Annotated in this window: 103 protein-coding genes, 1 pseudogene and 1 CRISPR repeat array (1 of these 105 cut by a window edge); of the genes and pseudogenes, 28 read left to right on the forward strand and 76 right to left on the reverse strand. The window is 43.2% G+C overall.

The annotated features are described in order from the left end of the window. Nucleotides 1-40: 40 nt before the first annotated feature. The 5 genes from HCJ54_RS00505 to pdhA all read right to left on the reverse strand — a co-directional run bounded on the left by HCJ54_RS00505 (nt 41) and on the right by pdhA (nt 5,910). The gene (locus HCJ54_RS00505; protein ID WP_185409564.1) at nt 41-361 is read right to left on the reverse strand and encodes a hypothetical protein; all 321 of its coding nucleotides are present in this window, start codon (nt 359-361) and stop codon (nt 41-43) included. Between the two features lie 118 nt (nt 362-479). After that, entirely contained in the window at nt 480-1,883 is a 1,404-nt protein-coding gene (lpdA, locus tag HCJ54_RS00510; RefSeq protein ID WP_185409565.1) for a dihydrolipoyl dehydrogenase, read from the reverse strand. Nucleotides 1,884-1,887: 4 nt separating this feature from the next. Beyond that, nucleotides 1,888-3,522, reverse strand: a complete 1,635-nt coding sequence (locus HCJ54_RS00515) for a dihydrolipoyllysine-residue acetyltransferase (protein ID WP_187136239.1) — start codon at nt 3,520-3,522, stop codon at nt 1,888-1,890. 292 nt (nt 3,523-3,814) lie between these two features. Continuing rightward, entirely contained in the window at nt 3,815-4,792 is a 978-nt protein-coding gene (locus HCJ54_RS00520) for an alpha-ketoacid dehydrogenase subunit beta (RefSeq protein WP_036077442.1), read from the reverse strand. Nucleotides 4,793-4,794: 2 nt separating this feature from the next. After that, complete coding sequence (gene pdhA, locus HCJ54_RS00525) at nt 4,795-5,910, reverse strand: pyruvate dehydrogenase (acetyl-transferring) E1 component subunit alpha (protein WP_185409567.1); 1,116 nt, start codon at nt 5,908-5,910, stop codon at nt 4,795-4,797. A gap of 808 nt (nt 5,911-6,718) precedes the next feature. Here pdhA and def point away from each other — a divergent pair. The 5 genes from def (at nt 6,719) to HCJ54_RS00550 (ending at nt 12,112) form a co-directional block, all read left to right on the forward strand. Beyond that, nucleotides 6,719-7,270 (forward strand): peptide deformylase, encoded by a 552-nt coding sequence (gene def, locus HCJ54_RS00530; protein WP_185409568.1) that lies wholly within the window; start codon nt 6,719-6,721, stop codon nt 7,268-7,270. A gap of 203 nt (nt 7,271-7,473) precedes the next feature. Beyond that, nucleotides 7,474-9,951 (forward strand): LapB repeat-containing protein, encoded by a 2,478-nt coding sequence (locus tag HCJ54_RS00535; RefSeq protein WP_187136240.1) that lies wholly within the window; start codon nt 7,474-7,476, stop codon nt 9,949-9,951. 138 nt (nt 9,952-10,089) lie between these two features. Further along, nucleotides 10,090-10,524 (forward strand): aminoglycoside 6'-N-acetyltransferase, encoded by a 435-nt coding sequence (gene aac(6') / locus HCJ54_RS00540; protein WP_187136241.1) that lies wholly within the window; start codon nt 10,090-10,092, stop codon nt 10,522-10,524. Between the two features lie 93 nt (nt 10,525-10,617). After that, nucleotides 10,618-11,613: a ThiF family adenylyltransferase gene (locus HCJ54_RS00545; RefSeq protein WP_187136242.1), complete on the forward strand. Its 996-nt coding sequence runs from the start codon at nt 10,618-10,620 to the stop codon at nt 11,611-11,613. A gap of 13 nt (nt 11,614-11,626) precedes the next feature. Further along, nucleotides 11,627-12,112, forward strand: coding sequence for a MogA/MoaB family molybdenum cofactor biosynthesis protein (locus HCJ54_RS00550; protein ID WP_036067459.1), 486 nt, complete (start codon nt 11,627-11,629; stop codon nt 12,110-12,112). Between the two features lie 45 nt (nt 12,113-12,157). Here the strand turns inward: HCJ54_RS00550 and HCJ54_RS00555 are convergent, their stop codons facing one another. From HCJ54_RS00555 to HCJ54_RS00620, 14 genes are all read right to left on the reverse strand, one after another. Then, nucleotides 12,158-12,724: an LOG family protein gene (locus tag HCJ54_RS00555; RefSeq protein WP_187136243.1), complete on the reverse strand. Its 567-nt coding sequence runs from the start codon at nt 12,722-12,724 to the stop codon at nt 12,158-12,160. A gap of 16 nt (nt 12,725-12,740) precedes the next feature. Next, nucleotides 12,741-13,301 (reverse strand): NADPH-dependent FMN reductase, encoded by a 561-nt coding sequence (locus tag HCJ54_RS00560; RefSeq protein WP_036067456.1) that lies wholly within the window; start codon nt 13,299-13,301, stop codon nt 12,741-12,743. Nucleotides 13,302-13,371: 70 nt separating this feature from the next. Next, the gene (gene moaA / locus HCJ54_RS00565) at nt 13,372-14,373 is read right to left on the reverse strand and encodes a GTP 3',8-cyclase MoaA (RefSeq protein ID WP_036067455.1); all 1,002 of its coding nucleotides are present in this window, start codon (nt 14,371-14,373) and stop codon (nt 13,372-13,374) included. Between the two features lie 19 nt (nt 14,374-14,392). Beyond that, a complete protein-coding gene (moaC, locus tag HCJ54_RS00570; RefSeq protein WP_185409574.1) occupies nt 14,393-14,872 on the reverse strand; it encodes a cyclic pyranopterin monophosphate synthase MoaC in 480 nt (159 codons plus the stop codon). Between the two features lie 18 nt (nt 14,873-14,890). Then, nucleotides 14,891-15,133 (reverse strand): molybdopterin converting factor subunit 1, encoded by a 243-nt coding sequence (moaD, locus tag HCJ54_RS00575; RefSeq protein WP_036067452.1) that lies wholly within the window; start codon nt 15,131-15,133, stop codon nt 14,891-14,893. After that, nucleotides 15,120-15,542, reverse strand: a complete 423-nt coding sequence (locus HCJ54_RS00580; RefSeq protein ID WP_187136244.1) for a molybdenum cofactor biosynthesis protein MoaE — start codon at nt 15,540-15,542, stop codon at nt 15,120-15,122. Before HCJ54_RS00580 ends, moaD begins: the two co-directional genes overlap by 14 nt. Then, the gene (gene mobB, locus HCJ54_RS00585; RefSeq protein ID WP_187136245.1) at nt 15,539-16,024 is read right to left on the reverse strand and encodes a molybdopterin-guanine dinucleotide biosynthesis protein B; all 486 of its coding nucleotides are present in this window, start codon (nt 16,022-16,024) and stop codon (nt 15,539-15,541) included. The genes HCJ54_RS00580 and mobB overlap by 4 nt, the downstream gene beginning before the upstream one ends. After that, a complete protein-coding gene (locus tag HCJ54_RS00590; protein ID WP_187136246.1) occupies nt 16,003-17,223 on the reverse strand; it encodes a molybdopterin molybdotransferase MoeA in 1,221 nt (406 codons plus the stop codon). Before HCJ54_RS00590 ends, mobB begins: the two co-directional genes overlap by 22 nt. Nucleotides 17,224-17,311: 88 nt before the next feature. Further along, entirely contained in the window at nt 17,312-18,070 is a 759-nt protein-coding gene (gene modA, locus HCJ54_RS00595) for a molybdate ABC transporter substrate-binding protein (RefSeq protein ID WP_187136247.1), read from the reverse strand. Nucleotides 18,071-18,157: 87 nt separating this feature from the next. Beyond that, a complete protein-coding gene (locus HCJ54_RS00600; RefSeq protein ID WP_187136248.1) occupies nt 18,158-19,333 on the reverse strand; it encodes a nitrate/nitrite transporter in 1,176 nt (391 codons plus the stop codon). 294 nt (nt 19,334-19,627) lie between these two features. Further along, a complete protein-coding gene (gene narI / locus HCJ54_RS00605) occupies nt 19,628-20,296 on the reverse strand; it encodes a respiratory nitrate reductase subunit gamma (RefSeq protein WP_187136249.1) in 669 nt (222 codons plus the stop codon). Then, nucleotides 20,286-20,861, reverse strand: coding sequence for a nitrate reductase molybdenum cofactor assembly chaperone (gene narJ / locus HCJ54_RS00610; protein WP_342354436.1), 576 nt, complete (start codon nt 20,859-20,861; stop codon nt 20,286-20,288). Before narJ ends, narI begins: the two co-directional genes overlap by 11 nt. Continuing rightward, on the reverse strand, nt 20,854-22,449 hold the full coding sequence (gene narH / locus HCJ54_RS00615; protein WP_187136250.1) for a nitrate reductase subunit beta: 1,596 nt from the start codon (nt 22,447-22,449) through the stop codon (nt 20,854-20,856). Before narH ends, narJ begins: the two co-directional genes overlap by 8 nt. Then, on the reverse strand, nt 22,439-26,113 hold the full coding sequence (locus tag HCJ54_RS00620; RefSeq protein WP_187136534.1) for a nitrate reductase subunit alpha: 3,675 nt from the start codon (nt 26,111-26,113) through the stop codon (nt 22,439-22,441). Before HCJ54_RS00620 ends, narH begins: the two co-directional genes overlap by 11 nt. Nucleotides 26,114-26,304: 191 nt before the next feature. Here HCJ54_RS00620 and HCJ54_RS00625 point away from each other — a divergent pair, with 191 nt between their 5' ends. From HCJ54_RS00625 to HCJ54_RS00640, 4 genes are read left to right on the forward strand one after another with little or no spacing between them, the layout of a single operon-like run. After that, complete coding sequence (locus HCJ54_RS00625; protein WP_036067435.1) at nt 26,305-26,976, forward strand: molybdate ABC transporter permease subunit; 672 nt, start codon at nt 26,305-26,307, stop codon at nt 26,974-26,976. 3 nt (nt 26,977-26,979) lie between these two features. After that, nucleotides 26,980-27,630 carry an ATP-binding cassette domain-containing protein gene (locus HCJ54_RS00630; protein WP_036067433.1) on the forward strand — a complete coding sequence of 217 codons (651 nt, stop codon included), beginning with the start codon at nt 26,980-26,982 and terminating at the stop codon, nt 27,628-27,630. After that, nucleotides 27,617-28,174: a molybdenum cofactor guanylyltransferase gene (locus HCJ54_RS00635; protein ID WP_187136251.1), complete on the forward strand. Its 558-nt coding sequence runs from the start codon at nt 27,617-27,619 to the stop codon at nt 28,172-28,174. The genes HCJ54_RS00630 and HCJ54_RS00635 overlap by 14 nt, the downstream gene beginning before the upstream one ends. Nucleotides 28,175-28,195: 21 nt before the next feature. Then, a complete protein-coding gene (locus HCJ54_RS00640; RefSeq protein ID WP_187136252.1) occupies nt 28,196-28,966 on the forward strand; it encodes a DUF817 domain-containing protein in 771 nt (256 codons plus the stop codon). A gap of 271 nt (nt 28,967-29,237) precedes the next feature. Here the strand turns inward: HCJ54_RS00640 and HCJ54_RS00645 are convergent, their stop codons facing one another. The 4 genes from HCJ54_RS00645 to HCJ54_RS00660 form a co-directional block, all read right to left on the reverse strand. After that, the gene (locus HCJ54_RS00645; RefSeq protein ID WP_187136253.1) at nt 29,238-29,582 is read right to left on the reverse strand and encodes a PqqD family protein; all 345 of its coding nucleotides are present in this window, start codon (nt 29,580-29,582) and stop codon (nt 29,238-29,240) included. A 15-nt stretch (nt 29,583-29,597) separates the two neighbouring features. Next, the gene (locus tag HCJ54_RS00650) at nt 29,598-31,496 is read right to left on the reverse strand and encodes an OPT family oligopeptide transporter (RefSeq protein ID WP_187136254.1); all 1,899 of its coding nucleotides are present in this window, start codon (nt 31,494-31,496) and stop codon (nt 29,598-29,600) included. Between the two features lie 301 nt (nt 31,497-31,797). Further along, a complete protein-coding gene (locus HCJ54_RS00655; protein ID WP_187136255.1) occupies nt 31,798-31,905 on the reverse strand; it encodes a putative holin-like toxin in 108 nt (35 codons plus the stop codon). Between the two features lie 228 nt (nt 31,906-32,133). Further along, a complete protein-coding gene (locus tag HCJ54_RS00660) occupies nt 32,134-32,904 on the reverse strand; it encodes a Cof-type HAD-IIB family hydrolase (RefSeq protein ID WP_187136256.1) in 771 nt (256 codons plus the stop codon). Nucleotides 32,905-33,495: 591 nt separating this feature from the next. Between HCJ54_RS00660 and HCJ54_RS00665 the strand changes: the two genes are divergently transcribed. Then, nucleotides 33,496-33,705: a DNA-dependent RNA polymerase subunit epsilon gene (locus tag HCJ54_RS00665; RefSeq protein ID WP_185409588.1), complete on the forward strand. Its 210-nt coding sequence runs from the start codon at nt 33,496-33,498 to the stop codon at nt 33,703-33,705. 6 nt (nt 33,706-33,711) lie between these two features. Next, nucleotides 33,712-35,379 carry a ribonuclease J1 gene (rnjA, locus tag HCJ54_RS00670; protein ID WP_185409589.1) on the forward strand — a complete coding sequence of 556 codons (1,668 nt, stop codon included), beginning with the start codon at nt 33,712-33,714 and terminating at the stop codon, nt 35,377-35,379. A gap of 157 nt (nt 35,380-35,536) precedes the next feature. On the opposite strand, the gene HCJ54_RS00675 is transcribed toward rnjA, so the two are convergent. From HCJ54_RS00675 to HCJ54_RS00685, 3 genes are all read right to left on the reverse strand, one after another. Further along, nucleotides 35,537-37,837 carry a 5'-nucleotidase C-terminal domain-containing protein gene (locus HCJ54_RS00675; RefSeq protein ID WP_187136257.1) on the reverse strand — a complete coding sequence of 767 codons (2,301 nt, stop codon included), beginning with the start codon at nt 37,835-37,837 and terminating at the stop codon, nt 35,537-35,539. Nucleotides 37,838-38,022: 185 nt separating this feature from the next. After that, on the reverse strand, nt 38,023-41,145 hold the full coding sequence (locus HCJ54_RS00680; RefSeq protein ID WP_187136258.1) for an alpha-mannosidase: 3,123 nt from the start codon (nt 41,143-41,145) through the stop codon (nt 38,023-38,025). 202 nt (nt 41,146-41,347) lie between these two features. Beyond that, nucleotides 41,348-42,313, reverse strand: coding sequence for an LCP family glycopolymer transferase (locus HCJ54_RS00685; protein WP_036067424.1), 966 nt, complete (start codon nt 42,311-42,313; stop codon nt 41,348-41,350). 170 nt (nt 42,314-42,483) lie between these two features. Here HCJ54_RS00685 and HCJ54_RS00690 point away from each other — a divergent pair, with 170 nt between their 5' ends. Both HCJ54_RS00690 and HCJ54_RS00695 read left to right on the forward strand, forming a co-directional pair. Next, nucleotides 42,484-43,179, forward strand: coding sequence for an N-acetylmannosamine-6-phosphate 2-epimerase (locus tag HCJ54_RS00690; RefSeq protein ID WP_187136259.1), 696 nt, complete (start codon nt 42,484-42,486; stop codon nt 43,177-43,179). Nucleotides 43,180-43,535: 356 nt separating this feature from the next. After that, nucleotides 43,536-47,642 (forward strand): beta strand repeat-containing protein, encoded by a 4,107-nt coding sequence (locus tag HCJ54_RS00695; protein ID WP_187136260.1) that lies wholly within the window; start codon nt 43,536-43,538, stop codon nt 47,640-47,642. 152 nt (nt 47,643-47,794) lie between these two features. Here the strand turns inward: HCJ54_RS00695 and HCJ54_RS00700 are convergent, their stop codons facing one another. From HCJ54_RS00700 to HCJ54_RS00740, 9 genes are all read right to left on the reverse strand, one after another. Next, nucleotides 47,795-48,622: an FUSC family protein gene (locus HCJ54_RS00700; RefSeq protein WP_187136261.1), complete on the reverse strand. Its 828-nt coding sequence runs from the start codon at nt 48,620-48,622 to the stop codon at nt 47,795-47,797. Continuing rightward, on the reverse strand, nt 48,619-49,530 hold the full coding sequence (locus HCJ54_RS00705; protein ID WP_185411701.1) for a hypothetical protein: 912 nt from the start codon (nt 49,528-49,530) through the stop codon (nt 48,619-48,621). Before HCJ54_RS00705 ends, HCJ54_RS00700 begins: the two co-directional genes overlap by 4 nt. A gap of 163 nt (nt 49,531-49,693) precedes the next feature. Beyond that, nucleotides 49,694-50,353, reverse strand: a complete 660-nt coding sequence (locus tag HCJ54_RS00710; protein WP_036064120.1) for a potassium channel family protein — start codon at nt 50,351-50,353, stop codon at nt 49,694-49,696. Nucleotides 50,354-50,370: 17 nt separating this feature from the next. Then, nucleotides 50,371-51,009 carry a response regulator gene (locus tag HCJ54_RS00715; protein WP_187136262.1) on the reverse strand — a complete coding sequence of 213 codons (639 nt, stop codon included), beginning with the start codon at nt 51,007-51,009 and terminating at the stop codon, nt 50,371-50,373. Continuing rightward, nucleotides 51,006-52,061, reverse strand: coding sequence for a sensor histidine kinase (locus tag HCJ54_RS00720; protein WP_185411700.1), 1,056 nt, complete (start codon nt 52,059-52,061; stop codon nt 51,006-51,008). Before HCJ54_RS00720 ends, HCJ54_RS00715 begins: the two co-directional genes overlap by 4 nt. Further along, nucleotides 52,058-52,771 (reverse strand): cell wall-active antibiotics response protein LiaF, encoded by a 714-nt coding sequence (liaF, locus tag HCJ54_RS00725; protein WP_036064115.1) that lies wholly within the window; start codon nt 52,769-52,771, stop codon nt 52,058-52,060. The genes HCJ54_RS00720 and liaF overlap by 4 nt, the downstream gene beginning before the upstream one ends. Nucleotides 52,772-52,931: 160 nt before the next feature. Continuing rightward, the gene (locus HCJ54_RS00730; RefSeq protein ID WP_185411699.1) at nt 52,932-53,801 is read right to left on the reverse strand and encodes a CvfB family protein; all 870 of its coding nucleotides are present in this window, start codon (nt 53,799-53,801) and stop codon (nt 52,932-52,934) included. A gap of 108 nt (nt 53,802-53,909) precedes the next feature. Beyond that, entirely contained in the window at nt 53,910-54,602 is a 693-nt protein-coding gene (locus tag HCJ54_RS00735) for a copper homeostasis protein CutC (RefSeq protein WP_187136263.1), read from the reverse strand. A 130-nt stretch (nt 54,603-54,732) separates the two neighbouring features. Beyond that, nucleotides 54,733-55,224, reverse strand: coding sequence for a PTS sugar transporter subunit IIA (locus tag HCJ54_RS00740; protein WP_187136264.1), 492 nt, complete (start codon nt 55,222-55,224; stop codon nt 54,733-54,735). A gap of 234 nt (nt 55,225-55,458) precedes the next feature. Between HCJ54_RS00740 and HCJ54_RS00745 the strand changes: the two genes are divergently transcribed. After that, nucleotides 55,459-56,301 carry a mechanosensitive ion channel family protein gene (locus HCJ54_RS00745; RefSeq protein WP_187136265.1) on the forward strand — a complete coding sequence of 281 codons (843 nt, stop codon included), beginning with the start codon at nt 55,459-55,461 and terminating at the stop codon, nt 56,299-56,301. 89 nt (nt 56,302-56,390) lie between these two features. On the opposite strand, the gene HCJ54_RS00750 is transcribed toward HCJ54_RS00745, so the two are convergent. From HCJ54_RS00750 to HCJ54_RS00775, 6 genes are all read right to left on the reverse strand, one after another. Next, the gene (locus HCJ54_RS00750; protein WP_187136266.1) at nt 56,391-57,521 is read right to left on the reverse strand and encodes an N-acetyldiaminopimelate deacetylase; all 1,131 of its coding nucleotides are present in this window, start codon (nt 57,519-57,521) and stop codon (nt 56,391-56,393) included. Between the two features lie 77 nt (nt 57,522-57,598). Beyond that, complete coding sequence (dapD, locus tag HCJ54_RS00755) at nt 57,599-58,309, reverse strand: 2,3,4,5-tetrahydropyridine-2,6-dicarboxylate N-acetyltransferase (protein WP_187136267.1); 711 nt, start codon at nt 58,307-58,309, stop codon at nt 57,599-57,601. Nucleotides 58,310-58,358: 49 nt separating this feature from the next. Next, a complete protein-coding gene (locus HCJ54_RS00760; protein ID WP_187136268.1) occupies nt 58,359-59,237 on the reverse strand; it encodes a transcriptional regulator CcpC in 879 nt (292 codons plus the stop codon). A gap of 16 nt (nt 59,238-59,253) precedes the next feature. Then, nucleotides 59,254-59,688: a cyclic-di-AMP-binding protein CbpB gene (gene cbpB / locus HCJ54_RS00765; protein ID WP_036064099.1), complete on the reverse strand. Its 435-nt coding sequence runs from the start codon at nt 59,686-59,688 to the stop codon at nt 59,254-59,256. 464 nt (nt 59,689-60,152) lie between these two features. Beyond that, nucleotides 60,153-60,377, reverse strand: coding sequence for a YkuJ family protein (locus tag HCJ54_RS00770; protein ID WP_185411692.1), 225 nt, complete (start codon nt 60,375-60,377; stop codon nt 60,153-60,155). A 355-nt stretch (nt 60,378-60,732) separates the two neighbouring features. After that, nucleotides 60,733-60,951 carry a hypothetical protein gene (locus HCJ54_RS00775; RefSeq protein WP_036064094.1) on the reverse strand — a complete coding sequence of 73 codons (219 nt, stop codon included), beginning with the start codon at nt 60,949-60,951 and terminating at the stop codon, nt 60,733-60,735. Between the two features lie 262 nt (nt 60,952-61,213). On the opposite strand from HCJ54_RS00775, the gene HCJ54_RS00780 reads away from it, so the two are divergent. Then, nucleotides 61,214-61,627 carry a YkyB family protein gene (locus tag HCJ54_RS00780; protein WP_036064091.1) on the forward strand — a complete coding sequence of 138 codons (414 nt, stop codon included), beginning with the start codon at nt 61,214-61,216 and terminating at the stop codon, nt 61,625-61,627. Nucleotides 61,628-61,676: 49 nt separating this feature from the next. Next, a complete protein-coding gene (locus HCJ54_RS00785; RefSeq protein WP_185411690.1) occupies nt 61,677-62,828 on the forward strand; it encodes an aminotransferase class I/II-fold pyridoxal phosphate-dependent enzyme in 1,152 nt (383 codons plus the stop codon). A 52-nt stretch (nt 62,829-62,880) separates the two neighbouring features. Here HCJ54_RS00785 and HCJ54_RS00790 read toward each other — a convergent pair whose 3' ends face one another. The 3 genes from HCJ54_RS00790 to HCJ54_RS00800 form a co-directional block, all read right to left on the reverse strand. After that, a complete protein-coding gene (locus tag HCJ54_RS00790; RefSeq protein ID WP_187136269.1) occupies nt 62,881-63,744 on the reverse strand; it encodes an NAD(P)-dependent oxidoreductase in 864 nt (287 codons plus the stop codon). 162 nt (nt 63,745-63,906) lie between these two features. Further along, nucleotides 63,907-64,260: a CRISPR direct-repeat array (repeat unit 30 nt; unit sequence AATTTACATTACACAATACTTAGATAAAAC). 269 nt (nt 64,261-64,529) lie between these two features. Further along, nucleotides 64,530-66,248, reverse strand: a complete 1,719-nt coding sequence (ptsP, locus tag HCJ54_RS00795) for a phosphoenolpyruvate--protein phosphotransferase (RefSeq protein WP_036064090.1) — start codon at nt 66,246-66,248, stop codon at nt 64,530-64,532. Beyond that, entirely contained in the window at nt 66,248-66,514 is a 267-nt protein-coding gene (locus HCJ54_RS00800; protein WP_036058844.1) for a phosphocarrier protein HPr, read from the reverse strand. The genes ptsP and HCJ54_RS00800 overlap by 1 nt, the downstream gene beginning before the upstream one ends. A 325-nt stretch (nt 66,515-66,839) precedes the next feature. On the opposite strand from HCJ54_RS00800, the gene HCJ54_RS00805 reads away from it, so the two are divergent. Together HCJ54_RS00805 and HCJ54_RS00810 are read left to right on the forward strand one after the other, a co-directional pair. Then, nucleotides 66,840-67,031 (forward strand): YkvS family protein, encoded by a 192-nt coding sequence (locus HCJ54_RS00805; protein ID WP_036064088.1) that lies wholly within the window; start codon nt 66,840-66,842, stop codon nt 67,029-67,031. Between the two features lie 99 nt (nt 67,032-67,130). Next, nucleotides 67,131-68,606 carry a phytoene desaturase family protein gene (locus tag HCJ54_RS00810; RefSeq protein ID WP_187136270.1) on the forward strand — a complete coding sequence of 492 codons (1,476 nt, stop codon included), beginning with the start codon at nt 67,131-67,133 and terminating at the stop codon, nt 68,604-68,606. Between the two features lie 19 nt (nt 68,607-68,625). Here HCJ54_RS00810 and HCJ54_RS00815 read toward each other — a convergent pair whose 3' ends face one another. Further along, the gene (locus tag HCJ54_RS00815) at nt 68,626-69,426 is read right to left on the reverse strand and encodes a DUF422 domain-containing protein (RefSeq protein ID WP_187136271.1); all 801 of its coding nucleotides are present in this window, start codon (nt 69,424-69,426) and stop codon (nt 68,626-68,628) included. Nucleotides 69,427-69,583: 157 nt separating this feature from the next. Here HCJ54_RS00815 and HCJ54_RS00820 point away from each other — a divergent pair, with 157 nt between their 5' ends. Together HCJ54_RS00820 and HCJ54_RS00825 are read left to right on the forward strand one after the other, a co-directional pair. Further along, nucleotides 69,584-70,195: a CPBP family intramembrane glutamic endopeptidase gene (locus HCJ54_RS00820; RefSeq protein ID WP_187136272.1), complete on the forward strand. Its 612-nt coding sequence runs from the start codon at nt 69,584-69,586 to the stop codon at nt 70,193-70,195. Between the two features lie 148 nt (nt 70,196-70,343). Next, complete coding sequence (locus HCJ54_RS00825) at nt 70,344-72,494, forward strand: ATP-dependent Clp protease ATP-binding subunit (RefSeq protein ID WP_187136273.1); 2,151 nt, start codon at nt 70,344-70,346, stop codon at nt 72,492-72,494. 67 nt (nt 72,495-72,561) lie between these two features. Here HCJ54_RS00825 and fabI read toward each other — a convergent pair whose 3' ends face one another. From fabI to yjbM, 4 genes are all read right to left on the reverse strand, one after another. Further along, nucleotides 72,562-73,350, reverse strand: a complete 789-nt coding sequence (gene fabI / locus HCJ54_RS00830; RefSeq protein ID WP_036064082.1) for an enoyl-ACP reductase FabI — start codon at nt 73,348-73,350, stop codon at nt 72,562-72,564. Nucleotides 73,351-73,422: 72 nt separating this feature from the next. Further along, nucleotides 73,423-74,313, reverse strand: a complete 891-nt coding sequence (locus tag HCJ54_RS00835; RefSeq protein ID WP_187136274.1) for an RluA family pseudouridine synthase — start codon at nt 74,311-74,313, stop codon at nt 73,423-73,425. A gap of 215 nt (nt 74,314-74,528) precedes the next feature. After that, entirely contained in the window at nt 74,529-75,320 is a 792-nt protein-coding gene (locus HCJ54_RS00840) for an NAD kinase (RefSeq protein WP_036064079.1), read from the reverse strand. A 41-nt stretch (nt 75,321-75,361) separates the two neighbouring features. Then, entirely contained in the window at nt 75,362-76,024 is a 663-nt protein-coding gene (gene yjbM / locus HCJ54_RS00845) for a GTP diphosphokinase (RefSeq protein WP_036064077.1), read from the reverse strand. Nucleotides 76,025-76,190: 166 nt separating this feature from the next. Between yjbM and HCJ54_RS15350 the strand changes: the two are divergent. The 3 genes and pseudogenes from HCJ54_RS15350 to yjbH all read left to right on the forward strand — a co-directional run. Next, nucleotides 76,191-76,538: pseudogene (locus HCJ54_RS15350) on the forward strand (tetratricopeptide repeat protein); the annotation flags it as partial. Nucleotides 76,539-76,682: 144 nt separating this feature from the next. Further along, nucleotides 76,683-77,264 carry a CYTH domain-containing protein gene (locus HCJ54_RS15355; protein ID WP_222712935.1) on the forward strand — a complete coding sequence of 194 codons (582 nt, stop codon included), beginning with the start codon at nt 76,683-76,685 and terminating at the stop codon, nt 77,262-77,264. A 274-nt stretch (nt 77,265-77,538) separates the two neighbouring features. Then, the gene (yjbH, locus tag HCJ54_RS00855; RefSeq protein ID WP_187136276.1) at nt 77,539-78,342 is read left to right on the forward strand and encodes a protease adaptor protein YjbH; all 804 of its coding nucleotides are present in this window, start codon (nt 77,539-77,541) and stop codon (nt 78,340-78,342) included. 72 nt (nt 78,343-78,414) lie between these two features. Here the strand turns inward: yjbH and HCJ54_RS00860 are convergent, their stop codons facing one another. Genes HCJ54_RS00860 through HCJ54_RS00890 form a run of 7 tightly spaced genes read right to left on the reverse strand, consistent with a single transcriptional unit; the run spans nt 78,415 to nt 87,412 of the window. Further along, the gene (locus tag HCJ54_RS00860) at nt 78,415-79,926 is read right to left on the reverse strand and encodes an MFS transporter (RefSeq protein WP_222712936.1); all 1,512 of its coding nucleotides are present in this window, start codon (nt 79,924-79,926) and stop codon (nt 78,415-78,417) included. A gap of 32 nt (nt 79,927-79,958) precedes the next feature. After that, nucleotides 79,959-80,801, reverse strand: coding sequence for an SDR family oxidoreductase (locus HCJ54_RS00865; protein WP_187136277.1), 843 nt, complete (start codon nt 80,799-80,801; stop codon nt 79,959-79,961). A 1-nt stretch (nt 80,802) separates the two neighbouring features. After that, nucleotides 80,803-81,882, reverse strand: coding sequence for a mannonate dehydratase (uxuA, locus tag HCJ54_RS00870; RefSeq protein WP_187136278.1), 1,080 nt, complete (start codon nt 81,880-81,882; stop codon nt 80,803-80,805). A 42-nt stretch (nt 81,883-81,924) separates the two neighbouring features. Continuing rightward, nucleotides 81,925-83,331, reverse strand: a complete 1,407-nt coding sequence (gene uxaC / locus HCJ54_RS00875) for a glucuronate isomerase (RefSeq protein ID WP_187136279.1) — start codon at nt 83,329-83,331, stop codon at nt 81,925-81,927. Further along, nucleotides 83,328-85,751: a glycoside hydrolase family 31 protein gene (locus HCJ54_RS00880; RefSeq protein WP_187136280.1), complete on the reverse strand. Its 2,424-nt coding sequence runs from the start codon at nt 85,749-85,751 to the stop codon at nt 83,328-83,330. Before HCJ54_RS00880 ends, uxaC begins: the two co-directional genes overlap by 4 nt. Before the next feature lie 21 nt (nt 85,752-85,772). Then, complete coding sequence (locus HCJ54_RS00885) at nt 85,773-86,408, reverse strand: bifunctional 4-hydroxy-2-oxoglutarate aldolase/2-dehydro-3-deoxy-phosphogluconate aldolase (protein ID WP_187136281.1); 636 nt, start codon at nt 86,406-86,408, stop codon at nt 85,773-85,775. Nucleotides 86,409-86,464: 56 nt separating this feature from the next. Further along, the gene (locus HCJ54_RS00890) at nt 86,465-87,412 is read right to left on the reverse strand and encodes a sugar kinase (protein ID WP_187136282.1); all 948 of its coding nucleotides are present in this window, start codon (nt 87,410-87,412) and stop codon (nt 86,465-86,467) included. A gap of 210 nt (nt 87,413-87,622) precedes the next feature. Here HCJ54_RS00890 and HCJ54_RS00895 point away from each other — a divergent pair, with 210 nt between their 5' ends. Beyond that, a complete protein-coding gene (locus HCJ54_RS00895; protein ID WP_187136283.1) occupies nt 87,623-88,630 on the forward strand; it encodes a LacI family DNA-binding transcriptional regulator in 1,008 nt (335 codons plus the stop codon). A 337-nt stretch (nt 88,631-88,967) separates the two neighbouring features. On the opposite strand, the gene htpX is transcribed toward HCJ54_RS00895, so the two are convergent. The 6 genes from htpX to HCJ54_RS00925 form a co-directional block, all read right to left on the reverse strand. Beyond that, nucleotides 88,968-89,894, reverse strand: a complete 927-nt coding sequence (htpX, locus tag HCJ54_RS00900; protein ID WP_036064063.1) for a zinc metalloprotease HtpX — start codon at nt 89,892-89,894, stop codon at nt 88,968-88,970. Between the two features lie 23 nt (nt 89,895-89,917). Further along, complete coding sequence (locus tag HCJ54_RS00905; protein WP_036064060.1) at nt 89,918-90,475, reverse strand: LemA family protein; 558 nt, start codon at nt 90,473-90,475, stop codon at nt 89,918-89,920. Between the two features lie 210 nt (nt 90,476-90,685). Further along, complete coding sequence (locus HCJ54_RS00910) at nt 90,686-91,951, reverse strand: peptidase U32 family protein (protein ID WP_187136284.1); 1,266 nt, start codon at nt 91,949-91,951, stop codon at nt 90,686-90,688. A gap of 13 nt (nt 91,952-91,964) precedes the next feature. After that, nucleotides 91,965-92,873 (reverse strand): peptidase U32 family protein, encoded by a 909-nt coding sequence (locus tag HCJ54_RS00915; protein ID WP_187136285.1) that lies wholly within the window; start codon nt 92,871-92,873, stop codon nt 91,965-91,967. A gap of 311 nt (nt 92,874-93,184) precedes the next feature. After that, a complete protein-coding gene (locus HCJ54_RS00920; protein ID WP_187136286.1) occupies nt 93,185-94,054 on the reverse strand; it encodes an Ig-like domain-containing protein in 870 nt (289 codons plus the stop codon). A 438-nt stretch (nt 94,055-94,492) separates the two neighbouring features. Next, nucleotides 94,493-95,554, reverse strand: a complete 1,062-nt coding sequence (locus HCJ54_RS00925) for a glycosyltransferase family 4 protein (protein ID WP_222712937.1) — start codon at nt 95,552-95,554, stop codon at nt 94,493-94,495. 370 nt (nt 95,555-95,924) lie between these two features. Here HCJ54_RS00925 and HCJ54_RS00930 point away from each other — a divergent pair, with 370 nt between their 5' ends. Then, nucleotides 95,925-96,857 (forward strand): LCP family glycopolymer transferase, encoded by a 933-nt coding sequence (locus HCJ54_RS00930; RefSeq protein WP_185411671.1) that lies wholly within the window; start codon nt 95,925-95,927, stop codon nt 96,855-96,857. A 121-nt stretch (nt 96,858-96,978) separates the two neighbouring features. On the opposite strand, the gene HCJ54_RS00935 is transcribed toward HCJ54_RS00930, so the two are convergent. Continuing rightward, nucleotides 96,979-98,082: a DUF1648 domain-containing protein gene (locus HCJ54_RS00935; RefSeq protein WP_187136287.1), complete on the reverse strand. Its 1,104-nt coding sequence runs from the start codon at nt 98,080-98,082 to the stop codon at nt 96,979-96,981. Continuing rightward, nucleotides 98,079-98,471, reverse strand: a complete 393-nt coding sequence (locus HCJ54_RS00940) for a GntR family transcriptional regulator (RefSeq protein ID WP_185411669.1) — start codon at nt 98,469-98,471, stop codon at nt 98,079-98,081. The genes HCJ54_RS00935 and HCJ54_RS00940 overlap by 4 nt, the downstream gene beginning before the upstream one ends. A 187-nt stretch (nt 98,472-98,658) precedes the next feature. Between HCJ54_RS00940 and HCJ54_RS00945 the strand changes: the two genes are divergently transcribed. Then, nucleotides 98,659-99,783: an AI-2E family transporter gene (locus HCJ54_RS00945; protein ID WP_187136288.1), complete on the forward strand. Its 1,125-nt coding sequence runs from the start codon at nt 98,659-98,661 to the stop codon at nt 99,781-99,783. A 53-nt stretch (nt 99,784-99,836) separates the two neighbouring features. Here HCJ54_RS00945 and HCJ54_RS00950 read toward each other — a convergent pair whose 3' ends face one another. From HCJ54_RS00950 to HCJ54_RS00970, 5 genes are all read right to left on the reverse strand, one after another. Next, nucleotides 99,837-100,721 (reverse strand): sensor histidine kinase, encoded by an 885-nt coding sequence (locus HCJ54_RS00950; RefSeq protein WP_187136289.1) that lies wholly within the window; start codon nt 100,719-100,721, stop codon nt 99,837-99,839. Between the two features lie 39 nt (nt 100,722-100,760). Continuing rightward, nucleotides 100,761-101,558 (reverse strand): ABC transporter permease, encoded by a 798-nt coding sequence (locus HCJ54_RS00955; RefSeq protein ID WP_187136290.1) that lies wholly within the window; start codon nt 101,556-101,558, stop codon nt 100,761-100,763. After that, the gene (locus tag HCJ54_RS00960) at nt 101,555-102,475 is read right to left on the reverse strand and encodes an ATP-binding cassette domain-containing protein (protein ID WP_187136291.1); all 921 of its coding nucleotides are present in this window, start codon (nt 102,473-102,475) and stop codon (nt 101,555-101,557) included. The genes HCJ54_RS00955 and HCJ54_RS00960 overlap by 4 nt, the downstream gene beginning before the upstream one ends. Nucleotides 102,476-103,267: 792 nt before the next feature. Further along, nucleotides 103,268-103,951 carry a response regulator transcription factor gene (locus tag HCJ54_RS00965; RefSeq protein WP_187136292.1) on the reverse strand — a complete coding sequence of 228 codons (684 nt, stop codon included), beginning with the start codon at nt 103,949-103,951 and terminating at the stop codon, nt 103,268-103,270. Between the two features lie 82 nt (nt 103,952-104,033). Beyond that, nucleotides 104,034-105,080 carry an alpha/beta hydrolase gene (locus HCJ54_RS00970; RefSeq protein WP_185411393.1) on the reverse strand — a complete coding sequence of 349 codons (1,047 nt, stop codon included), beginning with the start codon at nt 105,078-105,080 and terminating at the stop codon, nt 104,034-104,036. 241 nt (nt 105,081-105,321) lie between these two features. On the opposite strand from HCJ54_RS00970, the gene HCJ54_RS00975 reads away from it, so the two are divergent. Then, nucleotides 105,322-106,536 carry an argininosuccinate synthase gene (locus tag HCJ54_RS00975; RefSeq protein WP_187136293.1) on the forward strand — a complete coding sequence of 405 codons (1,215 nt, stop codon included), beginning with the start codon at nt 105,322-105,324 and terminating at the stop codon, nt 106,534-106,536. Nucleotides 106,537-106,539: 3 nt separating this feature from the next. Then, nucleotides 106,540-107,910, forward strand: coding sequence for an argininosuccinate lyase (argH, locus tag HCJ54_RS00980; RefSeq protein WP_187136294.1), 1,371 nt, complete (start codon nt 106,540-106,542; stop codon nt 107,908-107,910). Nucleotides 107,911-107,962: 52 nt separating this feature from the next. Here argH and HCJ54_RS00985 read toward each other — a convergent pair whose 3' ends face one another. From HCJ54_RS00985 to abc-f, 7 genes are all read right to left on the reverse strand, one after another. After that, entirely contained in the window at nt 107,963-108,892 is a 930-nt protein-coding gene (locus HCJ54_RS00985) for a nitronate monooxygenase (protein ID WP_187136295.1), read from the reverse strand. A 75-nt stretch (nt 108,893-108,967) separates the two neighbouring features. Then, nucleotides 108,968-109,864: an ROK family protein gene (locus HCJ54_RS00990; protein WP_187136296.1), complete on the reverse strand. Its 897-nt coding sequence runs from the start codon at nt 109,862-109,864 to the stop codon at nt 108,968-108,970. 138 nt (nt 109,865-110,002) lie between these two features. Continuing rightward, nucleotides 110,003-110,545, reverse strand: a complete 543-nt coding sequence (locus HCJ54_RS00995) for an HD domain-containing protein (RefSeq protein ID WP_187136297.1) — start codon at nt 110,543-110,545, stop codon at nt 110,003-110,005. A gap of 93 nt (nt 110,546-110,638) precedes the next feature. Continuing rightward, the gene (locus HCJ54_RS01000) at nt 110,639-111,340 is read right to left on the reverse strand and encodes a carbonic anhydrase family protein (RefSeq protein WP_036064034.1); all 702 of its coding nucleotides are present in this window, start codon (nt 111,338-111,340) and stop codon (nt 110,639-110,641) included. A 184-nt stretch (nt 111,341-111,524) separates the two neighbouring features. Further along, nucleotides 111,525-112,466: a phosphotransferase family protein gene (locus HCJ54_RS01005; protein ID WP_187136298.1), complete on the reverse strand. Its 942-nt coding sequence runs from the start codon at nt 112,464-112,466 to the stop codon at nt 111,525-111,527. Between the two features lie 17 nt (nt 112,467-112,483). Next, a complete protein-coding gene (locus HCJ54_RS01010; RefSeq protein WP_187136299.1) occupies nt 112,484-113,698 on the reverse strand; it encodes a GNAT family N-acetyltransferase in 1,215 nt (404 codons plus the stop codon). Nucleotides 113,699-113,778: 80 nt separating this feature from the next. After that, nucleotides 113,779-115,343, reverse strand: partial view of a ribosomal protection-like ABC-F family protein gene (gene abc-f, locus HCJ54_RS01015; RefSeq protein ID WP_187136300.1) — the 3' portion only. Its footprint extends 1 nt past the window's final position; the window shows 1,565 of its 1,566 coding nt (coding positions 2-1,566); the start codon is cut by the window's right edge — 2 of its three bases fall inside, at nt 115,342-115,343; the stop codon is at nt 113,779-113,781.

Consider the following 115,343-nt stretch of genomic DNA (forward strand, 5'->3'; position numbering starts at 1 on the left):
TTCTACTCCTTTGCTATGTAAAATCACACAAAAACGACTTTTATTGAAGAAAGCGGCTGTTTTCATGCGTTTCGAGATAGTCCTTTTTCAAGAAATGCGTCGCCACACAAAAGAATGCTGGTAACAAGTAGCTGATGATAATTGCCAAGAACACAGACCAAACCGGGCTCGTCAAATGGATCGTAAAGACCGCTGGATCTGTTACTGGACTCGCTAATATTCGCAAAACGGCGCGCCAACTATCGGTTTCATGCATATGCACGATAAAACCGTGGACAATGTTCACAACAAAACCTAAAAAGAAAATCGCGGAGAAGCCATACACAATACCGAAAATAATTTTTTCAACCTTTTTTTTCAATTTTACACCTGGATTCTTTTATTTTATATAGTTATCATACTACTTTGTTCTCGATTTCACAATAGTAAATTGCATAGGTAAAACGCTATCTGGACTGTTCCCCAGATAGCGTCATGTCTTACATGTGGATTGGACGACCTAGCGCAAGCTCTGCCGCTTCCATTGTCAACTCGCCTAAAGATGGGTGAGCGTGAATTGTAAGCGCAATATCTTCTGCTGTTACGCCTGTTTCGATGGCAAGTCCGATTTCCGAGATAATATCGGATGCGTTCATTCCTGCAACTTGGGCACCGAGGATAAGTCCGTCTTCTTTACGTGTTACAAGACGTACGAAACCTTCTGGAGCGTCAAGAGATAGGGCACGACCGTTACCGCCAAATGGGAATTTAGCAGCTTTTACGTCGAAGCCTTTTTCTTTTGCTTCTTTTTCTGTTAAGCCAACTGTTGCTAATTCTGGATCACTGAAAACAACTGCTGGTAGGGCTGTGTAGTCATTTTCAGATGCTTCGCCAGCGATCGCTTCAGCGGCAACTTTTGCTTCGTAGCTTGCTTTGTGGGCAAGTGGAACACCTGGAACGATGTCACCGATAGCATAGACGTTAGAAAGATTTGTGCGACCTTGTTTGTCTACTTCGATCAAACCGCGTTCGCTTAGTTTCACGCCTAGTTGTTCTAAGCCGATGTCATCCGTGTTTGGACGACGACCTACTGTTACTAAGACATAATCCGCTTCAACGGTTTTTGTTTCGCCGTCAGCTTCGTAGGTTACTTTTACGCCGTTTTCTGTTTCTTCGGCAGATTTCGCCAAAGCTTTTGTTACGATTTCCACGCCTTTACCTTTAAGGTTGCGTTTTACAAGAGAAATCATATCTTTTTCGTACGTTGGCAAGATTTCTGGTCCGCCTTCAAGGATTGTTAACTCTGTTCCAAGGTTAGCAAATGCGCCACCAAGTTCTGTACCGATGTAACCACCGCCGATTACGACAAGTTTTTTCGGAACTTCTGTAAGAGCTAGCGCGCCTGTTGAGCTAAGAACACGTTTGCCAAATTTAAATCCTGGAATCTCGATTGGACGAGAACCAGTAGCAATGATGACGTTGTTGAATGTGTAAGTTTGCGCGGATTCAGGGTGGATAACACGTAGGGAGTGCTCATCAACGAAGAAAGCTTCTCCTTCTAACATTTCCACTTTATTCTTTTTAAGCAAGCCTTTCACGCCTGTTGTTAATTTGCTAACGACAGAGCCTTTCCATTCTTGCGCTTTTGTGAAATCTAGGTTCACACTATCTGCTGTGATACCCATGTTATCGGAATGTTTCGCTTCAGCAAAGCGGTGACCAACTGTGATCAAGGCTTTGGAAGGGATACAACCAACGTTTAAACAAACGCCGCCGTAATGTTCTTTCTCGATAATCGTTACTTTTTGTCCTAATTGTGCTGCGCGAATTGCCGCAACGTATCCGCCGGGTCCTGCACCAATGACGATGGTGTCTCTTTCTTCTGGAAAATCGCCTACTACCATTTTTTTACGCCTCCATTAGTAAAAGTTCTGGGTCATTTAATAACCGCTTGATATTGTTCATAGCTTTTTGAGCTGTTGCGCCGTCGATTACGCGGTGGTCGAAGCTTAACGATAGAGCAAGTACTGGTGCTGCTACGATTTCACCGTCTTTAACGATTGCTTTTTCTGCGATACGACCTACACCTAAAATGGCAACTTCAGGGTAGTTGATAACTGGTGTGAACCATTGGCCGCCAGCTGATCCGATATTTGAGATAGTAGAAGAGCCATGACGCATTTCTTCCCCAGTCAATTTACCGTCGCGTGCTTTTGTAGCTAATTCGTTAATTTCGCTAGAGATTGCAAAAATCGATTTTTTATCAGCGTCTTTGATAACTGGTACGTAAAGACCGTGATCTGTATCTGCTGCAATACCGATATTGAAATAATGTTTGTAAACTAGTTCATCTGTTGCGTCGTCAAGTGTCGTGTTGAGCACTGGGAACTCACGCAATGTGTTTACTAACGCTTTTACCATGTAAGGTAGGAAAGTAAGTTTGATTCCTTTTTCAGCTGCTACGTCTTTGAAACGTTTCCGGTGAACCATCAAAGCAGAAACTTCGATTTCATCCATTAGCGTTACGTGTGGCGCAGTATGTTTCGAGTTAACCATTGCTTTCGCGATCGCTTTACGTGTTGGTGTTAATTTCTCGCGTGATTCTGGGTATGTTCCACCGCTAACAACTGGTGCTGATGCAGCTGCTGGTTTCGCTGCTGCAGTTTCTTGTGATGCCGCTACTGGAGCTGCTTCGCTTGTTGCTACTGCTGCTGTGTCGCCATTTAGGAATGCATCAACGTCTGCGCTAAGCACGCGGTTGTTTTTGCCTGATCCTGCAACTTGACGGATGTCTACGCCTTTTTCACGTGCATATTTACGTACAGATGGCATCGCGATAACAAGACCGTTTGGATCTTTTTGCGATGATGGCGTACCATTTCCACCTGATACTGGCGCTTGTGCTGCGTTATTATTTGCAAGTTTTGCAGTGTCTGCTGGAGATTCTGGAGTAGAAGAGTGGTCCGCTGTTGCTTCGCCTTCAAAGTCGCCCTCGAATGTGATTAACACTTGACCAACTGTTGCTACTACGCCTTCACCAACTAAAATGTCTTTTACAGTTCCTGCGACAGGAGATGTAATTTCTTCGACAGATTTGTCATTTTGAACTTCGAAAATGGTAGCGTCTTCTTCAATTTGATCGCCTGGTTTTACGAACCATTTCACGATTTCGCCTTCATGAATTCCTTCACCAATGTCCGGTAATTTGAATTCGTAAATGCCTTTTCCACCTGCTGGTGCTGGAGCCGCTGCTGGTGTAGAAGCAGGTGCTGCTGGCGCTTCTTCTGCATCATTTTCATGGCCCTCAACGCCATCAAACGTGATTAGAACTTGTCCAACTGTCGCTACTACGCCTTCACCGACAAGGATTTCTTTGACAGTTCCTGTAACGGGAGATGTAATTTCTTCAACGGATTTGTCATTTTGAACTTCAAAAAGGGACGCGTCTTCTTCGATCTTGTCGCCTGGTTTTACGAACCATTTGACGATTTCTCCTTCATGTATACCTTCACCAATGTCCGGTAATTTAAATGAATATGCCATTTTTTAAAAGCCTCCTGATTTAGTTTATAAAAGGACGTTTTTGAGTCTGTTCTAAATTAAAGTAACAAACTCAAGAAACGTCTTGTTTGGCGCCTTCGGATCTAGCTTCACCAGCCAACTCCTCGAAAACTTCACGCCCTCCACAAAAACCAAGTATGGGTTTTTATTGCGGCGCCTCTCAAGTAGAGGGTTGTCAGTCTCGCGTTGCTCCACTGCCTATTGATTCACTAAATCAAACCAAACGACGGTTTGAAAGTTTATCAACATAAACGGGCGTGTTCAGCCTTTCAAATTAAAACGCTAGTACTTCTTTAATACGCTCAACAATATCGTTATGGTTTGGTAACCAAACTGTTTCTGCTTGTGCGAATGGGAAGACGCTGTCTGGTGCTGTAACACGCATCACTGGCGCTTCTAGGGAAAGGATGGCACGGTCGTTGATTTCAGCGATAACATTAGCAGCGATTCCTGCTTGTTTTTGCGCTTCTTGAACGACAACTACGCGATTCGTTTTCTTAACGGAAGCGATGATTGTGTCTACATCCAATGGGCTGATTGTACGAAGGTCGATAACTTCAACAGATACGCCTTCTTTTTCTAGTTCTTCTGCTGCTTTCACAGATTCTTGAACCATTGCGCCATAAGTGATGACAGAAACGTCTGTACCTTCACGACGAACGGCTGCTTTACCGATTTCGATTGTGTACTCGCCTTCTGGTACTTCTTGACGGAATGAGCGGTATAATTTCATGTGCTCTAAGAAAATAACTGGATCGTTATCGCGGATTGCTGAGATCAAAAGACCTTTTGCATCGTATGGTGTTGATGGGATAACAACTTTTAAACCAGGTGATTGTGCCATTAGGCCTTCCAAGTTATCCGCATGAAGTTCAGGCGTATGAACCCCACCACCAAATGGCGCACGGATTGTGATTGGAGCAGTACGAGTACCACCAGTACGGTAACGCATACGTGCCATTTGACCAGCAACAGAATCCATTACTTCAAAAACGAAACCGAAGAATTGAATTTCAGCAACTGGACGAAAGTCTTCTAGTGCAAGACCAATAGCAAGACCACCGATACCTGATTCTGCAAGTGGCGTATCGAATACACGATCTTCGCCAAATTCAGCTTGAAGTCCTTCAGTAGCACGGAAAACGCCACCGTTATTACCTACATCTTCACCGAAAACGAGGACGTTCTCGTCATTTCTTAGTTCTACTGCAAGCGCATCTGTAATCGCTTGAATCATTGTTTTTTGCGCCATGATTATTTCGACTCCTTCGCTTCAAAAATTGCCAGTTGCTCTTTGATTGGAGCAGTTGGTGTTTCGTACATATTTTTAAGAAGATCTGATACTTTTTGTTTCGGTGTAGCGTCAGCTTCTTTAATCGATGTTTTGATTTCTTCTTTTGCTTGTTCGATTACTGCGTTTTCTTTCTCTTCGTTCCAAAGCCCTTTCGCTTCTAGGAAAGTACGGAAACGAACGATTGGATCTTTGAGTTCCCATTCGCCATCAAGCTCTTTTGTACGGTAACGAGTTGGATCATCACCTGAAAGTGTATGTGGACCATAACGGTAAGTCATTGTTTCGATCAATGTTGGGCCATCGCCTGCAACGGCACGATCACGCGCAAATTTCGTTACAGCGTATACTGCTAGTGGATCCATACCGTCTACTTGAACGCCTGGGATTCCAGCTGCAACTGCTTTTTGAGCAAGTGTTACTGCAGCAGATTGTTTTTCGCGTGGTGTTGAGATCGCGAACATGTTATTTTGTACAACGAAGATTGCTGGAGCTTTATAGGCACCTGCGAAGTTCATACCTTCGTAGAAATCACCTTGTGAAGATCCGCCGTCACCTGTGTATGTGATGACAACTGCGTCTTTTTTACGCTTCTTAAGTCCTAAAGCAACGCCGGCAGCTTGAACGATTTGTGCACCGATGATGATTTGTGGAGATAGAACGTTTAAGTCGTCTGCGAATTGATTTCCGACAAAATGGCCACGTGAGAATAGGAAAGCTTTTGTCAGTGGAAGGCCGTGCCAAATCATTTGTGGTACATCACGGTAACCAGGAAGCACGTAATCTGCTTTTGTTAATGCATAGTGACTTGCCAGTTGTGAAGCTTCTTGTCCAGCTGTTGGTGCATAGAAACCTAGGCGACCTTGGCGGTTCAAGGAAATCGAACGTTGGTCAAGAACACGTGTCCAAACCATGCGTGTCATTAATTCTACTAACTGCTCGTCTGTTAAGTCGGGCATCAAGTCAGGATTAACAACCTCTCCTTTTTCATTTAAAATTTGGACCAATTCAAATTGATCGGCAACAGCTTTAAACTGCTCTTTCACATCTACTACAGTCTTCTTTGTTTTAGAAGCCATCGTGTAATCTCTTCCCTTCTGGTTTGAAATATTTTTAAGAATTGAATGCGCAAACATTAGTTATTCTTTCCACTACGTATAATGTAGCAAAAGTTCCGCTTGTCAGGCAAGCAATACAATGCATGGTTCGCTTCTCAATTTTCCTAACTGGATTCGTGTATTATTCGGTTCGTTCAAAAATAATGCACAGTGCCATCTGCCCATCTTCTTGCCTATTCCCAATCTTTTAGGACTGAAAACATGGTTTTGGGATGAGTTTGTGAAAAAAGATACGAAATACCTTCACATTCACAAATTCACCTCGCTTCGCGGCGATCGCTTGGATTTAGACTTCGCTGTTATATTTTTTAAACGCCTTACTATTAATACACCAATCTTCCTCTTTAATTTACACCATCCATCTGCATTCGTCAATAACTTAAGCTCACTTTGTTTTTATTGTATTACCAAGGTTTTACGCCCCATCATTCGTTTTCGAAAACTGTATTAGGAATTGTGTTTCTCAAATGAAACTGTTATATAATAAAGCAAAGATGGCTTAGGCTTCATCTTTCGAATTTTATTTGAAACGGCTTTCTTTTGTTTGTGAATTCACAAACAAATATATTTATATAACAGCTCGACATGGCGAACAATATGCTAACTACTGTTTTTAACGTTCGTCTTTTTAGTGTCTATATTCTAACATAAAAGTTATTTCATCCTTAGCATTTACTCTTTTCGATAGGAATTGGAAGTAAAATTCATTCCCAACGCGGGCTTTTTTTGGTAAAATGGAGATAAGTTTATTAGAACAGGAGAGAAAATAATGCTTACAATGGATGATATTGTCCGTGAAGGAGATCCTGTTTTGCGCGCTGTCGCGGAGCCGGTCACTTTCCCGCTATCGGATGAAGATAAGAAAACTGGTCAAAGAATGTTAGAGTTCCTCATTAATAGTCAAGATCCTGAAATCGCTGAGGAACACGAATTGCGTGCTGGTGTCGGTATTGCTGCGCCACAAATTGCTGTTTCCAAGCGTTTGATTGCGATTCATGTGCATGATGACAATGATCGTTTATACAGCTATATTTTATACAACCCAAAGATTCGTAGTCATTCCGTGGAAAATGCATGTCTAGGCGGTGGTGAAGGCTGTCTTTCTGTTGATCGTGAGGTTCCTGGTTTCGTCGTGCGCAGTGCGCGTGTAACTGTGGAAGCTTTTGATATCGATGGGAAGCCGTTGAAATTGCGTTTGAAGGGGTATCCTGCGATTGTGGTGCAGCACGAGATTGATCATTTAAACGGGATTATGTTTTATGATCATATTAATAAGGAAAATCCCTCCTATTTACCGCCTGATGTGACAATTTATGAATAACTAAGACGAAGCAGACCGAGCTATTTGATATAGTTCGGCCTGCTTTTTATTTCAAAGCGGACTCTTATCATTTACAACCTCCCATATTTTTAGTACCTTTTTTGTGTTATTTTTAACAAAAGAGGGTATGGATGGCTAAAAGCTATTTCAAGTTTAGTGAACACTACATAGAAGCTTGTACAAAAAAATTAGGGGGATTTGTAATGAAATATTTGCATAATGGGTTGAAATTATTGATTTGTATTGTCATCGTATTCGGGAGTATTGGGCTAAGTACGAACGCCAAAGTGACGGCGGAATCACCACTTAGCGCAACCTTACCAGCACCTATCAATCAAGTATTTCCCGATGCCGCACTCGCGCAAGTGATTGCTACCAAGCTTGGCAAAACGGTCACTGATACGGTGACTGTGGCTGATTTGAATACCATTACAAGCATTTCTTCTGCGGAAGGTTCAAGCAAAGGAATAACTTCGCTTGATGGCATGCAGAATTTACACAATTTGCAAGATCTAAGGCTAGGCAGTAATAATATTAGTGATTTAACACCGATTGCTGGACTTACTAATATCACTGCTCTGTTCGTCGTTGGTAATCATATTAGTGATATTACACCCATAGCCGGACTTACCAATTTGGCGAGTGGTCGATTTGACTCTCAGACTATTACTGTACCACAGGCTTCGAATAACGGTTCTTTCGTATTAAATTTAACAGGTGTTCTGAAAAATATGAGCGGTGGTATTCCAACTACAATTTTTAACATAAGTAATAGTGGGAGTTACAGTAGCCCTAATGTAACTTGGAATGGCCTAACGACACAAACTAGTCTTAGTTTTCGATTCCAGCAGGATGTTGTTGTTAACGGAAATGCTATTGGTATTTTTCATGGAACAGTGACACAACCAACACAGAATATAATATATGATCCGATTGGACCGATTAATACGGTTTTTCCAGATGCAATGTTGGCGCAGGTCATCGCAACTAAATTAGGGAAAAATGTAACAGATGTCGTGAATCAAGCTGATTTGAATACGATTGTATCTTTGAGTACCGCTGAAACACTGAACAAAGGTATTACTTCATTAGTTGGAATGGAACATTTAAAATACATCACTTCTTTAGATTTAATAAATAACAATATTTCAGATGTGACACCTTTAAGTGGATTAACCCAATTGGGGGCTTTAAGCTTGGTTGGCAATCATATTAGCGATATTAGCCCGCTTGCTAATTTAACCAACCTCAATACTTTCCGTTTTGACTCACAAACGCTTACAATGCCTGCTGTGAACACGACCGATCCACTTAGTATAACAGAAATGACAATCACCGGTATCAGTGGTAATCAATTAGCGCCATACACGATTTCAAATGGAGGAACCTATTCCGCCCCAACAATTACTTGGACTGGATTAACGAATCAATTGAAGGTCACATATTCATTTTTTGAAACTGTAACGCTTGGGAATGGTACTGGAAATTACCATGGTACTGTTACCGTACCTCTAATTCCAGATACGACGCCACCAGTTATTACCGCCGATTCTAACTTTACTTATGAGCAACATGAAGCCGTAACTGCTAGTCAGTTTTTGCTGGATATCCATGCCACGACGGACGATGGTTCTGTCATTACCTCTGATTTCGAAACGGCTGTAGATTTGGACGTGGTTGGTGATTATACGGTCACTTTAAATTCTACGGATAGTATGGGAAATGTTGCGCCTCCACAGACGGTCACGGTGCATGTAGTGGACACTGCTCCTCCTGTGATAACGGCGGATAGTGCGTATACGTATGAATCTGGCAGCATGCTTAATGAAGCTATTTTCCTTCAAGATATCCACGCCAAAACAGATGATGGTTCCGCGATTACTTCGGATTTTGCGGATGTAGTCCATTCAGATGTGATTGGTGATTATACGGTCACGCTAACATCGACGGATCAATATGGGAATGTCGCAGCTCCGGTGACCGTTACTGTGCATATTGTTGATACGACTTCTCCTGTGATCACCGCCTCTCCTACTGTCACTTATGACATCGATCAAACGGTGAGTGAAGCCGACTTTTTGGATAGTATTGTAGCAAAAACGGATGATGGTTCCACAATCACATCTGACTTTGAAACGGCCGTTAATTTTGCCGTTCCTGGCGAGTATACTGTCACCTTGCAGTCCACCGACAGTTCTGGGAACGTCGCAAAACCAGTACGTGTGACTGTCAAAATTGTCAGCTCGGCTGTTCCCGTGATTTCCGCGAATAGTGATGTGACTTATCAGCAATACGCGACGGTGAGTGCAGCACAGTTTTTGAAGGATGATAAAGCCAGTGCTAGCAATGATGGTATTGTTTCTTCTGATTTTGCGAGTGTGGTAAATTTAGGGGTTGCTGGTGATTATGTGGTTACTCTGAATGCAGTGAATTCGGATGGGGTTGCTGCGGTTCCGGTGAAAGTGACGGTTCATGTGATTGCGTCAAAACCCGATGACCCTACTAAGCCTGTTGAGCCAACACATCCTGATAAGACGAAACCAACCAAGAGTCAGATAGATTCAGATAAAACGCAGAACGTGCAACGCTTACCTGAGACTGGTGATTCCTCGCTTCCGCTTGCTGGATTTGGTTGGATTGTACTTATTGCAGGAGCGCTATTGTTGAAAAAAAGAAGTTGACATTGGGAAATCTCTGATGATTGGATGACAAGAAAAACGTTATCTAGTCTTTAGGGATTTTTTTATTGTAGTCTTTTCTTTTATTAGAAACTGTTATAATGGGAATAGGAAAAATAGAAAGACTGGAGGTTTGCGAAATTGATTAGGGAAGCAGGGCAAGATGATGTAGAACACATAGCAAATTTAGCTGTTATGTTGTGGAGCGGGCAAGTAGTTCAAGATTTGATGGAGGAGTTTTCGGAAATAATTTACCGAGGGAACGTGCAATTTTTTCTGAAATATGATCAAGATACGCCTGTTGGATTTGCGCAGTGTCAATTAAGACATGATTATGTGGAAGGAACAGCGACCAGTCCTGTTGGATACTTAGAGGGGATTTTTGTTAAGGCGGAATATAGACATAAAGGATATGCGAAGGAATTGTTATCTGCGTGTGAAAAATGGGCTAAGCAGCAAGGGTGTACCGAGTTTGCCAGCGATTGTGAATTAGAAAATGATAGTAGTTTTCATTTTCATCGAGCGATGGATTTTAAGGAAGCAAACCGAATTATCTGCTTTACAAAGAGACTATAAATTCTAGATGGGCAATTCCCTGATTCCGCTCTTTTTTACAGCTTCGTAAGCGGTTTTCTGGTAAAATGGAAGAGCAGGAAGAAGGTGTTTCATATGGAGCGTTATGATCGGCAAATGCGGGTCGCTCAGATTGGGAAGACAGGACAGGAGACGTTGCAGGCGAGCACGGTTCTGATTGTTGGGATTGGTGCGATTGGTACATATGCAGCGGAAATTGCGGCTCGGATGGGAATTGGACGGCTTATTTTAGTGGATCGTGATTTTGTGGAATTATCGAATTTGCAACGGCAGACGTTGTTTACGGAACAGGACGCGATGCAAAAAGAGGCGAAGGCGTGGGCGGCAGCAAAAGCGTTACGCGCGATTAATCGGGATATTCAGATTGATTTCTTGGTGGATGATGCGAATCCTCAGTCGTTGTTGCCTTTTGCGGGAAATGTGGACGCGGTTTTGGATTGTACGGATAATTTTGCGACGCGGCGCTTTTTGAATCAATGGTGCTTGGATCAGCGAGTACCGTGGGTTTTTGCGTCGTGCGCGGGGACATTTGCGAATGTGATGCCGATTATTCCTGGTGAGACGGCTTGTTTGCATTGCCTGATGGAGAAAATGCCGCTTTTTAATGAGACGAGTTGTGATATTATCGGGGTTCATGGTGCGCTTATTCCGATGCTTGCGGGGCTTCAAGTGTCACTTTTGACGAAGCTGTTGCTTGGGGAACGAAGCGCGAAGTATTATCAGATGGATAATTGGGAGATGGCATTTCAAGCGTTTGGTGTAAAGCGGAATCCTGATTGTGCGGTTTGTGTGCGCGGTGAGACGGCTGAGATTTTGTTTTCAAAGCAGCCAGTTCTACTTTGCGGGCGTGATACGGTGCAGTTTCAGATTGGTTCGGCGATTGATTTTCGCGAGCTAGAGATGGTACTTCAAAATCAGGATATTATTTTTCAAACGAATCGCTTTGTTTTGACGTTTTGTTTTCAGGGATATGATTTCACCGTTTTTCAAAATGGGCGTGTGTTGGTGCACGGGACGGATGATTTAATGATAGCGAAGAAGCAATATCAGCACTTTTTTAATGAAATTTGAGGAGGCGCAAAACATGGAACAGAAGGAATTTATTCAGGCTCGGGTTGGCATTTTGACCATTAGTGATACGAGGAATTTGGATACAGATAAAAGTGGGCAGTTGCTCGCGGAAGCGCTTGAAGCGGCGGGACACGTTGTGACGCAACGCATTGTTGTGAAGGATGATGATTTCTTGATCAACGAAGGGCTCGCCAAATTGAAACCGCAATGTGATTGTGTAATTTCAAATGGGGGTACAGGTATTGCTGTGCGCGATGTGACCTTTGAAGCATTGTGGGACCAAGTTGCACAAGAGATTCCCGGTTTTGGCGAGCTGTTCCGGATGCTTAGTTACAAAGAGATTGGAACACGGGCGATGTTGTCACGGGCTTTTGCCGGGTTTACGCTCGATAATGTGTTGCTTTTCGTTCTTCCTGGTTCATCCAATGCTTGCGGACTTGCGATTAACCAACTCATTATTCCAGAATTGCCACACTTCTTGGCAGAACGTCGAAAATAGAATTAAAAAATCCTAGCGGTGTGCGTATCGCTAGGATTTTTTGCGTTATTTATAGGTACGAATCATTGGAGGCACGTAAGAAGCTATAAATTGGTCGATCTCATCCAGTGATTCCGATATCAAAATTTTGTCACGGTCGGCTGGTGTTAAAAAGCCCTCTTCTACCATTTTGTCGTAAAGCTTTCCGAGCAAATCATAATAACCATTCACATTGTATAGAATACATGGATTCGTATGCTCACCAATTCTTCCCCATGAAATAACTTCGGTGATTTCTTCTAGCGTTCCTGGTCCGCCAGGCATAGCAATATATACGTTCGCCGAGGCAATCATTTGTGCTTTTCTTTCGTGCATATTCGCAACGACATGCAGTTCCGTCAACCGTTCATGCGCAATCTCTCTATTTTTCAACGCCTCTGGAATGACGCCAATCACCTCAGCGCCACTTGCTAAAACTTGATCTGCGAGCACGCCCATCAGACCTACTTTTCCGCCACCGTAAACGAGGCCATCGTGTTTTTCTGCAATCCACTTTCCGAGTGCTACGGTCGCTTCTTGGTATATTGGGCTGTTCCCCATGCTTGCTCCACAAAATACGGCGATATAATTCAAATGTGGCAACTCCTATCTATTTGGTTAAAAGGTTCGCGAATTCATTGGATACTGCTTGTAAAGAGGTTTTATAGGGCGCGAAGTCTTTTTCAATGTTTTTAAATTGGCCGGATGCATCGAACATCTCATCCGAAATGTCAAGCGGTGGGTTGGTCGCCATATTGTGCATATGTAAACCTTGCGTCACGAGCTTCATGCTAAGCGTTGCTTGGAAACCGCCATGTCCGCCGTAGCACATGATGCTCACCGGTTTCGCGCGCCATTCATCATATAGGAAGTCCAACGCATTTTTTAAGACGGCGGGATACCCCCAGTTATATTGCGGAAAAACGAGAACGAAGCCATCGTAGCCGCTGATTAAGTCACTCCAAGCCTTCGTGTGTGCTTGTTGGTAGTTATGATGTGCTGGAATTTCTGGTTCGTCTAAAAATGGTAAGTTGATTTCGGCAAGGTCGATCAGGCTCAGGTTTAGCGCTTCGTGTTCCATTTCTTTCATCGCCCATTCTGCCACCGTACGGCAGACGCGTGTTGGTCGGTTACTTCCGATAATGAGGCCTATCTTTGGTTTTTCAGACATTTTTCACGACTCCTTTTATGACGCAAAAGCCCGCATCTCGAAAATGAGACACAGACTTTGGCGTTTTTCATTATCCTCCGATTTGACTCATGCGCCTCGTCGTTGGTTTGTGCGATTGCATTTCGTCCTGCAAGGCAATCGCCATCTCATGACTTTCCGGTTTATTATCGATGGACTTTTGCACGAGTGCCATCAATTTCTCTGGGTCATCAATGAACGGGCGAATATTCATTTCTTCATCCCAATACAGGCACGCCTTAATGTAGCCATCTGCAGTCAAACGCAACCGGTTACAACTAGCGCAAAAATGGGAACTGACTGGGTGAATCAGGCCAAATGTGCCTTTTGCTCCTTCTAAACGATAGTTTTCAGATGGACCGTTGCCGCGAATCGAGTCCACTGGTTTGTATGAAAGCCCAGCTTCTTCACAAGCATCAAAAATCGTTTGTAGTGACAAATACTGCTTTTTCCAACCGTCGCCAGCATGACCAATCGGCATATACTCGATAAAGCGAATGTTGATATCCTTATCTTTCGTAAATTGCAGGAAATCTAAAATTTCATCGTCGTTCTGACCTTTAATCAAGACGACGTTCAGTTTAATCGGGAAAAATCCGACTTCTTCTGCTTTCGCGATACCGTCTAGTACTTTTTGAAGCTTGCCGCCGCGTGTAATGGTTTTAAAACGGTCTTCGTGTAGGGAATCTAAGCTGATGTTGACACGCGTTAAACCAGCTGCTTTCAAGGCTTCTGCTTTTTTGACGAGATACATCGCGTTTGTCGTTACCGCAATATCCTCGATTTCTGGAATGGCGCTGATACCTGCGATAATGTCCACGATATCGGTTCGTAAAAGTGGCTCACCGCCTGTAATACGGACTTTTTTGATGCCAAAGCCGACCATGATTTTCATGAAGTCCACAATCTCATCTTTGGATAGGACTTTCTCGTGAGGTAGGAACGTCATACCTTCATCGGGCATACAATAAACACAACGTAAATTACAACGGTCGGTGACGGAAATGCGGATATAATCATGGACGCGTCCAAAGCGATCGGTTAATAATTGCATGATATCTACCTCCTATTCGTTATTTATCGAAACGGAATTTTCCGCTTTTGCCACCTGTTTTTTCAACGAGATGGGTGTTTTCAATGACGATTTTTTTATCTATCGCTTTGCACATGTCGTAAACGGTTAGCGCGGTTACAGTTACGGCGGTCAAAGCTTCCATCTCAACGCCGGTTTTTCCAATCGTGACAACTTCGGCGACAATCGTTAAGTGATCTTTGCCATCATCAGTGAACATGATATTGACTTTCGTCGTCATGATTGGATGGCACATTGGGATTAGTTCGCTTGTTTTTTTGGTAGCCATAATTCCCGCAACTTGCGCAACGGCTAGTACATCACCTTTATCGATGCTCCCGTCTTTAATACGCGTCAAGGTCGCTTCTTCCATATGTAGCGTTGTTTCGGCGATCGCACGTCTTTGTGTCTCACTTTTCTTCGTTACATCTACCATGTGGGCGCGTTGTTCATCATTGAAATGGGATAGTTCATCAGTCATTTTATCGTCTCCTTCATCTCATCCTCCGCTTACTGGAGGGATTATCGCGATTTCTGAAACGTCTGTCAGCAGGCTATCGTCTGTTTGAAACTCCATGTTGACCGCAATCATGCATTTCGCCACGTCGGCCTCAATCGCTGGAATTTCCTTACTTACTAACTGTCTCACATCTGCAACAGTCTTGCAATCAGAAAGGTCGAGATTCACTTCTTGAAATCCTGCTTTCTGCACGAGAAAAGCGAATAGTTTAATGGGCGTCATCTCGCTCACCTCCCCAACGAACACGATCCGTATCCACTTCTTCTTTCCAAATCGGCACCCGTTTTTTTAGTTCCTCAATAATAAAACGCGAACCTTCATACGAAGCGGCACGGTGAGGCGTTGCGACGCCGATAAATACGGCGATATCGGTCAACGCTAACTCACCTAGCCGGTGAATCACAATCACATCGGCGTCATATTTTGCCTCTACTTCATGCGCGAGTTTGGACAGTTCCTTGATCGCCATTTCTTTATACGCCGTGTAACGAATCGTTTGCGTCTGGATGTCGCCAGTCCATTCACGAATCGTCCCGACAAACATATTCACGGCGCCAAATCTAGCATTTACTAACTCTTGGTATGTGGCACCAACATCAATCGGCTCCTGTTGCAACCTAACATCTATCATTGTAAAAATTCCTCGATTATCGTCTGACATAATGCCTCTTGTGCATCTTGCGTACTCACTTTCAAAATATTGGCTGGGAGGTTATCTCGCAATGTCGCCATCTTGTATACGGCTGGTAATGTTTCTAGCGTAGCAATATCCTCTGCGTCCCGCACCATTATAATTTTTGGAAACGGCGCTTCCTTGTAGCCTTCGATTAAAATCACATCAGTTGGCGGCAAACTCGCAATCATGTCTTTTAGCGTGATTCCTTGATCCACCATCATCGCGTGCTGGGAGGAGGAAGATAGCGCGACTATATCCGCACCGCTCTCACGAAACGAGTAGGAATCCGTGTTTGGGTGGTCGATTGCAAAGGCATGCGCGTCATGTTTGATAACTGCCACCGTATAATCTTGTGCTTTTAATTGCTGCACAAAGCAGTTTGTCATCGTTGTTTTCCCGCTTTTTTTGAATCCGGTTATTTGGAAGATAAGCGCCATATCTCGATCTCCTCCCCTTTATTTTTGCCAGTTTTGCCACTCTGTATTTTGATGAGACACTCGGTTAGGTGTAAATTTCCTAGCGCGCTCGACATATCACTGCCGACGGGAACAGCGGTTAATTCGCCCGCCTCGTAGAGCAATTGACCGCGTAAAAAGCGATCGTAAGCGTTGTTCTTCGAGTAATCAGCGCCCATCTTTGCTAGTTGAAAAGTGAACTGGGTTTCGATGTCACCGCTCATTTTGGCGAGCACCGGCGCGATGAGCAGGTGGAACGCGGTGAAGCAGGCGCCTGGATTGCCCGATAAAGCCGCGACTAGTGTATTTTCATACCGCATCGCCGTCGTGACGCTGCCCGGCCGCATTTGGATTTTGTTGTAGAGCAGTTCGGCATCTTCTTTTGCGATAATCGCCATGAAATCGAAGTCCCCGACGGAAACACCGCCTGTTGTCAGGACTAAATCGGCCTGTTTTGCAAGATCGGTGAGTCGATTTTTGGTCAGCGCTAGGTCGTCCTCAATTTGTTCCACCGCAATGACTTCCGCGCCTGCCTCTTTCGCAAGCGCCGCCAGCATCAGATGATTACTGTTGAAAATTTTCCCGTCTGAGAGGGCCTCACCAGGTTGGACAAGCTCGGAACCCGTGGACAAAATCGCGACGCGCGGTCGACGGAAAACGGTCACGTTCGGGATGCCGAATGCTGCGAGTAGGCTAATTGAGCCTGGGTTCAAATGATGATGGGCTTGGAGTAGTGTTCCACCTGCCTCGAATTCTTCGCCGCGCTCTGTGATGTTGGTATTTTTATGCGTGTTAATGAGTGTGATTGTTGTAGCGTCTCCTGTTTCGCGGGACTGCTCCAACATGATAATTTTGCCGGCATTCTCGGGGACTTTAGCGCCGGTCATGATGCGCACCGTCTCGTTTTCCTGCAAATCGTGATTATACGCGGAACCGCATGGCACATCCGCTACAACCTGAAAAGTTCGCGGATAATTCGCGTCATCCTCAGCCCTAATCGCAAAACCATCATATCCGGAACGCCTGAAATACGGCATCGCCATCGTTGCTTCTACTTTCTGCGCCAAAATTCGGCCGTTCGCGTCTGCTATCCCAATCTTTTCTGCGCCAAGCATGACCGCGTTCTCCAACAATCTTTTCTGCGCTTCCTCCACTCGAATGGCTACCCGTTTATCCAACATGCCCAACACTTCCTTTTTTCGCAAATTTCAGCTAGTTCCACTATACATCAAACCCTATGAAAATAACAGTGTAAGCGCTCACTTCATATTAATTCGCTCCGCCAAATCCATACTTCTTCAAAATTTTCTGCGCTTGTGTGCCCTTCATGTAATCCATGAATTGAGATGTCTCATCGACCGCATCCGTATCCTTCACCGTCGCCGCATAATACCCAATTGGGCTGTGCAACTCATTGCTAACCTTATACGCCGTCTGCACTTTTTTTGAAATCATCGCGTCCGTTTGATAAACGAAACCAATATCCGCATTTCCCGACTCCACATACGCCAACACTTGACGCACATCGCTTGCCTTCACCAAACGCGACTTCACGCTAGCCATCAACTTCTCTTTCGTCAAAAACTCCTCCGCGTATTTTCCCGCAGGCACCGAAGCAGGATCGCCAATTGCAATCACACGAGCCTTCGCCAATTCTGACTCGATATCACCACTCGGAACAGTCTTACTCGGCATCACAGCTACCAGCGTATTCGAAGCAATTTCCTGTTTACCATCAATCCATTTCTTCGCCATCAATTTATCCGTATCCGCCACGCTCGCTAGTAAAACACCATCAATCGGTGCCCCATTTTCCACACGTTCGCGGATTTGCCCTGAACCAGCAAAGTCGAATTCTAATGTCACATGGTCATGCTCCTTCTCATACAAAGGTTTCACATCATCCATCACATCTTTCAAACTCGCCGCCACAGAAATATGTATCGTTTGCGGTTCTTGCGTGCCGCAACCTGCCAAAACCAATAGTACTCCAGCAAAAATCAGCCCACTTTTTATCCATATTTTCATCTACAATACCCCCTTCAGTCTATCCCTATTGTACGGAATTTCCTCAAAAAAAGACAGCGAAATAGTTCCACTGCCTTCCATTTCAAATCAGGTTGTCACGGCTTGCTTGCGTAAATAAACAATCCAAACCGTCACAAGACAAATGAGGGCAAACACGCCGAGCAAAATAAATCCGAGCGTATAAGAACCCATATTTTGTTTAATAATACCTAACAAAAGCGGTGGGAAAAATCCACCAAGTCCGCCGGCCGCACCAACAAATCCCGTCACAGCACCCGTATTCCCTTTTGAAACCATCGGCACCATTTTGAAAATAATCCCGTTTCCAAGGCCTACAATTAGCGCGGTGATAAAAATAAGCGTTGTGAATATGCCGTACTGCGTGAGTGAAAAAGCAATCAAGAACGCGGCTACAGCAATCATCGCAAAACCAGTGGTCAACAGTTTCGGCGGATTGAATGTATCCGCTAAAATCCCACCGACAGGACGCATGAATGTCGCGGTCGCTGCAAATCCAGCAGAAAACAGTCCAGCGTTCACTGCCCCAATCGAGAATTGATCACCCATAAACGCCGGTAAATAGTTACTAAGCGCCACGAAAGAACCAAATGTCAGGAAATAGAACAAAGATAGATACCAAGTATTTTTATCCTTCACAACCGATAACGACTGCTTCAAAGTTTTCTTTTCCGTCGACAATGTCATTTCTTTCGCAAAAATCGCAAAAATAGCGACAATCACCACAATCGCAATCATTAAGGAATAATAGATCCAGTCGAATCCCCAATTCGCGTTAATGCGTGGAATAATCAGACCAGAAAGCGCATTCCCAATGTTCCCCATTCCAGCAATACCAAGAATTAAGCCTTGTTTTTCAGCTGGGAAAAAGGTGGAAACGTAAGAAATTGCGATGGCAAAAGTCGTCCCCGCCATACCGATAAAAAATGCGCAAAGCATTAAATATAAATACGTACTCGCAAACGGAATCAACACCAACGGAATTAGCGTGAATAACATCGTGATAATATATATCTTCTTACCACCATACCGATCGCTTAAAATCCCCATTGGAATCCGCATAATTGATCCCAAAAGTACTGGCGTTGCGATAAGTAAACTTTTTTGTGAAGCAGATAGCCCAAATTCTGCAGCAATCTGATTAGAAACTGGCGATAAAGAAGCCCAGACCATGAATGAAATCGCCATCGCAACGGTGGCAATGGTGAGCGCGATATACGCGTCTTTTTTTGATGTATGTTGCATGTTTATTTTCTCCCCTCGGTTTAGAAAATCATATAAGGCGTCTTGCTTGGCGCCTCTGGATCCAGCTCCAACGGCCAGCCTCCCGGAATTTGTTGTGACTCTTGGGAAGCATATTTTGCTGAGTTAGAGCCTCAACATGAGTGTGAACATAGTGAACATTCGTTCCTCCGACATCTGCGCCCCCTAACAATTAAAAGGTTGTCAGTCTCGCAATGCTCCACTGCCTATTGATTCACTAAATCAAACCAAACGATGGTTTGAAAGTTCATCAACATAACGGGCCATTTCCGCTTTTCATTTTCGATAAATAATATAGCTTCTCTTCAAATACGACAATGGCATGCTCCACGCATGGACTAAGCGCGTGTATGGAAACAGCGCAAAGATAATAAACGCACTAATGATATGCAGCTGGAAGAATACCGGCACGTTTGCCATCAGACTCGCCTCTGGCTGAAAAATGAACAACTGCCTAAACCAAACCGCAATCGATTCTCGGTAATCAAATCCAGGATTCGCTGGGTTTGCAAACGACGTACTGGCCATTCCGAGGAAAAGCGTCAACAACAACGTCACATTCACGATGATGTCCATAATCGAACTCGTCATCCGCACGCGATCATTCGACAACCGCCGGAACGTCAATAAAAACATCCCCACAAACGCCATAATCCCGAAAATACTACCAATCCCGACTGCCACCAAATGGTACGTATGCTCACTAATCCCAATCGATGTCGTCCAACTTTTCGGAATCACCAAGCCGATGAAATGCCCGCCGACAACGAAAATAATCCCGATATGAAATAAAATACTACCAATCATCAATTGCTTTTTCTCAATCATTTCCGAAGACTTCGAGGTCACCGTAAAATGATCGTACCGATAGCGGAAAATATGTCCAAACACGAAACTCGCCAAAACAAGATAGGGCAAAACAACCCATAAAAAATTATTCCACATGCTGCTTCTCCTCTCCCTGTTTCACGCAAACGCGCAGTTCATTTCGCATTGCTTCAATTACAAACCGATACGGATTCCCTGCCTCTTCAAGTGCCTGAAGCAAATGATACGAACCATCTTCAATCACGCCAATCAAAAGCTCCATACTATCACCAGAACGCGCATCCAGATACCAATCACCCGCATCAATAAACTCGAGCATCAGCGGTAAATAATCCGTCAACTCCGCGTCATCTGGCAACAAACCAAACATCTCATACAGCACTTTCAACTTCGCCAACATCTGCCCACGTTCCCGCGCATCTTCGAATTTATAAAACGTCATATAAAGCGTCGTCTTTTTATTAAAATCAAACGTGTCCACATACGTTTCCGTAATTTCACCAAAAGTCAGCGCAGAAATTTCCTCCCAAAACGCCGTTATCAATTCCAGCGTTTTAGGATTCTGAAACGTCTCTAAAAGCAGAAAACGATCATTGATAAAGCGTTTTTCTGGATACGACAGAACCGCCGAAATAGCACCAAAAACAGCACGTTTTTCGTCTAGTAAGGCATAATTAATCACGCCAAATCCCCCCATAAAAACTTTCTTCATACATATCTTGCGTTGATTTCGAAGGCTGCTGCGTACTATTTCCCATCGGCATTGGTGTATTCGTAACATCCGGTTTATTCATCTGATCCGCCAAACTACAACCACCACAAACATCCTCCGAAAAACCAGACGAACCTTGCGCTTTATACGTATCGATGTAATCCTCTTTATGACTCGCCGGAATCACAAACCGATCCTCGTATTTCGCAATCGCAAGCAGGCGATACATCTTCTTCACTTCCTGCTCTGTCATGCCGATTCGCGCCAATTTTTCCGTATCAAAATCTTTGCCAGAACTCACCGCGCGCATATACATCCGCATCATCGCCATTTTTTGTAGCGACGTCTTAATCACATCGGTGTTCCCTGCCGTCAACAAACTCGCCAAATAATCGACAGGAATCCGCATCTCCTCAATCGCTGGGAAAATCATATCCGGATTATTAATCGAATCTTTCCCTTCAAAATAGTTCATGATTGGCGAAAGTGGTGGCACGTACCAAACCATTGGCATTGTGCGGTATTCTGGATGTAGTGGGAACGCAATCTTATATTCCTTCGCCATTTTATAAACCGGAGAATTCTGCGCGGCTTTAATCCAATCTTCTTTAATACCATCTTTGCGCGCTTGCTCAATCACCGCGGGATCATGTGGATCAAGGAATAAGTCTAGTTGTTTTTGATACAGCTCCTTCTCCTCTTCCACAGAAGCCGCTTCTTTCACACCGTCCGCGTCATATAGCATCACACCAAGATAGCGAATTCGACCTGTACACGTCTCCGAACAAACGGTTGGCAAACCAGCTTCGATACGAGGGAAACAGAACGTGCATTTCTCCGCCTTATTCGTTTTCCAATTGAAATATACCTTTTTATACGGGCAACCAGTCATGCAATAACGCCATCCGCGACACGCTTCTTGGTCAACCAGTACAATTCCATCCTCATCGCGTTTATACATCGCACCACTCGGACACGACGCCACACAAGAAGGATTCAAACAATGCTCACACAAACGCGGCAAATACATCATAAACGCTGTCTCAAAATTCGTTTTTATCTCCGTTTCGATGTTTTTCATGTTCGGATCAAGCGGCATCGTTGTTGGTGCTCCCGCCAAATCATCCTCCCAGTTTGGCCCCCATTCGATTTCCATGTCCTTGCCTGTAATCACAGATTTTGGACGCGCCACCGGTTGATTCTTCTTCTCTTTCGGCGTGAAAAGCGTATCGTAATTGTACGTCCACGGTTCATAATAATCCTTTAATTCCGGCATATCTGGATTGTAGAAAATTTTTCCAAGCATGACTTTATTCCACTTCGAACCAGCCGCCAACTCCAACTTTCCTTTTTTCAGTTTCCAGCCGCCTTTATAGCGTTCTTGGTCTTCCCATTGTTTCGGATAACCAATGCCGGGCTTCGTTTCTACATTATTAAACCAGATATACTCAGCACCAGGGCGGTTTGTCCACGTATTTTTACACGTCACACTACACGTATGGCAACCGATGCATTTGTCTAGATTCATTACCATTCCTACTTGCGCTTTAATCTTCAAGCCAATTCACCTCGTTCAGTTTCCGGACAGCAACATAGAGATCCCGCTGATTTCCAATCGGTCCATAATAGTTAAAACCGTAGCTAAGTTGTGCATATCCACCAACCATTTGCGTTGGTTTCACGTGGATTTTTGTCGGCGCATTGTGACTACCGCCTCGCGTTCCCGTAATCGAAGTCCCTGGAACGTTGATATGACGGTCTTGCGCATGATACATGTACATCGTTCCTTTTGGCATTCTGTGGCTCACGACCGCACGCGCCGTTACAACACCATTTCGGTTATAGACTTCGAGCCAGTCATTGTCTTTAATTTTGCCAGCCTCGGCGTCTTCATGGTTAATCCACACGTTCGGACCACCACGGAAAAGCGTCAACATATGCTGATTATCTTGGTACATACTGTGGATATTCCACTTACCATGAGGCGTCAAATAGCGCAACACAATCGTATCCGGCGTCTCCACAATCTCCTTATCACGAGGCGCAAAAACTTGCGGCGGTAACGTCGGCTTATAGATCGGCAACGACTCCCCATACTGCAAAAACATCTCATGATCAATGTAAAAATGTTGTCGCCCAGTCAGCGTCCGAAATGGAACCAAATGCTCAATGTTCGTCGTAAATGGCGAATAACGCTTACCGTCCGTATTCGAACCTGTAAACACTGGCGTTGGAATCACTTCACGCGGTTGCGCCGTAATGCTTTGGAACGTAATCCGCTCCGCCTCGCGAGGCTTCGCTAAATGACTAAGCGCCATCCCCGTCGCGTCCTCCGCCACTTCCCAAGCCCGGACCGCCACCTTCCCGTTCGTCGCACTAGAAATATGCAGAATCGCGTTCGCAGCTTGGCGTTCCGACTCCATCATCGGCATCCCGTTCTTCATCGAGTCATCCTCATAAACCCCGTTAATGCCCTTCATTTCCTCATATTCCTTAGCGACCGAGAACTGCGTCCCATGCGCGCCTACCTTCCCCGTCCCAACATTCGGACCAAGCGTAATAAACTTATCGTAAATTTGCGTATAATCCCGCTCTACAAATTGGAAATGCGGCATCGTCTTACCTGGAATCGCCTCAACCTCGCCCTTTTTCCAATCCTTAATCTCACCATAAGGCTGCGAAATCTCCATTGGTGAATCATGATTCAGCGGCAACATAATCACATCGCGCTGCACCTCGTGTAAATGATCCTTCGACATCTCAGAAAACGTCTGACTCAAATCCTTAAAAATATTCCAATCCGATTTCGACTCCCAAAGCGGGCTAATCGCTGGGTTAAACGGATGCACAAAAGGATGCATATCCGTACTCGAAATATCCGTCTTCTCATACCAAGTCGCAGCAGGAAGCACCACATCCGAATAAATGGGCGTCGCCGTCATCCGGAAATCAAGCGTCACCATCAGGTCCAATTTACCTTCCGTCTCCTCATCGCGCCACACCATTTCCTCCGGCTTAAATTCATCATTTGGCGTCGACAACAAATTATTCGTCGTGCCAAACAAATGCTTCATAAAGTATTCCTGACCCTTCCCACTAGAAGAAACAAGGTTCGAGCGCCATACAAAAAGGCCACGCGGGAAATTCACTGGATTATCAGGATCTTCCACCGCAAACTGCAATTTCTCCGATTTCAAATCATCGACAATACCCGACACGATCTCCGCATCCGATTTGTCCTTATTTTCCGCCGCAAACAGCAAACTATTCTTGTTAAACTGCGGATACGAAGGCAACCAACCTAGTCGCGCCGCCAACACATTGTAATCCGCGGGATGTTTATAGCTCGTTTTTTGCGCCAGTGGAGATTTCAAAGCATCCGTGTCCATCTCCTCATAACGCCACTGATCCGTTGCAAAATACCAGAAACTCGTCGCATTCTGCTGTCTCACCGCGCCCTGCCAATCCTTCGCAAAAGCCACCGTTTGCCAGCCCTCAATCGGACGACATTTCTCCTGACCAACATAATGCGCCCAGCCTCCGCCGTTCACGCCTTGTGATGCCGTCAAAATGACCAAGTTCAAAATCGAGCGATAAATCGTGTCACTATTAAACCAGTGATTAATTCCCGCACCCATGATGATCATCGAACGACCACCCGTATCAATCGCATTCTGCGCAAACTCACGCGCAATCTGCGTCACAATATCCGCCTTCACACCCGTAATCGGTTCCTGCCAAGCCGGCGTATACAAACTCTTTGCATCATCCAACCCACGAGCCGCCATTCGGTCACCGTCATGCCGCGCCACACCATACTGGCTCAACATCACATCATAAACCGTCGCAACCAAGCGCTTCGAACCATCCGCAAGCGTAATTTCCCGAACTGGCAATTCCCGCTCAAAAATCCCATTCCCCGTATTATCAAAATAAGGAAACGCAACCGTATCAACCCTGTCCAAGCCAACTGTCATCGCAGGCGCAATCACAGAACCATCCTCGCGTTCCAACGACAAGTTCCACTTCACGCCCTCTTCCCAACGCTGACCCATCGTCCCATTCGGAACCACAATCTCGCCCGTCGTCTCATCAATCAAACACGTTTTCCAATCCGCGTGCGCGCCACTTTCAAGCCCCGCATACAAATCATCCTCCCGCAAGAAACGACCCGGCGTCAAACCCTTATCCGTCGCGTCCAGCAACAGCAAAAACGGCAAATCCGTAAACTGTTTCGCATAATCAATAAACTGCGATTCCGCGCGTTCCACATAAAATTCCTTCAAAATAACATGCGTCATCGCTTGCGCAAGTGCAGCATCCGTCCCAGGATTCGGCGCCAACCAATTATCCGCAAACTTCACGTTCTCCGCATAATCCGGCGCAACTGCTACCACTTTTGTCCCCTTATAACGAACCTCCGTCATAAAATGCGCATCCGGCGTCCGAGTCAGCGGCACATTCGAGCCCCACATCATAATATAACCAGCGTTGTACCAATCACTCGACTCCGGCACGTCTGTCTGCTCACCCCAAATTTGCGGAGAAGCAGGCGGTAAATCCGCATACCAATCATAAAAACTCAGCATCTCGCCACCGAGCAGCGTCAAAAACCGCGACCCAGCCGCATAACTAATCATTGACATCGCAGGAATCGGCGTAAACCCAGCCAAGCGATCCGGTCCATATTTCTTAATCGTATAAATCAGCATCGCCGCGACCATATAATACGCTTCCTGCCACGTCACCCGAATTTGTCCACCCTTCCCACGCGCACTTTTATAGCTCTCCGCCTTCTCAGGGTCTTCCACAATACTCGCCCAAGCCTTAATCGGGTCACCATACTGCTTCAACGCATTTTGCCATAAACGCCATAATTTCCCGCGCACATACGGATATTTCACACGTAGCGGACTATACTCATACCACGAAAAACTCGCACCACGCGGACAACCACGAGGCTCAAATTCCGGCATATCCGGCCCACAACTCGGGTAATCCGTCGCCTGATTTTCCCACGTAATAATCCCGTTCTTCACGAAAACCTGCCAACTACATGACCCCGTACAATTGACACCATGCGTCGTGCGAACCACTTTATCATGACTCCAACGATCCCGATACATCTTCTCCCAAGCCCGGCTTTTCTCCTCCATCACCGTCCAGTTTCCATTAAATTTCTCCGTCCGTTTAAAGAACCGCAAACCTTTTTTCCTCACTATGTACCACCTCGATTTGTTATTATATTCACAAAGAAAACTAGGAACTTCCTACCTAATTCGATAATACAACGCCTATCCTTTTCTTTGCATCAGGAGAATCCCTATATTTTCACAGCTAATATTCTTTGACAATGCGCGGTTAGAATAACATAATAGATAAGGAATACATACCCTTTGGAGGTTTAATGAATATGCTAACACCAGTCCTACACTCACTCTTAATCGCGATTGCATCCACATCCCTCGCATTCCTCACCATGCTTCCACTTAGCTACTATTTCGCGAACCGCAAATCCAGATTCCAATTAATCGTTGAAATCATCATCCTGCTACCACTCGTTTTACCACCAACCGTCGTAGGTCTTATCCTACTCAACCTATTCGGGAAACACGATCTCATCGGGGCTTTCTTATGGAATACGTTCAACTATAGCTTTATTTTCACACTCGCCGGCGCCGTTATTGCCACCACAATCATCATTCTACCGATTATGTACCAAGGTTTAAAAAGCGCCTTCCTTTCGATTGATCACGACCTCGTCTGGGCTGCCCAAACCTTGTCGGCTAACGCCAAAACGATCTTTTTAAAAATCATCTTGCCTAACTGCTGGCAGCCAATATTAGCAGGGATTTTACTGAGTTTTTGCCGGGCGATGGGGGAATTTGGAGCAACACTCATGGTCGCCGGCTACATCGAAGGAAAAACGAATACCATTGCCTCAGGTATTTACTTCATGGTCCAACAAGGCGATATGCGCACAGCCATCTACCTTGGCCTCATCAACGTCATCATTGGCGTCATCGCGCTACTCGTTATCCATATTCTCACTGTCCGCCAAACTAACTTAACGAGAGGAATGTAAATCATGGGACTTCGTTTAAAATTCAAAAAGAAACTGCCATTTCACGATCTCGATATAAATTACGATTTCGTCTCCCCGATCACTGCCATCATGGGCGCCAGTGGTTCTGGAAAATCTACCCTTTTCCAGTGTATCAGCGGTCTTAAAAAAATCGACGAAGGCATCATCGAATTCGGCAACACAGCCTGGGACGATACATATAGCGACATCACCGTTCCAACCGCTGCGCGCAAAGTCGGCTACCTGTTCCAAAACCTAGCCCTTTTTCCAAATATGAACGTCTTTCAAAACATCGCATTCGGCCTAACCGTAAACAAAAAAAATCGCGTTGAAATCGAACAACAGGTCCGCAAAATAAGCGATTACTTACAGATTTCTCATCTCCTTTTTTCCTCCGTCCAAAAATTATCTGGCGGTGAAAAGCAACGCGTAGCAATGGCACGAGCAATGATTATCAATCCGAACCTACTTCTTTTGGACGAACCATTTAACGGTCTTGATGAAGACACGCGGAACATCTGCATCGAGCTCGTCGGCCAAATGGCGCGTGACTTCGATATTCCCGTCATCTTCGTAACTCACTATCACCAAGAAGCTGCCTCCCTAACCGGAGAAATTTTAAAAATAAAGGATGGTCGCCTTGTCAAAAACTAAAACAATCGCTGGTATCGTGCTTGCAGGCGGAAACTCCAGACGATTCGGTGAAGATAAAGCGCTATACAAAGAAGCACCAAGCACACCAACATGGGTCGAGTTAACGGTTAGCAAGATGACCCCCCTTGTCGATCACCTTTTTATTGTCACAAACGAACGGCTATTCCCAGCCATCGACAGACTATTCGATACGGAGCAGGTCACTGTTTTAGCTGACCAACCGCCATTCACTGATAAAGGGCCACTTGGCGGTATCTACACTGTCATGAGCTCTGCCAAATTTGATCACTATCTCATCTCACCGACGGACACACCGAACATCACGACGGAAATCTTTTCCGGACTTATCAACGCTAGAAACGCTTATGCCGCAACAAATACAGCCAGTCACTACCTCACCGCATGCATCCCTTATTGTGAACCCGAAATAAAAGCCATGCTCACCAAAGAAAACCTTCGTATTCGTGGGCTACTCCAATCCATCCATGCCAAAAAACAGGTCTTTCCAGAAGAAAACCTGTTCCAAAACCGAAATTATCAATAACCATTTTCAGGAGGTCCCTACATGCGCTTTTTTTCCCTGCTTTGGCAATTCACATGGAAACAAATACTCTGCTGTATCTTCCCAGCCATCATTTTTATCTCGCTTGCCCTGTCTAAATATATCAATATCCCATTTATCCCAAGATACGATCTGCTACTCATCATCTGTATCGTCGCCCAATTACTACTCATCAAATTCGGCTTGGAAACATGGGATGAACTTAAAGTCATCATGCTTTTTCACATCATCGGCCTCGTTCTTGAGATCTACAAAATCCATATGGGCTCTTGGGCCTATCCAGAAGACGCCTATGCGAAAATTCTCGGCGTCCCACTTTACAGCGGCTTCATGTACTCAAGTGTCGCCAGCTACATTTGCCAAGCCTGGAAACGCTTCGACCTCACCGTCAAAAATTGGCCGAAAAGCAGTTACGTTATCACATTATGCGCCCTGATTTACCTAAACTTCTTCACACATCACTACATCTGGGATTTTCGCTACATTCTAATCATCGCCGTCCTCATCCTCTTTTTGCACACTACCGTCTATTTCACCGTCGGCGACAAACAATTGCAGATGCCACTATCCCTGTCGTTCTTACTCATCGCCTTCTTCATTTGGGTTGCCGAAAACATCGCCAGCTTCTTTGGCGCGTGGTATTACCCCAATCAAGAAGTCACCTGGCAACTCGTGGGCTTCGGCAAAATCACTAGCTGGTACCTACTTATAATTATCAGTGTTATGATTATCGCCGAACTGAAATTCCTCAAAAAAGATTTACACAAAGAGTGAAAAGAGCCTCCGATTCGGGACTGATTCAGCGGTTCTTTCTTCCTCTCATTAAGTAAAATCTCATGAATAATCCAAAAATAATCGTTATAACTACGCCCGCGCCAAATACACTTTCAGATATCCACCCCAAAATATAAGATAGGATAACCAATAGCGCTAATAAGATATACAACACTATAATAAGAACTTTCATATGCCACATTCCTCTTCAATTAAAATATATACACAAAACAAAAAAGCGAAGACCAAAAACTGATCTCCGCTACGCTTCTTATCCTCTTTTCCACTTCAACCAACTATACGAATCCATGATTTGCAAGAATCGGACCAACCTCGACAAACTCATGCCATCCTCATTCCCAAACGTCCGCGAAAACCGCTCCTCCATCTCTGGAATCGATGTCTCCCCATCCATTTGCGAAAGGATAAAGTAACCATGTTCATCAAGCTTAATACGACGCTGCGCCGGCTGTTTCAAAAGCTTCGTCGCCACGCGCTCCAACCAAGCCGAACGCGGCACGATTAAATACTTCTCCTGATCCGCCACTTCCAAAACAAGATCATCCTTCAAAATCGGAATTTCTTCCAACATATTTCGGCGTTCTTTTTTTCGCATATTCAGCACCTCATTTTACGCTTTCTTCTTTTTTGGTACCGTCGAGAAGTAAAGTAATGTACACACAATCAAGAATACCAAGAATGGCAACCATTGATTCGAAAGCAAGTACTCTGTCGGGATAATATTCGGGTTAATCGAAATCACAAACGCGATAATAACACCGAGGAGTGATTCCCCAGCAATTAAACCAGACGCAAACAAAGTCCCACGCTCGATTCGTACCTCTTTCTCCTTGTCCTTTTTACGCTTAATCACTTGGTTCACGATCAATCGTACAAATCCACCGAACATAACCGTCGCACTGATGTTTAGCGGCAAGTATAGACCTACTGCGAAAACAAGCGAGTTCATGCCTAGGAATTCAATCACAATTGCAATCGAAACGCCGATAAAGATAAGCGTCCACGGCAAGTTCCCATTTAGAATACCTTCCGCTAGGATTTTCATCAACGCCGCTTTTGGAGCTGGCAGGGCTTCTGAACCCATACCATACGCGTTATCAAGCAACGTCAAAATGTAACCCATCACAAGACCACTGGCGATCACACCGATCATCATCGCAACCTGTTGTTTCCAAGGCGTTCCACCAACGAGATACCCCGTTTTCAAATCCTGTGAAATATCACCTGCAACCGCGAGCGCCGTACAAACAATTGCCGCAACCGTCAACGTCAGCACAATACCTTCCGTACCGCTATAACCGAACGATTTATAAGCAATCGCCACAATCAGAAGTGTCGCAATCGTCATACCTGAAACTGGCGACGACGAACTACCAACAATCCCAACAATCCGCGATGCCACCGTAACGAATAAGAATCCGAAAATCGCGATGGCTAGCGCCCCGATAATACCCACATTCGTAAATGGATCAAACGCAATAATAACAATCAAAACGGTAATTCCAATCAAAACCCATTTCATCGGAATATCTTTATCCGTACGCTCAATCTCAAGCATTTTTTGACCTTTATTCTTGCTCAGACCAACCATTGTACTACGAAGCGTCTGCACAATCGCTGGCATCGTTTTCGCAAGTGTAATCAGCCCACCCGCAGCAACTGCACCCGCGCCAATATAGCGAATATAGTTATCCCATATCATACTCGCATCCAGATTTTTCAACGCTTCTGACGCTGGGAAAATCACATCCGAACTTCCCGCACCGAAAAACGCAATGGCTGGAATCAAAACGAGCGATGCCATCAAACCACCGGCAACCATCTGACCCGCAATTTTTGGCCCGATAATGAAACCAACACCGAGTAATGCAGGATAAATTTGCGTTCCGATAAAGGCATTTTGGAAATTATAAATCCCCGTCTGCACGTCACTTCGGAAAACCTTGAACCCGTCTGTAAGAACCTTCACAAGGGCACCTACCCCGAAACCAAATACAACGAGTTTCGCTTGCGCCCCGCCACCTTTTTCACCTGTTTTCAGAACTTCCGCACAGGCCGTTCCTTCTGGATATGGCAACGTTTCGTGTTCATTGACAATCAGCATTCTTCTAAGCGGCACCATCATGAACACGCCCAGGAATCCCCCTGTTAGCACGATAAATACCAACATAATTTGATTGATGTCCACGCCCATCATAAATAGCGCAGGAATTGTAAACACCGCACCCGCACCAAGCGCTTCCCCAGCTGTCGTCATCGTCTGTACAATATTATTTTCTAAAATCGAATCTCGCCTAAAAATACCTCGCAAAATCCCCATCGAAATAACTGCCGCTGGAATCGACGCCGATACTGTCAAACCTACTTTGAGCCCCAAGTAAGCATTTGCCGCACCGAACAAAATTGAAAGAATAATACCAAGAATAATGGCAGTCGCAGTCAATTCCGGCAGTGATTTGGAAGCAGGTATGTAAGGCTGAAACTTCTTGCTACCCATTTTATCACTCATTTTGTAACTACTCCTTTTTATAATTTATGTCATCTTTGCTCCTTTAAAGCAACGATCCAATTTCTATTTTACCGCTACATTACTATTTTCGCAACGGATATCCAGGAGAAAGAACAAGAAAATACAATCATTGCTTGAGTACTGATGCTTAGTTATGTTATAATTAGGGCAAATAAAAAGAGCGCCGTGGTGGTACACGACCCTCTCATACAGAATGACGTAAGCCGCTTAAAAGACGGTGACTTTCGTTAGATGTATAGAACCCACCTAATCTCTGGTCAGAGTGTAGTAGATGGGTTTTTTATTTGTCGTGTTTCATCGCTTGCACAAGTATGATAACCAGCTTGAGAAAGGTTAGAATAAACATTCCAAACCCAAGCGCCATCATAATCGATTCTGCAACTGACATCAGGCATTTCCTTTCTCCAGATTTGATAACTTACATACATAAGCATCACTCCCTTCCATTAGAAAGCCACCATCCTTTACATACCTTACTCTACGCGACTATTATACCATGATATTCCCTATTTTTTAGAACAAAGATTATTCGATAAACCATTGTTTCCAGCCGATTCCATTTACTCATGTAGCACTACAAAAACAGCGAACCTATCATCTAGATTCGCTGCTCCTCTTATAATAATCCTAATCGCTGTAATCCTTTCAAAACCCCGTCATTATCCACGGAATCCGTCACGAAATCTGCCACAGCTTTCACTTCGTCACGCCCATTTTCCATCGCGACTCCCGTGCCGACTTCTTGTAGCATTTCGATGTCATTCAGTCCATCTCCAAATGCATACGCATCCTCAATTTTGAAATCTAAGCGCTTCAACATTTCACGGATCCCAACGGCTTTTGAACCATTCGCCGGAGCAACATCCATCGACACATCATGCCAGCGTAAGAAGCCATACTCTGGAAAATTTTTCTTATAAAAAGCGTCATGACTTTCATCCGCGAACAACAAACATTGATACAACGTCCGCCCTTTATAAAATTCCGCGTCAAGCTCAGGATATCCCTCTTTCAGTGAATTCATCCCCTCATGCACCTTATGATGATCCGGAATATTCGTGCGCAACGTCTCCTCATTCATGAACACAAGTGGGTGATCAAGCTCCTCTGTCACCTCAATCAAATGCTCCATCGAGGCTTGTGGTAATGGGTTATCGAATACCATTTCTCCCTCAAAAACGACATACTGCCCGTTGAAACTTACATATGAATTAATATTTAGCTCTTCACATATATCCTTTAGTAAAAACGGCGCCCGACCTGATGCAATTGCAACGTATACGCCCTTATCTTGCAAATCCTTCACTGCTTTTCTTGCTGAAGCTGGAATCTCCTTGTTGTCATTCACCAGCGTACCATCTACATCAAAAAACACAATTTTCTTCATAGCTAAAATCTCCTCAGACCAAATTTGCGGGAAAAAGTGCACCCATTAGCAATATCCCCTCCAGTATACCAAAAAAAACACGCTAATGGGCGAATTTTCTCCTAAAAAAGACTAGCCTTTTCAAAATAAATTCCACTCTTATTAAAAAGCGATACCCTTATAAAAGCCTCAACTACTACGCTAAAACACACTTTTCCTGCTTTCTATCACTTTTTCACCCCATTTTAAGATATTGTAGTAGCATTTATTGATTTTTATGGTATATTAGAACTCAAGGATAAAAGTTCGGATCTTGTTTTTACAAAAGAAGTGACTCGTTAAACCTACCGTGAATTGAAATCATTCACTGTCCATTTTGTTTAAAATGCGCAGAATAATGGTATTCAATTGGAGTAGGCGAAAAAAACGCAGAATGTCATGGCATATTCTAAATCGTAGCCTTATGAAGACTAGTGCGGCTACCATTGTTTCTTTTTGCCTTTTTAACGAGGTCATCCCTTTTTATCCATGAAACCGTATGTAAATAGATTGCAAATGAGGAGCAATGCTATTTTTACAAGAATATTAACGAAACATAAAGGAGAGAAAAAAATGATTTTTAAAGTTTATTACCAAGAAACAAAAACCGAAACACCAGTCAGAGAAAAAACCAGATCTATCTATGTGGAAGCGAAAGACGTGCCAGAAGTACGCGTTATTCTTAAAGACCAACCCTTCCATATCGAACTAGTTGAACAACTCAGCGATGCACACCTACAATATGAAAAACAAAATGAAGATTTCCAACTGTGGGGGCAGTAATCCGCTATGAAATTTGTAAAAAATAATGAAACAGCTGTTTTCGCCCTCGGTGGTCTAGGCGAAATCGGTAAAAACACGTACGGTGTGCAATTTCAAGATGAAATAATCCTCATCGATGCTGGTATCAAGTTCCCAGAGGACGAGCTACTCGGCATTGATTACGTCATTCCTGATTACACCTACCTTGTCAAAAACAAAGAGAAAATTAAAGGGCTTTTCATCACGCATGGTCACGAAGATCATATCGGTGGCGTCCCTTATTTGCTCCGCGAACTGAATATCCCCGTTTACGCTGGAAAATTGGCGGCGGCTCTGATTCGCAATAAACTAGAAGAACATGGCCTACTACGCCAAACAAAAATCTATGAGTTTGAAGAAGACGATGTTTTCAAATTCCGCAAAACAAGTATTTCGTTCTTCGGTACAACACATAGTATTCCAGATTCGTACGGCATTGTTGTCAAAACACCATCTGGAAACATCGTCCACACGGGGGATTTCAAATTTGATTTCACACCTGTTGGCGAACCCGCAAACTTAACAAAAATGGCAGAGATCGGTAAAGAAGGCGTTCTTTGCTTACTATCCGATTCTACCAACGCAGAAGTGCCAAATTTTACGATGAGTGAACGCATTGTTGGGGAAAGCATTAAAGATATTTTCCGCGATGTCGACGGACGGATTATCTTCGCTACATTTGCATCCAACATTTATCGCTTGCAGCAAGTTGTCGAATCCGCTGTCGAAACCGGTCGGAAAATTGCTGTTTTTGGACGTAGTATGGATTCTGCCATCGCCATCGGTATCGAGCTCGGCTATATCCAAGCACCCAAAGATACGTTTATCGAATGGGGGCAACTAAACAAACTGGCCGCAAACGAAGTAACCATTCTTTGTACAGGTAGTCAAGGCGAACCAATGGCGGCACTTTCACGTATCGCTAACGGTACCCATCGGCAAATCCAGATCCAACCAGGCGATACCGTTGTCTTCTCTTCTTCACCAATTCCAGGAAATACGATCAGCGTAAACCGCACGATCAATCTACTTTTCCAAGCTGGTGCAGAAGTTGTGCATGGTAAAGTAAACAATATTCACACATCTGGTCATGGTGGCCAACAAGAACAAAAACTAATGCTTCGTCTTATGAAGCCAAAATATTTCATGCCGATTCATGGCGAGTTCCGGATGCAGAAAATGCATGCCCAATCCGCTTACTATTGTGGCGTTCCTCACGAAAACAGCTTCATCATGGAAAATGGCGATGTTTTAGCCTTAACTGCCGATTCTGCACACGTTGCTGGTAAAATTCAAGCAGCGAGTGTCTACATCGACGGTAGTGGCATCGGTGACATCGGTAATATCGTCTTGCGCGATCGCCGTGTCCTATCCGAAGAAGGTCTTGTCATCGTGGTTGTTTCCATTAGCGCCGCTAAAAATAAAGTAATGGCTGGCCCTGATATTATCTCGCGCGGTTTCATCTATATGCGCGAATCTGGAAACCTAATTAATGAGGCACAAGGCTTGCTCCGCCGTCACCTAAACAAAGTGATGGACAGTAAAACCGTACAGTGGTCAGAAATTAAAAATGAGGTCACAGATACACTACAACCATTCTTATATGATAAAACACAACGCCGTCCGATGATTTTACCAATCATTATGGAAGTGTAGCATCAAAAAAACCAATGAAGGACGAGTCCAAACTCGTTCCTCATTGGTTTTTTTACTGTTGGTTCCGATGATATATGGCTACTTCGTCACAGAAAAAAGAGCCTATTCATGAGGTTAATTCCCCCTCCTGAATAAGCCCTTCCAAATAATATGCTATTTATGCTGTTTTACGTCTTAGACAATGTGCAGCAATACCTAACAGTACCAATCCACCAAGCACAACTAGATTCTCCGCCTCATCACCCGTTTGCGGCAAAACATCATGCGTTTTTACCGGGGCAACTTCTGTCAATGTTTGCTCCGCCGAAGAAATCGTTTCTCCTGGTTTTACCGTTCCCTTATCAGGAGATGTGATACTCCCATTATCCACATCGGGTACGTCCGTTCCGCCATTACCGTCGCCCGGAACCTCTTCACCACTGCCGTTATCAATCGGATCTGCTGCCATGACCGCAACCGTAAAGCCTTTGCTATAGCCATCTGGATCTGTGACTGTCACATCAAATGTATCGCCTTCTTTTAAGTTTTCAGCGTGCATATCGATCTCAAAGTTACCGTTCGCATCCGCAACGACGGGGGCTGCTTTTGCTTTCACCGCTAGCGAATTCACAGCAACCGTCGCGCCTGGAATCGTTTTTCCTTGGAAGATAGCATCCTTTTCTTTATATGATTGGAAAACCGTATGATCTGTAATGGCTTGGATCGCTGCATCTTCTTTTTCTTTCGCAATCGCGGCTTCTGTTTTAAACGTTTTGCGACCGAGCTCTGGTGTTACAAGCTTCGTTTGTGACTGGATATAATCGATGAATGTATCTGTATCCGGATCGATGACATCCACTTGCTTGCCTTTCGTAAATGCAGAGAAGGAATCCCCACCGCCGAATAAGAAATCGTTGATAACGACGCGATATGTCGCCGATTCATCCAGTTTCGTGCCATCCTCTTTGCGCACATCCACCACTCGTTTCTCGCCAGCCTCATTTTTCGTATACGTATAGGTTAAACCTGATACTTGTAAAAAGTATTTCTCCGACTCATCATATTGCTGATTTAGTGCTTCTACGATATCTGCACCACTCAGTTCCACCACTTGCAAAATATTTCCGAAAGGCTGAACGGCTTGCGCTGCACCCCATGTCACCGCAAATGAACCAGCTGATGGTACGCCAATTAAGTCCGCCCGTATTCCGCCATTATTTGTCATTGCAAAATCAACAGCGATTCCAGCCTGCTTCGCCATTTCGCGTTGTCCATCTGTAATCAAATTACCGAGCGGTGATTCATTGTCCGCATTCGTATCTCGCGTCACTACTGCGCTATCCATCTGGCCAACTGGCTTACTAATCACAGGATTAACAAGCGCATAAGCTTCATCAATAACGCTACGCACTGCCGCATCCGGTGTAACATCTTGCAAATTATATTTAATCTCCGCACTCGGCGTCATTTCAAAATCCTTCGTTGTTTTATTCAAAACCCCCGTCACATTCGAATACGCTTTCCCGTTATTATAGCTTTGCACAATCCGCGTATTGCCGACTTTACCGTTCGTATACTGATGATTATGCCCCGCTAAAACAAGATCCACACTGTTATTTGGCGCAATTTGGTTCACTTTATTGATCATGTCCACCGCAGCACCCGAAACGCTACCTTCACCATTCGTGGGGTTACCTGGCGTCAGAGCCGGAACATGCGATAAAACAACGATCGCGCTAACGCCTTTCGCCTGCAATTCCGCCGAGTATTTCGCAATCGTCTCCGCCTCGTCTAGAAAATGAAAGTCTTGAATATGATTTGCCAAAACAAGCGATGGAACTTCCGTTGTTACCACGCCGATAAAACCAACGTCGACGCCTCCCATATTTTTAATCTCATATGGCTTGAAACCATAAGGAATCGCGCCATCCGATTTATTGACCACATTCGCGACAACAATCGACATATCCGACGCTTCATGATCATAATTTTGCGTAATTTCATTGAAGCCCGTCGTATCGCCTCCATCTAAAATTCGTTTATATTCTGCTAAGCCCTCATCAAACTCATGATTTCCAAGCGTACCAATTTCAAATTTCATCCGATTGAGCACTTTGATTGTTGGCTCATCTTGCAGTAGCCCTGAAACAGCAGGACTTGCACCAACCATATCGCCAGCTTGAACGCGTACAGAATTGCTAGCCGAATTATCTGCTAAACCATTCGCCGTCAGGAAGTTTTCCTCCGCCTTGTTTAAATTGGTCGCCAAGTAGTCCGCACCACCAATTTTACCAAGCGGTGAACTAGAAGGCGTGTCTAGCGCTCCATGAAAATCATTTATACCTAATATTTGTACTGGCACAAGATTTGGGTCCAGCGTATCCGCAACCACGCTATTTCCAACCGCTGATACACCAATCCCTATCGTTAAACCTGTTGCTAACACTAATTTTAATCCCTTTTTATAAAAATTATTCACGTTTTTAAAGCCTCCCTTTTTTGTTTTATGATGCTAAATATATTTCGCATCGATTGTAAGCGTTTCATACTTACCTCATCATTGTAACAAAAGCTACTTCTCTTTTCAATCACCATAAAAAATAGGATCAAACCTCAAGCTAATGACTTTTTAGCCTAAAGTTCCATCCCATTTCAGTAAGCCTTCTACTCAAACTGTGCTAACGCGACCTTCACCTTAAATGTTTTTATCTCATATGGCGTAATCGTAAATGCGAAGTCTCCACTCCTGATCTCATCAATCGGCCGCTCCATCAAGTCGCACTCCTGCCACGATTCAATCTGAAAATCACTCGATAAGTGCACGCTACAACGTCCCCCTGTATATTCATGCAATCGAACTATAATCGCATCATCATCCTCCGCTTTTTTCACTGCATCGATTTGAATCTGCTCCTTATTTGATTTTAGTAACGATTGCGTAATATGAGCGCCTAGCGCCACGCGAAGTGGATTATTGAGCGCCCATGCCTCTTGCACAACGTCACCTTCCACAAAATCACCTTTATGCGGCAATAAGGAATATGTGAAATCATGTAAGCCCTGATCCTGTGTCATATCTGGATACGTTGCCGATTTCAGGAGCGTCAAGCGCATCACATGATCTTTTATATCGTGACCATACTTGCAATTATTCAAAATACTAACACCGTATCCCTTCTCACTCAAATCTGCCCATTGATGCCCCACCGTCTCAAATCGCGCATAATCCCAGCTTGTATTCCAGTGCGTCGGGCGTTTCACATTCCCATACTGAATATCATACGTTGCTTCCGTCGCCATCACATCCACAGGAAATGCAACTTTTAACAATTGCTGTTTTTCATGCCAATCTAATGCCGTTTCAAAATCAATCCGCGCGCTATCTCTGTAAAAATGAATCGTTTGCGAAATCGTCGAATCCCCGTATAGCCACTCCATTTGTAGCGTAGCCTGAAGCGCACCATTTTGAATCACTTCCACGCTTTCCAACTGCGTCACTTCGCGCATCTTCTCCTGGTAATAAATATCAATATCCCACGCATCAAAATTCAGAGGTTTATCTTCAAAAACTTGTAATACATTGCCACGCTCCCCTTTTGCAAGAACATCTCGGTCGTTCTTTTTGTCAAAAATAGTCGTAAAATGCCCTGCCTCGTTCCAAATGACACGGTAACGGTCTGTTTCCAAACTATTATCACGAATATTCGCTAACGGCTTAGCATCCATGATGTCATCTACCATCTCGTAATTTAGCGTCATCGTTCCCATCGGAGGTAACCCATCAAGCGCCACTATCCAACTACCAGCTAAATTTCGCTGACTGTCCAGCCTATTCCCATCTTTATCCTTCCAAATCACCATTTCCTCAACCGGAATCGCAATCTCCGCCAAGCGTGGCCGCTCCCATATGGAGCTATTCATCAATGTCACCGCATTTGGCACCGCCTCATCCATCGCGCTCATCTCGTCATAAGCCGCTAAAGTCAGATTCTCCGCCTCGTCATACTCCAACACACAATCCTCATACACCTCTTGAATCGAAGAGCCCGGAATAATATCATGAAATTGATTCCGCAACACCATTCGCCAACTTTCCTGCAATAGATCACTCGGATACGCCTCAAAAGTTCCCGTCCTCGCTGCTTGTAACACTTGGAACCACTCCGCATCCCGCAACAACAGCTCCAATTTCCGATTCATTTTCTTGTTATGCGCTTGACTCGTATATGTCCCCCGATGATACTCAAAATAAAGCTCACCGTTCCACGTATGCACATACTCCTCTGTTGTTTCCACCCGCTCATGTAACCGTTCGAAATAAGGTCCTGCAAGCCCTGTTTCCACTTTCGGCATCCCTGGCATCTTGTCAAAACGCGCGATCATCTCAAGCATCTCCCGCGTCGGACCGCCACCACCATCACCAAATCCATAAGATACCAACAACTCATTATTCCACTGCTTATCCCGATAATTATCCCAAACACCTTTTACCGTCCGCGCTGTAATATTCCCATTATATGTATAGTACAAATCATGCACATCCGGCGACGTAATGAAATGCGTCAGAATCTCCGAGCCATCAATTCCACGCCACCAAAACGTATCGTGCGGCATCCGATTAAACTGATTCCAACTAATTTTCGTCGTCATAAACGTCTCGATCCCCGACCTCTTCAAAATCTGCGGCAACGCCCAACTATACCCAAACACATCTGGCAACCACAAATGCTTACTATCCTTACCAAACTCCTCCTTAAAAAACCGCGTTCCCTGCAAAATTTGGCGCACTAAAGACTCACCTGACGGAATATTGCAGTCTGCCTCTAGCCACATAGCCCCGTCCGCCTCCCAACGTCCATCCGCAACCCGCGCCTTAATCCCCTCATAAATTTCTGGATAATCCTCCTGTATATAAGCATACAATTGCGGCTGCGATTGCAAAAACTCATAGTTAGGAAACTGCTCCATTAACCGCATCACCGTCGAAAATGACCGCGCTGACTTCTCCCGCGTATGCTTCAAACGCCATAACCACGCTACATCAATATGCGTATGCCCTACACATGTCACCGTTACATCAAAATTTTTCGGCATCGCATCTATTTTTTCATTCAGTAATTTCCCAGCCTCGTAAAGGGAGGCCACATTCGTCGGTCCCCCAGGATTCGCCCAATCAATCACTCGAAAACTGTGGTCAAGCGCCTGCAATAAACCGTAGCGTTCCGTGCTATTTTCATCCAAATAATCCAGTGTCTGAAGCGCCGCAGAAGCCGTGTAATATAGGTCATCAATCTGCGTATCCAAATAACCGACAAACGCAGCGTTTAATCGATGCTCCTGCGTCGTCACCTTGCCACCACCCTCAAGCCCCGACCAAAGTCTAAAGATAAGTTCCACTTGCGTCCCAGCCAAATCATCATCAAAAAATACTTCCTTATGATTCTGATCCACACCTTGATACGGTTTTCCATTCACAAATAGCAACGATTCAAAACCAGAATTATTTCCATCCCCAGTTTTTCCAAAATCAAAAAATCCCAAAATGCGCTGCCCCTCAAGTCGTGTCGGCAATATAATATCCGTCTTTAACCACACATAGCGATCACGACCGCACCAGTTACTTCCAAGCGCAATCTTCTCCTCAAAAACGAGCCCTTTTGGATAGGCACCAATCGTCCCATCCCCATCTTCTAATTTCTCAAATTCCGAAATGATCTGTGATTTCGTATAACGATACCCTTCTACCTCTCGATTACGATTTTGCAATTTCTCCTGCTTCCAAAACATCTCCTCACACCTTCCTGTTAAACGCTTTCATTTATGATTTAAACATAGCATATAAACGGAGTAGATCCAATAGATAAATTAAAGAAAACTGGACTTGAATGCCCTGCTCCACGAAGTTTTTTTATAACATTTCTACAAAACAAAAAACGCGTGTACTAGCGCCACTATAGAAGTAGGCTAATACACACGCATCTTTTTTCCGTTATTCGGTAGTAGATAATCCTAGATGTTCGCGGAATTTCTTGGTTGCGGCTGCCTTGGATGCGCTATCTGGTTCGTAGTAATATAGGTTAAAACCGTATGCTTCACTGTAGATGGAAACGCCCTCGCCTTCCATTTTTAGTGTATCGACGTCGTTTCTGACGCTAGCATACTTTGTTGCAATTTCTGTGATGTCATCCATTTTGAGGTTGGTCGTAAAGTTATCGCCAACTGCTTTTAGAAGTTTGTTGAAATGGGTGATGGAAGCTGTTCCTGCGAGTTCATTACTAATCCCCATGATAACATCGCGTTGCCGATCTTGCCGCCCAAAGTCCCCACGAGGATCTTCATGGCGAATTCGAACGTATTGCAGTGCTTCTTTTCCAGCCAGATCAATCTTGCCTTTCACGAAAACTTTATTGACTTCGGTAAGATCGATATCATTCGTAACACGGACACCACCAACCGCTGAAACCAGATCGCTGAAGCCTTTCATATTGATGGTTACGTAATAATCGATCGGCACATTCATTAGACCTTCTACGGCTTTTACCGTGCCTTCTGCGCCACCTTTCGAGTAGCTACCATTTATTTTTCCGATATCGCCGTCTTCATAGGTTACTTTTGTGTCGCGAGGAATACTGAGCATCTTAACAGAATTCTTTTCCTTATTAATGGTTGCCAGAATCATGGAATCGGAGCGTCCATTTTTTTCACCCGCGCGCGCATCTGTTCCGATCATTAAAATTGAAAAAGAATGTCCATCTGTGAGTGTGCTCGTGGAGGCTTTATCCTTCGCTAACGGGACGTGGATACCATTTAGCGTTTGTTGGATTCCGTTGTAATAGTGAATTGCAAAAGCACCGAGTGTGAAGACGATACCAAGTAGGATAACAAACGAAAACTGCAGTCGTTGCATAAGTTTTGATGGTTTTTTTTCAAAGGGTTGAAAGCGTATTGTATCCATATTGATTCCTATCTTTCTGTGTATATTGACACGACGATTTTTATAAATATAGAAGCTTGTAAGTAGTATATAGGCATGATTATTGTTAGAATTGATACTTACACTAATGTTATCATTGCACTGACTATAAATCAAATTAGAATTTAATGATAAACAGGAGGTATTTTGCCATGAAAAATCAAGAAAAGGTCGAAAAAATGCGTGGTGGGCTTATTGTTTCATGTCAAGCGCTAGAAGATGAACCATTACATAGCTCTTTTATTATGTCAAAAATGGCTTTAGCAGCAAAAATCGGAGGTGCTGTTGGAATCAGAGCGAACAGTGCAGCGGACATTCAAGCCATTCAAGCGGAAGTCGATTTGCCGATTATCGGAATTTATAAGAAAAACTATGGGGACTGCCCTGTCTTTATTACACCCACGATCGCAGAGGTGGATGAAATTGTGGCAACAGGCGCTGAGATCGTAGCTATGGATGCGACGCGTAGAATCAGACCAGACGGTTGCTTGATAACACAATTGTTTCCTGAAATAAAGAAAAAGTATCCTGATCAGCTTTTTATGGCAGATGTGGCGACGGTTGAAGAGGCAATCGTTGCAGAACAGCTAGGTTTTGATTTTATAGCCCCTACTTTGTTCGGCTACACGGAGGATACACTCGGAAAAAAGATAGCGGATGAGGACTTCGCGGTATTGCGAGAAATGATTCGCGTTGTAAACACGGCACAGATTATTGCGGAAGGAAATGTGAGCACACCAGAGATTGCAAAACGAATTCAAGCCATGAACCTATTTGCAATCGTTGTTGGTGGAGCGATCACAAGGCCACAACAGATCACAGAACGCTTTGTTTCGGCGTTACGATAATTAGTTGAAAGTATGAAAAGAATTATGAAGGTATCAAGGAAGTGCGTTTCTAAGTCATGAAGCGCGCTTTTTTCGTCTGCCCAAAATCTAAAGATAAAGCATATATCAATAGCGCCCTTTATGAAAAAAACACAATAAAAATGTAACAAATTAGTCACAAAATAAGTCCATACAGCGGAAGGAATGTATTTTTTTAGCTCGAAAAGCTGATAAAGTAAAGGAGTGGTATACAATACATCTAGAAACTGCTCGATCAAACATGCATAGAAGGGGGATAATAAAGCGCAGGAAATGAGATCAAACGACATAAAGGTTCACTCATATACCACAATAAAGAACATGGAGGAATTACACTAATGAAGAAGAATATGAAAAAAATAGCGATCGCGTTACTCGCAACCAATGTAATCGCGAGCACCGTATTAACGGCATTACCACCAGTCGAAACACATGCCGCAGAGAATAAATTGACAGCAACGCAAAGCCAGAATCTATTGAACATAGTGACTAATGACGATAGAATAGCTAGTGGTCACATACCTGATGGGGCAGGAGCAATAGTTACGATTACAGTTTCATCTTCTCCATATGAATTAGGAGGATCCGTTCTGTATACGACGACGGGTGTTGCCGACAAAGATGGTAACTACTCGATTAATATTGGGTTTACTGAGTCTCGTTTCATGTTTTGTAATGTTAGCATGGCAACAGATAATGGATACTCTGCTGGTCGTAGAGTACAAAATAGGGATACTTTTGGCGGTGGATACTTCGCGCCAATAAAAGTTGGGGATACTACTATTAGCGGTCAATTAACTAGTAAGCCCAATATGCGCTATCAACTATTTATCGGTGAAGGAAGGACTAATTACCCGACTGGTCAAGCAATAGGAGAGGGAGTAACGGATGCTAACGGAAATTTTTCAGCAACAGTAAATCCAATTCCCTCTGGTAGAGCTGATATATGGATAAACGCATATGGAAGTACCCAAGGCATAATGTCAGGTTCCATTGGTTTTAACGGAGGAATACCCACAGGCGCTACTTCTATTAGTTTGAACACACCATCTAGTATAGATACAATGCGTGGTACAACAGGCAAAGTTGAAGTGTCAGTCAATCCAATCGGTGTCAGTCAGGCAGTGACTTTTACATCAAGTAACCCATCTATCATGACTATAGACGCCTCTGGAAATTGGACAGCCGTTGCCCCAGGTTCAGCCTCGATTACTGTAACACCAACAGCAAATCCAGATTTGGTGAAGACGATCCCCGTAACGGTAACAGCTACCTTATCAGATGTTGCTCGTGCAAGTGTCAATGATCTATTTATCAGTAACAATCCAGCGAATCATATTAAAGACACCACAGTTCAAGCCACAATAGATGCAGCACAAGTAAAAGTGAACGCGATCACGAATGATACTGCGCAAAAAAACGAGCTACAAGTCTACATCAATAAAGCACAAGAAGAACTAAATGCTAGAACTGCAGCAGCAACGAAAGAAGCGGAAGCAACAACAGCTGTTAATGGGCTATTCATCGATAACAACCCAACGAATCACATCAAAGATACGACGACACAAGCCAAAATAGACGCGGCGCAACTGAAAGTCGATGCTGTGACGGATACGACGAAGAAAGCGGAGCTCCAAACACACGTGGATAAAGCACAAACAGAACTCGATGCAAAAAACACGGCGAAAGCAAGTGTCGATGCGCTCTTTAGCGATGCACCAACGAATACCAAATTAAAACCTAGCACTACGCAAGCGATGATCAACGACGCCAGTGCGAAAGTCAATGCGCTACCAGCAAGTGCTGAGAAAACAGCAATGCAAGCGGATATCACGAAAGCTAACACCTTATTCGAAGCGATCACTCCAACGACGTTGAGCGACCTGACGACAGAGAGCACTACTCTCTCTGGTTTCGGCGAACCAAACAGCGCGATTGTGATCAAAAACGGCGACACGCAAATTGCTTCTGGCAGCGTATCGAGTGATGGCACATACCTGTTTAACATCACGAAACTAGCGGCCGGCTCGACGATTACCGCGACCGTGACCAAAGCAAGTAATGGCAAAACATCGTCCGCCAGCAAAACGGTCCAAGATACGAGTATTGTCACGACAAAAATCGATGCAATGACCGTGGCCTCGACGACAGTGAGCGGCACCGGCGAACCGAACGCTACGATTGTGATCAAAAATGGCAGCACGCAAATTGCTTCTGGCTCCACAGCAGGCGATGGCAAATTCTTGTTCTTCGTGACGCCACAAGCGGGTGGCTCGACGATTACCGCGACCGTAACCAAAACAAGCAACGGTAAAATCTCGAGTGCGAGCACGACCGTTGTAGATAACGCGATTGTCTCAACGACGATGGGCGCCCTGACAACAGATAGCACCAGTGTGACGGGTGTCGGCGAACCGAACAGCGCGATTGTCATCAAAAATGGCAGCACGCAAATTGCTTCCGGCTCCACAGCGGGCGATGGCAAGTACTTGTTCTACGTGACGCCACAAGCGGCCGGCTCAACGATTACCGCGACCGTAACCAAAGCAAGCAATGGCAAAACATCGAGCGCAAGCCAAGTGGTCGCTGATAGTGGCATTGCGCCTACGAAGATGAATGCCCTGACAAGCAACTCCACGACGATAACGGGAACAGGGGAACCAAACGCCGCGATCGTTATTAAAAACGGCAACACGCAAATCGCTTCTGGTAGCGTAGCGGGCGATGGCAAATTCTTGTTCAACATCACGAAACAAGCGGGTGGTTCTACCATTACGGCAACCGTGACGAAAGCAAGCAATGGCAAAACATCCACGGCAACACAAACGATACCAATCGCTACTACGACGATCGGTGCCTTAACCACTGATTCGATCCTAGTATCTGGAACAGGCGAACGGAACGGGACGATCGTCATCAAAAATGGCGCGACACAAATCGCTTCTGGTAGCGTATCGAGCACTGGTACCTACTCGCTGAGTATCGCCAAACAAGCCGCAGGCGCTACCATCACAGCAACCGTGACAGCCAATGGCAAAACATCGAGTGCGAGCACCAATGTCGTCGATAACAGCATCAAGGCAACGACGCTTAACGCGCTGAACACGAATTCCACGAGTGTATCTGGAACAGGCGAACCAAACAGCGCCGTCGTTATCACAAAGGGCGCGACAATCCTTGCTTCTGGCACGACGGACGGGAATGGTAAATACCAAATAGCCATCGCGAAACAACTAGCCAATACGACGGTAACTGCAACGGTGACCAAAGCAAGCAATAGCAAAACGTCGAGTGCGAGCAAGACCGTCACAGCAGTCGTTCTCGATTATAGTTTGACAGGGCCAGAAACGTATGACCTTGGTAGCAAAGCGAATATCACCGGCACTTACGGCGCCAATGTAACCTATGTTCGTTTACGTGTGACAGGGGCAAGCGGTGATGTGACGATCAAAAAACAAGTGAGCACAACGACGTCAAGCAACGCCTACAACCTGGGTGATATCTCGACGTACGTCGACGCCACGACACAAAAACTTGAAATCATTGCCGTCGATGCGAAATACAACGTAGTCAACACGGTCGTTGTAGCCATCAATAAAGACACGCTCGATAACAAGCTAACAGGTCCAGCAAACTACACGATTGGGGATAAAACAGCGGTCAAGGGTGAATACGGTACAAATATAGCGTATGTCCGTCTACGCGTCATACCTGCAGGTCAAACAACAGGAACGATTGTCCGTCAAGCAACCCGCTCCGCCGGTAATTATGACCTCGGTGATATTTCCACACTCGTAACAGATGCAACAAGCACCGTCGAAATTTTAGGCGTAGACGCGAAGTATAATATCGTGAAAACCCTCAAAGTCACAGTGAAAGCACCAACCGTCGACAATAAACTCACCGGGCCTGCCTCGTACACCGTTGGCGATAAGACAGCGGTCACTGGTACTACGGGTACAGGCGTAGCCTTTGTTCGTCTGCGTACAGGAAGTGATGTGAACAACATGGCGGTTGTGCGCCAAACAACGCCAAGTGCTGGCACCTATAGCCTCGGTGATATCTCCAGTTTAGTCAAAGATACATCCGGCGTCGTGCAAATCGTAGCGATCGACAAAGGTTATAATATCATCAACACGATTACGGTAACCGTGAAAGCAGCCGCAGCATTGGATAACAAGTTAACCGGGCCTGCCTCGTACACGTTTGGCGATACCGCCGCGATTACAGGTACAGTCGGTACGAACGTTTCCCATGTGCGTCTACGTGTCACACCAGAAGGTGGCACCGCAGAGATCAAGAAAAATATCAACCTCCTGCCTGGCGCAACTGATTACAACCTCGGCAACATTGCGGGATTAGTTAAAAATGCCACAGATAAAGTCGAAATTCTAGCATTAGACGCTAGTTACCAAGTAGTCAACACGATGGACTTGATGAACTAAGAAAACGACACACGTAAGAAAACAGCTAGCAGCTTAACTACACTACAACAGGCTAGCGAACACAAAACAAGACTAGGTTTCCGAACAACTCTTCTGGTTGTATCTCGGAACTAGTCTTGTTTTCTTATTGATGCTCATTTATCGGCTCTATCTCACATTGTTATAATCTCTTTCTTCGTTCGTACATACATTTCCTCAAACTTCTGCTCATGAAAAGCGACCACTTCATCTAACACTGTCGTCGGATGGTGATATAAAACTTCCATATTTTGCAACATTTGCTCTAAATCATGTATCAACAAAAGCATCGGCTCCGCATCCCCGATTTTCGGGACAAAACTGCTATCATTGACAATATTCATCCGCTCCTGTTTAAGGCCTTGCAATGCCTTCCATGCAGCAAGCAAGTCCTCGTGAATCTCCTCTTTGTTCTGATACTTCGCCCGAACTTGCTCCATTTGCGCCAAACAAACCTTGGCGTGATCATAAAAAACACGATTCATTTCTGATTTCTTTTTTGGATAAAGCGAATAGACAAGGAAAGCTATAGCAAGACCAATCAGCGTATCGAACATCCGATTGTTCACGTAAACAACTGGCTCTCCCTCCCCTTTTCCGACTAAAATCATAATGGTGATAACCGCGATAACTGGCGTGAATTTCCCAACAAAAAGGTAACCCCAAAGCACAGCAATCACCGCCGCAATCGGTATCATCAAGAAATGATTATCCGGCATAATGAAATAGAATAAAACCCCTGTCGCACCACCAAGAATTGTCCCAAAAATCCGCTCCATGCTCGATTTATACGTCGCGCCTTTCGTTAACTGCGCCGTGATATAAATCGCATTAAATACATACGTAGGATAAATAATATACTTACCAAAAAACGGATACAAACATAAACAAATCAGCAAACTAAGCAGCACCTTAGCGACACGAGGATCTAATGTTAAACGCTCTTTCAAAGTTGTCTTCATGCACGCTCTCCCCCTTCTAGTTCCCGAATGCTACCCCGAATCGCCTGCATCCCCATCACAAATTCACCAATATGAAAATTCAAAATCGCGTCATGATCCGAACTGGCAACAATGTCATCGATTCCAATGGTCACCAGTGCCTCCTGTGACGCCTGACCCACTGCATAATGGCCCAATCCCGAAATAGTGACTAAACTAAAATACACTCGCACATAAGATGCCAACGTCTCCTTATAAATCTCCGCATGTTTCGGGTCCTTCTTTTTCCCCGATGTATATTCATGAATCAACATCTGTGACTGCACGAAAATACCGTATAGCGGTTTGGGATGACCCGCCTCTTTTTTCGTTAAAATAGTATGCAGTTCCTTCTGGAAAAGCCCCATCGTTTGCTTCATCATCATTTGAATCGTCTTCTCCACTGGAATATGGATAAACCGCACAACAAGACGAACCACTACAAAAAAGAGCGCAACGTCTACCATCGCGATAATTAACACAACCCAATAAGGAACAGTCATACCTGTTGTATCTAAGAAAAAGAGCGCCGTCCCAATCGCCATTGTCATGACCATATATTTTTGAGGCATCACGAAATTTATCACGAGAAGCGCAATGATCATCACTACAAAATAAACATACACACTATTATCAAAAAAAGCCGAAGATAATCCCACAATAATACATGCAAAAGCAAACATTAAACCTATTTTCGACATTGCTTTTTTTGTGAATCCGCTTGTTGGTTGAATCGAAATAATCCCGACCAGAAGCGCAATTGGCATTAAACCAATGAATTTTGGTATGACCAAGGTATGAAATGCAACGCAAATGATTGCAAATACAAAAACCTGCAACATATGTATTAATCCTTTAACTCCCACTTTTGCCAAAATGACTTTTTTCATTCTATGCTGTCCCCTCTTCTATCCGAATTTCGTATTACTTAGAAAGTTTATCACATAATGATCTATTCTGAAAGCTGTATTTCCTTTACCCTCATTTTCTCAGATTCAGACATCGAGGCAAAATAAAAAGGCTAGCATATCAACATACTCCGCCTTCTCATTCCTATTGTATTTGCTCTTGAAGCCGCTCAATGTCGTCATCGCTACCAATCACGATCAAAACATCGCTCGACTGCAAGACATCCGTTGCTTCGGGCGTAATAATCATCTGCTTATCGCGCTTAATCCCGACAATATTCACGCCAAACGTATTCCTAAAATCCAGTTCGTGGAGGCTTTTGCCAAGGAAACGACGATTGGAAACAGAAATCTCGACCAAGCTGTACTCATCTGAGAGCTCCAGATAATCCAGCATGTTTTTAGAAACAATATAATGCGCGATTCTGCGTCCCATATCCCGCTCCGGATGAACCACCCGATCAGCGCCTATTTTGTCGAGCAGCTTCGCATGTTTATCATTCGTCGCCTTCGCCGTTACGTATTTCACGCCCATCTCTTTTAAAATCAGCGTCGTCAAAATGCTAGACTGAATATCCTCACCAATCGAAACAATCACATGTTCAAAATTCCGAATGCCCAGTTGGCGCAATGCATTCTCATCCGTTGAATTACAAATGACCGCATGCGTCGCAATCGACATGAACTCATTCACACGCTCCTCGCTCGAATCGATCGCCAGCACTTCCATTCCTTGCTCCACAAGCGATTTACAAATGCTACCGCCAAAGCGTCCTAATCCAATAACTGCAAATCCTTCTTTCATCGCAAAAATCCGCCCCTTTACTCTTTCTCCACAAGGTCATGTTTGAACGCATAAATCGCCGCTTGCGTCCGGTCTTGCACATCTAGTTTCGACAAAATATTACTCACATGTGTCTTCACCGTTTTGAGCGTGATAAATAGTTCGTCCGCGATTTCCTGATTCGACTTACCTTCTGCGATCAATAGCAAAATCTCATTTTCCCGATTTGTCAAATCATCATGCAGGTTCTTCTCCGGTTTAGCCGTCAGACGCTGCATCATTTTTCCAGTCACTTCTGGCTCCAGCACAGAGTCCCCGCCGTATGTAGCACGAATGGCATCCGCAATCTCGCTTGCCGTCGACGTTTTTAACATATAACTCGACGCACCCGCCTCAAGCGCAGGATACACCTTCTCGTCATCAATAAAGCTCGTCACAATAATAATCTTCGCGGTTTTCCACTGACGCATAATTTCCTGCGTCGCCTCAATACCGTCCATTTCGTCCATCACTAAATCCATCAAAATAATATCCGGGCGCAACTCCATCGCAAGCTCCACGCCTTCGCGACCGTTCTCCGCTTCCCCAACAACTTCCATATCATCCTGCACCGAAAGATACGCAGAAACACCGATTCGCACCATCTCATGATCATCAACTAGTAACACTTTTATCATTCGTCGTCCACATCCTTTTTCTTCACCAGTGGTATTTTAATTTCCACACTCGTTCCCTTTTTAGGAAAACTAATGATTTTAATCGAGCCGCCAAATTCAGCTACTCGCTCACGCATGTTTTGTAAACCGTATGAACCGGCTCGCATTTTATTCATGTCAAAGCCGATACCATCATCGACCACTTTTAAAACGACCAAATTATCAATCACGATCATTCGAACTTCAAGCAAATTCGCCTTTGAATGGCGCAACGTATTGGAAAGCAGCTCTTGCACGATGCGGAACAAGTGATCCTCGATTCCCTTTTGGAATGAAATATCCTCGATTTGCCATTCGACTTGAATCGGAAGCTTCGTCGTCAATTCTTTCAACAACAGCTCGATTCCCGTTTTAAGCGACTTGCCTTCCAGCTGAATCGGGCGTAAATGAAGTAACAGCGCACGCATTTCGGACTGCGATTCATTGACAATCGACTCGACCATTTTCAACTGTTTCTGCATCGTTGGCGTCGCGTTCTTCGCGCTTTGTTCATTGAGCGCCGAAAGCAACATCATCGCCGCAAAAAGTTGCTGACTCACCGAATCATGCAACTCACGCGCAATCCGATGCCGTTCCTCTGCTAAAATCGCTTCTTTTGATTGCCCCGTCGTCTCAGCACGTTCATTCGCGATCTCCTGCGTCATCATCGTCTGCGCCTTCATTTTATCACGTAATCGTTCAATTTGCTTGTAAACCTGCTGAATCTCGGCGTAAATTTCCTCCTCATCCGCAGGCTTTTTTTCAAGCTCACCCTGTTCCAACAGCCGCAGCGAAAAATCAATCGCTTCGAATTTCCGTTTAATGATATAACCGATCACTGCTCCGACGATAAGTCCGACCGAAATCGCCATCAACACGATAAAAACGATAAATGGCAAGTAAAAAATCTTCTTCCCAATCAAAAGGTCATACCATGAAATATTACCACCAGACTGATAGATCACCGTTGTTCCAAGCGAAGCAAGCAGTAACAAACCAGTTGTTGTCGCCATCGAGGCGCGTGTAAACGTCATAGTCTGATCACCTCTAAATCGCCAAGCACAACCGAAGTAATAATTTTCACTTTGCGCGGCGCCTTCTCATAATTATCCGAATAAAGCTTGATCGTATCATTTTGCACGACCGTACTCTCCTTATCATACTGCAAATGCCCAAAAATAGCAGAGTGCTCCAGACAAATCCCCAAATCAAATGGTACTAATAAGCGAATCTTCCCAGAAAAACTCCGGATCAAAACAACGCTCTCACCCGTCGGTAAAACTGTGTTCCCAAGGTCAATAATCGTGTCACCAATGCCCGTCTGAATGTTGATATTATCCCATTCATATACCACATCTAGCACCCGTTGATTACCAAACCACTGATTGCGAATAAACGTATTGCGCGGATTCGTATTTTCCGCCGTTTCCTTCGTCTTCACCATCAATAATTGCGGCGCACGCTTGCGACTCACATAATAATACACCGCAAAAATCCCAGCAATAACTAAACCAATTTTAAAAGTTGCTGTCAAAAGAACCGAGATTAAAATAAACACCGCGGCAATAAAAAGTCTTGTCCGTGCTTTCTTTTTCGGAATCCCATCTTTGCGAGACGTAAATAAAAAACAAATTCCGATCGCGAATAATACGAGCAGTTCCCACCTGAAAAGCATCTCAAATGCGATACCAACCGCGACTAGAATTAGAAATAAGAAAATAAACGAACCTTCTAATTTTTTCATCTGAATACACCCCCTTTGTTGTTAAAATTTTGAGCTCGAAAACTCAAGTAACGGGTAAAAAGAATAGTAACTTCTGTCCCCATTATAAATAGTTTGGCGTAGTAATAACAGCCGCTGTAGCTGGAACTATCTCTCCATCTTAAGACTTAGTTTTTCATGCTTACTCCGCTACGTCCTCGATCAAATAGGTGAATCCATCTTCTTGTTTTATACGGCGTTCCTTCATGAGCGTTCCTAAAGCACGCTTAAATTGCGCTTTACTGACTCCAAATTTCGCACGAATCGCATCTGGATCAGATTTATCAGAAAAGGCCATCTTGCCACCAACACTTCGTAAATAGGTCAAAATCATTTCTGCATCGTCGCCTAGCACTTCATGTACACGTCCACGCAGCGATAAATTCAGCGTGCCATCTGGCTTCACAGCGATCACCCGCGCATCTAATTTTTGACCTAGACGCGGCTCCGATGTCCGTTCTGTCTCGTGGATAAATCCGATATGCCCGTCCTCTGTAATCACGAACGTCCCAACTTTCAATAATCGGTAAACCGTCCCTGTCACATTTTGATTAAACATATCTTGGGTCGCTTTTGTCGAGATTGCTTTGAAATCATGCTCCTCGCCTAGCACGCCCCAAATCCGCTCCTTCTCATCGACGCGCAACATGATCATTAGCCGGTCGTTCTTTTTCGGCCACAGATGATTTAGCGCCGGCATGTCATCCATCGAAACAACGACATCTTTTGGAATTCCAATATCCACAAAGACACCCAGATCTTTGCGTACATCCGTCACCGTTCCCCAAGCAAACTTCCCAACTTGCGCTTTCGGGATAATTGTCGTCGCAACAACCTCATGATCATAATCGCGGTAAATAAACACGGTTTCCGTATCCCCGACCGCCAAATTCAAGTTGGACGCATTCGTAAGTGGCAATTTCACTTCCACGCCACGCTTTTCTAACATGTAGTATTCTTCCTCTTTTGCAATAACGACCATCGTTTGCGCCGTTCCAATCATATTTATCAACATTTCCACCTCATTAGTTATTCTGTTCCTATTATAGCTTAAATCAAGAAGCCGGTACAGCCCAATCCACGAAAAAAGCCGAACCAGCACACGTCCGACTTCCTAACCTTATTGTATCGCTTGCTGCAATGCTCGAACCTTCGCAATGTCCAGCCCCTTACTAAAATCGCCATCCACACGCGCGCCACCGCCAACATGATATTGCGAGTTGTGCAGCGTCTCATGTAACATCCCGATATTCTCCACCGTCACACCACTCCCCACCAAAATTTCAAAAGAAGTCGCGTCTGCTTGGCTATCCGCCACCCATTTTTTCAAGCGATCGATCGAATCTGTCGCCTTCGCACCACCACCCGATGTCAAAATTTGCGTAATATTATTGCCGTATTCGCGAAGTACATTGTAGGCACGATCGATGTCCTGCGCGCTCTCGATGGCCCGATGGAACGTCAAATCCATGTCACCCTTCCAATCAATCACGTTTTCTAGTAAGTCGCGATCGATTTCACCAGACTTCGTCAAAGCACCAAAAACAATGCCATGCGCTCCCAACTCATTCGCCATCAAAATATCTTCCTGCATCATCGCAATATCATAATCATCATAATGAAACGAATGGCTATGCGGGCGAATCATGATCATCGCTGGAACCTTAATATCTTCTGTAATTTGCTTTATCACACCATAACTCGGCGTCAAACCGCCCTCACTAATAGCCGAAACAACCTCTAAACGGTCCACACCAAAATGTTCCGCCTCCGATGCCTCCCGAATGTTCTCAACAATAACCTCAAGTACCAAGATTCCCAACTCCTTTTCTACTATAGTATGTAGCTATGTATTTTATTTTAGCCTAAATCCCCTCGAAAAGAAACGAAAAGCATTGTCCCATATAAATAAATATACGCAACAATGCTTCGCTTACAAGTCCTTATTTTGTTTTAGCTTCAAATACTACCGTTTCACCAGCAACAACATCCGTCACTGCTTTCCAATCAAAATCAAATTTATTCTCCATGCTGTTTGTAACAACCATTGGAATCACTGTGCTACTCGCGTTCTTCTCGATAAAATCAAGATCTGCTTCCACAACTAGTTGTCCCACCGTTACTTTATCGCCAAGAGATACGAGCACATGAAAGCCCTCACCTTTTAACGCTACTGTCTCCAAACCGATATGAACAAGGATTTCCTGACCAAGCTCTGTACGGATTCCAAAAGCATGCTTCGTATCGGCGACCTGAATAATTTCTCCATTAGCAGGCGCTACAACCGTGCCACTTGTTGGTTTCACCGCAATACCTTCACCCATCATTTTTTGGTTGAAAACCGGATCGGGAACATCTTCTAATTGGACTAATTGCCCCGTTACTGGCGCTACTATCGCCTCTTCCTTGTCTTTTTTAAACATTTTTTTGAACATCTTGTTTCCTCCTTCAATAACTTCCATCCCTTCCATTGTACCCTAATCACACACAAAAGGCATAGAGAAGCGTTCATTATATAACATTCCCACCTTCTTACCTGATACGAGAGTGAAAATAATATTGTATGTTTGGGCAAAGCAACATTTATTTACTGCCTTTTCTCGACACGCTTTCCTTTTATTTGTTAGAATAGATAAGGAACTTTAATTTTACGAAGGACGTGACATATATTGGCGCATATTACGCAATGGTTTTCAAATATAGACTGGAATCTTTTTTGGGCAAAAACAATCTCTGAGGTAGTAAAGATTATCATTTTATTGGCCCTCTATTTTATCTTGAAATGGCTAGGTCGGAAATTGATACGTAGCTTTTTCCTAAGATATCGAACACAACAATTAGTATCCGAAGGGCGAGCGAAAACGTTAGAAAGTCTGATTTTAAATGTCTTTGGTTATTTAATGTTCTTCACATTTGCTATTCTTATCTTACAAAATTTTATCGACATCACAGCTATTGTTGCAAGCGCTGGTATTGCCGGTTTAGCCATTGCATTCGGAGCGCAAGGATTAGTAAGCGATGTCGTGACAGGATTTTTTATCTTGCTGGAGCGGCAACTAGATGTTGGAGATAACATCACGCTCGATCAAGTGAACGGGAATGTCGAGGCACTGGGGCTCCGAACAACGCAGGTTCGCGATTTCGATGGTACACTACATTTTATTCCTAATCGCCAAATTATCGTTGTTAGTAACCATTCTCGTGGTAACATGCGGATTTTAGTAGATGTTAGAATCGCGCCAACTGCCGATGCCGAGCAAGCTATAGCCATCATTAAACGTGTCTGTGAGCTAGAAAAAGCAAACAACAAAAACATTGTGGATGGCCCTGTAGTTCTTGGTGTTCAAGAGGTTAGCGCCGTAGCTACCGTCATTCGAGTCATCGGAAAAGCAGTAAATGGCGAGCAGTTTGAAGTACAGCGAAACCTTTTAAAAGATATTCGCGAAGAGTTGGTGATTCATCAAATTGAACTACCGATGTCCTACCTAGCACCGTTAGAACCGGGCAAATAAAAGAGGTAGCCTCATCTCATGTGAGCAGGATTCACGTCTTACCCATAAAAATGGGAATCGTGATATCCTGCTCATTTTTATGTCTCCTCTCAAATTTCCGATAGACTTTCTAAATAGCCTGTTAAAACATCGATGGCAAAAGGGATGGCAGCCTCATTTGGATTTAATTTAGCATGATGCAGGCTATATTCAGAATCCACACCTAGCCAGAACATAAAACCTGGAATCTTTTCAAGAAAGTAGCCGAAATCTTCGCCAGTCATCGCTTCTTTACAGGCAACATAACTCTCGGGATGCTGTTTTTTCAGGTAGTTGATGAACTTGGAAGTCTCCTGCTCATCGTTATCGACCTCCATGTAATCAGATCCAGCGTGAAAATTCACTTCACATTGATAAGCTTCCTCCCAGCCTTTTGCAAGTTGCTTCAAGCGTGTCCAAACCGTGTTCATCGTTTCTTTGGAAAGCGTACGAATAGTGCCGTCTAAATACGCTTCTTCCGCAATAACATTCTGCGCCTCTCCGCCACGGATTTGACCAATCGTAATGACTGCGGAATCAAGCGGGTCAATATTACGGCTGATGATTGTTTGCATCTGCCCGACAAAAGCACTCGCAGCAACAACCATGTCATTTGCCAAATGAGGATACGCCGCATGCCCTCCTTTTCCTTTGAATGAAATAAATAACTCCGATGTATTCGCAAAAAGGAGTCCTGGTTTAATAGCAATCTGGCCGACTTTATATTCCGGTGCAATATGCAAACCGAGCATCAAGTCTGGCCACCACTCCTTAAACTCTGTACTCTCCATGATTGGCTTAGCACCACCCGGACCTTCTTCAGCGGGCTGAAACACAAACAATAGGTTATCTGATAAAGGTTTTGCTGCAAAGTTTGTTAATAAACCCAGCGCAATACTCATGTGGCAATCGTGGCCACATGCATGCATCTTGCCTTTGTGTAAACTAGTAAAGGGCAATTCCGTTTCTTCTGTAATCGGCAAGGCGTCTATATCCGTTCGATATCCAATTGTTTTTTTCGGCGCCGAGCCTGTTACTCGAACTAAAATACCGGTACGCCATGTTTTCACTTCTAGATTTGCTTGTGGCAATGTTGCTATGTAATCCAATAAAAACTGCTGTGTCTGCGTTTCTTCATAACCCAATTCAGGAATTAAATGTAGTTCCCTACGCAATTTTATAAACGTGTTTAATTCTGTCATCCTCATTTATCCTCCTAAAAAGGCGCTTATCCCTAGCAAAAGCTCTCACTTAAACTAAGAATAACCGCCGATAATTTTTATAACTCGCGAAGTTCTTGCATAATTTCTGTTTTTGATTTTGTTTTTGCATCGATTTTTTTGATTTCTTTTGCAGGAATACCTGCGACTACGGTGTGAGCTTCAACGTCTTTCGTTACGATTGCACCAGCGGCAACAACAGCCCCTTTTCCAACGCGTACGCCTTCTAAAACAACAACGTTTGCGCCAATCACAACGTCATCTTCTATAATAACTGGTTGCGCGGAAGGTGGCTCTACAACGCCCGCAAGAACAGAACCTGCACCAACATGGCAGTTCTTCCCTACAGTTGCACGCCCGCCAAGCACGACGTTCATATCGATCATAGTACCTTCACCAATGACAGCGCCAATATTAATACTTGCGCCCATCATGATAACCGCATTATCCCCAATCTCTACTTGATCGCGAATCACAGTTCCTGGCTCAATCCGTGCGTTAATATTTTTCATATCTAACAATGGAATGGCCGAGTTGCGACGATCGTTTTCCACGACAAAATCTACTAATTTAGCTTTGTTTGCCTCCAAAAGTTCACTAACGACAGCCCACTCGCCGAAAATCGTTCCTGCTTCACCAGTGATAAATGTTTTCACATCTTCTGGAAATGCGATATTGGCAAGGTCTCCTTTTAGATAAACCTTCACGGGCGTTGCTTTCTTGCTATTTTGAATGAATGAAATAATTTGATGCGCGTCCATTTGTTTCATGAATTAATAACCCCTCTCAAATATGTGCTCACCACTAATGATGCCACAGCTAGTAATGAGTTTCAAGATATTGATCTACAATTTCTAAAAACGCCTTCACCTGTGGGAGCGCGAGCGACTGCTCATAGCCAATCAACGACGTATCTCGACTTAATATGTCACCTGACTTATCGACGAGCGGAATTTTATGAATATCCTCGCTAGCACCGATCAGCGTCACTTCTGGCAAAATGGCAAAACCGATACCATTGAAAGCCATTTGACGACATGTCTCAATCTGATCCATCACCATTGCTTGACGCGGCATCTTACCAAAATTGCGTTGCCAGTAGTCTTGAATAACCTGATAATAATTCGAATCACTTTGGAACTGAATAAATGGTCGTTCCGATTCTAATACGTCATCAAGTCGCGCTATTTCTTTGTCTACGAGAAAAAGTTTATCTTGAAAAAGTGGTTTTTGGATACTTTTCCAAGCGACATTTCCCCTGACAATGCCAACATGTGCAGAACCATCGACGAGCGCTTGATGAATCTCGCTACTCCAGCCAGTTACAACCGAAATATGCACATCTGGATAGGCTTGGATAAACTGCTTTAGCACGCGTGGAAGCCACATTTGCGCAACAATACTCGCACAAGCAATTTTTAGCGTTCCGCGAACGATGCCGTCTTGCGCTTCTAAACGCTCTTGAATCTGGCGTTCTCGCTCAATCACACGCTCCGCATGTTGCACAATCGCTTCCCCTTCTGGCGTCAGCAGTAGTCCTTTTTGTGTCCGTAAAAAAATCTTGGTCTCCCATCTGCTTTCGATGGTCTGAAGTCGTTGTGAGAGCGCTGGTTGCGATAGGAACAGTTTCTCTGCACTTTTGCGCATATTTAATTCTGCAGCTAGGCATACTAGCAATTCATATTCTGTGACGATCAATCTGGCTCTCTCCTATCTATTCGTGAATATAGCGTTGCACTTGCTTTAAAATGACATGACGAGTGACGATACCTTCAAAAACTCCCTCCCCATCCACGATACAAATAAATGGATTATCCACAAGTAATTTCACAATTTTTTCGATATCATGCGAATTGGTCAAAACCGGGATTTTAGTTTGCATAACATCCTCTACTTTAAGTTGTTCTAGACGCTCATACTCAATGCGTTCCATACCCAGAATCGAATCAGTTATCATCGCTGAGCTGATCAGTCCGTGCAATTTGAATTCAAAATCCAGTACCGGAATAACGGAATAGCCGCACTTCGTCAGTACCAGTAAGGCATGTTCTAAATTATTTCCCATTTGGACATGCGCTACTTTTTCGGCGGATATAATATAATTTTCTAATTTGTCGTTTAAAAAATTTCCTAATTTACTAGAGATCATACAATCTCCCTCATCTCTGTTCTTTATTGGCCTGTTTGAAATTAGCTCCGAACCACTAGTGATAAGTCCCTGCTACTCTAAGTCCTTAGTATATTTAACCCGAATGAGACAAGTTCAAACCTGCTCACGTCTATTTTACCATAAAGAAAGCCGTTTCAAAAGGATTGGAGGCTGCAAAAAGGACATATGGGTGATTTTGTTGGCGCATTTACTTGCTGAGTTAGAGCACCAGTATGCCTGAAAACGAAGTGAGTATGTCATCCCTCCGTATCTCTTATGATATCAAACGATGAACTAATGCCAAACGAAGGTTTTCACTACGCCCCTAACAATTTCTGTCGAGGTTAAACGGGCTGTTTCCGCTTTTCACTTAACAAAAAGATTACCAAAAGCAACAGAGTTTGTCGTCTTTGGTAATCTTTCCGTTACTATGCTTTTTTTGGAGATTGTTTTACCCTCACAGCTTATTGCAGGATATCGTAGATTTCTAGTGTTGTCATGTCAATATCATCAAATTGATATTTATTGTTGTCTCCGTAAATTTCGATTTCATACGAATTTGAAGCGTGGAAATACCTTACTTCACACAACGGTTCACCATCTTTTTCGAACCTTCTTGATTGCGTATCCGCTGATTCGTCCTCTTGCATTGCTTGTAAACGTTGAATAATTCCCAATAACTGAGACATTGTACATTCTCCTCTCTATTCAACCATTGTTTGTCATTTGTTTAAACCATACTAACAGATTTTATCGCATCTTACACCTATTTAGCAAGCGTTCTGTTAAATTTATAATAAACAAATTATTTAAATCTCACTATTACTCGTTTCCTCCTATCCCATCATTTCAAACCTACTTCTCATCCAAAACACAAAAAAACCACAAAACCAAGTCCAAAACCTGATTTCGCAGCCCAAAATCTATATATCCAAAAAAACATGCACGACTACAAACGCACTTCATTCCTCTGCATATTGGGGCTCTAATTCGCCTTGCTTCAAAGAGCCACAACAAAATAAGCGTTTGCCGCCCGCGCTGACCCTAGCCTTGTTTTTTGTTGGTGGTAGAATCCAGCATCATCTTCACAGAACGCATGATTGTTTTGTGGCGGTGAAACCCCTTCACACACACCGTTTGTTCGTTCAGGGTCGTGTATACCTCGCCCCATGAACCTACTGGATTAAAACCATATACGTGCAATTTCAACATCCCGTCTTTTGTCGGGAAATAAAATGATTCAACTTTACCTGTTTTATTCAATTTCCATCAATCCCTTCCAAAACGCTATCATCAAACTCTAATTGAAAATGATTATCATTATTGATAGTATACTTGAAATTTTTCTAGAACACAAGCCTTCTTGTAAAAAAATTGTCCGATAATTCAAGAAATGTTGCATAATTGCACAAAATCGCTAAAATCACCGACACATTTAGGATTTATTTCATTTTTTTCTGTGATTTCCCTTTTTTCTCCACTGATTTTCCGTTATAATTACTATAGTTAAGAAAGGAGGGATACAATGTCTGATGCGAGCAAAAAAATTGCCGAAGCAATCTTTATTGTGAATCGCCATAGCAAGGCCGCAATCGATCCACGTTATCTTTATCAATTAAAGAAAGCTGCGATTGAGAAATTAATCCAAGAAGGCTTCGCGAAAAAGCTAGGTCTACAATTTTCAAATAATCCAAAAAAGTCTTACCAACATTCCAATCTCCTTATTGATTGCCACGGTTTTCTGTTTCATCTTCCACCGCAAAAACAAGATATGAAAAATCTACCACACCTTGGCATGATGCGACCGATTAAAACAACGAACCAAGTTAGGATGTCTTTGTCACATGCAAAGGCAACACTCGAGAATTACACCGGCGTAAAGCCTGATCCTCTCAAAAAATCCGCGTTTTATGAGAATGCCTCCCCCTATTTCCGCTAAAAAGTGCTATGATAGAACTAACTTTAAGAATTGGAAGGGAAGTTTGTCCATGCTAAAAAATTTAAGAACAGCTGTTCAGGAAATTGAGATTAGTGGTATACGCACATTTAATAATCGTGTTGCGGGTATTCCAGATATGATTCGATTGACGCTTGGTGAACCAGATTTCCCAACGCCTGACCATGTCAAAGTGGCTGCTATCGATGCTATCAATGACGATTTTACAAACTACACGCCAAATGCCGGCACTCCAGAGCTCCTACAAGCAGCCTCTCATTATTTCTACGATAAATACGACCTTTCGTATAGCACGAAGGAGATCATTGTTACAGTTGGTGCCACAGAAGCGATCAGCATTGCGTTACAAACAATTTTGGAAGCAGGCGACGAGGTTTTGCTACCCGATCCTATCTACCCAGGCTACGAGCCTCTCATCCATTTAATGGGCGCAGCGCCTATCAAAATAGATACCACTGAAACAGCCTTCAAACTGACTGCTGAACAGTTACGGGCGGCGATTACACCAAAGACTAAAGCGCTGATTTTACCTTATCCATCGAATCCTACCGGCGTGACGTTAACTGCAGCAGAATTAGGGGAAATCGCGGATGTAGTTCGTGAAACTGGTATCTTTGTAATTGCGGATGAAATTTACAGTGAATTAACTTTTTTCGGGACGCATACTTCTATTGCAACCATGATTCGCGACCAAACAATCGTGATTAATGGCTTATCTAAATCACATGCAATGATTGGCTGGCGTATTGGCTTTTTAATGGCTCCTGAAGCGATTACAAGTCAAATGCTGAAAGTCCACCAATACTCGGTTACTTGTGCATCCTCGATCTCTCAGAAAGCAGCAGAAGAGGCCTTAATTAATGGTAAGGATGACGCGGTTCAAATGCGTACGGAATACAACACACGCGCTGGTTTTGTCCAAGAGCGCCTGAATAAAATGGGGTTTTCGATCATTGAACCTGATGGTGCCTTTTATTTCTTCGCAAAACTACCAGATCAAATCACCCAGAATTCTTTTGATTGGGCAATCGAGCTAGCGGAAAATGCTAAAGTCGCCGTCGTACCGGGATCTGCTTTTTCAGAAAAAGGAGACCGCTACTTCCGACTATCGTTTGCGGCTTCGTTCAGTCAACTCGCTGAGGCGATGGACCGAATGGCCACGTTCATGGAAAAATACGCATAAAAAACGCTGTGCATGGCACCTTTTTCGGTATCATACGCAGCGCTTTTTTTCATTATTTTTCGTAATACTTAATCAGTGTTTGTGTTCCATTATCAGCATATCCAGCTTCGGCTAGTTTCTGATACATCTGTTCCGCCATCGCGAGCCCTGGTAAATCAAGTCCCATTTGCTTCGCCTCATCCAGCGCAATTCGCATATCTTTAATGAAATGCTTTATAAAGAATCCTGGTGAAAAATCCTCTTGCAATACGCGTGGAATCAAGTTTGAGAGCGACCAACTTCCCGCCGCACCTCCCGATATCGACGCCAATACTTTTTCAGGATCCAGTCCTGCTTTTTTCGCATAGCAAATCGCCTCGGTGACGCCAATCATGTTGGAAGCAATCGCGATTTGGTTGACCATCTTCGTATGCTGCCCAGCCCCCGCCTCACCTTGCAAAATAACACTTTGTCCCATTGCTTTTAAAATCGGTTCCACAGCAAGAAACGCGCGCTCTTCACCGCCAACCATAATCGTTAGCGTACCATTTTTAGCACCGATATCCCCACCAGAAACAGGCGCATCAATTACCGCAATCCCCGCTTCCTTCGCCTCTTCTGCGATCTGCTTCGCAAGGTTTGGAGAAGAGGTCGTCATATCTATCGCAAAACTCCCTGAGCGAAGCGTGGTTAAAAGCCCGTCTTCAGCCAAGTAAAGCTGCTCCACATCTGTCGGATAGCCAACCATCGTAATTAGTGCCTCCACATGCGGCGCTAGCTCTTGCGGCGTATCATGCCAGATTGCACCAGCTTCGATAACAGCATCCGCCTTCGATTTCGTCCGCGTATAAATATGTACTTCGAAACCCGCTTTCATCAAATTCTGCACCATACTCGCACCCATCACACCAACACCGATAAATCCAATTTTATTCATTCCAAAACTCCTCCTTCGACTGGTCACTTGCCTATAGAACAAAGTTTACCCGTGGTTACAAGAAAATGCAAATTGGAGTATTCGTGGATTTTGAAGGCGTATTCATTTTCTGGATTCATTGGATGAAACTTCTATATATTCCAGATAATTATTTGAAGCTTCCTCTTACATTACACAATACTTAGATAAAACTTATGATGTTGCGATCTCGATATCACATCATTAATATTTACATTACACAATACTTAGATAAAACGATAAAATGAATTTACTTTGCTTTGAAGTCTCATTTATTTACATTACACAATACTTAGATAAAACTGATTTGGGCGCTGGAAATGCCGTGGTTTGAGTGGAATTTACATTACACAATACTTAGATAAAACGAAGAAAAAGAAGCTACGTTGCCGGCTTTAGAAAAATTTACATTACACAATACTTAGATAAAACTCGCACGAAAAGCAATCTTATAATCTCCCTCTCCATAATTTACATTACACAATACTTAGATAAAACCCGTACCCATTTCAGCCTTACTCCCATCATACCTCAAAGGGGCTAATCTGTCGACCGATGACAAAATCGGGATTTCTAGCGCTTGATTTTACAAAAATATTTTATGAAAAGAGCCTAATCGTTGTTGTACCAGTCATTAACAAAAATCTGTCGATCCCCTGTAGTTTTTACGCTACTGGAGGTCGACAGATTTTCTCAACAGGTCTTATACTAAAAAGAAAAACCTGAGGAATCTCCCAGGTTTTTCTTCACTCATTCTATTACTCTGATTACTCAGCAGTATATTTGTTAACTAGCGCTACAACTTCTTCTTCTGTTGCTTGTTGTAATGCTTCGTCTGCTAATTTCGCCATCTCTGTACGATCTAGGCGTTTGATTAGAGAACGTGATTTCAGGATGCTTGACGCGCTCATAGAGAACTCATCTAAGCCCATTCCAAGCAACAACGGTACAGCTGTTTGATCGCCAGCCATCTCGCCACACATACCAGCCCATTTACCTTCTTTATGCGCTGCGTCGATAACCATCTTCACAAGGCGTAAAATAGAAGGATTGTACGGTTGATACAAGTAGGAAACCTGTTCGTTCATACGGTCTGCTGCCATTGTATATTGGATTAAATCATTTGTTCCGATACTGAAGAAATCAACTTCCTTCGCAAACTGATCCGCTAGAATCGCTGCTGCTGGAATTTCAATCATAATACCAAGTTCGATCTTGTCAGATACGGCTATGCCTTCTGCTGCTAACTCTTTCTTCGCGCCTTCCAAAAGTGCTTTGGCTTGGCGGAATTCATTAACAGTTGCAATCATTGGGAACATGATTTTTAGATTGCCGTGAACACTTGCGCGCAATAAAGCACGTAATTGCGTACGGAATAACTCTTCATTTGCAAAACATAAACGAATCGCACGGAAACCAAGGAATGGATTCATCTCATGTGGTAAATCAAGGTACGGCAACGTTTTATCGCCACCGATGTCTAGCGTACGAACCACTACAGGTTTCCCGTCCATGCCGGAAAGTACTGCTTTATATGCTTCGTATTGCTCTTCTTCAGTTGGGAAGTTATCGCGACCCATGTACAAGAATTCTGTACGGTAAAGTCCGACTGCTTCTCCACCATTCGCGATTACACCTGTCAAATCTTCTGGTGTACCAATGTTGGCGCCAAGTTCCACGTGATGACCGTCTTTTGAAACCGTTGCTTCGTTTTTAAGTTTATTCCATTCTGCTTGTTGTGCCGCAAAATCGGATTTCACTTTTTCATAATGAGCGATTTGGTCAGCTGTTGGGTCAATAATAACATTTCCTTCCAAGCCATCCACGATAATCATTTGGTCCTCTTTCGTATCATGCGTAATTTCGCCAGTTCCCACAACCGCAGGGATTTCTAGCGAGCGCGCCATGATTGCCGAGTGAGATGTACGTCCACCGATATCTGTTACGAAACCTTTAACGAAATTACGATTCAATTGTGCTGTATCAGAAGGCGTCAAATCTTTAGCGACGACAACAACTTCCTCATCAATAAGCGCAGGATTTGGAATTGTCACGTTCAAAAGGTGCGATAACACACGCTTACGAACATCACGAATATCCGCCGCACGCTCACGCATGTACTCGTTATCCATTGATTCAAACATGCCAATAAACATGTCTGTCGTTTCTTGTAAAGCAGATTCTGCGTTCACTTTGTTGTTTGTAATATTTTCAGAGATTGGTGTAATAAGTTCTGGATCATTCAAAACTAAAAGATGCGCATCAAAAATTTGAGCTTTATCTTCGCCTAAGCTTTCCTTCGCGATGTCGCGAATCTTTCCAAGCTCCGAACCAGAAACTGCAACTGCATCCTGAAAACGTTTAACTTCGGCTTCTGTATCAGCAACTTCCGTTTTATCAAAAGATAAGTCTGGTTCCACTAATAAATAAGCTTTTGCGATAGCGATACCATCGGATGCTGCAATACCTTTTAATTCCTTAACCATTACTCAGCCAAGCCTTCTTTTTTAAGCACTTCTGTTAGGCCAACGATTGCATCTTTCTCGTCGCTACCTTCAGCGTAAATTGTGATGTCAGCGCCTTTACCAATACCTAAAGACATAACGCCCATGATTGATTTCAGGTTAACTTTTTTGCCAGTGTACTCAATTTGTACGTCTGAGCTGTATTTGCTTGCCGCTTGAACTAATAAAGTAGCTGGGCGGGCGTGAATACCTGTTTCATCGATTACTACAAAGCTTGCTTGTTCCATAATTTACATTCTCCTTCGTATAAGAAATTTTATTGTGACTTTCCTCACTAAAAAAAAATTCAGCAAAAAAAGACTATCCCTCAATTAAAAAGATTACCATGTTTTCGCACCCGACACAACTATTTGGTGCAAATTTCTCGTGAATTTCATGTTTTTTTTTTTAAAATCATCGTTTTATGGTAAACCTGTCCATTTACAGACATTTTCACCCGTCCTTTCAAGGGCTTTCATTTGCATTCCTACTGACTTTCAGGCAAAATGGAGTCAAAGTTCTATCTTCAGCGAATTGCTTTATTAACGTTTCTATGAATTGGGAGTGATAAACATGGCAAAAGCACAAGTAGGAGACATTATCGAGTTCAAAGACGGCCTGACAGGAGTCGTTGAAAAAATAAATGAAAACTCTGTCATTGTAGATTTAACACTAATGGAAAATTTCAAAAACCTAGCCATTGAAGAAAAAACAGTGGTGAACCATAAAAATTATAAGATCATACATTCCGAAGAGAAAAGCTGAATGGGCTTGTGAGAGCCGAAACAATCCGTTTAAAATGGAGGCTCTAACCTAGCAAAGCACGCTTTCACAAAAACCTCAACCAAAGGGGAGTTTTCAAAAATGGAAAAGAAAAAAATCGTTATCATCGGTGCTGGTCCGGGCGGTTTAGCCGTTGCTATGCAGCTCTCCCAGCAAGGTCATGACGTACATATTTATGAAAAAGCTGCCCAAATAGGCGGCAGGACAGCCATGCTCAAACAGGATGGTTTTTCTTTTGACCTCGGTCCTACTGCGCTGAACATGCCGAATGTCATTACGGGCTTATTTGCCGACTGTGGGCGCAACATTCAAGACTATATTAAACTCGTCTCGCTCGATCCTTTGTACAGTTTATACATGGGAGATGTCGTATTTAGCCCCTCTTCTGATCCAGTCAAAACAAAGGCAGAAATTGCTCGCCTCTTCCCAGGTGAAGAAGAACACTACGATCGTTTTATGCGCGATAATGCTAAAAAAATGGTCTACCTTCTCCCCTTGTGGCAAGAGCCGTTTCCTTCGCTCTGGTCTTTATTTCGTCTGCGAACATTGCGCGCACTCCCAAGTCTAACATTAGGTAATCATCTTGTGGATGAACTTGCCAAATATTTCGAAGATCGCAGGTTACGACTTGCTTTTTCTTTTGAAACGAAATTTTTAGGGATGTCTCCGTGGGAAACGCCTGGTGCCTTCTCGGTCATTCCATTCGCTGAACATTATTTTGGCATTTTTCATATTATTGGTGGTATTAATCGCCTCACCTTTGCGATGAGCGAAATCGTTCAAGAAAACGGTGGTCAAATTCATTTAAATCAGCATGTGCAGCAAATAAGCACGGCAAACAAAGAAATTACATCGATTACGCTGGATGGTGGCGCGGTCATTACAGGCGATTATTTTTTCCTGAATGCCGATTATGCGTACACGATGAGTCATCTTTTTACAGAATCAAAAGCACCGATCAGTCTGAAAAAATTAGCGAAAAAGAAATATTCATGTTCTGCTTTTGTGATGTACCTTGGCCTCAATACAAAATTACCATTAAATGTGCATACGGTTCTATTTCCTGATGATTTCCGGATTCATATGGATGAAATTATGCATCAACTGGCGATTCCCGACGACTTATCAATTCATCTCACATACCCTGACGCTGTCGATAAAACAATGGCACCACAAGGTATGTCCACCTTACGAATTCTCATCCCGGTTCCAAATAATGAAAGTAAGATTGATTGGGAGAAAGAGTCCCACGCCTTACGCAACAAGGTTTTTAAAATAATCGAGCGAAAACTAGCTATCACTGATTTAGAATCCCATATCGTCACCGAAAAAATGATTACACCATACGATTGGGAACATGATTATCATATTTTCAAAGGCGCCATCTTTAGTTTAACGCATCAATGGTCCCAGTTAGGTCCATTTCGTCCAAGCGAAACGCCTGCCATTAAAAATATGAAAATCGTTGGCGGCGCGACGCATCCTGCTAACAGCCTCCCTTTTATATTGGAAAGCGCTAATATCGCCGTTCAAAAATTTAATAAAGAGCACACTTAAAAAACCTGTCGCAGACCAATCATGCAACAGGTTTTTTCTTTGTATCGTTTTCTAGACTTAAATAATAGCAAATAGTGAACAGTATATTCCCCGTGAGTGTAATCGCAATAATACTCCACAACCCCATGTAGTAGCCTAACACTAGAAAGAAGGAAAGCACAATCCAATATACGAGAACTAGTTCTGACTTTAATGTTGGAAAATGGAGTTTGCCCCACTGATCCGTCAAGCTGAGCATGAAATAAATCATAAGATGCAGAATCAACCCTAACATCCACCAGTTCGCCGCATCAGTCATTTGAATAATCGTGATCGTTGGGCTTTCTGTCGCCAACTGTTTCACTTGCATCGCTACCGGTTCAATCAACATTTCAAAAACCATGACCATCGTGGCTCCAATAACCGCATAAATACCGCCGCGTAGCCAATCAATTTTTATTTTCAGCGTTATTTCCCGAGCAATAACATGCGTCCCCACAATCAGTACCAGCCAAATGAAGCCGAATGCCACCGGGATCCCGTTGATCACCAGTCCAAAATCCGTGGTCACACCGCTTCCATCCCCGCCACTTGTTAAGCTCGTTTGCATCCATTCGATACATGTACTTACCATAAATATTAAGATCGTGATCGCAGACCCTAGCCCTTTTCCGTACTGTAAAATTAAAAATATAACTGCAAAAATACCAGAGACGATAAAAAATAGTGCATGCACTGCCGTCAAACGTACTGGCAATATGTTTAAAACAATAAGTAGTACGGCTATAAAAAACATCGCCATATATAGCCACACAAAAAATCGAAATCTCTTTTCTACCATGAAGGCAATCAACTCCTATCCTCTAATTATATCGGATTTTAGTAAAACTACAATCAATTACAAAAAAATCTGTAATAAAAGAGGTTCCTTGTTGCTAAATATGTGCTTTTCTATTAAAGTATTCATAGATGGTAATGGAGTAAAGAGGTGTAAAACATTGAAAAGCAACAAGATTGATTACCGCCTGTTCATAGGAATTTTACTGGCAGCGGGGTTGATGTATGTCACATTTGAGTATGCATCGGTTTTTTGGTACTTATACGGGGCATCCATGTTATTTCTTATTAGTTGGGTTATTTTAAATGATGAATTAAAGAAACGATATTCTGTCCTAAAAAACATAATTCCAGGTATTTTTAGCGGTATTATCCTTTATATCTTATTTTACATAGGTGCACTTCTATTGAAATTCATTCCTGGAAATTTCGATGCACTCGTTGCAAAAGGATATAACAAATATGAGCCTGAATCACTGCTCATCTGGTTACTACTCGTTGTCGCGATCGTCCCAGGGGAAGAAATTTTCTGGCGCGGCTTCGTTTTAAAACGTCTAGAAAACGATTTAGTCTCCTGGATGGCAGTCCTCATTATGGCTGTTTTAAACGGGGCATTTATGTTGTTTAGCGGTAATTTTGTCATCGCGTTGGCGGCAGCTCTCGCATCCGTTTTCTGGGGCTTTATGTATGTGAGGCGTCCAAGTTTGTCTCTCGTGATTATTTCACACTGGACATTTAATTTACTATTACTACTAATTTTACCAATCTACTAAATACGAAGAAGAACTAGCAAATCATCACGCTGGTTCTTTTTTTTGAGCAAAACAGTTGAAAGTCAGTAAAGGTCAGAGTATACTATAATCATAAGGTCAAATAAAGTCAAAGTCAGACCTAATCTCAAATTTTTCGGGAGGTTATGATATGAAATGTCAAAATTGTAATCAAAATGAAGCTACGATTCAACTATATATGAACATGAACGGTCAAAAAATGGAGATGCCACTTTGTGCGGATTGTTATGCCCAACTTCGCGCATCCAGTGGAGCACGCGGTCAAAACAGTTTTTACTCCCCAATGGACGACTTTTTCGCGAATATCGCTGGACAACAACAACAAAACGCACAGCCTGAACAGAAAACTGCTGTAAAAACACAAGTAGCTGGCGGCGGACGTGGCGGTTTGCTTGGAGAATATGGAACGAACTTAACAGCTCTGGCGCGAGATGGGAAACTAGATCCTGTAATTGGCCGAGACGATGAGATTCGTCGTGTTATCGAAATTTTAAACCGGCGCAATAAAAATAATCCTGTCTTGATCGGTGAACCTGGTGTTGGTAAAACCGCTGTCGTGGAAGGGTTGGCAAATGCCATTATCGCTGGCACGGTCCCTTCTAAACTACAACATAAAGAAGTGATTTTACTCGATGTAGCGTCCCTTGTTTCGAACACAGGTATTCGCGGTCAATTTGAGGAACGGATGAAACAGTTGATTACGGAACTACAAGCCGATGAAAACACCATTTTATTTATCGATGAAGTCCACACGATTGTCGGAGCGGGATCTGCCGAAGGTTCGATGGACGCAGGGAACATCCTGAAGCCAGCACTTGCTCGTGGGGATCTGCAAATGATTGGGGCAACCACGCTAAAAGAATATCGCAAAATTGAAAAAGACGCCGCATTAGAACGTCGTTTCCAACCAGTTATCGTGGATGAACCTACGACGGAGGAAGCACTGACGATTTTGCAAGGCTTGCAAAGCAAATATGAAGAATTCCATCACGTTCATTTTGCAGAAGATGCGATTGAGGCTGCGGTGACGTTAAGTGATCGCTATATTCAAGACCGTCATTTGCCAGATAAAGCGATCGACTTGATGGATGAGATTGGTTCCAAATACAATTTAACATTGACACATATTGATCCAAATACAATCAATGAGCGGATTATTAAGCTAGAGGAACAAAAAGATGCCGCCCTGCGCAATGAGAATTACGAAGAAGCAGCTTCCGTTCGCGATGAAATTACGAAATTAAAAGAAGTGAAGTCAGAAGGTTCCACAAGCGATATACCCACGATTCATGCCGCTGATATCCAAGCGCTAATCGAGGAAAAAACAGGAATTCCAGTTGGACGCTTACAAGCTGATGAGCAGTCTAAAATGAAAAATTTAGAAAGCAATCTACAAGCGAAAGTCATCGGTCAAGAAGAAGCCGTTACGAAAGTTGCCAAAGCAATTCGTCGTAGCCGTGTTGGTTTGAAACAAAAGGACCGCCCTATTGGTTCATTCTTGTTTGTTGGGCCTACCGGGGTTGGTAAAACCGAACTTGGCCGCACACTTGCTTCCGAAATGTTTGGTTCTGAGGATGCGATGATTCGTCTAGATATGAGTGAGTACATGGAAAAACACAGCGTCTCGAAGCTGATTGGCTCCCCTCCTGGCTATGTTGGTCATGAAGAAGCCGGTCAACTAACTGAGAAAGTACGCCGCAACCCATACAGCATTATTTTACTAGACGAAATGGAAAAAGCACATCCTGACGTGCAGCATATGTTCTTGCAAATTTTAGAGGACGGCCGACTTACTGATAGTCAAGGGCGGACAGTGAGCTTTAAGGATACCGTGATTATTATGACAAGTAACGCTGGCGCTGGTATTTCTGAAGCCTCCGTCGGTTTCGCGACCACCGCTGGGGAAGCCATGAAAAAAGAATCACAAATTCTGGACAAGCTTGGCGATTACTTCAAGCCTGAGTTTCTCAACCGTCTAGATGCGATTGTTACATTCCAAAGCTTAGCCCAAGAACATCTACTTGCTATCGTCGACTTGATGCTAGCAGATTTGAATCACATGTTGGCAGCGCAAGAAATCGCATTAACTGTCAACGACGATGTAAAAGTAAAACTTGCTGAGATTGGTTATGATCCTAATTTTGGAGCAAGACCGTTACGTCGAACCATTCAATCACATTTAGAAGATGCGATTGCTGATTTTATGATTGAACAACCTGATACAAATGCACTTGTTGCTGTTTTGGATAGGGACGAAATTACCGTTCAAGCGGCAGAATAACAAAATAAAAGCATGTCGTGTTGCTCTTGTAAAGGAGCGTCATGACATGCTTTTTTTGTTGAATCGTTTAGAACCCAATAATATGATAACCGCTGTCTACGTGAATCATTTCGCCAGTCACGCCGCGAGATAAACCACTGAATAAGAACAAGGCTGTGTCTCCCACTTCTTCGGCTTGCGTGGCCCGTTTTAAAGGAGCCTTCTCTTCTACTAAAGCTAGCGATTCACTGAAACTTCCAACACCGCGCGCGGAAACCGTACGGATTGGCCCAGCCGAAATCGCATTAACACGAACGCCATCTTTTCCTAAATCCATCGCCAAGTACTTCACGCTAGCATCAAGTGCTGCTTTTGCTACGCCCATGATATTGTAATTTTTCACGACGCGTTCGCCACCGAGATATGTCAATGTTACTAGGCTTGCATCGTCTGTTAACATCTCTAAATGCTTAGCTGTACGTGCAATGGCTGTGAAGGAGTAAGCACTAACTTCATGTGCTTGCAAAAAGCTTTCGCGATTTACTTCCAAATAATCACCAGCAAGGAAATCTTTGTTAGCAAACGCGATACAATGCGCAATACCAGAGATTTTGCCGACTTTCGTTTTGATTGCTTCAAAAGCTGCAACGATCGCCTCTTCTTTATTTACGTCACATTCGATAACCAGTGGATGCTTGTTATTTTCATTTAGCGAGCCCACAAGTTCATCAATGCTACGCTTCGAACGATCATCTGCATATGTAAAAACCAGATTTGCTCCAGCCTCATTCAATGAACGAGCGATTGCCCAGGCGATGCTTCTTTTGTTTGCTACACCCATCACGACATAGTTTTTTCCCTCTAAAGATAAATTCATATGTTCCATTTCCTCCTTAAAATTACACGCTTTTCTTCATTTTACACGAACGATCGCGATTTTAAAACCTTATTACTCATTTTCTCGCAAAATTTGCGCAAGGTCTGCTGCCATTTCACTATCCCAAGCCATTTTCTCCTCGGTAAAGGGGTGGATTAATTCTAGATGACTGGAATGAAGCGCGTGGCGTTGCAACAATTCCACTGGGCCGCCATACATGCTATCACCAAGTAGCGGGTGTCCGATATGCGCAAAATGAACCCGAATTTGGTGTGTCCGCCCTGTTTCCAGTTGAATTTTAACGTGGTCAAACGTGGCATAACTTGCGACAACTTCATAATTTGTCTTGGCATATTTGCCATCAGGAACGACGGCGCGCTCAATAAGGCTCTCTGGATTCCGACCAATTGGGGCCACGATACTATCAGGTTTCGCCTTCATATTTCCAGAAACGAGCGCCTGATATTTCCGTGTAACATGCCCATTTTGATGCAAAGTGCTAAGCCTTCCATGTGAAAATCGTGTTTTGGCAATCAGCATCAAGCCCGATGTTTCCTTATCCAGCCGAGTAACGATATGAATCGCTGAATCAATGCCGTTGTTCAGATAATGACCTTTTAAATGATTGGCGATAGAACCACTAGGATGATACTGCGACGGAATACTTGTCATTCCAGCCGGCTTATCTAAAACAAGGATAAAGTCATCCTCAAACACGATATCAAGCGCTCCGAATTCCGCAAGCAACCGTTCATTCTCCTGCTCTTTCGGAAAAGTAATCCGCACATGCTCCCCCGTTTTCACACGATAAAGCACATTCTCTTCGTTTCCATTCACCTCAATCTTTCCATCCTCCGAAAATTTCACAGAAGTAAGAAGAAGCTTAGAAACATGTTTATTTCGTAAAAAAGTGCGCAACATCAGATTATCTTCCTCCGCCACGACATGCCATTCTAAATACATGATTATACCTCTTTTGTTTATGTTTATATTTATTTAGATCTTAGCTCTACCGAGTAAGATCTAAAATTCTGCTACCGACAAATTGAGCGAAAGCGTGTGTATTCAGGAGATTCGGTGGAAGCCGGAAGCGGAGCGTACTTGTGTACGTGAGAACCGGAAGTCCGCCGAATCTCCTGAATGCGAACGCTTGCCGCCGATTTACATCACATATACACCTATTCCTCAATAAACGAGTCGTGTACCCTTTTCCAAAATGGAAACGATCGGAATCGCGCAAACATCACTTTTTGCTGGGCGACGTCATATCTAATCTCGTGAACATCGCGATGCAGAATACTCAAGTGATCCATCGATACTTGAAAATCTTTGTCGTTTACTGGCTTTAATGTTACGGAATGGTGTTTTGGTAAAATAAGTGGTGAACCTATCGTCCGGTATACGCGATTGTTGATCGATGCCATCTCGGTCAACTGCATGGCCTCAATGGATGGATGCATCAGTGCACCACCCAGCGCTTTATTATACGCCGTTGTTCCAGAAGGCGTCGACATGCATAAGCCATCACCACGAAAACGCTCAAAGTGAGAACCGTTGATTTCAACATCCACAACGAACGGCCCGCCGGAACTTTTCACGGTAGATTCGTTAAGCGCTAAATAGACTTTCTCTTTACTACCGCCATATTTAATCGTCGTTTTTAAAAGTGGATAAGCCGCTGTATCATATTTTCCTTCGACAATCGCAAAAACTAATTTTTCCGCCTCGGATGGGCGCCAGTCTGCATAGAATCCCAAATGACCGGTATGAATGCCGACAAAAGTTACTTTATCCAAACGATGTTGGTACTCATGGAAAGCCGCGAGCAACGTTCCATCCCCACCGATAGAAATCACAATCTCGGGTTCTGCCTCATCATATTCCATGTCAAAATCATCGAAATAACCGATCATTTTGAGGCGTAACAGATCCGACTTTTCATCACCTCTTGACGTGACTACATACTTCATCATTACTTCTCCCCTATTCTTTACACAGACGAATCATCCCATTAATTTTTTGGCAATGTATGATGGTTCGCATTTTTGTCTTTTGGCACTTCTTTATTTTTTGTGAAGTAGACCTGCGCTTCTTGCACTTCTTCACGAATTTCGCTCATTTCTTCGTCCAGTCGAAACGCGGCTTCGGCTGCACGCTTTAGCCGTAGATTAATATCTTCTGGAAATTCACCTTGATATTTATAGTTCAGCGAGTGCTCGATTGTCGCCCAAAAATTCATTGCCAACGTTCGGATTTGAATCTCAGCTAAAATTTTCTTCTCACCTTGTACCGTCTCAACTGGGTACTCAATCACCACATGATAGGAGCGATAACCACTCGGTTTTTTATTTGTAATGTAATCGCGTTCTTCAATAATTCGAAAATCATTGCGCTGGCGTAGTAAAGAAACAACGACATTAATGTCATCCACAAACTGGCACATCATTCGAAGTCCTGCAATATCTTGCATCTCCTCCACTAGACGATCCAGCGGAATATCCTTCTTGTTCGCTTTATCCAAAATACTCGAAACAGGCTTCACGCGGCCGGTCACGAACTCGATTGGCGAATGATTATTGGCTAATTGAAACTGTGAACGCATTCCCTTTAGTTTAATTTTCAGTTCTTCCACTGCTTGTTTATATGGCGCTAAAAAATCTTCCCAATGATTCAAAACACTCACCTCATATGTCGATTTTCATTATGTGATAAACTTGCTCGCCTTCTATTTTAGCATATTTGTGAGCCTTTTCCTCCTATTTACATCTATCTTTTTTGATTTCCGTTATTTGTGTTAAAATAGAGATATCAGTCCATCGAGGAGGACATTTAAAATGACAATGACAAAGCTACGTGAACTACTCGAAAACGGTCACTATCCCGCTGCAAAAAATGTCGCCGAAAAAGCGCTTCAATTTGATCCAGACAATGCTCTTCTGAACTATTATGCCGCTTGGAGTTGTGATGGTTTAAGCTTAGAAAACGCAGCGATCCCTTACTATGAAAAAGCACTCGTTTTAGGTTTGCCGCCTGAGGATCTTGCAGATGCTTATATTGGCTTGGGTAGCACATACCGCGCAGTTGGTAACTACGAAAAAGCCGGAGAAACTTTTCAAAAAGCGCAGACCGATTTCCCAGAAAACAAAGCGATCGCCGTATTTGCAAGCATGGCCTTATACAACGCGAAAAACTACAAAAATGCGATGTCGCTATCAAGATCATCGGCGAAACATCTAATGATCCAACGATCGTCGCTTATAAAAAAGCAATTCTCAACTACGCGGGCGATCTGGATGCCACATGGAATTAATTTTAAAAAGGAGCGTGTATCCATGAGTAAAGAGCTAGAAATTGAATTCAAAAATATGCTGATAGAAGACGAATATCAGCTATTAATCCACGAATTCCGCTTGGAAGATAAAGACTTCTTCACACAAACGAACTATTATTTCGATACTTCTGAGTTCAAACTAAAAGAAAAACTGGCAGCATTACGCATTAGAAAGCGAGCAGTCAATTATGAACTTACTTTAAAAACGCCCGAGCAAATAGGGCTGCTTGAGACAACACAAATTTTAGCAGAAGATCAAGTGACTGCAATTCTAGATGGCGCTAATATTCCTGTTGGTCAAGTCCGTGATACATTAAAAGCACTTGGAATTGATCACGAAAGCCTCCTCCTGTTTGGTTCCCTTACGACCACGCGCGCCGAAATACCTTACAAAAATGGATTGCTCGTCTTTGACAAAAGTTTTTACAGCGACACGCATGATTTTGAATTAGAATACGAAGTTCCTGACTTTGAAAAAGGACAGATCCTATTCGATCTCTTTTTATCCGATCACAACATCCCAAAACGGCCAACAAAGAATAAAATAATACGTTTGTATGAAGCAGTTTATACCGAAAAATAAATACCGCACTCTCACTGGTTGATCGCGCATACATTGATTATATTTCTACCTTGTCTATCCATCCAATGTAACAATTTCGTCAAATTTCGATAATGATTTTTTAGGTTTTTGATGGCAATCATTTGTTAAATGAAGCTTCCACTGCTAAAATATAGTTATGGTAGTATGAATGATGTCATGACATATTCAGCAAACAGCCTCGTCAGAAAATAGACCATTCGCATATACTTTGTCTAATCAAGAGAGATTAGAATCTGAAAAACAGGTGATAGCAATGATAAACCAAAATTTATATCTTCAATCGGTCTGTAATAGCAAGCCTATTGAGATTTATCTATTTTTCGACCCGGCTTGTACGGATTGCTGGAATATGGAACATACGATACGGAGGTTGCAGATGGAATATGGCAACTACTTTAAGTTGCGCTATGTCCTCCATAATAACCTGCAAACGGTGATGAATCGGCAGAAACGAAATGCCTGTACGATTCCACAACCTGAAATGGCCCACATGTCTTATATTTCCTGCTTAGCTGTGAAAGCCGCTGAACTTCAAGGGAAGAAACAAGGCATTGATTTCTTGCGCAAACTACAAGAATCCCATTTTATCGATGAAAAAGATATTTCTGAAGCTGATGTTCTATACGAAACCGCTCGAATGGTTGGACTTGATTTGATTGAGTTCAAAAGCGATCTACAGTCTAATCTCGCTAAGCGTGCCTACATTGGTGATCAAAAAGTGGCGCATGAGATGGAGATCGACGAAAACCCAACGGTTGTCTTCTTCAATCGAAATATTGAAGATGAGGGCTTAAAGATTAGCGGCTTGCATCGTTATGATGTATATGTGCATATCCTTTCCGAGTTGCTCAATCACTTCCCAGAACCAAAAGCAACACCAACGCTTGAGGAATACATGGAAGAAGTCCAGATTTCTACAACGAAAGAGATAGCTAGTTTATATGCTTTACCTGAGAAACAAGTAGAACGTCAAATGAAGAAGTGGCGTTTGCAACAAAAAGTTACAATGGTCGACTCTAAAGATGGTCAAACGCTTTGGAAATACGTCGCTCTATAAAAAATCAAAAAAGATGAACCTTTACCTGTCTCCTTGTGTGGAACAGGCGAAGATTCATCTTTTTTGATTGCGCTATACTGTTTTTTCTCTAATTGGAACAATATGATTATTTCCCCAATTATTCTCGTACTCCCATCCTGTCAACTCTTCTACTACTTCTTTTGTATGTTGGTCCACTGTTTCCATAGAACCACCTTCTTGGAGACGTGCAATTTCATTTAACAAAACTTTGTGATTCGCTCTCGTTAATTTAAACTTGCTTGAGATAAATAGACCAAATAGCGCGAAGACAATTGTACCAATACCGAACACAATGATGATACCTCCAATCGCACTACTCGATTGAACCGCTTGCTTCGAAACAAAACCAAAGCTTTCTAAAAAAGCACCAACTAAAAGAATCGCCACAGATTGCACGAACTTCCGCGTAAATGTCATCATACCTGCAAATATACCTTCTCGTCTTTTACCTGTCAGCATTTGGTCGACATCAGCCACAAAACTATAAATATTCCAAGGTACATAGAAAGTCCCGCTTCGGCCAATCCCCATGATAATCGAAACCACATAAAGCATCAGCAAAATTTGGGCGACGGCAAAATAGTAAATCGCAATGAATCCTAATATCCCACCAATAACTGTTGTTAAAGCAATTTTATAAGCCGCTCCATTTCCAAATTTAATACAGAACCATGCGAAAATCGGTACAAATATAATTTGAACGACAGCCATTGTACTCAAAAGCTTAGACGCCAACACCGCATCTTGACCAATAGCAAACGCTATGAAAAAGGCAAAAGTGGCGCCGAAGATATCTTGCGCGAGAAAAGCACCCGTATACATAAGTACGTGTAAGCGGAATGTTTTCACTTTAAACGTGGAAATCAGTTCTTTAAACAGATATCTCATGTCATTTCTAAAGGAATCCTGCTCCTGCTCACTCTCTACAACAGGCTGTTCCCAAGTAAATTTGTATAAGCAAAACATAATAATCGCGTAAATAATAGAAAAACAGATCCCCATCAATAGGAATGACGTTGGAGAATCTTCCCCATAAATTTGGATTAATACGCCCGGCAACCATGAAGCTAGGAAAGTCGCTCCTTGTGAAAATAGCAAACGAACTGTCGTTAACTTAGAACGCGTATTGAAGTCTCTCGTCATCTCAGCTGGCAACGTCTCGTATGGCACTGTGATTAGTGAAAATACAAATCCAAACATAACGTAAGTAAGTAAATAATACCAATAACCACCGAATCCAACGGTCCACATCAATGCGTAAGTTAAAGATAGTGGCATACCGATTAGGAAGAAAAAGCCCCGTCTACCGAAACGTTTTCCTAATTTCGTTTTATAAAAGTTATCTGTAACGTAGCCCATCAATGGATCAAAGAAAGCATCGACAAAACGACCAATTGCTACAATCGATGTCGCTTGCACAGGCGTCAAGCCAGCAATATTCGTATAAAAAAAGATTAACCATAAACCTGCGATGGCAAACGCTCCACCACCAAATACATCACCCGCACCATAGGACAAAATTGTCTTAAAGCCTATTTTTGGATTTGCTGTTCTATTTATCATGTTCATAACTCCCCTTTATTTTGATGTGTCCGTTAAACACCGGAATATGCTGAAAATCCGCCATCTACTGGAATAACTATGCCCGTTATAAAACCAGATGCTTCCTCATTCGCTAAAAACTCAAGCGTTCCTAGAAGTTCCTCTGGTTCACCAAAGCGCTCAAGCGGCGTATGGCTAATAATTTTTTCCGCCCGATCCGTTAGCTGACCATCCTCCGCAATGAGCATTTTTTCATTTTGCGTGGTTAGAAAGAAACCTGGGGCAATGGCGTTGACACGAATACCGACCTTTGACATATGCACCGCTAACCATTTCGTAAAATTACTAATCGCTGCTTTTGCGCCGCTGTATGCAGGAATTTTCGTTAACGGTGTATCAGCATTCATGGAAGAAATATTGATGATCGAACAACCGGCTCTCCCAATCATGTCTTTAGCAAATACTTGTGTCGGCAACAATGTCCCCATATAATTCAAATGAAAGACGGATTCAACCCCCATTTCCTTCAAGTCAAAAAACGTTTTTAGCGTTGCATCGTGCAAATCTTCTGCAGCAAAATATTCTTTAGAAGTCGTACCATCTGGGTGATTACCACCAGCCCCGTTAATTAAAATGTCGCAAGGTCCGAATACTTCCAAGACTTGCTTATGGGCCGCCTCCAAACTCGCTCGTTCGAGTACGTCAGCTGCTAAACACATGGCTTGTCCACCGGATGCTTGTATTTCTTTTGTCACAGCATCACCCTTCACTAAATCGCGACAGAGAATCACAACTTTTGCCCCACGCGCTGCCATTCGCTTTGAAAAAGAAACACCTAGAACACCCGATCCACCAGTAATGACAACCACTTTATTTTTTAAATTTGCTTGGCTCATTTTATGCCTCCATATATGTTGAAATTTTGGAATTTGCATCGTTCTTTTTTCTAACAGCCTCCCAAAGCCCTCCGAGGTAAACGGCTCCTAGTGCGCGGTCATATAGCCCGTATCCTGGTTTCCCAGTTTCTCCCCAAATCATTCTGCCGTGGTCTGGCCGAATCGGACCTGCAAAGTCGATATCTGATAGTGCCTTAATAATTTCATACATATCAATCGATCCATAAGCAGACATGTGCGCGGATTCCTGAAAATCTTGGTCACCAGTGCGCTTAATATTACGTGCATGCATAAAATGAATTCTCTGCTTCTTCCCAAAATAGCGAATCATTTCTGGTAAGTCGTTGGTCGGACTCGCTCCCAGAGAACCCGTACAAAAGCAAAGCCCATTGTGAGCGCTATCCACGATATTTATGAAGCGCGTTAAATTTTCTTTATTCGTGATAATACGAGGTAGCCCAAAAATCGACCATGGTGGATCATCTGGATGAATCGCCATTTTTACGTCTACTTCTTCCGCAACAGGAATGATTTTCTTAATAAAGTAAGTGAGATTTTCCCATAGTTGCTCCTCATCCACGAAACGATACTGATCAAATAGTATTTCCAAATCTTCTTTGCGATAGCTTTCATCCCAACCTGGTAGACTCAGCTCGCCTTGAAGTGGGTCCATTTTTTCAACGATTGCTTTTTCATAGCTAAGACAAGTTGATCCATCTGGTAACGGATAATCTAAGGAAGATCTGGTCCAATCAAATACAGGCATAAAATTATAACAAATGGTTTTAATACCACAGCTTGCCAGATTACGAATCGTTTGTTGATAGTTTTCAATATAGCGCTCTCTCGTTGGCAAACCTAGTTTAATATGCTCGTGCACTGGTACACTTTCAATCACTGATAACACAAGGCCTTTACTTGTTATTTTATCCACTAGCGCTTGAATTTTTTCGACGGACCAAACTTCGCCAACTGGCACATCGTAAATCGCAGACACAATTCCTTTCATTCCTGGAATCTGTCGTATATAATCTAGTGAAATTGGGTCACTATCCCCATACCATCGAAATGACATTTCCATCTTGTTTACTTCACTCCTGTTCCTCTTTCAATTCCTCAGCCATTACAGCTCTATTTGAAAATAATTTTTCGCGTTATAAAACGAGATATCTTGTACCATTTGACCGACAAACTCGTAATCTCGAGGGACTTCACCAGCTTCCATCCAGCCGCCAATGAGCTGACAAAGAATGCGCCTGAAATACTCATGTCGCGTATAGGATAAGAAACTCCGTGAATCCGTCAACATCCCAACGAACGTACTAATTAATCCAGCTTCCGCCAAGGCTGTCATCTGCTGCATCATGCCTGTTTTTTTATCGTTATACCACCAACCAGAGCCGAACTGTATTTTGCCTTTTTGCCCGCTTGCTTGGAAGTTTCCAATTGTGCTGGCAATTAAATCGTTGTGATTCGGATTTAACGTATAAATAATCGTTTTCGGTAAGCAATCCTTCCTTTCTAAACTATTTAAAAGCTGATTCAACGGTTTCGCTAATGGAAAATCATTGATCGAATCGAACCCACTATCTGGGCCCAATTCGTTAAAACGTTTCGTGTTGTTATTACGAATCGCACCAATATGCCATTGCATCACCCAGCCTAACTCGCTATATTGCGCTGCTAAAAATTGTAGTAAGAACGTCTTATACTGCTTTTCTTCCACGATGTTCAATACCTTTCCATCACAAGCTTTTGCAAATAGCGTACTCGCCTCCGTCAAAGTGACCGTTTCGTAAAAGAGAAACTCAAAACCATGATCAGCAACGCGGCAACCAACTTCATGAAAATATTGAACACGGTTCTCTAATGCCTGTAAAAAATCTGGAAGTTCCGTTATCTCCCTGTTTGATACCGCACCAAGTTCTTCCACGAACAATTGGAATGTCGGTTTGTTAATTTCCAAAGCCCGATCCGGACGGAATGTTGGTAGTACTTTTGCTTCGATCGCTTTATTATCCGCCATTTGCTTGTGGTATTGGAGGGAATCAACGGGATCATCCGTTGTACAAATCACTTTCACTTGGCTGCGCTGAATAATGCTTTGCGGGCGAAGATCCTCGAATTGCAATTGCTCTTGACAGTGATTCCATAAAAACTCCCAATCAGCCGCCTGAACAACACCGTCAAAATTAAAATAACGTTTCAATTCCATATGTGACCAGTGATACAGCGGATTCCCTATCGTATACGGTAATGTTTCTATCCAAGCTCGGAATTTTTCTTTATCGCTCGCATCACCTGTAATCAATCGTTCGTCGACACCGAAACTACGCATCGCTCGCCACTTATAATGGTCACCCGCTAACCAAATTTGAGTGATGGTATCAAAGGGCTTATTCTCTGCAATTTCCTTTGGGCTCAGATGACAGTGGTAATCATAGATTGGCATCTTTTTCGCGTAGTCATGGTATAAGATTTTGGCGCTATCTGAATCTAATAGAAATTGCTCATCCATAAAATGCATCATGCGCCTTCCTCACATTCGGATACAAGAAAACAAAAACGGCCAGCTTGTGACTCCAATTTTTTCCCATTAACAAAGAGTGGTCTTTTTTCATTCGCCGGTAAATAAAAGTTCATTTGCTCGTACGGTAGTTGATAGCCGCCTGTTTTCGTTACACGCACATCGATTTGATTCGTCGCAACTGTGAGTACAAAATGAATTTTCGCACAACTTGTATCAGAAATAACAGAGACACCATCGTCTTCAAATAACGTATACTCACTTTGACCCTCAAGCGCGTGAGGAAACAGCTTCATCCCTCTCGTTTCTTTTCTTGTCGCAAACGTCACTTGATCATCGTTCATCGGAATCATACTGCCAGCTTTTACAAGTAAAGGTGGTTTATCAAAAGGCGCTGGTAATAGGACTGTTTGACCGCCTTCATACCAATTTTCAGTATGATAGTCATACCAGCCATCTACACATTCTGGTAAATAGACTTGCCTTGTCGTCGCACCTTTGTCTACAACGGAAGCCACTAACATCGCGTCACCTAATAGAAAGTCATCACTTGGCTCAAATGTTTTTTCATCTCCACCAAATTCATAGAAGACTGGACGAATAATCGGGCGATAATACGCGTGTGCTTCATAAAGGGCATTATATAAATACGGTGTCAACTGGTAGCGAAACTTGATTAAATGTTTAATATCTTCCGCTACTTCTGGATACATCCACGGCACATTGACAGTTTGATCTGAATTCCAAGAATGAATCGTGAAACGTGGATGGAATATCCCATTTTGCACCCAGCGAACTAATAATTCTGGTTCCGGTGCAGGGCCAGCGAAGCCACCAACATCATGACCAATATTATAAATACCAGATAAACTTAAGCCTAATCCCATTTTGATATTGTATTTAAGGGCTTTCCACTCGGTATAATTATCTCCTGACCAAGTTTGTACATAGCGTTGCATACCAGGACAGCCCGAACGAGAGATGAGATAAGGGCGCAAATGGGGCGCATACTCCTTCTGTGCTTCATACGATGCCTTCATCATTAATAACGGCTGAATAGCTCGAACCAGTTCAAAATCAATCCCCGCGCCAAAACCGTTACACTTAGCGTCTTTCGTCCAAATCTCGAACTCGTTATTATCATTCCAAGTAGAATCAATATTTAATTTTAAAAGCTGTTCTGTTACTTGCTCTTTCCACCATGCGATCGTCTTTTCATTCGTAAAGTCTAAGTAGGCACCAGTTTCATCCCAAAATTGGGCTTTCTCCTCCGCTGTTCCTGTGGCATCTTGGATAAACATATTTGCTTCAGCTAACGCTTGATACTTTGGGTGATCCGTTAGCAAACACGGTTTAATGTTCGCACAAAGTCGAACGCCCTTGTCATGGAACGTTTGAAAAAGCTGCTCTGGTTCTGGGAATTTATCTTTATTCCAATGGAAGACATAACGCTTATCTTCAATCGATGTATAGCCCGATGATAGTTGGAAAGAATCACAAATGATATCGTGTTCTTCGCATAACGCAAGAAACTTATGTAACTGTACTTGCGCATCTGGTGCATCCGTATACGTCATCGTTGAGCCCGAATAACCGAGGCTCCATCTTGGCGCAAAAATTGTTTGGCCTGTGAGCCATGAAAATTTCTCAACCACTTGTTTCATATCTGGTCCAAGGATAATATAATAATCTAAATCACCGTCAACGGCTTGATAATAGCGATACAAACCATGATAATTATCCATTTCATTCCCCATATCAAAAGTAGACTGTGACATGTTGTCATAGAAAATCCCAAAGGAAATTTTTGTTTCGGGCTGGTAAGTCAAATAATACGGGATATGCTTATACAAAGGATCCGTCGTTTCCGCATCATAGCCCATTGGGTCTAAACTATGCATCCGGTAGCGTCTTCCGTGACGATTCATTTCCCCACTTTTCTCTCCAAGACCGTAATACTGCTCCCGGCGATCTCTTGCCAAATAATGATAGATGCCTTCACCTAGCGATCCATCAAAATTGTAGGCCTGTGTCGCCCGATCCTGAGCAAATTGTCTGAATTCACCACTTTGCTCATCACGCGCATACCAAGTGATTTGGAAACCCTCTAAACGAATCGCTACTTTCATCCTCGCCGTTTCGATGTAAAAATGGTCTGCCCCTTGCTCCGTTTTATACGCTGGTAAAGAAAATAAGCTTGTATCTAGGCGATCTCGTCCGTTAAATGGGACGTCCTCTAAGCCTGGTGCGACTAGCCACGTTTTATCTATTTTTGGCTGTTCGCCTTTTGTGACAAACACCCGCACGATATCCTCTTCTAAAACATAACAACGTGCATCTATATTTTCTTCAGGTAGCTTAAATACGAGACAATTATCCTTCTCCTCTGTTAACTGAAATAAATAACTATTTTTTATAGACAAATTATTCACATCCCTCTTTATTTATTCATGCGTGGCGCTAGCTAAAATTTCTTGAAGTTGCTGACCATATGCTTTCAAGCCGGTTACACCATCTTTTCGATAAATACGCACTAAATCACTACCAATACCTACGCAATCTGCTCCAGCCTGAAACCAATCCAGTATATTTTTCTCATTCACGCCTCCTGTTGGCATTAACTGCACGGATGGGATAACTGATTTAACCGCTTTCAAAAATGGTGCTCCAACGATGTTAGCAGGGAATATTTTCACTAAACTGCTCTGATATTTTTGTGTAGCTGCCACTTCTTTCATTGACATTGCCCCTGAAAAAACAGGAATTCCGAGTGTTTGCCCAGCTTCTGCGACTTCTTCAATCAAGTAAGGTGAGACAAGAAAATCTGCCTGATGATTAAAACAATCTGTTGCCTCCTCTTCCGTAATAATCGTCCCAGCGCCCACGAGCACATCTGCCTGGTATTTATTTTTCAACATATCAATAAGTGTCGGTGCTTCTGGTACTGTCATCGTAATTTCAATCATTTTGATGCCAACTTCAATCATTGTCTCACTAATCTGCTTTGCTTCTTCAAAACTATCCGTCCTAACAACGACAACAATTTTTTCACGTACTAAACGTTCCTGTACATCTAGCATACAAATTCCCCCTATACTTTATGTCTATCATTCACTTGCTCATTTTTGAGGGTAGATTAGCGATCTACCATTTCTAACTCACCTAAAACAGCTTGTACCTCCTCATAATAAGGCAAACCTTCGTTATCTCCTTTTACACTAACAACCATCGAACCCACTGCATTGGCAAAGTTTAGCGCCTGTTCGAAAGACTGACCTTTTAATAATGACGAAATAAATCCGGCATCAAATCCATCTCCAGCGCCAACCGTATCAACTACCGCCCTTGGCTGAACCGCTGCTACGTCAAAAATCGTTTGCTGATCAGAACCAATCGCACCTTCTGCGCCCCTTTTGATAACGACTTGCTGCACACCATACTGATGAAACCCTGCTAAATAATCGTGTAGTGGCATCTTACCAAGTAGCATCTCCGCCTCTTCTTCACCTGTCAGTAAAATATCGACATCAGGCAAAATCGATTCAATAAAGGCCTTGGCTTCCTTCATCGTCCACATTTTCAAACGAATATTTGGATCGAATGAAATAAGCAAACCATGCTGTTTCGCTAGTTTAATCGCATATTGGACCATTTCTTGATTATGCTGATGAATCGATGGAAAAACGCCTGTAATATGCAAAACCTTTGCCCCGCGAAAATAAGCGCTTTCAAAATCGGACTCTGACAAGGCTTCTGTAGGAGAGTTCTCCCGATAGTAAAATGACTTACTCGAACCATCAGAAAGCACTTCACGAAAATAGACAGAAGTCGAATAGCCATTAACGAACTCGACATGCGTCACATCCACACCTTCTCCTCTAGCAAACGAAAAGATATAGCGACCAAAATCATCATTGCCTAGCTTGCTAATCCAACCTGGTTTCACGCCTAAACGGGCGCAACCGATAGCAAAATTTAACTCCGCACCGCCAGCCTTTCTTTCAAATTGAGGACAAAGACGTAAAGCTCCTTCCTTCATTGGATACATCGAAATTAACGCATCCCCTAATGTGATAACATCCAAAATAACAAACACCTACTTTTCTACAATTACTAAACCGGTTTATGAAGTGATTTTACCAGATTATATGCGTTAGTGCAACAGAAATAGTAAATATTTTTCATTTTCTCACATGTATCACTTTTCCGTAACGAACAGCAGTTCAATGGCACTTTACTGAAAAACAAAGTATACTAATGGGTAGTGAGCTTTATTAAGAGAGGAGTAGATGCTATGAAAAAAAAGAGCATAACGATTGACGATGTGGCGAAAAAAGCAGGCGTTTCTAAAAGCACCGTCTCGCAATACTTAAATAAGCGCTACGAATATATGAGTCAAAGTACCCGCGAAAATATTGAACAAATCATTCATGAGCTTAATTTCCATCCAAATGAATCTGCCCGCAATTTAAAAAATAAAAAGACAACTATCGTCGGTATTGTGGTGGCAAACATTCGCCATGCCTTCTCAACAGAAATGATTCGAATTATTGAAAACGCGCTAGAAGCCCAAGACATATACGTCATTATTTGCAATGCCGATGATAATCCACAAAAAGAAGAGCATCATATTCGCGCCTTACTTTCTCGTAAAGTAGACGGTCTCATCATTTTTCCAACTGAAACGAATGCAACTATTTACCGCCAAATACTGAAAGAAGAGATACCTGTTGTATTCATTGATCGGATTGTCGACGGCCTTTCTGTTGATACGATCCTGCTAGATAACCAAATGGCGGCGTCACTTGCTGTTTCGACACTTGCTGCTAGCGGTCATAACAAAATTGCCATGCTAACACTACCAACAAGATCTGCTATTTCTCCTCGGATTGAACGAATTGAAGGATATAAGACTGCCTTAACTGCTTGCAAAATCCCTTTCAATCCGGACTATATCTACTCAGATGAATTACATACATTGCAGGCTGGCTTAACAAAAATATTCCAATTAGCAGATAGACCAAATGCGCTTATTGCAGGGAATGATCTTATTTTACGCGAGATTTTGCATTTTTTAAAAGTTCAAAAACTGACAATCCCCTCAGACGTAGCGGTAATTGGCATTGATGATGTTTCCTATGCAGATATTTATCAGCCTAGCTTAACAACAATTGCGCAACCAACAGAAAAAATGGGACTAAAAGTAGCCGAAATTATTTTGAATCGCCTACAAAACAAAGAAAAAAAAGACCCTGAGCTCTATCGTTTCGCGCCTGAATTAAAGAAAAGAGATTCTTCTTAAAATCAGTTCTAAGGCAGGACGTTTGGTGTAGCTCGATTTTCTAACATGAAACATATTTTTTTCATCACACGTCTTATTTTAATACCTTTTCTTTCTTTGTTAATTCTAATCAAACTTTCATCAAAATAATGCGGTATTTTCATGCACATGCTTTAATATAGAGAATGTAAAGCAAGGACAGCAATTAGTTTTACCCCCCTTTTTCTAATTGTGTTGTCCCTTGACAAACTCCTTTTTTCGACCAGCCTCCCCTAGCTGGTCGTTTTTTTAGGTTCTGTAGCAAAAAAAGAGTAAGCGACTGTTTATTAGTCGCTTACTCTTTTTTTCGTGCCAGTGTTTACATGTGTTCTAAACGCTCAATTCGACTTGCTATAGGCGGATGGGAATCAAACATTCCTGCCTTCTCTTTTTTCTTCTTCTCACCTTTTGACGGGGTCGTGAAGTAAATCGATTCAGAAGCAGCACTCGGTTGCTTCATTTTTGTTGTATCGCCACCAATTTTGCGAAGGGCATCTGCCAAACCTTGGGGGTTACGCGTCAGTTCAATCGCTGTGGCATCCGCCAAATACTCACGGTTACGGCTAAGCGCGAATTGAATCGCCGTCGCAATAATTGGCGCCAAGATAACAAAGACAAGGGCAACAATATAGATAATAGCTTGTGCACCACCACCGCCATTGTTATCGTTACTTTTCCGATTATTGTTCCCACCAGTGATGCTACCCCAGAAGAGCATGCGCATCGCTAAATCGGATAGAATCGCAACGACAGCAACGAGGGCAATCGCAATTGTAGAAAGTCGAATATCGTAGTTACGAATATGTGCCACTTCATGAGCGATAACGCCTTCTAGCTCATAGCGCTCCAACTTATTCAGCAGACCTCGTGTCACCGCAACAGCACCTTTTTCAGGCGAAATTCCCGTAGCAAAAGCATTGGGACTCGGATCTTCGACAATGTAGACTTTCGGCATCGGAATACCTGCTACCATCGCCATACTTTCTACTGTATCCCAAAGTACTGGTTCCTGATCTTTAGACGTGACTTCCTTCGCCCGATTCATCGTCATAACGACCTTCGAACTGGAAAAAATCATGATCGCAATATAAATAGCACCGATGACAGCTGCCATAATCAAGCCGTTCAGGTAATTATTATAGACCAAAATCCCAATCGCACAACCGACTAGCATCACAAAAATGAAGAATCCTAAAACAATGAACACTGTCTTACGCTTATTAGCCGCTATTTGTTCAAATAACATGGCGCATTCTTCCTTTCAGTGTTTTAGAATTGAACTTTTGGAACCACTTTTTCTTCTTCTGGTGTTGCAAGCATGTCGCGTTTCGTGAACCCGCCCATTTTTGCAACGATGTTAGACGGTACAGATTCAATTTTTGTGTTATACGTCATCACTGTTGTGTTGTACAGTTGGCGTGAATAAGCCACTTTGTTCTCTGTTGTTGCGAGTTCATGTTGCAACTCGATAAATGACGTGTTCGCTTTTAAATCTGGGTAAGACTCTGCCAACGCAAAAACGGATTTCAGCGCGCCTGTTAGCATATTATCTGCTTCCATTTGTTCGCCGCGACCATCTGCTGGAGCTTGCGTCATCATATTACGAGCTTCCACCACTTTTGCGAGTGTTTCTTTCTCGTGTGCAGCGTAACCCTTGACCGTTTCGATTAAATTGGGAATTAAATCAAAGCGACGTTTCAGTTGCACATCAATCTGTGCCCACGTTTCTTCTACTCTGTTGCGATATTTGACAAGGCTGTTATACAGTCCGAAATAAATCAAGACGAGTATGACAACAACCGCGATAGCAATAATCCATCCTATCATGTTCATACAACTCCTTTTCTCGTTTGTTTTCATTATAACAGCGTTTCTAAGGAATCACAATCATTCAGCGGGCCGGCAAACGCTCACCTCCGTCGTTAAAAGCTCTGTTCCAGTGCTCACATACTCTAGTATGCTCCGCCCTGGTACTCGCTTTTGCCGGCCCGCTGATGTTTAGTGGTATGAGGCGCCTTGCGTAAAAACATAATTTTTTTAGGCTTTGACTCGTTTTTTGGCTACCCGTTCTTCTTTTTTCTTGCGCATGAAATAAAATGCTTCTACTGGATGGTCCACCGTCATTTTTACTGTCATCATCGCGTTTGGTGCGCGCTCAATTGGCTTGTCATGTTCATCCCAAAGATCTTTCACGATTTGTTTAAACCCTACTTCTCCTGGACCGTAAAATTCAATTTCTTCACCGATGCCAAAATTGTTTCGCTGTTGAAGCGTCGCGATTTTTGTTGTTGGATCATAATCTAATACTTGTGCTGCGAACGCGTATTGCGGAATTTTGCGAGTTTTGCCAAATAATTGCTCGTCTTCAGTTGGTTCTTGGTAGAAGAATCCCGTCGATAACTCGCGCTGGGCTACTTTCCAAAGTTCAGCTTCCCATGCCGGGTCAAACACGAAATTATCAGGATCGGCACAATAGGCATCCACGACTTTCCGATACACACTTGCCACCGTCGAAACATAATGAATCGACTTCATCCGACCTTCAATTTTGAGGCTATCAACACCGGCTTCCACCATGTCAGGAATAAAGCGAATCATCGAAAGATCCACTGCGCTCATCGAAAATGGCTCTTCATCCTCCTCCACCAAGTTACGCGGCACGCCATTATCGATTTCAAAAAGGTCATACTTCCATCGGCAGCTTTGCGCACAACCGCCACGATTCGCGTCCCGATTCGCCATATGGTTCGACAGCGTGCAACGACCAGAATACGAAATACACATCGCGCCGTGAATGAACGCCTCCATCTCGACATCCGTATGTTGACCGATTTCCTGAATCTCACTCATGCTGACTTCACGCGCCAAAACCACGCGCTCCAAGCCCTGTTGCTTCCAGAATTCAAGGGTCTTATAATTCGTTGCCGAAGCCTGCGTCGACAAATGAACCGGCAAACCTGGCGCATCCGCAAAACAAATACTAATTAGCGCTGGATCCGACACGATCACTGCATCAATCCCAATGTCACGAAGCGTCCGGAAAAATTCACCAGCACCTTCTGTGTCCCCGTCATGCGCGACCATATTCGCCGCCACATACACTTTCGCATCGCGCGCGTGCGCAAATGCCACACCTTCTTGCATTTCTTCATACGAGAAATTCCCTGCACGCGAGCGAAGTCCAAAAGCCTGTCCACCAATATATACAGCGTCCGCACCGTAGCGAATCGCAATTTTTAACTTCTCTAAATTTCCCGCCGGTGCTAAAACTTCCGGCTTCTTCACTATTTTTCTTCCAGTCATTGTTATGCCCTCCTCATTTTACCTCGTCTGGTTGTTTCAAAAAGAATCCGGTTCCAAGTACACGCGTCTCCGGCTGCAACTTTGCTAAACGGTTCACAAATGTTTCCGCCACAAAATCCCCGGCAATCAGCGCCTCTTTCGCCTTCACAAATAGTGCCACAATCGCGACAAAATCCGCGCCTGGCAACAAGACACCGTCCAATTTCCAAGTTCGGAGCCCCGCATTATACACCCGTTCCAAATAAGGCATCAGCGACAAATCTTCCGTCGAAAAAATATGCGTCCCGTTCTCATCCTCATAGATTGGCAACTGGCTATCCGCGTCGTTCGGCTCACGCAAATAAAGTCCGCGATCCTTCGACGTATCATCTTTTATCTCTACAATGTTTTGGTAATTCGTCACGAGTTTGCGCTTCGACTGGTGGATACACGTTGGGCCATACACTTGCACCTCAATCGGCACATCCATTTTCTCCGTAATCGCTTCAAGCTCAATCAGCGTCAACTCGCGCGCCATGACAGCACCCACAGCACCCTGTTTCACCCAAAAATCTACCTGTTCCGCGCTCGTTACAAACGTTTGCGCATCATAGATAAACGGTAAATCGAGTTCCATTTCATGCAACATAAAAACAACACCCGGATCCCCTACCGTAATCGCGTCGATCTTCATGTTAGATAGTTCACGTAAATAATCAGGTAAATCGTGCAGATGCTCATTATGCATCAACGCATTCACGGCCACTAAGACCTTTTTCTCTGCTTCGTGCGCTTTGTTCGTAACTTCACTAACATCGGCGAGCGACAATGATTGCGGCATGCGCAGTCCAAATCGACTTCCCCCAACGTATAGCGTGTCTACCCCTGCGCCCAACAACAATTCAGCTTGCAAAACCGACTCTGCCGTGGCAATAATATTCATGTTTATCTCTCCTTTGATATGTTTAAAACCTACTTGAATAGATTAACATAGATATAGCAAGGCATCAAGCGCATTTTAAAACGAAATAATAACAACCTTCTTCCGCCTTTTTCAATCATCGCAGCCGGAATCACAAAAATGGCTCCTGTATCATACAGAAACCATCCCTTAGAACCGTACTTATTTTTTTAACAAATATCCTTGCTGTGGAGTTCCATTTATTTTCTTCATTTCTACTTTATCCTACCAAGTCCATATCCCCCAGCATCTAATATGCTAGAGCACTTTAAAAGAAGGATTGTTACACAACGCTAAATAAAAGTTGTATATACCGAAATCGGCTGACCAAATTCATCTAGAAGGAATAGAGCAATAGACGTAGACCCCGTCTCTATAATATCTGGGCTTTTATAGGTGAACGTTCCATCACTATTTGTTGTAAAAGTATGGAAATTCCCATTGACAAATAGCTGAATAGTATGATTAGGCAAGCTTTTCCCGTTAATTGTATTTGGGGGAGTCTGGCTAGAAAAAGATAATGTTAATGGTAAAAAATTATCCTTTATTCTTGGTTCTGCAGCCGTAATTTTCCCATTTTCTCTTTGAATAAAGCTCAGTGTATAGTCACCAGGTGGGTTCTCCGTAGGTGTAGGTGTAGGAATTTGAACGACGAAATTACCCTTGTTATCGGCTGTACTAGAACCCAACAGCGTCCCCGTATGATAAACAGAAATCGTTCCTCCAGGAGCACCTGTCCCGTAAATTTTACCAGTCAAATTCGTAATATAAGGCGTTTTTATTACAATAGGAGTAGTAGTATGAGCATGTCCCACCATAACATTCGTATTAGAAGTATAGCCACTCCAGAAGTGAACCCAATCTCCTTCGTCTAAGGTTTTTGGAAGCGTTATTTTAAATTTACCGCCACTAGGGACATAGAAGTACTTGCTTATGGAATTAGGATCAGCACTTTCAAAATAATAAGTGATAGCAGTCCCAGGAATACCTGATCCCGTAATAGTCGTACTTTCATTGTTGATTGGATCGACTGCGAAACCTGTGATTTGCGGCATTTTACCATCAGAATCCGCCTCTACAATATGTGATGTATTAAAAGATATACCAATCAAAATTAATAGCATAACCCCTAATACTGCTAACATTTTTGTTTGCTTGCTCAAAATAATCATTCCTCTCGAGTTTGGTTTTAAAAATAGGTACTAACATCTCTTTTTGTTAACGCCAAGTGCAAGAAAGCTATTATCTAAGTTCTGTAAGGCCTTCCTGTTCTTTCCCCAAGGTTGAATCAGGAAAAATGGATAGTAAATTATAATTAACCGTCATTACTTGATCAGTATTCTCTGCACACTCATTCAGATTAATCACCCCATTTTCTTCATATTTTTGTAAGCAGATCCGCCTCCTCACACCCCTATTTTACCACATTATGGATGACGCGAAAGTGACATAAAAATGTTTTTTTTAATCCTATACCGACATAAGAAAACGCTTACTTTTCATTCCAAAATATAGTCCACAAAAAAAGCACACCAAGCATCCAAAACTTAGAGGTGTGCTATTTGATATAAACATTAAAAAAGGCTAACCTAGCAACCAAATTATTCCTGTTCCTCTTCCTCCTCAATCCGCTCCAGCCTTAAAAGCCGCATTATCGGCCTATAATTTTGGCTCACAAGTCCTAATACCTCGACGAAAAACTCGACAATCACGAGTAACACCAAGATCAGCAAGAACGAGCCCCAAAACGTCGACATTGTAAAAATAAGAGCAAACAGCGAGAACAACGCCGAAATCGCATAAATCAAAATAACCGTTTGACGATGTGTAAAGCCAAGTTTCATCAGACTATGATGCAAATGTGATTTATCCGCCATCGCAATCGGTGTCCGATGCACAATCCGTCTAATGATTGCCAAAATCGTATCAAAAATCGGCACACCTAGAATCAGCACTGGCACAATGAGAGAAATAAACGTGACATTTTTGAATCCCATGAGCGACAGAATCGCGATCACGAATCCAAGGAACAGCGCGCCTGTATCCCCCATGAAAATTTTAGCGGGGTAGAAATTATAAGGTAAGAATCCCAGCGTCGCAGCTGCAAGTACCGCCGTAATCATAATAACGAGCGGGTCTCCCATCACAAATGCCATTCCCATAATCGTTAGTAGCGCAATCGTGGAAACCCCAGCAGCAAGACCATCGAGACCATCAATTAAATTAATCGCATTCGTGATCGCTACAATCCAAACAATTGTAAGCGGAATCGCAAGGTAGCCAAAGTGCCACTCACCACCGAATGGCAGATTAATAAACGTAATATTAATCCCGCCCCAGAACACAATAATTCCCGCAGCAACGACTTGGCCAAGCAATTTATACCTTGCCTTTAATTCCAAAATGTCATCTAACATGCCAGTAATCGCAATCACACTCGCCCCGATGACAAGTGGCCAAAGCAACGTCTTATCGATTGGCAACAAGAACATACCAATTAAAAACGCTACAAAAATTGCAACTCCACCAAGGCTCGGTATCGGTACAACATTAATTCTTCTCTTATCTGGTTTATCCGTAATATCAAATCTAAGTACAATTCGTCTCACAATAGGAGTTAGCAGAAGCGAGGCTAAAAAACATATTAAAACAATGGTCAACATAATCCTCGTACTCCCCTCATGTATAGAGATACATGGTTTTATTTATGTATCAAGATAACTATTTTTGTGCTACGATTGGATGTAGCTTCGGTAGAATCGCGCTTAAATCATTCATGCTTATATAAATAACGCAATTTTATATCATAATGCTACCAACAATTATACCCACAAATCTGAAAAAAAACAATGAAAACCCTGTAGACCATATTTACAGCATAGTACACGCGCTTATAAACGAGCATTAGAATGTAAATTTCACCAATAATAATAAAATTCTAATGGAAAACTAATGCAACTGACAGTGACTTATCTGCCAGTTTGTAGTAAAATAGGAAGTGAGAGAAATTATTCAAGAGAGGTTGAGTCGCACATGCGCGCAGAGAAACGCACGAACACGAAGAAGAAAAAACGTACAGGTTTAAGAATATTCCTATGGTCTATTTTAGGCATTTTCTTAGTTTTAGGAGGAATTGTCGGCTATGCCGTGTTCCAAACTAAATCCACCATGGATAAAATATATGAGCCTGTAGAAGGCAGAACTGCAAATCCCGTAAAACTTGATGGAGGCAATCCATTCTCCGTTCTTATTCTCGGTATTGACCAACGCGAAGGCGATGTCGGACGTTCCGATACAACCATGGTCGCAACTGTGAATGGAACAACGAACAAAGCACAAATCTTGAGTATCCCTCGTGATACACGAACTGAAATTATTGGACATGATTCCACAAACAAAATCAATGCTGCTTATGCTTACGGTGGCGTAAAAATGGCGGAAGACACCGTTACTAACTTTTTAAATGGTATTCCGATTAACTACTATATCAAAATCAACATGGAAGGCCTGAAAGATTTGGTTGACGCTGTTGGTGGTGTAGAAGTTTACAACGATATGGATATCAGCTTAAAAGGTAAAGAGTTCAAAAAAGGTAACATCAAACTAAATGGTGCCGATGCGCTTGTCTATGTTCGTATTCGTAAAACAGATCCACGTGGTGACTTCGGTCGACAAATGCGTCAACAAGAAGTCATACAAGCCGTTGTAGAGAAAGTTGCAACGACACAAACACTGTGGAACTTCGATGAAATCTTGTCCGCAGTCGGAAAAAACATGCAAACCGATTTAACGATGACAGATATTACACGTATCGCCAAAAACTACATTTCTGCACGTAATAACGTAGAAAATATGACAGTTGCTGGTGAAGGTGGTAAGATGGATGGCATTTGGTATTACAATGTATCCGATGCAGAACGTCAAAAATTACACGACAGCCTAGCAAAAAACCTAGAATTGAAATAAAACGAAGAGACTCTCTACATTGGGAGTCTTCTTTATTGTGGGTTGATAAGCTCCCTTAGTACAGTTTATAACAAAAAGGAGCGTGTCGGATAACTTTCAAGTCCACTCGCTCCTTCTATATTTAACTAAAAATAATACTGATAACCACAATCATACCAATCATCGCGATAAATGTCAGCCACGCGGTAGGCCTTGCCATATTGATCGTCCAGCCAACACCGAAACGCTTCTCCACAAAAACCGCTGGATCGTGACGATTAACATAAAACACACCCATTTTCCAATATGCATCATCATCGCGAACCGGTCTCGCGGACGCATCATCATCTTCCCTAAGTTTCAGCCTGCTACCGCCTTGCCCGACACGAACCATCAAGAAAATCAGTCCGCCAAAGATAATCACCAAAACCGCAATTGTCATCGTCATTATAGCTACCTGCGAAATCGCAAAGATAAACGACATTTGAATGACCATAAACAGCAAAATTAACAACGTTCCCATCACAAAATTAAATTGACTATAAATCCGGCGGAACATCACATTTCGTTTCATTGAAAGCGATGGATTATCATTGTCAATGACTTGTTTACTGCGCGTCATCATGAAATTAATAAAGATAAACAAGCCAAGCATCGCGAGTTGCATCATTGGCATCATCATCACCGTCCGATAACTTTTTGCAACCATCCGTGTGATTTCGTTATCAAAATTATACTGCATCGGAATCATGCTAGGAATTTGATCATAATAAATCACCGTCAAACCTACCGTCATACATATCAAAACAAACGGAATCAAATACCAAGCATAGGAAATCGTCAATTTCTGGCGATGGAATGTCGTATCTACCATCACGATATCAACCTTGTTCACCTCATGCAAATTCTCCCGTTTCCACACCAGCGACTCCTTATGGAACCGTAAATAGACTAGAAACGATGCAATCAACACCGCAAAAATACCGGCGATTAAAACCACTGCTTGGGTATTCTCACTTTCGGTTGTGAACGCCAAAATAACCGCCATCATTACTGTCACAATAGCACCAATAACCAAATTCCACTGCATAAATTGTCGCTTCATTCGCCGTATCGCAGGATCTTCTGCTGACTTCTCCCCGATCATCACACCAAAACTCTCACCCCTGCGAATCACATAAGGCGTCATCGCTTGCAAAACAACGATTACAACCATCATTACGATAAAAAATAGCATCTCCATCATTGCTCCTCCTCCGGCTCAATTTCCTCATAGATTGTCGCACAAATCCGTTCCCATTCTGCTTTTGTCACCGACTTACAAATCGATTCCGCAATGAGCGGCCTTACTTTCTTCCTCAATTTCGCATAAAAAGCCTCGGTCGCACGCTCCACTCCATCAGGATGAATCACAACCCCTTTTTGGCGATGAATCAAAATATAACCCTCCTGCTTCAAAAGCTGATACGCCTTATTCACTGTATGGAAATTGATACCGATATCACTTGCCAAACTGCGAACCGATGGCAAATCATCGCCCGGCTTTAACTCCTGTTTCGCAATTCCTTCAATTACTTGATGCATAATTTGCGTGTAAATTGGTTCTTCTGCCTGTAAATCTATTTGAAGTAGCATACGCTTCCCTTCTCTCTATAACTGTTATATGTATAGTATAACAACTATACTAAATAAGTCAAGTATGATTTTAGAGTAGTATTTTTAGCCAGTTGATGGTACTATTAATAATAGTCTTACATATGAAAAATGCTGGGTTTAGTGGCTATTGCAGGCCAAGAAGCCTCAGCTACGAAAGGGGACCTATATGAAAATAGCACGCTTCAAAGAGTCCAAATTATTTTTTTGGACATTAGAAATTTTGGCCTTGGTGATTATCTTATTCGTACTGAACAAGATGAGCTTCCTATTTGCGCCGATTGGAACCATTGTTTCCACACTTTTTTTACCAATTATGATCGCCGGATTTTTATTTTATTTGTTCAATCCGATTGTTCTATTTTTGGAGAAGAGAAAAGTACCGCGTTTAGTAAGTGTATTAAGTATTTTCATCGCGTTCATCCTGATATTAGTGCTAGCCGTCGTTCAACTCGGGCCAATTCTTGCCGATCAAGTGGCTTCGCTCGTACAAGCAGCGCCAAAATACTGGGAGCAATTCCAACATTGGTGGGATAACTTAGTACAGAACAGTAGCATCAAAAATGTAGATATAAAAGCCGAGATGGAGAAGCTAAACATCTCTATACCGAAGCTTTTAAATACGGTTATCGGTAGCTTATCAGGAAGCCTTGGCCTAATTTTTGGCTTCGTTTCTGGTTTTGTGATGATTCTTGTCACCGTGCCATTTATTCTCTTCTACATGTTTAAAGATGGCCATAAATTCCTTGATTCAAGCGGAAAATTTTTCCCACAAGGTATTCGTACAGAAGCTCGTGAAATGATTCAAGCGATGAATAAAACGATTTCCACTTACATTTCAAGCCAAGCAATTGACTGTATGTTCGTTGGTATTTTTACAATGATTGGTTATTTTATCATCGGTGAACCGTATGCGTTATTGTTCGGCTTAATTGCCGGAGTGACCAACATTATTCCTTACCTAGGACCGTTTATTGGAGCGGCACCAGCGGTTATCGTTGCTCTATTTGATTCGCCGCTGCAAGCCGTACTCGTTATCGTTGTCGTAACTATCGTTCAACAAATCGACTCGAACTTGTTATCGCCTTACATCATGGGTAAATCACTATCCATCCATCCGCTAACGATTATCATCATCCTGATTGTTGCTGGTAACTTAGCTGGAATCCTTGGTATGATCCTCGGTGTACCAACTTACGCCGTTGTAAAAACATTGATCGTCAACTTATCACGACTCATAAAGCTGCGGCGAGAAGCTATTGCTGCTGAAAACAACGAGAAACCGGTCATCTAAAAAGCGCCGACACGAGAGATGAGAACAAACCCTCTCGTGTCGGCGCTTTTTAGCTATTTAAATATAACCGTAAACGTCAATACTTCCTCTTCAAAATCGACCGTAAAAGCTGCTCCCGACTTGTGTGCTAACAGATCAATAATCGCCAGGCCAAGCCCCGTATTACTCCCACTGCGCACTCGATCTGCCGTATAAAAGCGTTCAATCAATCGCGGTATATCAGCTTGAGTTAACTGACTCGCCTGATTAGAGAATCGCAAAACTGCTTTGCGGCCTTGCTTGGCAAGTTCGATCTTCATCGGCCCCTCGCCGTGTTTGAGCATATTCGAAATAAAATTATCTACCATTCGTTGCAGCGCCTTACGATCCGCATTAACTGTAACACCCGGCTCCACCAAAAGCTTCGGTGTAATGCCTCGCTTGGAAAAATCCTCATAATAAGAAGCGACTGCCCCCGTCACAAAATCAGATAGTTGAATCGCCTCTGGTTGTAATTTCCCCTCATCATTCGATAGTTTCGACAAGACAAAGAAGTTCTCCACGAGTTCCGTCAAAGTTTGAATCTTATTTTTGATAATGAGGCTGTATTTTTCGCGTTCTTCTGGTGTTAAGGTGTCTCGTTCCATCAGTTGTAAATAACCTGAAAGCGAGGTTAACGGCGTTCTCAAATCATGCGAAACGTTTTCGATTGTCTCGCGTAACTCTTTGTTGAGCGTCATAAACTTCCGCTCCGTTTTTGACTTTGCCTCTAATAACTCATTGACAGTAAGGAGTAGTTGCCTGATTTCTGGCGAAGCGATATCCATTGTTAGTTGCTCGTTCGAACCGCGTCTAGTTGCAATATCTTTTATTTTCGCTGAAGTCGTTCGGAGTTGCTTTTTTATTAAAATTATCCAAACGAGCAACACTACAATGATTGCCCCTAACAGATAAATCATGCCATCCCACTCCTTTCATTCGTTTCTATTCTATCATACTTATTTGATTTCTTTAAACCGGAATACAAGCCAGCCAAGAATCGCGAAAACAGCCATATAAGCAAAGCCTGTTAAAATATTCGTTGTAATCGCATTCTGACTTATTACCGATAAGTTTGACATCGCGCTAATTTTGCTGAAAAGATACATGTCTTTAATAATCGTCCATTTTGGCAGGAAGACATTCACCAAGTTTGTAATAATTGGCTCGATGAATAAAAATGCAAGAATGTACGTCACGATCGCGATACTTTCTTTCGGGATAATGATGAACAGGAAGAACCCGACCGATATTAAACCTAAGTATAATGGTAATTGTGCAAGCATTCCTAGAAATAGCGTTCCAAAATCGACTTGTCCCATAAACAATTGCGCGGAAATCCCAATGGATACGGTATACACAACGAGCATCAGTGCAGCAACTGCCCAGCCCGTGAAAAGTTTCGAGAAGTAAAAGGTCGTGCGTGAAACACCAGATACAAGTACATTTTTGGCTACACCCGCTGAAAATTCAATGCTCCAAAGGTTCGAAAATATCGCAATGAAAGCCATTGCTAAGACGATACTAAACGATAAAACCAGTTGGGCGACCTGCGTCCCCGTTAGTGTTTGGCTAAGTAAGGCCTTGTCGCTTGCCGACAATGTTTCCCCGCCTTGTGACAACGAAATCCAATCTACATTTAGCGCGAGATATATCAAACCAGCAACAGCCACTGCAATAACAATCAATGTTACGAACGGCATCCACATTTTCCCCTTCGTCAATCGGTAACCATCTGCTCGAATCAATCCAATCATTTATCTTCCCCTCCAATTAAATCAATAAAGTACTCTTCCAAATTCGCTTCTACGACCTTCAGTTCTGTAATAATAATACCCGCGTCAAACATCACTTGGCTGATTTTTTCCGGTTGATCAATATAGTCAAAAATCCGGATACTGCCATCGCTGTGCACCTCATATTGATGTAATTCTAAAAAGCTCTCCAAGTGCATCACCGCTGCTTCTTTATTCACCGTTTTCAAAACGAGATAACGTCTACTCTCCGACTCCAACTCTTCTTTTGAAAGCTCCTTCACAAGGCGACCGTTGTTAATGATGCCATACCGATTGGCAACGAGCGCTAGTTCAGTCAAAATGTGACTCGATATAAAAACAGTCGTGCCAAATGTTTCATTCAATTTCAAAATAATATTCCGAATCTCAATAATCCCCATCGGATCAAGCCCATTGATCGGCTCATCCAAAATCAGAAAATCCGGATGATGTAAGATTGCTAGCGCGATACCCAGTCGTTGCTTCATACCCATCGAAAAATTACGATATTTTTTGCGTCCTGTATTTTCTAGCCCGACAAACTCTAACACTTCATCAATACGCTTTTTGTCTGGAATTCCTTTTTGAAGGATGTAGTAGTTCAAATTTTGTTGCGCCGTTAAGTTCGGATATAAAGATGGCCCTTCAATTACTGCTCCGATTCGTTTCCGTGCTTGGTGAATGTCTTTCGGATGGCTGGAGCCAAACAATGATAGATCCCCACCATTCGTATGCATTAAGTCCGTTACCAAACGAATAAAAGTCGTCTTCCCAGCACCATTTTTACCAATAAAGCCATAAATATCCCCCTTTTGTACCGTCATATTCACATGATCTACAGCATAATTATTACCAAATTTTTTCGAAAGCGCCGCCGTTTCCAAAATTGTCTCTCGCATGCCTGTTCATTCCCTTCTCTTTTCGATAACCCAACTATAACGCGGATATCTCAATTATGTATGAATGAAAACTTAAGAAAGTATTAAGAGAAGTGCAGAAACAGCCCGGTAGAGCCGAAAAAAACTGGAGCGGCCGCAGTAAAAAGCCGCTTTTGCTTTTTATGGAAGGCGTGAAGTTTTCGAGGCTCTGGCTGTTGGCGCCGGATCCAGAGAAGTGCAGAAACAGCCCGGTAGAGCCGAAAAAAACTGGAGCGGCTGCAGTAAAAAGCCGCTTTTGCTTTTTATGAAGGGCGTGAAGTTTTCGAGGCTCTGGCTGTTGGCGCCGGATCCAGAGAAGTGCAGAAACAGCCCGGTAGAGCCGAAAAAAACTGGAGCGGCTGCAGTAAAAAGCCGCTTTTGCTTTTTATGAAGGGCGTGAAGTTTTCGAGGCTCTGGCTGTTGGCGCCGGATCATGAGAAGTGCAGAAACAGCCCGGTAGCTTCGACAGAATTTGTTAGGAGCTACAATAAAAACCCTCCCTTTTTTTTGTGTGGAAGCCCCGAAAATTCCGAGAAGCTGGCTGTTGGAGCCGGATCCGAAGGCGCTCCCCCCGACACAAGACATTCTCTTCAAACGTGAATCAATTGCAAACATATCCACAATAAAAAAATGAGCAAGCCAAGACTACTCATTTTTCATTCGTTATTTAATTGCCCATTCGTATAACCTATCCTCACGGGAATGCTGTGTTTTTTACGGATCCTTTAGGCTTTCCCTGCTCCGAACAGATTCTATCGAGGCTAGCAGGTTATTTCAGCTTTTCATTTTAAACCCAATCCCCCATACGGTCTCTATAAACTCTTCGTCTGGTGCGACTTTGGCCAGTTTTCCACGAATATTACTCATATGTACATTCACTGTATTTTCATCAATAAATTCGGTTTCACCCCACACGGATGCGAAAATGTTCTCTTTTGTAAACACTTTGCTCGGATTGCTAATCAATAATTTTAAAATCCCAAATTCGCGTGCTGTTAACCGGATATCTGTTTCGCCGATTTGTACACTGTATCGGTCTTCTGATAAGGATAAACCGTTCCATTCTCGTGCTTCTCTGGCTACATCCGCCGTACTTTCTTTACGCAGCTGCACTTCGACGCGTGCCACTAGTTCTTCAATATCAAATGGCTTAGTCATGTAATCACTAGCGCCCAGTTTCAGCAAGTCTACTTTATCCATGACCGTATTTTTTGCAGATATGACGATGATAGATGCCTTTTGTTTGGCTGTAATTTCGGCAATAAGCGCTTCTCCTGTCATTCCTGGTAACATCAAATCACAAAGCAGTAAGTCAAATGTCTCGTTGTTCCAATGCAATTTGGCCTCAGTTCCGGAAAACGCCTGTGTAACGGTGTACCCTTCTCGTGTCAACACTTCGGAAATAAGGTTATTAATATCATTATCATCTTCTGCAATCAATATTTTTCCTAAACTCATGATCTCACGCCACCTCCCCATTTATCTTCTCACAACTCCGCAAAAAAAGACAGTGACAACATCATCACCGTCTCCTTTTAAATTATAACTTCTCTTGTAAAAATTCATTGATCAATTCAAAGGTCTCATCCGTTGCCGCAGAAGGCGTATTCATGAAATCATGCGTTACTTTTTCTAGGCGTTTGGCGTAGACTGGAACGCCAGCATCTTTAAGTTTCTCAGCATACGCCTCGCCTTGGTCACGCAATGGATCATATTCTGCGGTGGCGATAAATGCAGCTGGTAAACCTGCCACATCTTTACTACGAACAGGTGCTACTAGTGGATCATATTTTCGATCGCCAGCACCAGATAAGTATAATTTGAAATATTTATCGAGCGATTCCTTCGTCAATACGTAACCTTCTGCAAACTCATCCATCGAAGGATAAAGAACAGACGCGTCACGTGAGAAAATATCAACCGGTGGATATAGCAGAATTTGTTTTGTCACGTTCGGTGTCCCTTTAGATTTCGCTAATTGAGCCACAACAGCGGCAATATTTCCGCCAGCGCTATCCCCTGCTACAACAATTTCGTTTGACTTCGCACGTAAACTTGTTAAATGTTTCGATATCCAAACCAGTGTAGCATACGCATCTTCAATCGCTGCTGGAAATGGATTTTCTGGTGCTAGGCGGTAGTCTACAGAAACAACACGATACCCCGTCGTTTGGACTAGCTTGCGGGCGATACCATCCGTTGATTGAACACTCCCTGTAACAAATCCACCACCATGGAAATAAACCATCAATGGATATGGTCCCTCTTCTTCTGGTGAATAAATACGAAGGGCAATTTTTCCTCCGGGACCATCAATTTTTTTATTTTCGATTTCGCCAACTTCGATTTCTTTGGCTGCTGGAAGTGCTTTTTCGGCCAAGCGGATGTATTTATAACGCGAATCCACATCCGATAATGGTGCTGTTTTTTTCACATAATCTTGTGCTGCTTCCTCCAGATTGTCGAGTACCTTTGGATCGTATTCCCGCTTGCCGACTGCCTTCTTGTAGATGAAGAAAACAACAACTAGTGGTAATAACACGATACTTACTAAAATAATGCCAACCCATTTTAATGTCTGTTTCAATTAAGCTCACTCCTCATACATAATCTCAAATAATTCACCCTTTAAGTATAGCAGTTTTGAAAAATTTTAACCAATTTATAGGTCGATAAAAATCGCATTTCTTCGCGGTTCTTGTTTATTTTTTATGGATATTTAATCATTTTTATGAATAAAAATAAATAAAATAGTTGAAATATCATTTGTATGGTGGTATTATTAATTTTATCGAAATGTATATTTATTAATAAAAGGGGATGTAGAGATGGCAAAAGAAAAAATCGTTCTTGCTTATTCTGGTGGTTTAGATACCTCCGTTGCAATTAAGTGGTTGACAGAGGAAAATTATGATGTCATTGCGTGTTGTTTAGACGTAGGGGAAGGCAAAGATTTAGAGTTCATTAAAAATAAAGCAATTCAAGTCGGGGCTTCAGCTTCGTACACCATTGATGCACGTGAAGAATTTGCGGAAGATTTCGCCTTAATCGCTCTGCAAGCTCATGCCTACTATGAAGGGAAATATCCGCTCATTTCAGCGCTATCACGCCCACTAATCGCTAAAAAATTAGTCGAAGTTGCCAGACAAGAAGGTGCTTCAGCAATTGCCCACGGGTGTACTGGAAAAGGAAACGATCAAGTGCGGTTTGAAGTGGCTATCAATGCTTTAGCCCCAGATCTGAAAGTTGTGGCACCCGTACGTGATTGGAAATGGTCGAGAGAAGAAGAAATCGAATACGCTCAAAAACATCATATTCCGGTACCGATTAACCTAGATAATCCGTTTTCCATCGATCAGAATTTATGGGGACGTTCTAATGAATGTGGTGTACTAGAAAATCCATGGATTGCGCCTCCTGAAGAAGCGTATGATCTGACCGTAGCTTTAGAAAATACACCAGACACACCTGAAATCATCGAAATCGAATTTTTGGCAGGTGTTCCGGTCGCTTTAAATGGAGAAACATTAAGTCTCGCCCTTTTAATTCAAAAATTGAACAAGGTCGCAGGTGCACATGGCGTTGGTCGGATTGATCACATTGAAAACCGCCTTGTTGGTATTAAATCTCGGGAAGTCTACGAATGTCCGGCAGCTGTTGCCTTGATTACAGCGCATAAAGAACTGGAAGATTTGACTTTTGTGCGTGAAGTCGCGCATTTCAAACCAGTAATCGAACAGAAGATCAGCGAAGTTATCTATAACGCGCTTTGGTTCTCGCCACTTACGAGCTCTCTTGTAGCCTTCTTGAAAGACACGCAAAAATATGTCAATGGGACCATCCGGATGAAACTTTTTAAAGGACATGCGATTGTCGAAGGACGGAAATCACCGAATTCGCTATATGACGAGAATTTGGCGACTTATACATCGGCGGATACGTTTGATCAAGACGCAGCGGTTGGCTTCATCAAGCTTTGGGGGCTACCTACGAAAGTAAGCGCAGAAGTCAACGCAAAAACAATTGCGAAAACTGAGGTGTAACACATGGAAAAATTATGGGGCGGTCGTTTTCAAGGGAAAAGTGAGGCGTGGATCGATGCATTCGGCGCCTCGATTTTCTTCGATGCAAAACTTGCAAAACAAGATATTACGGGAAGTTTGGCACATGTTTCCATGCTTGGAAAATGCGGCATTATTTCGGCAGATGAAGCAGCACAAATCAAAGCCGGACTTGAGGTACTCGCGTTAAAATTGGAGGCTGGTGAGCTCGAATTTAGCGTCGTGAATGAAGATATTCATCTCAATATTGAAAAGTTACTTCATGAGGAGATTGGGCCTGTCGCTGGGAAATTACATACGGCGCGGAGTCGGAATGACCAAGTCGCGACGGATATGCATTTGTATTTGAAGGAAGCGGTCGCGGAGATCCTTACTTCTCTTGCACATTTGCGACACGTGCTTGTCGTGAAGGCGGAGGCGCATGTGGAAACGATCATGCCAGGCTATACACATCTGCAACACGCGCAACCGATTTCTTTTGCGCATCATTTGTTGGCGTATTATGGGATGTTTAGCCGTGACTTGGAACGTCTGACGGAGAGTGTCAAGCGGATTGATATTTCCCCACTTGGCTGTGCCGCGCTTGCTGGGACGACTTTTCCGATCGATCGAGCCTACAGCGCCGAACAACTTGGGTTTAGCGCCATTTACGATAATAGTCTAGACGGTGTGAGTGATCGTGATTTTATTATCGAGTTTTTGAGCAATAGTGCGCTGTTGATGACCCATTTATCGCGTTTTTGTGAAGAATTGATTTTGTGGACGAGCCATGAGTTTCAGTTCGTTGAGTTGATCGATGCTTTTGCGACGGGAAGTAGTATTATGCCGCAGAAGAAAAATCCCGATATGGCTGAGTTAATTCGTGGCAAAACGGGACGCGTTTATGGAAACTTGTTCGGTCTCTTGACGGTGCTAAAAGGCTTGCCGCTCGCCTATAATAAGGATTTACAGGAAGATAAGGAAGGGATGTTTGACACGGTGCATACTGTGAAGACAAGCCTTGACATCTTTGCTGGAATGATCGAAACGATGAAAGTGAACGAAGCCGTGATGGAAAATGCGACGCAAAAAGATTTTTCAAACGCGACTGAGCTTGCCGATTATCTCGCTAAAAAAGGGGTGCCGTTCCGCGAGGCGCATGAAATTGTTGGGAAACTTGTGCTTGATTGTACGCAAAAAGGGATTTATTTGCAAGATGTCAAACTCACTGACTATCAAGCGATTCAACCCATTATAGAAGAAGATATTTATGAGGCGCTCGCTTCTTATACCGCCGTTGCAAAACGGAATTCTTATGGTGGAACTGGATTTGACCAAATCAGAGCCATGATCGAAAAAGCGAAAAAAGAGCTATAAAAAAATACGATTGGCCGACCAAAACATGATTTTGGTAGCCAATCGTATTTTTTTATTTGATAACGAGTTTATTCGCCGTCTGGGTTGCTTGTGCCATCATTTCTTGTATCAACTCCGCAACAGGTTTAATCTCTGTAATCATACCTGTAATTTGGCCAGCCATCACAGAACCATTTTCCGTATCGCCTTCTTGAACCGCCTTGCGCAATGAACCGAGCGTCAATTCTTCCAGCACATCGCGATCCACATTCTCATCTTCCAAACGTTGGTATTCTTTAATCATCTTGTTTTTAATGCTGCGAACAGGGGCCCCATTGCGACGCCCAGTCACAACCGTATCACGATCTTTTGCCTTCAAACAAGCAAGCTTAAAATTCTCATGAACGGGACATTCGTCGGTGGCTAGGAAACGCGTTCCAATCTGAACACCTTGAGCTCCAAGTGCAAAAGCAGCTGCAATCCCGCGTCCGTCACCAATACCGCCGGCTGCAATCACCGGTATCGACACAGCATCCACCACTTGCGGTAAAAGTGCCATCGTCGTCGTTTCCCCAACATGACCGCCAGCCTCCGTCCCTTCTGCCACGACGGCATCAGCACCAAGCTGCTCCATTTTGCGCGCAATCATCACAGATGGCACAACAGGGATCACGATAATCCCAGCTTCTTTCCAAATTGGCATGTAGGTTTTTGGTGTCCCAGCCCCAGTTGTCACCACTTGAACGCCTTCTTCGATGATCACTTCCGTCAATTCTTCCATATTCGTCATCATCAGCATTAAGTTCACACCAAACGGTTTGTCCGTCAATGCTTTCGTTTTTTGAATCTCTGCGCGTAATTCTTCCCCACTCATACCTCCTGAAGCGATGATTCCAAGCCCACCAGCATTTGACACAGCTGCAACAAGAGGAGCTTTTGCGATTTGAGCCATCGCGCCTTGCATGATAGGGTACTCAATGTGTAGCAATTCTGTTATTGACATATTTTTTTCCTCCGATACCTTCCGTATTTCATGTATATTTTCTCACAATATCAATCGGAAAACAACCACTTACCTTCAAATGGTTGTCGTATCACTTCGTTTGTTCTCGTCTTTTGTCTGTGCTGCTAGTAAAATACAGCCTGTAATCCCTGCGTCATCTTCCAATTTCGGCGGCACAATGTAGCTTTCTAAATCCGGTAATTGAATGTAACCCGCGATCAAGGCTTTTAGTTTTTGGCGGACGAGTGGGAAAACTTGGCGCTGTTTCATAACACCTCCGCCGATGACGATGCGTTCTGGCGACAAAATCAAGCTGTAATTCATCAAAGCTTGCGCGATGTAATGCGCCTCAAGATTCCAGACTTCCTCATTTTCCGCAAGTTCTACACCTTTTTTACCCCAGCGTTTTTCAATCGCACCACCTGCTGCTAACCCCTCTAAGCAGTCACTGTGATACGGGCAATTTCCTTGATAGCGATCATGTTTGTGACGACGTACCATGATATGCCCCATTTCTGGATGAGAATATCCTTCTAACATTTTGCCATTCACAACGGCACCTGCACCAATCCCAGTTCCAATCGTAATATACATGCAACTCGAGAGCCCCTCTGCTGCACCAAGTGTCACTTCACCAAGCGCCGCTGCATTCACATCTGTCGTAAATCCAACAGGCACCGAGAAACTTTTTTTAAGCGCTCCAACGATATCATAATTGCGCCAAGCTAATTTCGGTGTCGATGTAATATAACCGTACGTAGGACTCGATTTCCGCACATCGATCGGCCCAAATGATCCCACACCAATAGCTTCAAGCTCTCCCTCATACTGTTTAAAAAAGTGCTCCACGTATTTCATCGTCTCTGCTGGCTCCGTCGTCGGATACGTTTCCCGCTTCAAGACCTTACCTGACGCATCCCCAACCGCCACTACAAATTTCGTACCACCAGCCTCAATCGCACCAAAAACCATTTTATCCACTCCTCATCGTTTATGTATTCGTTTTCATTCTACATCATATAAACACTATTGAGAAGCTTATTTTCTAACAATTATTCTTTTAGATTATATATACCTATTTTATCGGATTATTCAGTACAAAGATGCCTCTTATTTTCTAAAAATCCAACGGCACAACCGCTCATACTGTTCAAAATAAGCCGGAATTTCCGAATCCTCAAGCCCCTCATACATATTGGCAACGATGCTCTCATTATACCATTTTTGCTGTTTATACCCACGATTAAAATAGCTCCAGACCTTGTCTCCTTCCGAACTCCATGCATACTTGATTGACTGCAAATTATCCAATTTATCAGCCACAATAATCGCTTTTTGTTCCAAAGAAGCCGTGCGTAAAAACTCGATTGTATGACTTTTCCGATCTTCCCATGATAATGTTTTATCCTCCGTATGCGATGCAACCAAGTCTGCCACATCCTCACCAAATAACGCTCGAACTTCATCCAACGTCACTGGCGTATCCTCCACGACATCATGCAAAAATCCAGCGGCTACAACTTCCTCTCGAAATCCCGCACCCCGCAACAAATTAGCCACATTCCGCGGATGCGAAAAATACGGCTCTCCTGTTATTTTGCGACGCTGCGTATGGTGCGCCTCTTCTGCAAAATCACTGGCTCGCTGGTACATTCGAATTCTCCTTCCTACCCTAAAAAATCAGGGCTTTGAAATGAATCAAAGCCCCATATTGAGTGTAAATAACGACTTTTACAACTTCTGTCGTCACGCGCTGTGATGAATGGACCTATCACCAAGCTCTTGAAGCGGCCGATTGGTATCCTGGATAATATCCTGGAATGCTGTAAAATCTTCGTGTGCTATGCTCGTGGCCTCTCTCAAGACAATCCAAGTCACCCCTTCAAATGTCGGCGGCGTCGTTAATGATCCTTGATATTTAAAATATGCCCGTTTCTCAGGTAAAAATCCTGAAACATCCAATGAAATTTCCATTTCGATGCCAAAATCCTCAAATACTTGCGGAAAAATCGTCGCTAGCTCACCAAAATCACTGCCCGATAACTCCTGATCCATCCAAACTGCTAATACAAGGCGTTCGCCCTCTTCATTCATATGAACCAAGTGCCACTCGATTGCAAAGTACTGCTCGTTTAACGTATGCTCACTTGGGATATGCCCATGAAAAGCGATCAAATTATAGTGCTTTCCATTAAAAATCAAACCTTGCTCTTTATTCTGTGGAAAAAGATGTACCGAATTCTCCACGCGTCGTACTGTATATTTTGTCTGTTTATAATTCAGTTCTAGTGGCAAAGCCTCGTGTACTTCCATCACTTTCTCCATGTGGATATCAACCGGTGACTGGTTCTTCCCTGTATTTGCGATCTCATATTCCTCGCAAATATGTCCCCAATAATGTGGTCCCTTGTCCCCTTTATAAGACCATTTCACAAGTGGCTCTGTCATGCATCATTCCTCTTTTCATAAAAAATTGCGCGCTGTTTCGTAATTCATATTATGCGAATATTTCGTGAATAGTTTCTCAAGTTATTTTTTTGTGTTCTTTTTATTATACTTAAAATCTGTAAAAATACCAGTATCTTTTCTCGAAAAAATAAAAATACCCACAAAATTGCAGGTATCTCATGTCTTAACTTATTTTAAACAACCTATCTGCCAACTCCTCGAGTGTTGTCATTTGCTCCAGATTCAGTAACTTTGGTAATTTGAAAAAAACATCCATCGTATGGTGCTGTATCAAACCATGCGCTTGACGATATAACGCCAACACCAAAGATTTATGTGCAAAATCGGCTGTTATAGGCCATTCACTTGCCTTCAAAAATGCCGCTAGCAACTCCTTGTCACAATCAATCAAGTCCAGGTGCAATTTTGCGAGCTCATAGTGTCGATCGCAAACTATTGCATCGCCCCAATCAATGACACCGGTTAAACGTCCGTCTTCTATAAAAACATGGCGCTCCATCAAATCCCCGTGGACAAATACATCATCAAGCGCTGGCATCCTCGCTACATATGCTTCGATTTGTGGAATTAGATGCGCTGGAAACGAACTCTGTTTGGCACTCGAGATAAGATCTAGCCCACTCCAATCCGATGCTTTCGTTGCTAAAGCCAAAGGTTTTAGCGTATGAACAAGCCCAATCTGAACGCCTAAATCGATCGCAACTGGACGCCTTTCTCTTGGCGTCCAATTCGCATGCTCCCATGAGACACCAGACATCCTCGTTGTCACCAAATAACTCCAAGCATCTTCATATAGATCCCCCGATGCAAGCAACCTCGGTACAGCAAGCTCTCTATTTTCAGCCAATATTGCTTGTGCCGCCTTTTCCGATTCATAACTTTTACGCCACTGCTCGGTAAATCCAAAAAATTTGATAACAACATTGCCGTAAATCACCGTTGGATACGTCCCGCCTGTCCCAGCAACCAGTTCCATGTTATTGTGTAATAACTCGTGGCGTAGCAATACTTTCCTTGCATGCGGCCACCAAAACCCGACGGATTCCAACTGTTCACGAAATGCTTCCAGTGACTCAAAAACCGGTTTTTCTACTGTTTCCTTCATTATTCGCCCAACCTCGCTTAGAAATAATCCGAAAAATAGGGTGTCTCATTCGGAATCATTTTTTCCAGTTGCTTTATGACGCTATTACTCGCCGACAATCGCCCATTTTTAAGCAAGTATTTCGGCCGTTTGTAGCCGAAAAACATCGTTGTCAACGTCTGGATATCAATCGCAACGGCCTCACCTTGCGCCTCTTTCGATAGTTCTAGCTCGCCATCCTCGTTCCAGCGAAAGGTAAAGACGCCCTGATTCCATTCTAGCAACGCATCCGTCACCACAAAATGAAAATCACATTTTTTCTCAGCAAACGGATATTTCTTAAAAAAGCCCTCTACATCAACGATCCGCGCCATATAATATGGATGAATCGTCTCTGTAATATCGCTATCTTCCATTAAAAATGCGATCGGTTCATTGGTATACATTTTACCTTTAACATGCGTAACCATTGAAAAATGTGCGCTGATGAAGTTCCACAATCCATGCCTTGCTTCCTGCGTTAAATAGACCATTTCTTTCATATGAAAAATATCTTCCGCAATCCAATAGTACATGAAACCTTGTGGCTCATTCGCCTCATCATAATAAACCGCTGCAATCATTTCTTCTCGTTCCCAACGCCAGTATTCTTCCCAGGCAAGCGAATCCCGAATCATCGCTACATGTTGATTTTTCGCAAAGCGATCGTAGGTTTTCAGCACATCTTCATGCTCGATATCAAGGCGCTCCACCATTCCGCGAACTGGGACGTTCTCTGGTAATTGCGTATCTTTAATCGAAAACGTCATCACGTCCGATATAATCTCCCAGCCTTTGCGGCGATAATAAGGGACCGAATAGGGATATAAATAAGAAATCGTCTGCTCCCGGTCGCGCATTTCCTTCAAACTTTGTCGCATGAGTCGGTGCATGAGGCCAAAGTTCGCATACTCAGGATACGTCCCAACGCCAGTCACACCACCCATTTTATAGATCTCGCCAAAGATGTTGACATTCATCGGATACACAGCCATTTGTGAAATCAGCTTATCACCATCGAACCAACCAATAACATCTGCTTTCCGCAAAACTGGGCGCTTTGCTTGTTCGATCTCATCTTCCGCCCAGCCGACTTCATGCAACTCCTGGTTTGTCACTTGAAACACGTAACGCAACAACTCATTAAACTGCGACAAGTGTTCCATTTCTAATTTTTTCATCTCTAAACGATCTTGGACATTTTGCTGCCCCATATTTTCTACCTCTCTCCTAAAGCCTTTTTCACGCTCTACGCTTCTATTGTACATGGAAATCATCCCATTCTGCAATCCCTTTACTTGCGTTTGGCAACAATTTCTTGATAGCGTTGTTCAAGCTCAGCTTTTTCAGAAGCCGTTAGTCGTGGTTCCATTAATTTCGCGGCAATAGCCGACATTTCCATCTCGATCAGCAGATTGTCCTCTTCTCCTCTTGAAATCGAGGCCTTCTTGCTATTTTCCCAATCCGCATAACTTCCCTCAAAAAGTGTGATCTCCTCGTTTTCCAATGCTAAAATATGCGTCGCAACCCGCCTTACAAATGTCCGATCATGCGATACAAATAAAACCGTTCCTGAATAACCAGCAATCAGCTCCTCCAGTGCCTTCATCGCGTTAATATCCAGATAATTCGTCGGCTCATCTAAAATCAAAACGTTCGCATCACTGAGCAAAATCATCGCTAATGCCAACTTCACGCGTTCCCCACCAGACAAAACCGTCGTACTTTTCGGCAAATCATCTGGAACAAACTGCAAACTGCCGAGACAATCACGATTCATTTGATCATCATGAATGCTCACCTCTTTGATGTTTTCCCATAATGTTTTTGTCAAATCGACCTGCTTTAACTGCTGATCAAAATAACCAATTTTAACCTTATCTCCGCGCGTGATTGCCTCATTCGCATGCATAATTTGTCGTAAAAAGGTGGTTTTCCCGCTCGCATTTTTGCCAATCAATGCTATTTTCCCACCGCTCTTCAAGCTAAATGTCACATCAGAAAACAGCCTTCTTTTACCGGCTTGCGCGCTTAATTTATTAGCACGAATCACCGTACTGCCTTGCTTCATTTGACTTGACTCTGGCAGTGTAATCTTGATCGCCTTTTGCTGATATGGCTTGTCGACCTTATCCAAGCGATCGATCCGTTGCTCAATCGCTTTCACCGCCTTGTGTTGCTTCTTCTCCTGAACACCTTTTCCTGGTTTCGCGCTTCGTATTTCCTTCGCGGTAAATCGCTTATTAGGCGTTCTAAGCCCATGTGCCGTTTTCTCATGATGGCTTTTCGCATCCTCTAGTTGTCGTTTCTTCGTTTGATAGCGTTCATATCCAGCTTCAGCGCTTTCTCGTTCACGCACTTTTTGGGTCTCGTAAGCACTGTAATTTCCCGGATATACCGTAATTTGAGCCTGATCCAATTCCCAAATCGTCGTACATATCGCATCCAAAAACATCCGATCATGAGAGATGACGAACAGCGTCCCGGCATATCGCTTCCACTGACGTTCCAAATGTTTGACGCTATCCACATCCAAATTAGACGTTGGTTCATCCGCAAAAAGTAAGTTCGGCTGCTCCGCTAAAATACGTTGCACCGCCTTCCGTGTTTTTTCACCACCAGAAAGTTTCGCATCCTCTGGCAAAATTTGTGGTAAGTAACCCGCTGTACCATTTCGCGTAACAAATCCTTGGTCTGGTGTCGTAACTCCAGCCATGATCTCGAGCAGCGTCGTCTTACCTAATCCATTGCGCCCAACAATTCCAATCCGCTCTCCACGATTCGCCGTCACATGTGGAATTTCAAATAAAACGCGATCCGCTATCTCTTTTTTTATATCATTAATTTCTATGGCAAACA

This window comes from Listeria grandensis (assembly GCF_014322885.1).
Lineage (GTDB): Bacteria > Bacillota > Bacilli > Lactobacillales > Listeriaceae > Listeria_A > Listeria_A grandensis.

Bases quoted from the DNA above. Each gene is read 5' to 3' on its own strand.
- HCJ54_RS00810 (WP_187136270.1), top strand. From the start codon at position 67,131: ATGGAAAAGAAAAAAATCGTTATCATCGGTGCTGGTCCGGGCGGTTTA.
- HCJ54_RS00625 (WP_036067435.1), top strand. From the start codon at position 26,305: ATGCTAACACCAGTCCTACACTCACTCTTAATCGCGATTGCATCCACA.
- HCJ54_RS00905 (WP_036064060.1), bottom strand. From the start codon at position 90,475: ATGATAGGATGGATTATTGCTATCGCGGTTGTTGTCATACTCGTCTTG.
- HCJ54_RS00700 (WP_187136261.1), bottom strand. From the start codon at position 48,622: ATGAAGACAACTTTGAAAGAGCGTTTAACATTAGATCCTCGTGTCGCT.
- HCJ54_RS00990 (WP_187136296.1), bottom strand. From the start codon at position 109,864: ATGGTTTTTGGTGCGATTGAGGCTGGTGGTACGAAATTTGTAGTGGCG.
- HCJ54_RS00560 (WP_036067456.1), bottom strand. From the start codon at position 13,301: ATGTCTGAAAAACCAAAGATAGGCCTCATTATCGGAAGTAACCGACCA.
- HCJ54_RS00590 (WP_187136246.1), bottom strand. From the start codon at position 17,223: ATGTTGGATAAACGGGTAGCCATTCGAGTGGAGGAAGCGCAGAAAAGA.
- HCJ54_RS00665 (WP_185409588.1), top strand. From the start codon at position 33,496: ATGATTTTTAAAGTTTATTACCAAGAAACAAAAACCGAAACACCAGTC.
- rnjA (WP_185409589.1), top strand. From the start codon at position 33,712: ATGAAATTTGTAAAAAATAATGAAACAGCTGTTTTCGCCCTCGGTGGT.
- uxaC (WP_187136279.1), bottom strand. From the start codon at position 83,331: ATGATGCATTTTATGGATGAGCAATTTCTATTAGATTCAGATAGCGCC.
- HCJ54_RS00790 (WP_187136269.1), bottom strand. From the start codon at position 63,744: ATGAATAAAATTGGATTTATCGGTGTTGGTGTGATGGGTGCGAGTATG.
- cbpB (WP_036064099.1), bottom strand. From the start codon at position 59,688: ATGATCTCTAGTAAATTAGGAAATTTTTTAAACGACAAATTAGAAAAT.
- HCJ54_RS00825 (WP_187136273.1), top strand. From the start codon at position 70,344: ATGAAATGTCAAAATTGTAATCAAAATGAAGCTACGATTCAACTATAT.
- HCJ54_RS00705 (WP_185411701.1), bottom strand. From the start codon at position 49,530: ATGAAAAAAGTCATTTTGGCAAAAGTGGGAGTTAAAGGATTAATACAT.
- HCJ54_RS00985 (WP_187136295.1), bottom strand. From the start codon at position 108,892: ATGTCAATAACAGAATTGCTACACATTGAGTACCCTATCATGCAAGGC.
- HCJ54_RS01010 (WP_187136299.1), bottom strand. From the start codon at position 113,698: ATGGGGCAGCAAAATGTCCAAGATCGTTTAGAGATGAAAAAATTAGAA.
- def (WP_185409568.1), top strand. From the start codon at position 6,719: ATGCTTACAATGGATGATATTGTCCGTGAAGGAGATCCTGTTTTGCGC.
- HCJ54_RS00535 (WP_187136240.1), top strand. From the start codon at position 7,474: ATGAAATATTTGCATAATGGGTTGAAATTATTGATTTGTATTGTCATC.
- dapD (WP_187136267.1), bottom strand. From the start codon at position 58,309: ATGAAACAAATGGACGCGCATCAAATTATTTCATTCATTCAAAATAGC.
- moaC (WP_185409574.1), bottom strand. From the start codon at position 14,872: ATGACTGATGAACTATCCCATTTCAATGATGAACAACGCGCCCACATG.
- HCJ54_RS00910 (WP_187136284.1), bottom strand. From the start codon at position 91,951: ATGACTGGAAGAAAAATAGTGAAGAAGCCGGAAGTTTTAGCACCGGCG.
- HCJ54_RS00935 (WP_187136287.1), bottom strand. From the start codon at position 98,082: ATGATGGAGATGCTATTTTTTATCGTAATGATGGTTGTAATCGTTGTT.
- HCJ54_RS00645 (WP_187136253.1), bottom strand. From the start codon at position 29,582: ATGCGAAAAAAAGAACGCCGAAATATGTTGGAAGAAATTCCGATTTTG.
- HCJ54_RS00800 (WP_036058844.1), bottom strand. From the start codon at position 66,514: ATGGAACAAGCAAGCTTTGTAGTAATCGATGAAACAGGTATTCACGCC.
- mobB (WP_187136245.1), bottom strand. From the start codon at position 16,024: ATGGCGCTTATCTTCCAAATAACCGGATTCAAAAAAAGCGGGAAAACA.
- HCJ54_RS00975 (WP_187136293.1), top strand. From the start codon at position 105,322: ATGGCAAAAGAAAAAATCGTTCTTGCTTATTCTGGTGGTTTAGATACC.
- HCJ54_RS00780 (WP_036064091.1), top strand. From the start codon at position 61,214: ATGTCTGATGCGAGCAAAAAAATTGCCGAAGCAATCTTTATTGTGAAT.
- HCJ54_RS00945 (WP_187136288.1), top strand. From the start codon at position 98,659: ATGAAAATAGCACGCTTCAAAGAGTCCAAATTATTTTTTTGGACATTA.
- ptsP (WP_036064090.1), bottom strand. From the start codon at position 66,248: ATGGTTAAGGAATTAAAAGGTATTGCAGCATCCGATGGTATCGCTATC.
- HCJ54_RS00860 (WP_222712936.1), bottom strand. From the start codon at position 79,926: ATGATAAATAGAACAGCAAATCCAAAAATAGGCTTTAAGACAATTTTG.
- lpdA (WP_185409565.1), bottom strand. From the start codon at position 1,883: ATGGTAGTAGGCGATTTTCCAGAAGAAAGAGACACCATCGTCATTGGT.
- uxuA (WP_187136278.1), bottom strand. From the start codon at position 81,882: ATGGAAATGTCATTTCGATGGTATGGGGATAGTGACCCAATTTCACTA.
- HCJ54_RS00690 (WP_187136259.1), top strand. From the start codon at position 42,484: ATGAAAAATCAAGAAAAGGTCGAAAAAATGCGTGGTGGGCTTATTGTT.
- HCJ54_RS00925 (WP_222712937.1), bottom strand. From the start codon at position 95,554: ATGTTGACCATTGTTTTAATATGTTTTTTAGCCTCGCTTCTGCTAACT.
- HCJ54_RS00950 (WP_187136289.1), bottom strand. From the start codon at position 100,721: ATGATTTATCTGTTAGGGGCAATCATTGTAGTGTTGCTCGTTTGGATA.
- moaA (WP_036067455.1), bottom strand. From the start codon at position 14,373: ATGCAATTATTAACCGATCGCTTTGGACGCGTCCATGATTATATCCGC.
- HCJ54_RS00550 (WP_036067459.1), top strand. From the start codon at position 11,627: ATGGAACAGAAGGAATTTATTCAGGCTCGGGTTGGCATTTTGACCATT.
- HCJ54_RS00865 (WP_187136277.1), bottom strand. From the start codon at position 80,801: ATGAGCCAAGCAAATTTAAAAAATAAAGTGGTTGTCATTACTGGTGGA.
- argH (WP_187136294.1), top strand. From the start codon at position 106,540: ATGGAAAAATTATGGGGCGGTCGTTTTCAAGGGAAAAGTGAGGCGTGG.
- HCJ54_RS00720 (WP_185411700.1), bottom strand. From the start codon at position 52,061: ATGACGTTTACACGCGCCTCGATGGCGACAACAACTGGTTTGTTACTG.
- HCJ54_RS00545 (WP_187136242.1), top strand. From the start codon at position 10,618: ATGGAGCGTTATGATCGGCAAATGCGGGTCGCTCAGATTGGGAAGACA.
- HCJ54_RS00640 (WP_187136252.1), top strand. From the start codon at position 28,196: ATGCGCTTTTTTTCCCTGCTTTGGCAATTCACATGGAAACAAATACTC.
- HCJ54_RS00630 (WP_036067433.1), top strand. From the start codon at position 26,980: ATGGGACTTCGTTTAAAATTCAAAAAGAAACTGCCATTTCACGATCTC.
- HCJ54_RS00750 (WP_187136266.1), bottom strand. From the start codon at position 57,521: ATGACAGAATTAAACACGTTTATAAAATTGCGTAGGGAACTACATTTA.
- narI (WP_187136249.1), bottom strand. From the start codon at position 20,296: ATGTGGAATAATTTTTTATGGGTTGTTTTGCCCTATCTTGTTTTGGCG.
- HCJ54_RS00805 (WP_036064088.1), top strand. From the start codon at position 66,840: ATGGCAAAAGCACAAGTAGGAGACATTATCGAGTTCAAAGACGGCCTG.
- HCJ54_RS00940 (WP_185411669.1), bottom strand. From the start codon at position 98,471: ATGCTACTTCAAATAGATTTACAGGCAGAAGAACCAATTTACACGCAA.
- HCJ54_RS00650 (WP_187136254.1), bottom strand. From the start codon at position 31,496: ATGAGTGATAAAATGGGTAGCAAGAAGTTTCAGCCTTACATACCTGCT.
- HCJ54_RS00785 (WP_185411690.1), top strand. From the start codon at position 61,677: ATGCTAAAAAATTTAAGAACAGCTGTTCAGGAAATTGAGATTAGTGGT.
- HCJ54_RS00840 (WP_036064079.1), bottom strand. From the start codon at position 75,320: ATGAAGTATGTAGTCACGTCAAGAGGTGATGAAAAGTCGGATCTGTTA.
- HCJ54_RS15355 (WP_222712935.1), top strand. From the start codon at position 76,683: ATGAGTAAAGAGCTAGAAATTGAATTCAAAAATATGCTGATAGAAGAC.
- yjbH (WP_187136276.1), top strand. From the start codon at position 77,539: ATGATAAACCAAAATTTATATCTTCAATCGGTCTGTAATAGCAAGCCT.
- HCJ54_RS00740 (WP_187136264.1), bottom strand. From the start codon at position 55,224: ATGTTCAAAAAAATGTTTAAAAAAGACAAGGAAGAGGCGATAGTAGCG.
- fabI (WP_036064082.1), bottom strand. From the start codon at position 73,350: ATGAATTTATCTTTAGAGGGAAAAAACTATGTCGTGATGGGTGTAGCA.
- liaF (WP_036064115.1), bottom strand. From the start codon at position 52,771: ATGAAAAAATTAGAAGGTTCGTTTATTTTCTTATTTCTAATTCTAGTC.
- HCJ54_RS00695 (WP_187136260.1), top strand. From the start codon at position 43,536: ATGAAGAAGAATATGAAAAAAATAGCGATCGCGTTACTCGCAACCAAT.
- HCJ54_RS00885 (WP_187136281.1), bottom strand. From the start codon at position 86,408: ATGCTAGATGTACAGGAACGTTTAGTACGTGAAAAAATTGTTGTCGTT.
- HCJ54_RS00835 (WP_187136274.1), bottom strand. From the start codon at position 74,313: ATGTATTTAGAATGGCATGTCGTGGCGGAGGAAGATAATCTGATGTTG.
- HCJ54_RS01005 (WP_187136298.1), bottom strand. From the start codon at position 112,466: ATGAAGGAAACAGTAGAAAAACCGGTTTTTGAGTCACTGGAAGCATTT.
- HCJ54_RS00995 (WP_187136297.1), bottom strand. From the start codon at position 110,545: ATGTACCAGCGAGCCAGTGATTTTGCAGAAGAGGCGCACCATACGCAG.
- HCJ54_RS00965 (WP_187136292.1), bottom strand. From the start codon at position 103,951: ATGAGTTTAGGAAAAATATTGATTGCAGAAGATGATAATGATATTAAT.
- HCJ54_RS00515 (WP_187136239.1), bottom strand. From the start codon at position 3,522: ATGGCATATTCATTTAAATTACCGGACATTGGTGAAGGTATACATGAA.
- HCJ54_RS00580 (WP_187136244.1), bottom strand. From the start codon at position 15,542: ATGATAGATGTTAGGTTGCAACAGGAGCCGATTGATGTTGGTGCCACA.
- HCJ54_RS00520 (WP_036077442.1), bottom strand. From the start codon at position 4,792: ATGGCGCAAAAAACAATGATTCAAGCGATTACAGATGCGCTTGCAGTA.
- HCJ54_RS00710 (WP_036064120.1), bottom strand. From the start codon at position 50,353: ATGAAAGAAGGATTTGCAGTTATTGGATTAGGACGCTTTGGCGGTAGC.
- pdhA (WP_185409567.1), bottom strand. From the start codon at position 5,910: ATGGCTTCTAAAACAAAGAAGACTGTAGTAGATGTGAAAGAGCAGTTT.
- modA (WP_187136247.1), bottom strand. From the start codon at position 18,070: ATGAAAATATGGATAAAAAGTGGGCTGATTTTTGCTGGAGTACTATTG.
- htpX (WP_036064063.1), bottom strand. From the start codon at position 89,894: ATGTTATTTGAACAAATAGCGGCTAATAAGCGTAAGACAGTGTTCATT.
- HCJ54_RS00660 (WP_187136256.1), bottom strand. From the start codon at position 32,904: ATGAAGAAAATTGTGTTTTTTGATGTAGATGGTACGCTGGTGAATGAC.
- HCJ54_RS00960 (WP_187136291.1), bottom strand. From the start codon at position 102,475: ATGCGAGAGACAATTTTGGAAACGGCGGCGCTTTCGAAAAAATTTGGT.
- HCJ54_RS00600 (WP_187136248.1), bottom strand. From the start codon at position 19,333: ATGCAACATACATCAAAAAAAGACGCGTATATCGCGCTCACCATTGCC.
- HCJ54_RS00815 (WP_187136271.1), bottom strand. From the start codon at position 69,426: ATGGTAGAAAAGAGATTTCGATTTTTTGTGTGGCTATATATGGCGATG.
- HCJ54_RS00930 (WP_185411671.1), top strand. From the start codon at position 95,925: ATGCGCGCAGAGAAACGCACGAACACGAAGAAGAAAAAACGTACAGGT.
- HCJ54_RS00685 (WP_036067424.1), bottom strand. From the start codon at position 42,313: ATGGATACAATACGCTTTCAACCCTTTGAAAAAAAACCATCAAAACTT.
- HCJ54_RS00895 (WP_187136283.1), top strand. From the start codon at position 87,623: ATGAAAAAAAAGAGCATAACGATTGACGATGTGGCGAAAAAAGCAGGC.
- HCJ54_RS00680 (WP_187136258.1), bottom strand. From the start codon at position 41,145: ATGTTTTGGAAGCAGGAGAAATTGCAAAATCGTAATCGAGAGGTAGAA.
- HCJ54_RS00915 (WP_187136285.1), bottom strand. From the start codon at position 92,873: ATGAATATTATTGCCACGGCAGAGTCGGTTTTGCAAGCTGAATTGTTG.
- HCJ54_RS00715 (WP_187136262.1), bottom strand. From the start codon at position 51,009: ATGATAAAAGTGTTACTAGTTGATGATCATGAGATGGTGCGAATCGGT.
- HCJ54_RS00770 (WP_185411692.1), bottom strand. From the start codon at position 60,377: ATGTCTCAGTTATTGGGAATTATTCAACGTTTACAAGCAATGCAAGAG.
- moaD (WP_036067452.1), bottom strand. From the start codon at position 15,133: ATGACGCCCATTAAACTATTCGCTTTTCTCGTGCAGAAAGCAGGATTT.
- HCJ54_RS01000 (WP_036064034.1), bottom strand. From the start codon at position 111,340: ATGACAGAGCCACTTGTGAAATGGTCTTATAAAGGGGACAAGGGACCA.
- HCJ54_RS00655 (WP_187136255.1), bottom strand. From the start codon at position 31,905: ATGTCAGTTGCAGAATCGATTATGATGGCGCTTGGGTTTGGAATGTTT.
- HCJ54_RS00955 (WP_187136290.1), bottom strand. From the start codon at position 101,558: ATGATTGGATTGATTCGAGCAGATGGTTACCGATTGACGAAGGGGAAA.